The sequence below is a fragment of the Neorhizobium sp. P1_A6 genome (assembly GCF_056406795.1).
In genome coordinates, this window is sequence record NZ_JBFTZM010000003.1 from 283,494 (window position 1) to 395,642 (window position 112,149).

General features: G+C 61.5%; 113 protein-coding genes and 5 tRNA genes (2 of these 118 running past the window's edge). 30 read left to right on the forward strand and 88 right to left on the reverse strand.

Annotation, left to right across the window (positions count from 1 at the left end; all coding sequences use genetic code 11):
* From AC1D3C_RS08235 to AC1D3C_RS08280, 10 genes are all read right to left on the reverse strand, one after another.
* Positions 1-5 carry the start of a GlsB/YeaQ/YmgE family stress response membrane protein gene (locus AC1D3C_RS08235; protein WP_038542645.1) on the reverse strand. 241 nt of this gene lie to the left of the window's left edge, so only the first 5 of its 246 coding nucleotides appear in the window; its start codon is at positions 3-5; its stop codon lies beyond the left edge, outside the window.
* Between the two features lie 74 nt (positions 6-79).
* Entirely contained in the window at positions 80-1,525 is a 1,446-nt protein-coding gene (lpdA, locus tag AC1D3C_RS08240; RefSeq protein ID WP_038542643.1) for a dihydrolipoyl dehydrogenase, read from the reverse strand.
* Between the two features lie 61 nt (positions 1,526-1,586).
* Positions 1,587-2,225, reverse strand: coding sequence for an SGNH/GDSL hydrolase family protein (locus AC1D3C_RS08245; protein ID WP_477482554.1), 639 nt, complete (start codon positions 2,223-2,225; stop codon positions 1,587-1,589).
* A gap of 63 nt (positions 2,226-2,288) precedes the next feature.
* The gene (locus AC1D3C_RS08250; RefSeq protein WP_477482555.1) at positions 2,289-3,647 is read right to left on the reverse strand and encodes a pyruvate dehydrogenase complex dihydrolipoamide acetyltransferase; all 1,359 of its coding nucleotides are present in this window, start codon (positions 3,645-3,647) and stop codon (positions 2,289-2,291) included.
* Between the two features lie 15 nt (positions 3,648-3,662).
* Positions 3,663-5,057, reverse strand: a complete 1,395-nt coding sequence (locus tag AC1D3C_RS08255) for a pyruvate dehydrogenase complex E1 component subunit beta (RefSeq protein ID WP_247033350.1) — start codon at positions 5,055-5,057, stop codon at positions 3,663-3,665.
* A gap of 18 nt (positions 5,058-5,075) precedes the next feature.
* A complete protein-coding gene (gene pdhA, locus AC1D3C_RS08260; protein ID WP_038542635.1) occupies positions 5,076-6,146 on the reverse strand; it encodes a pyruvate dehydrogenase (acetyl-transferring) E1 component subunit alpha in 1,071 nt (356 codons plus the stop codon).
* Positions 6,147-6,340: 194 nt separating this feature from the next.
* The gene (locus AC1D3C_RS08265) at positions 6,341-6,658 is read right to left on the reverse strand and encodes an FtsB family cell division protein (RefSeq protein ID WP_038542632.1); all 318 of its coding nucleotides are present in this window, start codon (positions 6,656-6,658) and stop codon (positions 6,341-6,343) included.
* Positions 6,659-6,821: 163 nt separating this feature from the next.
* Positions 6,822-8,096, reverse strand: a complete 1,275-nt coding sequence (eno, locus tag AC1D3C_RS08270; RefSeq protein WP_038542630.1) for a phosphopyruvate hydratase — start codon at positions 8,094-8,096, stop codon at positions 6,822-6,824.
* Positions 8,097-8,206: 110 nt separating this feature from the next.
* Positions 8,207-9,055 carry a 3-deoxy-8-phosphooctulonate synthase gene (gene kdsA, locus AC1D3C_RS08275; RefSeq protein ID WP_477482556.1) on the reverse strand — a complete coding sequence of 283 codons (849 nt, stop codon included), beginning with the start codon at positions 9,053-9,055 and terminating at the stop codon, positions 8,207-8,209.
* 3 nt (positions 9,056-9,058) lie between these two features.
* The gene (locus AC1D3C_RS08280) at positions 9,059-9,928 is read right to left on the reverse strand and encodes a VOC family protein (RefSeq protein ID WP_477482557.1); all 870 of its coding nucleotides are present in this window, start codon (positions 9,926-9,928) and stop codon (positions 9,059-9,061) included.
* Positions 9,929-10,128: 200 nt separating this feature from the next.
* Between AC1D3C_RS08280 and lexA the strand changes: the two genes are divergently transcribed.
* Positions 10,129-10,848, forward strand: coding sequence for a transcriptional repressor LexA (gene lexA / locus AC1D3C_RS08285; protein ID WP_477482558.1), 720 nt, complete (start codon positions 10,129-10,131; stop codon positions 10,846-10,848).
* Here lexA and AC1D3C_RS08290 read toward each other — a convergent pair.
* The gene (locus AC1D3C_RS08290; protein ID WP_477482559.1) at positions 10,829-13,336 is read right to left on the reverse strand and encodes a ComEC/Rec2 family competence protein; all 2,508 of its coding nucleotides are present in this window, start codon (positions 13,334-13,336) and stop codon (positions 10,829-10,831) included. The two genes, lexA and AC1D3C_RS08290, sit on opposite strands and share 20 nt — an antisense overlap.
* 288 nt (positions 13,337-13,624) lie before the next feature.
* Between AC1D3C_RS08290 and gltA the strand changes: the two genes are divergently transcribed.
* On the forward strand, positions 13,625-14,914 hold the full coding sequence (gene gltA, locus AC1D3C_RS08295) for a citrate synthase (protein WP_038542622.1): 1,290 nt from the start codon (positions 13,625-13,627) through the stop codon (positions 14,912-14,914).
* 29 nt (positions 14,915-14,943) lie between these two features.
* Here gltA and lpxB read toward each other — a convergent pair whose 3' ends face one another.
* The 14 genes from lpxB to AC1D3C_RS08365 all read right to left on the reverse strand — a co-directional run bounded on the left by lpxB (position 14,944) and on the right by AC1D3C_RS08365 (position 29,188).
* A complete protein-coding gene (gene lpxB / locus AC1D3C_RS08300; protein WP_477482560.1) occupies positions 14,944-16,122 on the reverse strand; it encodes a lipid-A-disaccharide synthase in 1,179 nt (392 codons plus the stop codon).
* Positions 16,122-17,003: an LpxI family protein gene (locus AC1D3C_RS08305; RefSeq protein WP_477482561.1), complete on the reverse strand. Its 882-nt coding sequence runs from the start codon at positions 17,001-17,003 to the stop codon at positions 16,122-16,124. The genes lpxB and AC1D3C_RS08305 overlap by 1 nt, the downstream gene beginning before the upstream one ends.
* A 6-nt stretch (positions 17,004-17,009) precedes the next feature.
* Entirely contained in the window at positions 17,010-17,825 is an 816-nt protein-coding gene (gene lpxA, locus AC1D3C_RS08310) for an acyl-ACP--UDP-N-acetylglucosamine O-acyltransferase (protein WP_038542615.1), read from the reverse strand.
* Positions 17,822-18,289: a 3-hydroxyacyl-ACP dehydratase FabZ gene (fabZ, locus tag AC1D3C_RS08315; protein WP_038542613.1), complete on the reverse strand. Its 468-nt coding sequence runs from the start codon at positions 18,287-18,289 to the stop codon at positions 17,822-17,824. Before fabZ ends, lpxA begins: the two co-directional genes overlap by 4 nt.
* Positions 18,282-19,349, reverse strand: coding sequence for a UDP-3-O-(3-hydroxymyristoyl)glucosamine N-acyltransferase (gene lpxD / locus AC1D3C_RS08320; RefSeq protein ID WP_477482562.1), 1,068 nt, complete (start codon positions 19,347-19,349; stop codon positions 18,282-18,284). The genes fabZ and lpxD overlap by 8 nt, the downstream gene beginning before the upstream one ends.
* A 51-nt stretch (positions 19,350-19,400) precedes the next feature.
* Positions 19,401-21,764 (reverse strand): outer membrane protein assembly factor BamA, encoded by a 2,364-nt coding sequence (gene bamA, locus AC1D3C_RS08325; RefSeq protein ID WP_477482563.1) that lies wholly within the window; start codon positions 21,762-21,764, stop codon positions 19,401-19,403.
* Positions 21,765-21,961: 197 nt separating this feature from the next.
* Positions 21,962-23,083, reverse strand: coding sequence for an RIP metalloprotease RseP (gene rseP / locus AC1D3C_RS08330; protein WP_038542608.1), 1,122 nt, complete (start codon positions 23,081-23,083; stop codon positions 21,962-21,964).
* A 39-nt stretch (positions 23,084-23,122) separates the two neighbouring features.
* On the reverse strand, positions 23,123-23,956 hold the full coding sequence (locus AC1D3C_RS08335) for a phosphatidate cytidylyltransferase (protein WP_477482564.1): 834 nt from the start codon (positions 23,954-23,956) through the stop codon (positions 23,123-23,125).
* Positions 23,956-24,699, reverse strand: coding sequence for an isoprenyl transferase (locus AC1D3C_RS08340; RefSeq protein WP_038542604.1), 744 nt, complete (start codon positions 24,697-24,699; stop codon positions 23,956-23,958). The genes AC1D3C_RS08335 and AC1D3C_RS08340 overlap by 1 nt, the downstream gene beginning before the upstream one ends.
* A 53-nt stretch (positions 24,700-24,752) precedes the next feature.
* Positions 24,753-25,310, reverse strand: a complete 558-nt coding sequence (gene frr, locus AC1D3C_RS08345; protein ID WP_038542602.1) for a ribosome recycling factor — start codon at positions 25,308-25,310, stop codon at positions 24,753-24,755.
* Positions 25,311-25,355: 45 nt separating this feature from the next.
* Positions 25,356-26,078 carry a UMP kinase gene (gene pyrH / locus AC1D3C_RS08350; protein ID WP_038542600.1) on the reverse strand — a complete coding sequence of 241 codons (723 nt, stop codon included), beginning with the start codon at positions 26,076-26,078 and terminating at the stop codon, positions 25,356-25,358.
* Positions 26,079-26,192: 114 nt separating this feature from the next.
* Complete coding sequence (tsf, locus tag AC1D3C_RS08355) at positions 26,193-27,119, reverse strand: translation elongation factor Ts (protein WP_247033340.1); 927 nt, start codon at positions 27,117-27,119, stop codon at positions 26,193-26,195.
* Positions 27,120-27,354: 235 nt separating this feature from the next.
* Positions 27,355-28,128, reverse strand: a complete 774-nt coding sequence (gene rpsB / locus AC1D3C_RS08360) for a 30S ribosomal protein S2 (RefSeq protein WP_007758342.1) — start codon at positions 28,126-28,128, stop codon at positions 27,355-27,357.
* Between the two features lie 214 nt (positions 28,129-28,342).
* Positions 28,343-29,188, reverse strand: coding sequence for a cell envelope integrity EipB family protein (locus tag AC1D3C_RS08365; protein WP_247033339.1), 846 nt, complete (start codon positions 29,186-29,188; stop codon positions 28,343-28,345).
* Positions 29,189-29,298: 110 nt separating this feature from the next.
* Here AC1D3C_RS08365 and AC1D3C_RS08370 point away from each other — a divergent pair, with 110 nt between their 5' ends.
* The 4 genes from AC1D3C_RS08370 to AC1D3C_RS08385 are packed head-to-tail and all read left to right on the forward strand — an operon-like array spanning position 29,299 to position 32,184.
* Entirely contained in the window at positions 29,299-29,769 is a 471-nt protein-coding gene (locus tag AC1D3C_RS08370; protein WP_038542594.1) for a RidA family protein, read from the forward strand.
* Positions 29,766-30,503, forward strand: a complete 738-nt coding sequence (locus tag AC1D3C_RS08375) for a glycerophosphodiester phosphodiesterase (protein WP_477482565.1) — start codon at positions 29,766-29,768, stop codon at positions 30,501-30,503. The genes AC1D3C_RS08370 and AC1D3C_RS08375 overlap by 4 nt, the downstream gene beginning before the upstream one ends.
* Positions 30,504-30,511: 8 nt before the next feature.
* Positions 30,512-31,708: a GNAT family N-acetyltransferase gene (locus AC1D3C_RS08380; RefSeq protein ID WP_477482566.1), complete on the forward strand. Its 1,197-nt coding sequence runs from the start codon at positions 30,512-30,514 to the stop codon at positions 31,706-31,708.
* 44 nt (positions 31,709-31,752) lie between these two features.
* Positions 31,753-32,184, forward strand: coding sequence for an HIT family protein (locus AC1D3C_RS08385; protein ID WP_477482567.1), 432 nt, complete (start codon positions 31,753-31,755; stop codon positions 32,182-32,184).
* A gap of 3 nt (positions 32,185-32,187) precedes the next feature.
* On the opposite strand, the gene AC1D3C_RS08390 is transcribed toward AC1D3C_RS08385, so the two are convergent.
* The 8 genes from AC1D3C_RS08390 to AC1D3C_RS08425 all read right to left on the reverse strand — a co-directional run bounded on the left by AC1D3C_RS08390 (position 32,188) and on the right by AC1D3C_RS08425 (position 39,237).
* Complete coding sequence (locus AC1D3C_RS08390) at positions 32,188-32,526, reverse strand: AzlD domain-containing protein (RefSeq protein ID WP_477482568.1); 339 nt, start codon at positions 32,524-32,526, stop codon at positions 32,188-32,190.
* Positions 32,523-33,272 (reverse strand): AzlC family ABC transporter permease, encoded by a 750-nt coding sequence (locus AC1D3C_RS08395; RefSeq protein WP_477482569.1) that lies wholly within the window; start codon positions 33,270-33,272, stop codon positions 32,523-32,525. Before AC1D3C_RS08395 ends, AC1D3C_RS08390 begins: the two co-directional genes overlap by 4 nt.
* Positions 33,273-33,361: 89 nt before the next feature.
* Entirely contained in the window at positions 33,362-35,893 is a 2,532-nt protein-coding gene (gene clpA / locus AC1D3C_RS08400) for an ATP-dependent Clp protease ATP-binding subunit ClpA (RefSeq protein ID WP_038542581.1), read from the reverse strand.
* Positions 35,894-35,903: 10 nt separating this feature from the next.
* Entirely contained in the window at positions 35,904-36,257 is a 354-nt protein-coding gene (clpS, locus tag AC1D3C_RS08405; RefSeq protein ID WP_007758328.1) for an ATP-dependent Clp protease adapter ClpS, read from the reverse strand.
* Positions 36,258-36,513: 256 nt separating this feature from the next.
* Complete coding sequence (locus tag AC1D3C_RS08410) at positions 36,514-36,864, reverse strand: phasin family protein (protein ID WP_247033332.1); 351 nt, start codon at positions 36,862-36,864, stop codon at positions 36,514-36,516.
* Between the two features lie 276 nt (positions 36,865-37,140).
* The gene (locus AC1D3C_RS08415) at positions 37,141-37,344 is read right to left on the reverse strand and encodes a DUF3126 family protein (protein WP_038542569.1); all 204 of its coding nucleotides are present in this window, start codon (positions 37,342-37,344) and stop codon (positions 37,141-37,143) included.
* A gap of 166 nt (positions 37,345-37,510) precedes the next feature.
* Positions 37,511-38,332: a serine O-acetyltransferase gene (gene cysE, locus AC1D3C_RS08420; RefSeq protein WP_038542567.1), complete on the reverse strand. Its 822-nt coding sequence runs from the start codon at positions 38,330-38,332 to the stop codon at positions 37,511-37,513.
* 116 nt (positions 38,333-38,448) lie between these two features.
* Positions 38,449-39,237, reverse strand: a complete 789-nt coding sequence (locus AC1D3C_RS08425; RefSeq protein ID WP_477482570.1) for an alpha/beta fold hydrolase — start codon at positions 39,235-39,237, stop codon at positions 38,449-38,451.
* Positions 39,238-39,408: 171 nt separating this feature from the next.
* Between AC1D3C_RS08425 and AC1D3C_RS08430 the strand changes: the two genes are divergently transcribed.
* Both AC1D3C_RS08430 and AC1D3C_RS08435 read left to right on the forward strand, forming a co-directional pair.
* Positions 39,409-39,654 carry a zinc-finger domain-containing protein gene (locus AC1D3C_RS08430; protein ID WP_007758304.1) on the forward strand — a complete coding sequence of 82 codons (246 nt, stop codon included), beginning with the start codon at positions 39,409-39,411 and terminating at the stop codon, positions 39,652-39,654.
* A 13-nt stretch (positions 39,655-39,667) separates the two neighbouring features.
* Positions 39,668-40,831, forward strand: coding sequence for an FAD-dependent monooxygenase (locus AC1D3C_RS08435; RefSeq protein ID WP_477482571.1), 1,164 nt, complete (start codon positions 39,668-39,670; stop codon positions 40,829-40,831).
* Here AC1D3C_RS08435 and AC1D3C_RS08440 read toward each other — a convergent pair whose 3' ends face one another.
* Entirely contained in the window at positions 40,832-42,022 is a 1,191-nt protein-coding gene (locus AC1D3C_RS08440) for a cystathionine beta-lyase (protein WP_477482572.1), read from the reverse strand.
* Between the two features lie 364 nt (positions 42,023-42,386).
* Here AC1D3C_RS08440 and AC1D3C_RS08445 point away from each other — a divergent pair, with 364 nt between their 5' ends.
* From AC1D3C_RS08445 to AC1D3C_RS08460, 4 genes are all read left to right on the forward strand, one after another.
* A complete protein-coding gene (locus tag AC1D3C_RS08445) occupies positions 42,387-43,412 on the forward strand; it encodes an amino acid ABC transporter substrate-binding protein (RefSeq protein WP_038542559.1) in 1,026 nt (341 codons plus the stop codon).
* 114 nt (positions 43,413-43,526) lie between these two features.
* A complete protein-coding gene (locus AC1D3C_RS08450) occupies positions 43,527-44,720 on the forward strand; it encodes an amino acid ABC transporter permease (protein WP_477482573.1) in 1,194 nt (397 codons plus the stop codon).
* Between the two features lie 40 nt (positions 44,721-44,760).
* The gene (locus tag AC1D3C_RS08455; RefSeq protein WP_477482687.1) at positions 44,761-45,882 is read left to right on the forward strand and encodes an amino acid ABC transporter permease; all 1,122 of its coding nucleotides are present in this window, start codon (positions 44,761-44,763) and stop codon (positions 45,880-45,882) included.
* 48 nt (positions 45,883-45,930) lie between these two features.
* A complete protein-coding gene (locus AC1D3C_RS08460) occupies positions 45,931-46,704 on the forward strand; it encodes an amino acid ABC transporter ATP-binding protein (RefSeq protein WP_038542553.1) in 774 nt (257 codons plus the stop codon).
* 49 nt (positions 46,705-46,753) lie between these two features.
* On the opposite strand, the gene AC1D3C_RS08465 is transcribed toward AC1D3C_RS08460, so the two are convergent.
* Positions 46,754-47,410 carry a hypothetical protein gene (locus tag AC1D3C_RS08465; protein WP_477482574.1) on the reverse strand — a complete coding sequence of 219 codons (657 nt, stop codon included), beginning with the start codon at positions 47,408-47,410 and terminating at the stop codon, positions 46,754-46,756.
* A 334-nt stretch (positions 47,411-47,744) separates the two neighbouring features.
* On the opposite strand from AC1D3C_RS08465, the gene AC1D3C_RS08470 reads away from it, so the two are divergent.
* Positions 47,745-48,047, forward strand: coding sequence for a hypothetical protein (locus tag AC1D3C_RS08470; protein ID WP_477482575.1), 303 nt, complete (start codon positions 47,745-47,747; stop codon positions 48,045-48,047).
* Between the two features lie 64 nt (positions 48,048-48,111).
* Here AC1D3C_RS08470 and AC1D3C_RS08475 read toward each other — a convergent pair.
* The 5 genes from AC1D3C_RS08475 to AC1D3C_RS08495 all read right to left on the reverse strand — a co-directional run bounded on the left by AC1D3C_RS08475 (position 48,112) and on the right by AC1D3C_RS08495 (position 49,813).
* Positions 48,112-48,188, reverse strand: a tRNA-Arg gene (locus tag AC1D3C_RS08475).
* A gap of 43 nt (positions 48,189-48,231) precedes the next feature.
* Entirely contained in the window at positions 48,232-48,537 is a 306-nt protein-coding gene (locus AC1D3C_RS08480; protein WP_038542496.1) for an ETC complex I subunit, read from the reverse strand.
* 51 nt (positions 48,538-48,588) lie between these two features.
* Positions 48,589-48,665 (reverse strand) — tRNA-Pro (locus AC1D3C_RS08485).
* Positions 48,666-48,755: 90 nt separating this feature from the next.
* The gene (locus tag AC1D3C_RS08490) at positions 48,756-49,235 is read right to left on the reverse strand and encodes a DUF192 domain-containing protein (RefSeq protein ID WP_477482576.1); all 480 of its coding nucleotides are present in this window, start codon (positions 49,233-49,235) and stop codon (positions 48,756-48,758) included.
* A complete protein-coding gene (locus AC1D3C_RS08495) occupies positions 49,235-49,813 on the reverse strand; it encodes a cold-shock protein (protein ID WP_037084473.1) in 579 nt (192 codons plus the stop codon). The genes AC1D3C_RS08490 and AC1D3C_RS08495 overlap by 1 nt, the downstream gene beginning before the upstream one ends.
* Before the next feature lie 224 nt (positions 49,814-50,037).
* Between AC1D3C_RS08495 and gloA the strand changes: the two genes are divergently transcribed.
* From gloA to AC1D3C_RS08515, 4 genes are all read left to right on the forward strand, one after another.
* The gene (gene gloA, locus AC1D3C_RS08500; RefSeq protein WP_038542492.1) at positions 50,038-50,478 is read left to right on the forward strand and encodes a lactoylglutathione lyase; all 441 of its coding nucleotides are present in this window, start codon (positions 50,038-50,040) and stop codon (positions 50,476-50,478) included.
* A gap of 221 nt (positions 50,479-50,699) precedes the next feature.
* Positions 50,700-51,203, forward strand: a complete 504-nt coding sequence (locus AC1D3C_RS08505; protein WP_247136844.1) for a hypothetical protein — start codon at positions 50,700-50,702, stop codon at positions 51,201-51,203.
* Between the two features lie 121 nt (positions 51,204-51,324).
* Positions 51,325-51,399: transfer RNA gene (locus AC1D3C_RS08510), tRNA-Glu, on the forward strand.
* Between the two features lie 159 nt (positions 51,400-51,558).
* Positions 51,559-51,633, forward strand: a tRNA-Glu gene (locus AC1D3C_RS08515).
* Between the two features lie 53 nt (positions 51,634-51,686).
* Here AC1D3C_RS08515 and recJ read toward each other — a convergent pair.
* The 5 genes from recJ to AC1D3C_RS08540 form a co-directional block, all read right to left on the reverse strand.
* Positions 51,687-53,519, reverse strand: a complete 1,833-nt coding sequence (gene recJ, locus AC1D3C_RS08520; RefSeq protein WP_477482577.1) for a single-stranded-DNA-specific exonuclease RecJ — start codon at positions 53,517-53,519, stop codon at positions 51,687-51,689.
* An 88-nt stretch (positions 53,520-53,607) separates the two neighbouring features.
* Positions 53,608-53,814: a hypothetical protein gene (locus AC1D3C_RS08525; RefSeq protein ID WP_247136842.1), complete on the reverse strand. Its 207-nt coding sequence runs from the start codon at positions 53,812-53,814 to the stop codon at positions 53,608-53,610.
* A gap of 205 nt (positions 53,815-54,019) precedes the next feature.
* Positions 54,020-55,342, reverse strand: coding sequence for a homoserine dehydrogenase (locus tag AC1D3C_RS08530; RefSeq protein WP_477482578.1), 1,323 nt, complete (start codon positions 55,340-55,342; stop codon positions 54,020-54,022).
* Positions 55,343-55,405: 63 nt separating this feature from the next.
* Positions 55,406-56,623 (reverse strand): LL-diaminopimelate aminotransferase, encoded by a 1,218-nt coding sequence (locus tag AC1D3C_RS08535; protein ID WP_038542482.1) that lies wholly within the window; start codon positions 56,621-56,623, stop codon positions 55,406-55,408.
* A 162-nt stretch (positions 56,624-56,785) separates the two neighbouring features.
* Positions 56,786-57,187, reverse strand: coding sequence for a hypothetical protein (locus tag AC1D3C_RS08540; protein WP_038542480.1), 402 nt, complete (start codon positions 57,185-57,187; stop codon positions 56,786-56,788).
* Positions 57,188-57,310: 123 nt separating this feature from the next.
* Here AC1D3C_RS08540 and AC1D3C_RS08545 point away from each other — a divergent pair, with 123 nt between their 5' ends.
* Together AC1D3C_RS08545 and sfsA are read left to right on the forward strand one after the other, a co-directional pair.
* Positions 57,311-59,170 (forward strand): PHA/PHB synthase family protein, encoded by a 1,860-nt coding sequence (locus AC1D3C_RS08545; RefSeq protein WP_477482579.1) that lies wholly within the window; start codon positions 57,311-57,313, stop codon positions 59,168-59,170.
* Between the two features lie 11 nt (positions 59,171-59,181).
* The gene (gene sfsA, locus AC1D3C_RS08550) at positions 59,182-59,910 is read left to right on the forward strand and encodes a DNA/RNA nuclease SfsA (protein ID WP_477482580.1); all 729 of its coding nucleotides are present in this window, start codon (positions 59,182-59,184) and stop codon (positions 59,908-59,910) included.
* Here the strand turns inward: sfsA and AC1D3C_RS08555 are convergent.
* Positions 59,886-60,167, reverse strand: a complete 282-nt coding sequence (locus AC1D3C_RS08555) for a type II toxin-antitoxin system RelE family toxin (protein ID WP_477482581.1) — start codon at positions 60,165-60,167, stop codon at positions 59,886-59,888. The two genes, sfsA and AC1D3C_RS08555, sit on opposite strands and share 25 nt — an antisense overlap.
* A complete protein-coding gene (locus AC1D3C_RS08560) occupies positions 60,157-60,405 on the reverse strand; it encodes a type II toxin-antitoxin system Phd/YefM family antitoxin (protein ID WP_477482582.1) in 249 nt (82 codons plus the stop codon). The genes AC1D3C_RS08555 and AC1D3C_RS08560 overlap by 11 nt, the downstream gene beginning before the upstream one ends.
* Positions 60,406-60,580: 175 nt before the next feature.
* On the opposite strand from AC1D3C_RS08560, the gene map reads away from it, so the two are divergent.
* Complete coding sequence (gene map / locus AC1D3C_RS08565) at positions 60,581-61,417, forward strand: type I methionyl aminopeptidase (RefSeq protein WP_038542469.1); 837 nt, start codon at positions 60,581-60,583, stop codon at positions 61,415-61,417.
* A 3-nt stretch (positions 61,418-61,420) separates the two neighbouring features.
* Entirely contained in the window at positions 61,421-62,224 is an 804-nt protein-coding gene (gene radC, locus AC1D3C_RS08570) for a RadC family protein (protein WP_038586259.1), read from the forward strand.
* A 110-nt stretch (positions 62,225-62,334) separates the two neighbouring features.
* Here radC and AC1D3C_RS08575 read toward each other — a convergent pair whose 3' ends face one another.
* The 7 genes from AC1D3C_RS08575 to AC1D3C_RS08605 all read right to left on the reverse strand — a co-directional run bounded on the left by AC1D3C_RS08575 (position 62,335) and on the right by AC1D3C_RS08605 (position 71,003).
* Positions 62,335-64,146: an ABC transporter ATP-binding protein gene (locus AC1D3C_RS08575; RefSeq protein WP_477482688.1), complete on the reverse strand. Its 1,812-nt coding sequence runs from the start codon at positions 64,144-64,146 to the stop codon at positions 62,335-62,337.
* Between the two features lie 26 nt (positions 64,147-64,172).
* A complete protein-coding gene (locus AC1D3C_RS08580) occupies positions 64,173-64,937 on the reverse strand; it encodes a DUF1028 domain-containing protein (protein WP_477482583.1) in 765 nt (254 codons plus the stop codon).
* Between the two features lie 3 nt (positions 64,938-64,940).
* Complete coding sequence (locus AC1D3C_RS08585; RefSeq protein ID WP_477482584.1) at positions 64,941-66,725, reverse strand: gamma-glutamyltransferase family protein; 1,785 nt, start codon at positions 66,723-66,725, stop codon at positions 64,941-64,943.
* Between the two features lie 37 nt (positions 66,726-66,762).
* Positions 66,763-67,638, reverse strand: a complete 876-nt coding sequence (locus AC1D3C_RS08590) for an ABC transporter permease (RefSeq protein WP_046601392.1) — start codon at positions 67,636-67,638, stop codon at positions 66,763-66,765.
* The gene (locus AC1D3C_RS08595; protein ID WP_477482585.1) at positions 67,635-68,582 is read right to left on the reverse strand and encodes an ABC transporter permease; all 948 of its coding nucleotides are present in this window, start codon (positions 68,580-68,582) and stop codon (positions 67,635-67,637) included. The genes AC1D3C_RS08590 and AC1D3C_RS08595 overlap by 4 nt, the downstream gene beginning before the upstream one ends.
* Positions 68,583-68,667: 85 nt before the next feature.
* Entirely contained in the window at positions 68,668-70,173 is a 1,506-nt protein-coding gene (locus AC1D3C_RS08600; RefSeq protein ID WP_477482689.1) for an ABC transporter substrate-binding protein, read from the reverse strand.
* A gap of 89 nt (positions 70,174-70,262) precedes the next feature.
* Positions 70,263-71,003 (reverse strand): FadR/GntR family transcriptional regulator, encoded by a 741-nt coding sequence (locus tag AC1D3C_RS08605; RefSeq protein WP_477482586.1) that lies wholly within the window; start codon positions 71,001-71,003, stop codon positions 70,263-70,265.
* A 217-nt stretch (positions 71,004-71,220) separates the two neighbouring features.
* Between AC1D3C_RS08605 and sthA the strand changes: the two genes are divergently transcribed.
* Positions 71,221-72,708 carry a Si-specific NAD(P)(+) transhydrogenase gene (gene sthA / locus AC1D3C_RS08610; RefSeq protein WP_038542454.1) on the forward strand — a complete coding sequence of 496 codons (1,488 nt, stop codon included), beginning with the start codon at positions 71,221-71,223 and terminating at the stop codon, positions 72,706-72,708.
* A 101-nt stretch (positions 72,709-72,809) separates the two neighbouring features.
* Here the strand turns inward: sthA and rpsD are convergent, their stop codons facing one another.
* Complete coding sequence (gene rpsD / locus AC1D3C_RS08615) at positions 72,810-73,427, reverse strand: 30S ribosomal protein S4 (protein ID WP_038542451.1); 618 nt, start codon at positions 73,425-73,427, stop codon at positions 72,810-72,812.
* A 298-nt stretch (positions 73,428-73,725) separates the two neighbouring features.
* On the opposite strand from rpsD, the gene AC1D3C_RS08620 reads away from it, so the two are divergent.
* Positions 73,726-73,971, forward strand: a complete 246-nt coding sequence (locus tag AC1D3C_RS08620; RefSeq protein WP_038542449.1) for a DUF982 domain-containing protein — start codon at positions 73,726-73,728, stop codon at positions 73,969-73,971.
* Positions 73,972-73,975: 4 nt separating this feature from the next.
* Here AC1D3C_RS08620 and AC1D3C_RS08625 read toward each other — a convergent pair whose 3' ends face one another.
* The 12 genes from AC1D3C_RS08625 to AC1D3C_RS08680 all read right to left on the reverse strand — a co-directional run bounded on the left by AC1D3C_RS08625 (position 73,976) and on the right by AC1D3C_RS08680 (position 83,265).
* Positions 73,976-75,490: a helicase HerA domain-containing protein gene (locus AC1D3C_RS08625; protein WP_477482587.1), complete on the reverse strand. Its 1,515-nt coding sequence runs from the start codon at positions 75,488-75,490 to the stop codon at positions 73,976-73,978.
* A 120-nt stretch (positions 75,491-75,610) separates the two neighbouring features.
* A complete protein-coding gene (locus tag AC1D3C_RS08630) occupies positions 75,611-76,018 on the reverse strand; it encodes a VOC family protein (RefSeq protein WP_477482588.1) in 408 nt (135 codons plus the stop codon).
* 12 nt (positions 76,019-76,030) lie between these two features.
* Positions 76,031-76,648, reverse strand: a complete 618-nt coding sequence (locus tag AC1D3C_RS08635) for a LysE family translocator (protein WP_477482690.1) — start codon at positions 76,646-76,648, stop codon at positions 76,031-76,033.
* 24 nt (positions 76,649-76,672) lie between these two features.
* Positions 76,673-77,044, reverse strand: a complete 372-nt coding sequence (locus tag AC1D3C_RS08640) for a GFA family protein (RefSeq protein ID WP_477482589.1) — start codon at positions 77,042-77,044, stop codon at positions 76,673-76,675.
* Positions 77,045-77,067: 23 nt separating this feature from the next.
* Positions 77,068-77,706, reverse strand: a complete 639-nt coding sequence (locus AC1D3C_RS08645) for a LysE family translocator (RefSeq protein ID WP_038542440.1) — start codon at positions 77,704-77,706, stop codon at positions 77,068-77,070.
* 63 nt (positions 77,707-77,769) lie between these two features.
* Complete coding sequence (locus AC1D3C_RS08650) at positions 77,770-78,222, reverse strand: GNAT family N-acetyltransferase (protein ID WP_477482590.1); 453 nt, start codon at positions 78,220-78,222, stop codon at positions 77,770-77,772.
* 74 nt (positions 78,223-78,296) lie between these two features.
* Positions 78,297-78,533, reverse strand: a complete 237-nt coding sequence (locus AC1D3C_RS08655) for a DUF1127 domain-containing protein (RefSeq protein ID WP_477482591.1) — start codon at positions 78,531-78,533, stop codon at positions 78,297-78,299.
* Positions 78,534-78,916: 383 nt separating this feature from the next.
* Complete coding sequence (gene murI / locus AC1D3C_RS08660) at positions 78,917-79,714, reverse strand: glutamate racemase (RefSeq protein ID WP_477482592.1); 798 nt, start codon at positions 79,712-79,714, stop codon at positions 78,917-78,919.
* Positions 79,698-80,549, reverse strand: a complete 852-nt coding sequence (locus AC1D3C_RS08665) for an RNA methyltransferase (RefSeq protein ID WP_477482593.1) — start codon at positions 80,547-80,549, stop codon at positions 79,698-79,700. Before AC1D3C_RS08665 ends, murI begins: the two co-directional genes overlap by 17 nt.
* 60 nt (positions 80,550-80,609) lie before the next feature.
* Positions 80,610-82,601, reverse strand: a complete 1,992-nt coding sequence (locus tag AC1D3C_RS08670; protein ID WP_477482594.1) for an FUSC family protein — start codon at positions 82,599-82,601, stop codon at positions 80,610-80,612.
* The gene (locus AC1D3C_RS08675; protein WP_477482595.1) at positions 82,601-82,732 is read right to left on the reverse strand and encodes a hypothetical protein; all 132 of its coding nucleotides are present in this window, start codon (positions 82,730-82,732) and stop codon (positions 82,601-82,603) included. The genes AC1D3C_RS08670 and AC1D3C_RS08675 overlap by 1 nt, the downstream gene beginning before the upstream one ends.
* 2 nt (positions 82,733-82,734) lie before the next feature.
* Positions 82,735-83,265, reverse strand: a complete 531-nt coding sequence (locus AC1D3C_RS08680; RefSeq protein WP_477482596.1) for a hypothetical protein — start codon at positions 83,263-83,265, stop codon at positions 82,735-82,737.
* Between the two features lie 227 nt (positions 83,266-83,492).
* On the opposite strand from AC1D3C_RS08680, the gene AC1D3C_RS08685 reads away from it, so the two are divergent.
* The 3 genes from AC1D3C_RS08685 to AC1D3C_RS08695 all read left to right on the forward strand — a co-directional run bounded on the left by AC1D3C_RS08685 (position 83,493) and on the right by AC1D3C_RS08695 (position 85,939).
* Entirely contained in the window at positions 83,493-84,707 is a 1,215-nt protein-coding gene (locus tag AC1D3C_RS08685; RefSeq protein ID WP_477482597.1) for an NADP-dependent isocitrate dehydrogenase, read from the forward strand.
* A gap of 72 nt (positions 84,708-84,779) precedes the next feature.
* Positions 84,780-85,241: a GNAT family N-acetyltransferase gene (locus tag AC1D3C_RS08690; RefSeq protein WP_038542420.1), complete on the forward strand. Its 462-nt coding sequence runs from the start codon at positions 84,780-84,782 to the stop codon at positions 85,239-85,241.
* Between the two features lie 68 nt (positions 85,242-85,309).
* The gene (locus tag AC1D3C_RS08695) at positions 85,310-85,939 is read left to right on the forward strand and encodes a glutathione S-transferase family protein (protein ID WP_477482598.1); all 630 of its coding nucleotides are present in this window, start codon (positions 85,310-85,312) and stop codon (positions 85,937-85,939) included.
* Positions 85,940-85,949: 10 nt separating this feature from the next.
* On the opposite strand, the gene AC1D3C_RS08700 is transcribed toward AC1D3C_RS08695, so the two are convergent.
* From AC1D3C_RS08700 to AC1D3C_RS08715, 4 genes are all read right to left on the reverse strand, one after another.
* A complete protein-coding gene (locus AC1D3C_RS08700) occupies positions 85,950-86,789 on the reverse strand; it encodes a cell wall hydrolase (RefSeq protein WP_477482599.1) in 840 nt (279 codons plus the stop codon).
* Positions 86,790-87,178: 389 nt separating this feature from the next.
* Entirely contained in the window at positions 87,179-88,801 is a 1,623-nt protein-coding gene (locus tag AC1D3C_RS08705; RefSeq protein WP_477482600.1) for an ABC-F family ATP-binding cassette domain-containing protein, read from the reverse strand.
* An 83-nt stretch (positions 88,802-88,884) separates the two neighbouring features.
* Entirely contained in the window at positions 88,885-90,378 is a 1,494-nt protein-coding gene (gene tig / locus AC1D3C_RS08710; protein ID WP_477482601.1) for a trigger factor, read from the reverse strand.
* Between the two features lie 162 nt (positions 90,379-90,540).
* Positions 90,541-90,625 (reverse strand) — tRNA-Leu (locus AC1D3C_RS08715).
* A gap of 728 nt (positions 90,626-91,353) precedes the next feature.
* Between AC1D3C_RS08715 and AC1D3C_RS08720 the strand changes: the two genes are divergently transcribed.
* From AC1D3C_RS08720 to trmFO, 3 genes are all read left to right on the forward strand, one after another.
* Positions 91,354-91,500: a DUF1127 domain-containing protein gene (locus tag AC1D3C_RS08720; RefSeq protein ID WP_065814416.1), complete on the forward strand. Its 147-nt coding sequence runs from the start codon at positions 91,354-91,356 to the stop codon at positions 91,498-91,500.
* Positions 91,501-91,749: 249 nt separating this feature from the next.
* Positions 91,750-91,893, forward strand: a complete 144-nt coding sequence (locus AC1D3C_RS08725; protein WP_007762204.1) for a DUF1127 domain-containing protein — start codon at positions 91,750-91,752, stop codon at positions 91,891-91,893.
* 147 nt (positions 91,894-92,040) lie between these two features.
* Entirely contained in the window at positions 92,041-93,465 is a 1,425-nt protein-coding gene (gene trmFO, locus AC1D3C_RS08730) for a methylenetetrahydrofolate--tRNA-(uracil(54)-C(5))-methyltransferase (FADH(2)-oxidizing) TrmFO (RefSeq protein ID WP_477482602.1), read from the forward strand.
* On the opposite strand, the gene AC1D3C_RS08735 is transcribed toward trmFO, so the two are convergent.
* The 4 genes from AC1D3C_RS08735 to yajC form a co-directional block, all read right to left on the reverse strand.
* Complete coding sequence (locus tag AC1D3C_RS08735) at positions 93,443-93,895, reverse strand: BRCT domain-containing protein (RefSeq protein ID WP_051900094.1); 453 nt, start codon at positions 93,893-93,895, stop codon at positions 93,443-93,445. The two genes, trmFO and AC1D3C_RS08735, sit on opposite strands and share 23 nt — an antisense overlap.
* A gap of 119 nt (positions 93,896-94,014) precedes the next feature.
* Positions 94,015-94,869, reverse strand: coding sequence for a phytoene/squalene synthase family protein (locus AC1D3C_RS08740; protein ID WP_247136934.1), 855 nt, complete (start codon positions 94,867-94,869; stop codon positions 94,015-94,017).
* Positions 94,870-94,872: 3 nt separating this feature from the next.
* Positions 94,873-95,259, reverse strand: coding sequence for an Mth938-like domain-containing protein (locus tag AC1D3C_RS08745; protein WP_477482603.1), 387 nt, complete (start codon positions 95,257-95,259; stop codon positions 94,873-94,875).
* A gap of 102 nt (positions 95,260-95,361) precedes the next feature.
* The gene (gene yajC / locus AC1D3C_RS08750) at positions 95,362-95,730 is read right to left on the reverse strand and encodes a preprotein translocase subunit YajC (protein WP_477482604.1); all 369 of its coding nucleotides are present in this window, start codon (positions 95,728-95,730) and stop codon (positions 95,362-95,364) included.
* 196 nt (positions 95,731-95,926) lie between these two features.
* Between yajC and AC1D3C_RS08755 the strand changes: the two genes are divergently transcribed.
* Positions 95,927-96,799, forward strand: a complete 873-nt coding sequence (locus AC1D3C_RS08755) for an ATP-binding protein (RefSeq protein ID WP_477482605.1) — start codon at positions 95,927-95,929, stop codon at positions 96,797-96,799.
* Positions 96,800-96,872: 73 nt separating this feature from the next.
* On the opposite strand, the gene AC1D3C_RS08760 is transcribed toward AC1D3C_RS08755, so the two are convergent.
* The 13 genes from AC1D3C_RS08760 to AC1D3C_RS08820 form a co-directional block, all read right to left on the reverse strand.
* The gene (locus tag AC1D3C_RS08760; protein ID WP_477482606.1) at positions 96,873-98,492 is read right to left on the reverse strand and encodes a peptidoglycan DD-metalloendopeptidase family protein; all 1,620 of its coding nucleotides are present in this window, start codon (positions 98,490-98,492) and stop codon (positions 96,873-96,875) included.
* Positions 98,493-98,640: 148 nt separating this feature from the next.
* Positions 98,641-99,279 (reverse strand): protein-L-isoaspartate(D-aspartate) O-methyltransferase, encoded by a 639-nt coding sequence (locus AC1D3C_RS08765; RefSeq protein ID WP_405029309.1) that lies wholly within the window; start codon positions 99,277-99,279, stop codon positions 98,641-98,643.
* Positions 99,280-99,287: 8 nt separating this feature from the next.
* A complete protein-coding gene (surE, locus tag AC1D3C_RS08770; RefSeq protein ID WP_477482607.1) occupies positions 99,288-100,058 on the reverse strand; it encodes a 5'/3'-nucleotidase SurE in 771 nt (256 codons plus the stop codon).
* Complete coding sequence (serS, locus tag AC1D3C_RS08775; RefSeq protein WP_038586174.1) at positions 100,058-101,341, reverse strand: serine--tRNA ligase; 1,284 nt, start codon at positions 101,339-101,341, stop codon at positions 100,058-100,060. Before serS ends, surE begins: the two co-directional genes overlap by 1 nt.
* 55 nt (positions 101,342-101,396) lie before the next feature.
* Positions 101,397-102,221, reverse strand: coding sequence for a twin-arginine translocase subunit TatC (tatC, locus tag AC1D3C_RS08780; protein ID WP_477482608.1), 825 nt, complete (start codon positions 102,219-102,221; stop codon positions 101,397-101,399).
* The gene (gene tatB, locus AC1D3C_RS08785) at positions 102,218-102,940 is read right to left on the reverse strand and encodes a Sec-independent protein translocase protein TatB (RefSeq protein WP_477482609.1); all 723 of its coding nucleotides are present in this window, start codon (positions 102,938-102,940) and stop codon (positions 102,218-102,220) included. The genes tatC and tatB overlap by 4 nt, the downstream gene beginning before the upstream one ends.
* Positions 102,941-102,973: 33 nt before the next feature.
* Positions 102,974-103,198, reverse strand: coding sequence for a twin-arginine translocase TatA/TatE family subunit (locus tag AC1D3C_RS08790; RefSeq protein WP_038542389.1), 225 nt, complete (start codon positions 103,196-103,198; stop codon positions 102,974-102,976).
* A gap of 359 nt (positions 103,199-103,557) precedes the next feature.
* On the reverse strand, positions 103,558-104,250 hold the full coding sequence (gene scpB, locus AC1D3C_RS08795) for an SMC-Scp complex subunit ScpB (protein ID WP_477482691.1): 693 nt from the start codon (positions 104,248-104,250) through the stop codon (positions 103,558-103,560).
* A gap of 7 nt (positions 104,251-104,257) precedes the next feature.
* The gene (locus AC1D3C_RS08800; RefSeq protein ID WP_247033283.1) at positions 104,258-105,121 is read right to left on the reverse strand and encodes a segregation and condensation protein A; all 864 of its coding nucleotides are present in this window, start codon (positions 105,119-105,121) and stop codon (positions 104,258-104,260) included.
* A gap of 27 nt (positions 105,122-105,148) precedes the next feature.
* A complete protein-coding gene (gene nagZ / locus AC1D3C_RS08805; RefSeq protein ID WP_477482610.1) occupies positions 105,149-106,165 on the reverse strand; it encodes a beta-N-acetylhexosaminidase in 1,017 nt (338 codons plus the stop codon).
* A gap of 78 nt (positions 106,166-106,243) precedes the next feature.
* A complete protein-coding gene (locus AC1D3C_RS08810) occupies positions 106,244-109,456 on the reverse strand; it encodes an SPOR domain-containing protein (RefSeq protein ID WP_477482611.1) in 3,213 nt (1,070 codons plus the stop codon).
* A 66-nt stretch (positions 109,457-109,522) separates the two neighbouring features.
* Positions 109,523-111,280: an arginine--tRNA ligase gene (argS, locus tag AC1D3C_RS08815; RefSeq protein WP_247035339.1), complete on the reverse strand. Its 1,758-nt coding sequence runs from the start codon at positions 111,278-111,280 to the stop codon at positions 109,523-109,525.
* A gap of 61 nt (positions 111,281-111,341) precedes the next feature.
* On the reverse strand, positions 111,342-112,149 hold the 3' portion of the coding sequence (locus tag AC1D3C_RS08820; RefSeq protein ID WP_477482612.1) for a deoxyguanosinetriphosphate triphosphohydrolase. It continues 410 nt past the right edge of the window; 808 of the gene's 1,218 nt are visible here — the last part of the coding sequence; its start codon lies beyond the right edge, outside the window; its stop codon occupies positions 111,342-111,344.

The following is a 112,149-nucleotide window of genomic DNA, read 5'->3' on the forward strand; positions in this document are numbered from 1 at the left end:
TGCATGCTACGCTCCCGTTCCAGAGACACTCATATGGGCGCCGCCCGGCCGTGGAACAATCCCCGGCAGGGCGATCTCGTCAGGCATTCAGCGCCCGGCCGTAGGCGTCGAGCACGCTTTCCTTCATCGTCTCGGAAATGGTCGGATGCGGGAAGATCGTGTGCATCAGTTCCTCTTCCGTCGTCTCCAGGTTCATGGCGACGACGAAGCCCTGGATCAGTTCGGTGACTTCGGCACCGACCATGTGGGCGCCGATCAGTTCGCCGGTCTTTTTGTCGAAGATGGTCTTGACGAGGCCCTGGTCCTCGCCGAGCGCGATCGCCTTGCCGTTGGCGACGAACGGAAAGCGGCCGACGCGGATGTCGCGGCCTTCGGCCTTGGCCTTGGCTTCGGTCAGGCCAACGGAGGCGACCTGCGGGTTGCAATAGGTGCAGCCCGGGATCTTCAGCTTGTCCATCGGATGGACGTTCGGCAGGCCGGCGATCTTCTCGACGCAGATGACCGCTTCGTGCTCGGCCTTGTGGGCGAGCAGCGGCGGACCGGCGACGTCGCCGATCGCGTAGAGGCCGGGCACGTTGGTCTTGCCGTAACCGTCGATGACGATGAAGCCGCGGTCGGTCTTCACGCCGACGGCCTCAAGGCCAATACCTTCGATATTGGCCTGGACGCCGACAGCCGAGATCATCCGGTCGGCAGTGATCTCCTGCGTCTTGCCGTCCTTCAGCTCAATCGTCGCGGTGACCGAGTTGGCACCCTTCACGACCTTGGCAACCTTGGCTTCGAGCAGGATCTTCATGCCCTGGCGCTCGAACTGCTTCTTGGCAAGCGCCGAGATGTCCGCATCCTCGACCGGCATGACCTGGCTCATGATTTCGACGACGGTGACCTCGACGCCCATGGTGCGGTAGAAGCTGGCGAACTCGATGCCGATCGCGCCTGACCCCATGACCAGCAGCGACTTCGGCATCTCTTCCGGCTTCATCGCCTCGAAATAGGTCCAGATCAGCTTGCCGTCCGGCTCGATGCCCGGCAGCGCGCGCGGACGAGCGCCTGTCGCAATGATGATGTGCTTGGCGGTATAAGTGCCCTCGCCGAGCGTGTTCTTAGGGATCGGACCGATCGGCTCGACCGGCTTCTTGGTGGTCTTCGACACGACGATCTCGCCGGGCTTGGAAAGCTTCGCCTCGCCCCAGATGATGTCGACCTTGTTCTTCTTGAACAGGAAACCGACGCCGTTGTTCATGCGGTGGGCGATGCCGCGCGAGCGGTCGACGATCGCCTTGACGTCCGGCTTGATCGTGCCTTCCAGCGTCAGGCCGTAGTCCTTCGCATGGGTCGCAGTGTGCATCACGTCGGCCGAGCGCAGCAGTGCCTTGGTCGGAATGCAGCCCCAGTTGGAGCAGATGCCGGCGAGGTGCTCGCGTTCGACGACGGCGACCTTCAGCCCGAGCTGGGATGCCCGGATGGCGGCGATATAACCGCCCGGACCAGAACCGATAACGATGACGTCGTAGGATTGAGCCATTGCTTTCCTGCCTTCTCATTGGGGAGCCAGCTCCAGGCGGCCCGCCTCGGGAAATCTTGTTCTAGAGACCCAGCATCATCCGGACGATCGGCTCAAGGCCGCGTCCGATCGCGCGGGTATTTTCTGCATCGAGATGTACGCCGTCGATCGGCGTCGTTTTCGCGACCGATCCCGCATCGAAGAAACCGCAGCCGAGGTCGTCCGCGAGGTCCCGATAGAGCGATGCGAGCATCGAAGACTGCTCGATGCCGCCCTTGAAGATCGCCGAAAAAATCGGGTCGGCGGTCTCGCAGAGCGGCGGCGGCGAAACGATCAGGATATCCGGCGCGTCGTAGTCGAACGAATATTCGTGGTGACGGATCAGCCCCACCAGACGCTGAATGCCGGCACGCGCCGCATGGGCAGTGCCGGCGATCATCGGCTTCATGTCGTTCGTGCCGAGCATGATGATCACCAGATCCAGCGGCATGTGGGTATGCAGCACAGTCGGCAGGTTCGTGACGCCGTTGCGGTCGCAGTCGGCAAGGTGATCGGCGTAACCCGTCGTGCGGCCGTTCAGCCCCTCGGCGATGACGGTGACGCCAGACCCGAGCGCAGTCCCGAGGACGCTCGACCAACGGTCCTCGAACGCATGCCGGCCCGGCCCTTCAGGATCGAAACCCCAGGTAAGCGAGTCGCCGAAGCACAGAACGGTTTTCATGGAAGCACCTCCGATACCCCTCCCTCGCGGACACCCTCCCCGCAAGGGGGAGGGAGAACACGATTACACCAGCATCGCCATCGGGTTTTCGATGTAGCGCTTGAAGGCGGACGCGAGTTCCGCACCGAGCGCGCCGTCGATGACGCGGTGGTCGAAGGCGAAAGTTGCGGTCATGACCGTGCCCACCTTGATTTCACCGTTCTTGACGATCGGCTTCTCGACGCCTGCGCCGATCGAGACGATCGAGGCCTGCGGCAGGTTGACGATCGAGGTGAAGTTGGAGACGCCGAACATGCCAAGGTTGGACACGGATGTCGTGCCGCCCTGGTATTCTTCCGGCTTCAGCTTCTTGTCGCGGGCGCGTCTCGCAAGATCCTTCACCTCGTTGGAGATGACGGACAGCGTCTTCGTTTCGGCCTTGCGGACGATCGGGGTGATCAGCCCGTCCGGGATGGATACGGCCACGCCGACGTCTGCATGCTTGTGCAGCACGCGGGCCGTCGAGGTCCAGGAAGCATTGGCCATTGGGACATCGCGCAGAGCGAGCGCCATCGCCTTGATGATGAAGTCGTTGACCGACAGCTTGAAGGCGGGAACATCGCCCTTGTCGGTCTTCTTCATCGGCGAAGACTTGTTGATCTCGGCGCGCAGCTTCATCAGTGCGTCGAGCTCGCAATCCATCGAGACGAAGTAGGACGGAACCGTCTGGCTCGACTCGGTGAGGCGCGAGGCGATCGTCTTGCGCATGCCGTCATGCGGCAGAAGCTCGTACGACCCCTCGGGGAAAAGCTTCAGGACGGTATCGTCCGCCGGACCCTTGGCCATGGCCGGAGCCGGTGCGCCGGCAGTCTGCTGAGCTGCAGCCGGAGCAGCCTTTGCGCCGCCGGAGGCAACTGCCTTTTCGATATCGGCCTTGACGACACGGCCGTGCGGGCCGGAGCCGGAAACGGCCGAAAGATCGAGGCCGGCTTCCTTTGCGAGGCGACGGGCGAGTGGAGACGAGAAGGTCTTTGCGCCGGACGACGATGCCGGGGCAGCAGCCGGAGCCGGTGTCGCGACAGCAGGCGCCGGTTCGGACGCCTTTTGAGCCGGAGCGGCTTCCGCCTTCGGAGCGGGTGCAGCCTCGGCCTTCGGAGCCGGGGCAGCGCCACCGCCGGCGGCGGCAGCCGAGACATCCTCGCCATCGGCGGCGAGGATGGCGATCAGCGCGTTGACCTTGACGCCCTCGGTGCCGGCCGCGACGACGAGCTTGGCAACGGTGCCCTCATCGACGGATTCGACTTCCATGGTCGCCTTGTCGGTCTCGATCTCGGCGAGCACGTCGCCGGACTTGACCTTGTCGCCTTCCTTGACGAGCCACTTGGAAAGATTGCCCTCTTCCATGGTCGGAGACAGGGCAGGCATGGTGATGTTGATTGGCATCGAAACATCCTTCCCTTATTTGTAGCAGACGGTTTTCACCGCCTGGACGACTTCGCCGACATTCGGCAGCGCCAGCTTTTCGAGATTGGCCGCATAAGGCATCGGAACGTCCTTGCCGGCGATCGTCAGGATCGGCGCATCGAGATAATCGAAGGCCTGCTGCATGACGCGGGTGGCGATTTCGGTGCCGACCGACGACTGCGGATAGCCTTCCTCGACGGTGACCAGGCGGCCGGTCTTCTTGACCGATTCGATGACAGTCGGCAGATCCATCGGACGGATGGTGCGAAGGTCGATCAGTTCGACATCGATGCCTTCCTTTTCCAGCTCGGCGATTGCCTTGAGGGAATAGGTCATGCCGATGCCGAAGGACACGATGGTAACGTCCTTGCCCTTTTTGTGGATGCGGGCCTTGCCGATCGGCAGGACGAAATCGTCGAGCTTCGGCACCTCGAACTGGTGGCCGTAGAGGATTTCGTTTTCGAGGAAGATAACCGGGTTCGGATCGCGGATGGCCGCTTTCAGGAGACCCTTGGCGTCGGCTGCGGTATACGGCATGACGACCTTGAGGCCCGGAATCTGGCTATACCATGCGGCATAATCCTGGCTGTGCTGGGCGCCGACGCGGGCGGCGGCACCGTTCGGGCCGCGGAACACGATCGGCGCACCCATTTGGCCGCCGGACATGTAGAGCGTCTTGGCGGCCGAGTTGATGATCTGGTCGATCGCCTGCATGGCGAAGTTGAAGGTCATGAACTCGACGATCGGCTTCAGGCCCGCCATCGCGGCACCCACGCCGACGCCGGCAAAGCCGTGTTCGGTGATGGGCGTATCGACCACGCGGCGAGCGCCGAATTCCTGCAGCAGGCCTTGGGTGATCTTATAGGCGCCCTGGTATTCGGCGACTTCCTCACCCATGACGAAGACGTTCTCGTCGCGGCGCATTTCCTCGGCCATCGCGTCGCGCAGTGCTTCGCGAACGGTGGTCATGACCATTTCGGTACCGGCCGGGATATCCGGATCGGCAGCGGCCTCGACCTTCGGCTGGGCCGGGACCGGGGCGGATGCCGAACCGGTCGCGGTCGGCTTTTCTTCCTGTTCGACCTGCGGAGCCGCCTTCGGCGCCTCCTTGGCAGGAGCCGCGGAGCCGATCGAATCAGCGCTCTCGCCGTCCTGCAGGAGCACGGCGATCTTGGTGTTGACCTTGACGTTTTCGGTGCCGGCCTCGACCAGCAGCTTGCCGATCACGCCTTCATCGACGGCTTCCACTTCCATGGTCGCCTTGTCGGTCTCGATTTCGGCAATCACGTCGCCGGAGGTGACCTTGTCACCCTCTTTTTTCAGCCACTTGCTGAGCGTGCCTTCCTCCATGGTCGGAGAAAGGGCGGGCATCAGGATATCGATTGGCATTGGGTTCCCTCCCCGCGATCAGAGCAGAATGTCGGTGTAGAGCTCGGACGGATCCGGCTCCGGATCGGCCTGGGCGAAATCGGCGCTATCCGAAACGACGTCGCGGATATCCTTGTCGATCGCCTTCAGCTCGTCTTCGGTCGCCCAGCCCTTTTCGATGAGGCGCAGGCGCACCTGCTCGATCGGGTCGTGCTCGGAGCGCATCTTCTGCACTTCGTCCTTGGAGCGATATTTCGCCGGGTCGGACATGGAGTGGCCGCGATAACGGTAGGTGAGCATTTCGAGAATGATCGGGCCCTTGCCGGAGCGGCAGTGCTCGAGCGCCTCGTCACCGGCGGCCTTCACGGCACGAACGTCCATGCCGTCGACCTGGATGCCGGGGATGCCGAAGCCGGAACCACGCAGCGAGTAGTTCGACTGCGCCGTCGCACGGGCCGTCGAGGTGCCCATCGCATAACGGTTGTTCTCGACGATATAGACGATCGGCAGCTTCCAGAGGGCCGCCATGTTGAAGCTCTCGTAGACCTGGCCCTGGTTGGCCGCGCCATCGCCGAAATAGGCGACCGAGACGCTGTCGTTACCACGATACCTGTTGGCGAAGGCGAGACCGGTTCCGAGCGAAACCTGGGCGCCGACGATGCCGTGGCCGCCGTAGAAATGCTTTTCCTTGGAGAACATGTGCATCGAGCCGCCCTTCCCCCTGGAATAGCCGCCCTTGCGTCCGGTCAGCTCCGCCATGACGCCACGCGCGCTCATGCCGGTTGCCAGCATGTGCCCGTGGTCGCGATAGGCGGTGATAACCTGGTCACCCTCCTGCTGCGCCATCTGCATGCCGACGACGACAGCTTCCTGGCCGATATAGAGGTGACAGAAACCACCGATGAAGCCCATGCCGTAGAGCTGGCCGGCCTTTTCCTCGAAACGGCGGATCATCAGCATCTCACGATAGGCGTGAAGATCCTGATCCTTGCCGAAATCCGGGGTGTTTTTGCCCGTAAACTCCTTGGCGGAGGATTTCGAGGCTGATTTGATTGCAGACTTTGCCGCTGGTTTGCGGCCGGATACAGACGCGGTTTTTGTCGGCGCCATTCATCCCTCCCTTTGAGTTCTGCGTTGAGAGCGAGATTACGCTCTGACGTATATCGCCAGATTCCCACTCTGGTTTCGGGGCGTACCATAGGCAAGAAAAGCTGCCCCAGCAATGCCATAAACGCATGGCTCACATTCCATGCAACACTATGAAAAGGTTACAGAAATATGAAATTAACTGGATTTCGGTTAATTTAGAAGTAGTTGTTGAAGATGACGATTTCGTCGCCGCGCGAGACGTTCAGCTGATAACGGGCGATCTCGTCAAGCATATCCTTGTCAAGCGAACCATCGCTCATCAGCTGAACCTGCCGCTCCAGCGTCTCGCGCCGTGCGGTCAACTTTGCGAGCTCGCCTGCACGCGCCTGCCGCTGACGTTCGAATTCCTCCGTGGCGATCAGGCCGAGATCGCCGTGGATGGAATGATAGCCGAAGTAGCAAAGAAACGCGACTGTGATGGCGGGAAGAACAAAACGGCCGAATTTTCTTTTCTTATGATGCTTTGTCCACATGCCGCTCTAACGCCTTGCCACGCTTACGGGATCTCAAATCGATCCGAAACAGAGCTTCAAATTCGCAGAACTTGCTTAAGCAATCGTTGACCAGAATCGAGTCCGAAAAAAGCCCGCGTCTTTCGGCGCGGGCTTCCATGAAAATGTCGAGCCTGGGAGGCTGTCAGGCCTTCAGGACGCTGCGGCCGGCATAAACGGCCTGCGGACCGAGCATTTCCTCGATGCGGATAAGCTGGTTGTACTTGGCAAGCCGGTCGGAGCGCGACAGCGAGCCGGTCTTGATCTGCCCGCAATTGGTGGCGACGGCGAGATCGGCAATCGTCGAGTCTTCGGTTTCACCCGAGCGGTGCGACATGACGGCGGTATAGGCCGCCTTGTGGGCAGTCTCGACGGCATCGAGCGTTTCCGACAGCGAGCCGATCTGATTAACCTTGACCAGGATCGAATTGGCGACGCCCTGCCTGATGCCATCGCGCAGGCGCGACGAGTTGGTGACGAACAGATCGTCGCCGACGAGCTGGCACTTGGCGCCGATCTTGTCGGTCAGGTACTTCCAGCCGGCCCAATCGTCTTCGGCCATGCCGTCTTCGATCGAAATGATCGGGTACTTTGCTGCAAGCTCGGCGAGGTAATCGGCCATGGCTTCCGGCTCGAGCGTGCGGCCCTCGCCTTCCATCTCGTACTTGCCGTTCTTGAAGAATTCGGTCGAGGCGCAGTCGAGCGCCAGGCAGACGTCGTCGCCTGGGGTATAGCCGGCCTTCTCGACCGACTTCATGATGAAATCGAGGGCTTCCGGCGCGCTCTTCAGGCCCGGTGCGAAACCACCTTCGTCGCCGACATTGGTGTTGTGACCCTGGGCCGCCAGTTCCTTCCGCAGGACGTGGAAGATCTCCGAGCCCATGCGCACGGCGTCCTTCAGCGTGTCGGCGCCGACCGGCATGATCATGAATTCCTGGAAGTCGATCGGGTTGTCGGCATGAGCGCCGCCGTTGATGATGTTCATCATCGGAACCGGCAGGACATGCGCGTTCGGACCGCCGACATAACGGTAGAGCGGCAGGCCGGAGGTTTCGGCGGCAGCCTTTGCGACGGCGAGCGAGACGCCGAGGATGGCATTGGCGCCGAGGCGGGACTTGTTCGGCGTGCCGTCGAGCGCGATCATCGTCTTGTCGATATGGATCTGGCTCTCGGCATCGAAACCGCCGATCGCATCGAAGATCTCGGTATTGACGGCTTCGACCGCCTTTTCGACGCCCTTGCCGTGGTAGCGCTTGCCGCCGTCGCGCAGTTCGACGGCTTCATGTGCGCCGGTGGAGGCGCCCGACGGAACGGCCGCACGGCCCATCGAACCGTCTTCCAGATAGACATCCACCTCAACGGTCGGATTGCCGCGGCTGTCGAGAATTTCGCGGGCGATGATATCGGTGATGGCGGTCAAGGGTCTCTCCCTGGGTTTGGACTTGACGTCACGAGGTCACTGAAAATGTCTCATAATCAATGACACGAAAATTACAATCGAAGCAGTTTGCGTGCTTTTTGTGGGCGCGCTCACGCCGCCTTGGCGACGGCGTCGAGGGCAAGCAGCTTTTCGAGGAGCTGCGGCATGTCCTTCAGATGCACCATGTTCGGGCCGTCCGAGGGAGCATTGTCCGGATCCTCGTGAGTTTCGATGAACAGGCCCGCAATGCCGACGGCAACCGCTGCCCGTGCAAGGACCGGCACCATGCTGCGGTCTCCTCCGGTAGAGCCTCCCTGCCCGCCAGGCTGCTGCACAGAATGCGTCGCGTCGAAGATCACCGGAGCCCCCATGGACGCCATGATCGGCAATGAACGCATGTCGGAAACGAGTGTATTGTAGCCGAAGGAGGCGCCGCGTTCGCACAGCAATACGTTGGGATTGCCGCTCGCGGTGATTTTGCCGAGCACGTTCTTCATGTCCCAGGGTGCCAGGAACTGACCCTTCTTGACGTTGACGACGCGGCCGGTCTTGGCAGCGGCGACAAGCAAGTCCGTCTGGCGTGACAGGAAAGCCGGGATCTGCAGGATGTCCACCGTCTTTSCGACGACAGCGCATTGTTCTTCCGTGTGAATGTCGGTCAGAACCGGGAAACCGAACTCCTTCTTGAGGTCGGCAAAGATTTCCATGGCTGCTTCGAGCCCGATGCCGCGCTTGCCGGAAATCGACGTGCGGTTGGCCTTGTCGTAGGAGGACTTGTAGACGAGGCCGATGCCGAGCTTGCTGCAGAGTTCCTTCAACGCGCCTGCCATCATGAAGGCGTGGTCGCGGCTTTCCATCTGGCAGGGACCGGCGATCAGCGACAGTTTTGCGTTCTGCGCGAAAACCACCTTGCCGCCTCCTTCGCCGACGGAGACGCTGGAGTTTGCGGTAACTTCCATGATCTATTCCTCGAAGCCGAACAAAACACCCTGGCCGGGCGCCGCCGAGACGAGAACACGGCCCTCCCGGCGGACGAATGCGACGTCATTAGCAGCAAGGGTGATCTCTGTCACGGCAAGATCGGCGGTTTTGAAGATGACCGCCCGGCCGCGCAGTCCTTCGGCGCCCGGGGTCGGCTGAACCGCAAATTCCGCCTCGAGCTCCCGATCCTGCAGGATCCGGATGCGGGCATTGGCCGCGGCAAGCTGGAGCGGTGCAGCCTCCGGCGCGGCCTTGGTCAGCAGCACCTGTTCGACCAGCGGAGCGAAATCGGCAGGTGTCGGGGCCGACAGGATGATTTCGCTCAGGCCGGTGACGGTATTGGCATGCCGCTCCAGCTCGCGGTCGGCAGGCAGCGGGTTGATGCGCTGGCAGGAAAACAGGAAGAACTCGGGCGCGCGGTCATCGCCGGCGAATGCCAGCCGGAAGCTCGCCTGCGTCTCGGAACCGTCGGCCAGGATCATGCCGCGGGAAAATTCCAGCACGTCGCCTGCCGAAACGCCGCGCATCTTGAAACGCGCATGATCGGCCATCGCATCGCGGGTCGCGACAACGAGAGCGGAAAAGCCCTGCCGGTTGGACGTCTTGCGGAAGGCGAGATCGCGAGCCGTGAAAACGTTGCCGCGCTTTGCCGCAACACCCGCATGGCGTCGGTTGGCAAGAGCCAGCGGCTCCAGGTAGGTCCCATCCGAGAAGAACACGCAAGCATTGGCGGTGCCGAAAGGATGAAAAGCATCCGGCGCAACTGTAAAACCGAGCGCCGTGAGCCGGGAACGCGCAGCGGTAAGTCCCGCCACCGGCAGCACGAGATGATCGATCGGTCTTGCGTTCACGCGAGGGCCCCCTGAATTGGAATCGCAAAGCTACTTTGGCAGCGGGCTGGCGCCGCGCAAGTGGTGTGACACCAGATATCTGGCACGCATCTATGAAGAAAAAATCATCATACTTCACAGAAATTTAGGGACTTGCGGAACACATATGGAACATATAGTGTCCGTTCTGGATTTGTTTCCGACTCTGAGGGTGCCAAAAGATGCTCACGCGCAAACAACAGGAATTGCTTCTGTTCATTCACGAACGCATGAAGGAATCCGGTATCCCGCCGTCATTCGACGAAATGAAGGACGCGCTCGACCTTGCGTCCAAGTCCGGAATCCATCGTCTGATCACGGCGCTCGAGGAGCGCGGCTTCATCCGCCGCCTGCCGAACCGGGCCCGCGCGCTGGAAGTCATCAAGCTCCCGGAAGCCTATTCGCCGAGCATTCAGCCGCGGCGCGGTTTTTCGCCCAGCGTCATCGAGGGCAGCCTCGGCAAACCGCAGCCGGCCGCAGCATCTCAGAAGCTCGCGGCCAATGACGGCTCGTCGAACGCGACGACCGTTCCCGTGATGGGCCGCATCGCCGCCGGCGTGCCGATCTCGGCGATCCAGAACAACACGCATGACATCTCCGTGCCGGCCGAGATGCTCGGCTCCGGCGAGCATTATGCGTTGGAGGTCAAGGGCGATTCGATGATCGAGGCCGGCATCCTCGATGGCGACACCGTGATCATTCGCAACGGCACGACGGCCAATCCAGGCGACATCATCGTGGCGCTGGTGGACGATGAGGAAGCGACGCTGAAGCGTTTTCGCCGCCGCGGCGCCTCGATCGCGCTCGAAGCCGCCAACCCCGCCTACGAGACCCGCATTTTCGGGCCTGACCGGGTGAAGATCCAGGGCAAGCTCGTCGGCCTCATCCGCCGTTATCACTGATTAGCTGCCGGAGCGGTTCCGGCAACGCGTTGTCGAAACTCTGGCTTCGCCAATCGTAGTGGCGGTGCCTAGTCCAGGGCCGGTCCTCGGCCGCCATTGCGGCACGGACCTCCCAGCGTCGCATGTCGCCCGTGCCGTTCAGCGAAATCTCCAGCGCGCCGGTCTTTCTGAGCGTCGTGCCATTGATCATCAGTCCGCCGGACCGGCATCGGTCGAAGCGTGCCCGCGGGGCGATGACAAGATCGGCGGCGTCGCAGGCAGCGCCGGCATAACGGCCGTCTTCGACGGCCACGATGATGGCATTGCCCGTGCTTGCGGCGCACCAGGCCTTAGGCTCGCAGGTGAAGCGGTCGGAAGTCACCTGGCTTATTCGCAACCTCACGGTTTCGAGTTCCATCGAGGTCAACTCACGGCGCTTATCGTTTTTTGCGCCTGCTGGTTTGCGGTCGGGCGGCTTGTCTCTGGCTGGCGACATGTCCGGTTTGGTCGGGTCGCCGAGCAGAAGCGCCCTCTTCCACTGGTCGTAGATGAAATCAGGCGGGCGGGCGCGGTTGGTGGAAACCCGTTCCCCGTTTACGAGCGCCACCATTGTCCCGTCTTCCGAGACCAATATATCCGCCAGAGGCGTCGATCGCTCATGCCAGGAAAGCAGCAGAGCGGTCACCATCAGCGGCGGACCGATCAGCCTTAGCTTCGTCCTGAGCAGGGTCAGCAGCAGGAAGCCTGCCGTTGAGACCGTCAGGAACCATGGATGCTGGCGGCCTATCCCGACATCGCCACCCCAGGCAGCCACGTGCCTGGCAATAACGATCACCGCTTCCAAGCCGAGGCCCATGAGCTTCATGAAGGGAGCATCGAGGCCGAAGGGCATCAGCAGCATGCCGACCAGACCGGCCGGCATCACCACGAAGGAGATGATCGGCATGGCTGCGAGGTTTGCGGCGAGGCCATAGGTGGCGATGCGATGGAAATGCTCGACCGAAAACATCGCGGTCGAAACGCCGCCGATCAGCGAGGTGACGAAGACGCCGGCTGCGAAATTCCACGATGCCAGGATCGGCATCACCATGCGGTGACGGAACGGCAGAGGCTGAGGATCGCGGCCCTCGGCCCTCTGTTTCCAGAGCGCGTAACCGGCGACCAGGGCAACGGTGGCGGCAAACGACATCTGGAAGCTCGGCCCGAGCATTTCCGAGGGCGACATGGCGATGATGACGAGCGCGGACAGCGCCACATTGTGCAGGCTGATCGACGGTCGGTCGAAGAGGACGGCAACCAGCATGATTGCCATCATGATGTAGGCCCGCTCGGCCGAAACGCCGAAACCGGAGATCAGGTAATAGGCGGTGACCATTATCAGGGCGCCGAGTGCGGCGATCTTCTTCACCGGATAGGCGTGGCCGAGGCCCATAAAGACCGCGAGCGCGGTCCGCACGCCGACGAAGAAGATACCGGCGGCGAGCGCCATGTTCAGTCCGGAAATGGCGACGATATGGGCTAATCCCGCAAGCCGTAAAGCTTCGGTCGTTCCCTTGGAGATCGCCCGGCGTTCGTCCGTCACGATTGCCGCGGCAAAGGCGCCGGAATCTCCCGGCACGGTCTCGCGGATACGGGTGGCGATTGCGCTGCGGAGATCGAAAAGCCGGCTTTCGATGTCGGCAATCCAGCTCCGGGTCGACGGACCGGCAGCCTGTTTTTTCGGCGCTCCATAAAAAAATCCGACCGCGCCGATGCCGTCGAAATAGGAGGAGAAGGCAAAGTCGTTGAGGCCAGGCAGTGCAGGTCCGGAGGGTGGTGAAAGGCGCGCGCGGCCGCTGATCGTCTCGCCGATCTGGGCGGGCTCATGTCGAGACCTTGCAAGCAGCGATACACGCTCCGGCGGGCGCCTGACTTCCGGATTGGATGTCCGGTCGATAAGGACGACATAACGCCAACGGCCCTGGGCATCGATCTCCCTGCGCTCGACCACGCCGGCAAGTTCGGTTGTCACCGGCGTATCGAGAACGACGGTGGACCGCCGCCACGTCTCGAACTGTGCCAGCATCATGCCGCCCAGAAAGAGCGCGACACCGAGCGGCAAGAGATGGATCGTGCCGGAGCGGTGGCGCGAGACGGTGACGAAGATCGTACATACGCAAAAAACGAGGAAAAACGGCCAGAACGCAGGGTTATGGGGCAGTGCGAACCAGCAGACGGCCCCTGCCCCGACGACGACCGGCAGGAAAAGGAAGCCATGGCCATAAACCGTCTCCTCCTCCAGCATGACCGGGAGACGGCGTCGCAGCCGATCGAGGCGCCGGCTCGCGGAGCGGAGAAAGCCACCGTCCAGCGTATGGACCGGCGGGCGGCGCTCGATCGCGGGGAAAAGCTCGGCCAGATTTCGGAGCTTGCCCGAGTCGGGAGCGCTTGTGTTTATGCGGGGGTCCGGCGGCCGGGATATCAGTTTCCCTGCCTCGGCATGCGTCGGAAATGCATTTTCCTCCGGCATGAAACGCTCTGTCCGCCCTACCGCCAGACATGCGGCAATACAACCTGCGCGTTTCTTCTTCGGTCGTCAACTGGCGGTTAAATATCGGGAATTCCGAGCCACCGAAAGGGCATGCAACAGGAAGTTGGACATCCAAGCAAAAGCTGTTGCTCAATAATTTTTCGCGCTGCACAAAATGCCGTCACGACAGCTTGGCATCAGCTTTAGGATCATATAGCTAAACTGGTGGACGCTTAATTCTTGTGGCGCTTTTAGGGCGCCATGCCGCCAAAAGGTTGGAGGATCAGCATGACGGAAACAAGCGCAAATCTGGTAATCGGTGACAGACAAGTCGATCTGCCGGTCAAGTCGGGGACCATCGGTCCCGATGTGGTCGATATCGGCGCTCTCTACAAGCACACCGGCACCTTCACCTACGACCCCGGCTTCACCTCGACGGCGTCTTGCGAATCCAAGATCACCTATATCGATGGCGACGCCGGCATCCTGCTGCATCGCGGTTATCCGATCGAACAGCTCGCCGAGCACGGCGACTTCCTGGAAACCTGCTACCTGCTGCTTTACGGGGAACTGCCGACCGCTGCCCAGAAGAAGGACTTCGACTATCGCGTGACCCATCACACGATGGTGCATGAGCAGATGAGCCGCTTCTTCACCGGCTTCCGCCGCGACGCCCATCCGATGGCCGTCATGTGCGGCTGTGTCGGGGCGCTGTCTGCCTTCTATCACGACTCCACCGACATCACCGATCCGCACCAGCGCATGGTCGCTTCACTGCGCATGATCGCCAAGATGCCAACGCTTGCCGCGATGGCCTATAAGTACCATATCGGCCAGCCCTTCGTTTATCCGCAGAACAACCTGGACTATGCGTCGAACTTCCTGCGCATGTGCTTTGCGGTTCCGTGCGAAGAGTATGTGGTCAATCCGGTGCTGTCGCGCGCCATGGACCGCATCTTCATCCTGCATGCCGACCATGAGCAGAACGCTTCGACCTCGACGGTCCGCCTCGCCGGTTCCTCGGGCGCCAACCCGTTCGCCTGCATCGCGGCCGGCATTGCCTGCCTCTGGGGCCCGGCCCATGGCGGCGCCAACGAAGCTGCGCTCAACATGCTGACGGAAATCGGCACGGTCGACAAGATCCCGGAATATATCGCCCGCGCCAAGGACAAGAACGATCCGTTCCGTCTGATGGGCTTCGGTCACCGCGTCTACAAGAACTACGATCCGCGCGCCAAGATCATGCAGAAGACCACGCATGAAGTGCTCGGCGAACTCGGCCACAAGGACGATCCGCTGCTGCAGGTCGCGATGGAACTCGAGCGCATCGCGCTCACCGACGAGTACTTCATCGAGAAGAAGCTCTACCCGAATATCGACTTCTATTCGGGTATCACGCTGAAGGCGATGGGCTTCCCCACCACCATGTTCACCGTGCTCTTCGCTCTCGCGCGTACCGTCGGCTGGATCGCCCAGTGGGCCGAAATGATCGAAGATCCGCAGCAGCGCATCGGCCGCCCGCGTCAGCTCTATACCGGCGAAGCGCAGCGCGACTACATCCCGGTTTCCAAGCGTTAATCGGCAATCACAACCAAATAAAAACCCGGTCAGAAATGGCCGGGTTTTTTGGTGTCCATAACCTGGAGAACGATGCCGGCGGCGGCCTCACCGGGCGGCACGGGCACCTGCAGGCGCTCCCACGTAAGATCGAAACCTTCGATCATGGCGCGACGCTGCATCGTGTCGGAGGACAAGCGCTCGGCCCAGCGGCACAGGCTTGCCGGCCGCACCACCTCGTTGACGTATTCCGGCACGACGACATAGTCGGCGATCAGGTTCGGCAGGGCGCCGGACCAGGTCCTGATGCGTTTTGCGAGCATGGTGATCAGCCAGTCGGTCTTATAGGCCGAGACCAGTGGAATCCCGGCAAGACCGAGTTCCAGGATAACCGTACCCGAGGCTGCAAGCGCTGCATCGGCTTCGGCGAATGCCGCCCATTTGCCGTCCGTATCAGCCGTGATCTCCGGCTTGACCTCGAAACCGGCAACGATCTCGCGCACCAGTTTTTCCTGGCGGGCAACCGTCGGCAGCAGGAAACGGGTCGGTCCGTTGCGGGCGACGAACTGGCGGGCCGCCTCGCCGAAGACCGGCAGAAGCGCCTTGATCTCCGCCGACCGGGAGCCCGGCAACAGCATGATCGTCCTCTGTTCGCCCTGCGCCTTTACGGGGCGTTCGGCACGGATACCGCGGACCTTGAGGAGCGACGGATCGGCGGTCAGGCGGTGACCGACGAATGTTGTTTCGGGTCCGCCGAGACGCTTCATGGCCTCGGGCTCGAACGGCAGCACAGCCAGGACATGATCGACATAGGCGAGCATCGCCTTGGCGCGGTATTCCTTCCATGCCCAGACGCTCGGGCAGACATAATCGACGATCGGCAGGTCCGGCAGAGCGGCCCTTACCTTCTTGGCGACACGATGGGTGAAATCGGGGCTGTCGATGATGATCAGCACATCCGGCTTTGCAGCCACGATGGCCGCCGCCGTCTGGTTGATCCGCTTGATCAGGTTCGGCAGGCGGGCGATCACCTGGGTGATCCCCATGATCGACAGTTCGGAAAAATCAAAGAGCGGATCAAGGCCCTGCGCTTCGAGCGCCTCGCCGCCGACGCCGACGAGTTCGACCTCGCCGCCATAAGCTGCCTTCAAGGCCGCAATCAGGTCGCCGCCGAGGAGATCGCCGGATACTTCGCCGGCGATGACGCCAACCTTCAAAGTCTTGACCATCACAATCCTCCTTGCGGCAGACCGGGATCGATACCGCAGACGAAGATACCGGCAGCATCGGCCGCGGCAATCATCTTCACTTCTTCCAGCACAAGCGCGCGTCCCGCCTCCACCGCGATACCGGCGAGCCCGGCGCGGATGACATTCTCGACGGTCGACGGCCCGATCGTCGGCAGGTCGGCGCGCATATCCTGTTGCGGTTTGCAAAGCTTGACGAGCACGCCCTTGCGGCGGGCCGAAATGCGGCCCTCGGCGCGCAATGCCGTCACCCGTTCGAGCATCCGGTCCGTGCCTTCGACGCCCTCAAGCGCCACGACACGTCCACCGACGCAGACGGCGCCCTGGCCGATATCGAGTTCGCCGAGACGCTTGGCGGCTTCGGACGCACGATCGATGTCGCGGCGATCATCATCGGATGGCGTATGAGCACCGAGCGGTCCGGTCTTGGCGAGCAGGCCGGGGACGATGTCATGGGCGCCCAGCACCTCGCAGCCCATCGCCTCGATGAGCTTGATGACCATCTGGAGCACTGAATCGTCACCGCCGGACAGCAGCGTGCGAACCACGGAGGGGACTTTCAGGATGGTGCGGAAGGTTGGATGGATGTCGCGCCAGTCAGGTCTTCGCGCCACACCTCCCGAGAGGATGACGCGGGTGACGCCCTTGTCGCGAAACAGGCGCTCGATTGCGGCAAGATCGCCGACGCCGACGGAAACCGCCTCGAAACCATCAAAGCTGTGATCGGATTCATTGGCGAGCGCGAGAATGAGCGGCGCTTCACCGGCTTGCTGCGCGGCTTTTGCTACATAGAGTGGTAAAAAGCCCTTCCCGGCGATGATCGCCAGCCGGCCCTTCGGCGCAAGGCTCGGGAGGCCGGTCATCGCGGGTCAGCCCTTGCCGCGGAACGTCGAGGAAATGGCGCGATCGCTATCGGCCGCGATAAAATCAAGGATTTCCATCGCTTCCTTGCAATCGGCGTAGTCGTTACGGATCGCCGCTGCGTTGGCGCGGATGTTGCTCTCGCCCTCGAAGATCTGCTTGAAGGCGCGGCGGACGACATGGATGGTCGCCCGTTCAATGCCGGCGCGGGTCATGCCGACCACGTTGAGACCACCGAGCACGCCGGGATTGCCGTTCAGCATGCCATACGGGATGACGTCGTAATTGACGGCGGTAAGTCCGCCGATGAAAGCCTGGCGGCCGATGCGGGTAAACTGATGCACGGCGCAGCCGCCGCCGAGGATCGCCCGGTCCGCCACATGGACATGGCCTGCGAGCATGACATTGTTCGACATGATGATGTCGTTGCCGAGCTGACAGTCATGCGCCACGTGCGAATTGGCGAGGAACAGGCAGTTGTTGCCAACGACGGTCTTGCCACCGCCGCCGACCGTGCCGCAATTCATCGTGACGCCTTCGCGCATGGTACAATTATCGCCAACCGTCAGCGTCGAATCCTCGCCAGCCTCATGAAGGCTCTGGGAGACGCCGCCGATGATCGCCATCGGGAAAATTCGGCAGTTGCGGCCGATCTCGGTGCGGCCACTCACTACAGCATGCGAAACCAGCTCGACGCCATCCTTCAGCACCACACGCGGACCGACATGCGAAAACGGGCCGACGACGACATTCTCGCCGATGACGGCACCGTCCTCGACCAAAGCTAACGGATGGATGCGTGCGCTAGCTGCAATGCTTTTCATTCTTCTTCCTTGCGCCGGATCATCGCGCCGATATCGGCTTCGGCAACAAGTACGCCGTCTACCTTCGCGTCACAATGGAATTTCCAGATATTGCCGCGCTGTTTCTGCTTGGTGACATGGAACTCGACCCGGTCGCCCGGCACGACCGGCTTGCGGAAGCGGGCATTGTCGATGGTCATGAAGTAGACGAGATTGCCACCCTCGCCTTCCTTCCTGGCGCAGATTGCGCCGGCGGTCTGCGCCATGCCTTCAATCAGCAGCACGCCCGGCATGATCGGYCGCTCCGGGAAATGCCCGGTGAAATGCGGCTCGTTGGCGGTGACGTTCTTGATGCCGATCGCGGAATTATCGCCATCGATCTCGACGATCTTATCGACCAGGAGAAAAGGATAGCGGTGCGGCAGCAGCTTCATGATTTCCTGAATATCGGCCGCGCCGAGCACCGGCTTGGTCTCATCAGTCATTCTTCTTCTCTCCTCTGCGTTTCGCCCGCTCGTCCGAACGCATCAAGACTTCCGCGGTATCGCGGAGGAAATCCGGCATCGGGCGGGCGGGAATGCCGCCATAACGCGCCCCGGCGGGAATATCCCCCACCACACCGCTCATCGCGGCGATCTGCACGCCGTCTCCAATCGAGATGTGTCCATTAATACCGGATGCGCCACCGATCAATACTCCGTCGCCGATCCGCGTCGAACCGGCAATACCTGCGCCGCTCGCAATGCCGCAATGGCGGCCGATGCGGACGTTGTGGGCGATCTGAACCTGATTGTCGATCTTGGTGCCTTCGCCGATGACCGTATCATCCATGGCGCCGCGATCGACGGTGGTGTTGGCGCCGATCTCGACATTGTCCTGGATGATGACGCGGCCGATCTGGACGATCTTCAGCATGCCCTTCGGACCCGGCGCAAAACCGAACCCGTCCTGGCCGATGCGAACGCCATTATGGATGATCACGCCATTGCCGATGAGAGCTGCAACGACGCTTGCACCCGCAGCGATCGTGCAATCCCGGCCGATCTTGACGTCGGCGCCGATGACGCTGCCGGCGCCGATGACGCTGCCGGTGCCGATTTCCGCCCGCGCGCCGATCACGGCCATAGGCTCGACTTCGACACCGGGTTCAAGCCTGGCGGTTGGATCCACGAAAGCGGCCGGCGAAATGCCCGGCGGAAACGAGGTGATCGGAGACGGTCGCATCGCGATCGGATGCAGGAAAGCACCTGCCTGCGCAAACGCCGTGTGCGGCGTCTTGGTCAGCACAACCGGGATATGGGCCGGGATGATGGAACGGATCGCCGTGTCACAAATAATCGCGGAAGCCTTGCAGCTTTCCAGTTCGCGACGGCTTTTCCGGGACAGGATATAACAGATCTCGCCTTCGCCGGCCCGTGCAACGGGCGCAACGGAACGGATCAGCCGATCTCCGGCGCCGCCATCAAGCAATTCGGCCCCAAGAAGGGCGGCCAACTCGCGCAGGCTCACGCCATCATGGGGCGGAAAGAATTCATTGTGGTCCATAAAGCTAAAGCTCCAGAACAGATTTCCGCTCGCAATCGCGAGCGGAGATGATCAGAACTGGTTCGCCATGCTGAACCGGAATTCCTGGGTTTCGTCGAAGTCTTCCTTCATGACGGGATGCGCGTAGTCGAAGCGGATGTTGCCGAACGGCGACGCCCACATGATACCCGCACCGACCGAAGCACGCCAGTTCATGCTGGTGCCCTGCGCGGTGCTGGTGCCGAGCGGAACATCGTTGCCGTAAAGTGTACCGGCATCGGCAAAGACAGCAGCACGCAGACCGAAGTCTTCCGGAACAGCCGGCATCGGCATCGTCATTTCGGCAGAGGCCGTAAAGTAGGTCGTGCCACCGAGCGCGTCGCCGTGATCGGTCGTACGCGGACCGATACCGTCGTTCTCGAAGCCGCGGACCTGACGACCGCCGATCGTGAACTGATCGAAGACATGCAGATTGTCGCCGGTGGAAACCACATGGCCGGCGCCGACTGCGATGGAGCCGATCAGGTCAGCTTCGGTCGACAGGAGCTGGAAGTAACGGGCACGACCGGAAATCTTGTAGAAGTCGGAGTCGCCACCGAGACCTGCATATTCATGCGTGATCGTCGCGTAGATGCCTTCGCGCGGCAGCGTCTGGCTGTCGAGCGTATTGTAGGTCAGCGTCTGCGAAATCGACGATTGAACGAACTTGCCGTTGTCGATCATCGAGATGTAAGGCGACGAAAGATTGTCGTCTACGGTGCCAGGAACGCCGTCAGCGCCGAAGGCACCGTCGTTGGAGTACTCGATTTCCTTGTAGGTGTAGCGGAACGTCGTCGCCAGATCTTCGGTGATCGGCGCCGTAACGCGCAGGGTAACGCCCTGCTCGTTGTAATCGTAATAGCTGTTCGACGAGGTCTTGCTCTTGAAGAGGTCGAAGCCGGCCGCCAGACGATAACCGAGGAAGTAGGGCTCGGTGAACGACAGATTGTAGCTGCGGGCTTCGTCAAGACCACCGCCGACTGCAACGCGGATGAACTGGCCGCGGCCGAGGAAGTTCTTTTCTTCGATCGAGGCTTCGAGCAGGAAGCCGTCGCCGCCAGCGGAGTAACCGGCACCGATACCGAACGAGCCGGTCGGCTGGTCTTCGACATCGACAACGATGACGACGCGGTCGGGCGACGAGCCCTGCGAGGTCGAGATGTTGACCGAGGTGAAGTAACCGAGCGCTTCAAGGCGACGCTTGGCGCGCGAGATCATTTCCTGGTTGAAGGCGTCGCCTTCGCTGAAATCGAATTCGCGGCGGATGACATAGTCACGCGTGCGGGTGTTGCCACGGATTTCGATACGCTCGACGTAGGCGCGCTCGCCCTGGTCGACCAGGTAGGAAACACCGACCGTGTGGTTTTGCATATTACGGTCGCCGCGCGGCGTGACGCGGGCGAACGGATAACCGGCCGCGGCAACGCGCTTGGAGATCGCTTCCATGGTCTTCTGGATTTCGCGGGCGTCGTAGACGTTGCCGGCACGGGTCTTAACCAGACCTTCGAGGTCCTCGCTGCTGATCCCCTGGACGGTAGATTCGACCGAGACGTTGCCGTATTCGTAACGCTGGCCTTCCTCAACCGTGAAGCTGATATTGTACTTGTTGCCCGATGCGTCGAGCACAGCTTCCGACGAGATGACGCGGAAGTCCGGATAACCGTGATTGTAATAGAACTGGCGCAACGCTTCTTCGTCGGCGCGCAGCTTGTCCTCGCTATAGACGTCCTTGCGGGTCAGGAAGGACAGCGGACCGGATTCCTTGGTGACGATCACCGACTTCAGGCGGCCATCGCCATAAGCCTGATTGCCGACGAAATTGATGTCGGCGATCTTGGTGCGGTCGCCTTCGTTGATGACGAAGGCGAGATTGACGCGTCCCTGGCCGACGTCAGCGGTCTGGGTGGTGATCTGGACGTCGCTGCGGCCGATCGCACGATAGGCTTCGCGCAGACGCTGGATATCCGCATCGATCAGGGCCTGATTATACGGGCCGAGCGGCTGGGTCTGCACCACGGCCTGGAGCTTCTCGTCGGTGATCTTGCGGTTTCCGTTGAACACGACCTGGTTGATGAGCTGATTTTCGCTCACCGACACGACGAGCGTGCTGCCGGAAACACTGATTTTGACATCCGAGAAATAGCCGGTCGAATAGAGCTTGCGGACCGATTCATCGATGTCGTTGTTGGAGAAGTTGACACCCGGACGGATGGTCAGGTTGGAACGGACGGCCTCCTCGCCGGCGCGCTGTGCGCCGCGGACCTGAACGTTCCGGATAACCGCCGCTTCGGCAGAAAGTGCGGAAGCAAGTACCAGTACACCTGCGCCCGATGCAACAACACTAGCAGACAGCGCAAACGCCGACACTGCGTTCAAAAACTTTGAACCAGCCTTCATTTCAATTCTTACCTTTTCCCGTTGTCCCTCGGCGGGTGGTGCCCGACTCCGGCCACGTGTGTCGTTTTACCTTCTTTTGACCTACAAGCAAGGCATCGCGTTAATTTCTGTTTACTTACTTCCCTTGCGTGACCCAATGGCCACGCAACTGTTGGAAACATGGTGAACAAACGGTTTCTTTTACGATTTGAAGGACATCAGCCGATCAGATTGCTGATGTCGTTGAAGGTCGCGAACACCATCAGGCTCAAAACCATCGCAAGCCCGATACGAAAGGCGATCTCCTGCGCTCCCGCGCCAAGCGGCCGGCCACGGATGGCCTCGATCGCGTAGAAGACGAGATGGCCGCCGTCCAGAACTGGCACAGGCATGAGGTTCAAAAGCCCGATCGAGACCGAAAGAACGGCTGCCAGCTGGACCACTGCTGCAAAGCCGAGCGAAGCCATCTGTCCCGACGCCTGGGCGACCCTGACCGGCCCGCCGAGCTGGTCGGCCTTCATCCGGCCGGTCACCAGATTTCCGATATAGCGGAAGGTGCCGGTGACGATATGGCCGGTCTCGGTGACGCCTTCGGCAACGGCCTGCAGCGGCGTGAACGTCTCGATGCGGAAATTGCCGCGCTGTTCGTTGGTGACGATGCCGATCAGGCCGAGCTCGACCTTGTTCCCGAACTGGTCGGTGACCTCGGAGCGCTTCGGCACCATCGGCAGATCGAGATCCTGGCCGTTGCGCTCGACCGTCACGATGATCGGGGTTTCCGGCCTGATGCTGACATAACGCCGCACGTCGTCGAAAGTCCGGATGCGCGAACCGTCGAGCGCCACGAGCCGATCGCCGGGCTGCACGCCAGCGGCAAGGGCGGCGCTATTCGGCTGAACCTCGGCAACCACCGGATCGGCGACCACCTTGCCATAGACGCTGAAGAGGACGGCGAAAATCGCGATTGCCAGAATGAAATTGGCGATCGGGCCGGCCGCAACGGTGGCGGCCCTCTTCCAAAGCTTGGCGCCTGCGAGCGTCCTCGCCTTGTCTTCCTCGCTCATGCCCGCAAGGCCGCTCGCATCCGGCATGCTCGCGGCATCCTCGTCGCCAAAGAATTTGACGTAGCCGCCAAGCGGGATCGCCGAAATCTTCCAGCGGGTGCCGTGACTATCGGTGAAGCCTATGAGTTCCGGGCCGAAGCCGACCGAGAAGGCGGTTACCCGGATGCCGCACCAGCGCCCGACGAGATAGTGTCCCATCTCGTGCACGAAGACGAGCAGGGACAAGACCAGCACGAAGGGGATGATGTAGCCGGTGAAGAAGCTGAGGATGGCCATCAAAGTTTCCGTTTCAACATTGTAGCGGCCGCCCAGTCCTCAAAAGCCGAAGAGAAAGCCTGCAACCGATATATCAAGATGGCCCGTCGTGGCCGCATAAACAAGCGTCATCAGAAACGCTGCGAAACAGGCGAAAACGAGGCCGTCGACGCGGTCCATGACGCCGCCATGCCCCGGGATGAGGTGGCTGGAATCCTTCACCCCAAACCGGCGCTTGATGAACGATTCGAACAGGTCGCCTACCTGGCTTGCCACCGAGAGCAGAAATGCGATCGCCACCGTCCAGATCGACAGCCGGGAAAACACGCCGAGCGTCAGGGCCGAGCTTGCGATCACGCCCGATACGGTGCCGCCGATCGCCCCCGACCAGGTCTTGCCGGGAGAAATCCGCGGCGCCAGTTTTGGCCCCTGCAGGGCACGACCGACAAAATAGGCGAGAATGTCGGTCGCCCAGACTACCGCGAAAATGAAAAGCGTCGCGACCAACCCCGCCTGGTCCTCGGCGCGGATAGCCGCCAGCGAGATACCGCTCAAGCCTGCGTAAAAGATGCCACCCGGCAGCCACCAGCTTCCCTTGCGCAGCAGCACGAAAAGAATGGCGGTGATCATCGCGCCGCCGAGAATCGGCACAGAGAGCTCGCCTTCGTCAGCGACGAGATCAATGGCGATCAGAACAATGGAGAGCCAGCCAAAGGCGTTGGCACGAAAATCGCGCTCGGCGGCCCGCGTGATCGTCGACCACTCGTAATAGATCAGCACCGCCATGACGGCCGCCACGACGCGGAATGTCAGGCCGCCATACCAGGTGGCCGTCAGCACCACGACCGCCAGAACCAATGCGGATGCAATGCGGCGCTTCAGTTCAGCGCTCATCAACCGCCCACCGCTATCGTCTTGTCCGACAGGCCACCGAAGCGGCGGTCGCGCGAGGCATAGATCTTCAGGGCGTCGAGGAAGAGCTTCCGATCGAAATCCGGCCAGTAGTCCGGCAGGAAGACAAGTTCGGAATAGGCCGCCTGCCACAGCAGAAAGTTCGAAAGCCGTTCCTCGCCGCTGGTGCGGATGATGAGATCCGGATCGGGAATGCCGGCGGTGTCCAGCTTTGCGCTGATCTTGTCCGGGTCGATCTCGGATGCCTTGAGGATGCCGGCCTCGACGTCACGGGCAAGCATCGCGACGGCACGGGCGATCTCGTCGCGGGCACCGTAGTTGAAGGCGATGATCAGTGTCAGCGACGTGTTGAACTTTGTGGTTTCCTCGGCTTCGAGAAGAAGCGGGAGGATGTCGCTGCGCAGTTTTTCGCGCTCGCCGATCACCCGGATGCGGATGTTCTCACGGTGCAGTTCGGCCAGATCCTGGCGGATGAAGCGCCGGAGAAGACCGAGGAGATCCCTCACCTCGGTTTCAGGCCTGCTCCAGTTCTCCGAAGAAAACGCAAAGAGCGTCAGATATTTGACGCCCGCATCGCCGGCAGCCCGTACCGTTTCGCGAACCGCTTCGACGCCCTTGCTGTGTCCGACCGTACGAGGAAGCCCGCGCTTGTTGGCCCAGCGTCCATTACCATCCATGATGATGGCAACGTGTTGAGGGATGATTGCAAGCTCGGGGTTCACCATATTCTATGCGGCTCCTTTGGCCGCCGGGAATATGGCGGCAAACCAGGCCTAAATTAGACCTGCATGATTTCCTTTTCCTTGTCGCCAAGCAAGCGGTCGACTTCGGAAATCGTATCATCCGTCATCTTCTGCACTTTTTCCGACTGCGAGCGACTTTCGTCCTGGCCGATGTCGCCGTCCTTTTCGGCCTTTTTCAGGCCGTCCATGCCATCGCGGCGGACGTGACGTACAGCAACCTTCGCCTTTTCCGCATAATCATGCGCAACCTTGACCAGCGACTTGCGGCGCTCTTCATTAAGCTCGGGGAGCGGAATGCGCAGGCTCTGGCCATCGACGATCGGGTTGAGGCCGAGGTTTGATTCGCGGATCGCCCGGTCGACGGCGCCGACCATCGACTTGTCCCAGATGGACACGCCGAGCATGCGCGCTTCCGGCACGGTGATGTTGGCCACCTGGTTGAGCGGCACGCGCGAACCATAGGCTTCGACCATCACCGGATCGAGAATATTGGCCGAGGCGCGGCCGGTGCGCAGCGAGGCGATATCGCTTTTGAAGGCGTTGATCGCGCCTTCCATGCGGCGCTTGATGTCGTTGAGGTCGATTCCACTCATCCGTCTACTCCCGTATGTTGTCTGGGCGGCCCGCGACGCCGCGCCTCAATTGTCCGCTACGATGGTCTTGCGGCCGCCGCCGGTCAAGATTTGAGCGAAGCCGCCCTTCTCATGGATCGAAAAAACGATGATCGGGATGGAATTTTCGCGGGCGAGCGCCACCGCCGCCACGTCCATCACCGCCAGACCCTTTTCGAGCACTTCGCCGTGCGTCAGCGTCTCGAAGCGGGTCGCCGTCGGGTCCTTCTTGGGATCGGCCGAATAGATGCCGTCCACCTGGGTGCCCTTGAAGATCGCCTCCGCACCGATTTCGGCCGCGCGTAGCGCTGCCGCCGAATCGGTCGTGAAGAACGGATTGCCGGTGCCGCCGGCGAAGATCACCACCCTGCCCTGCGCCATATGATGCAGCGCCTGGCGCTGCGAAAAGCTCTCGCAGATCTCCGGCATCGAGATCGCCGACAGAACCACGGTATCGACGTTCAGCTTGCGCAGCGAGGTGGCGAGCGCCAGCGCGTTGATCACGGTGCCGAGCATCCCCATATGGTCGCCGGTCACCCGGTCGCCACCCTTGGAAGCGACCGCGACGCCGCGAAAGATATTACCGCCGCCGACGACCACGCCGACATCGACGCCCATGGCGCGCGCTTCGGCGATATCGGAGGCGACTCGATCGGCAACTGCGACATCGATGCCGAAACCCTGGCTGCCCATCAGAGCTTCACCGGAGGCCTTGAGCAAGACGCGCTTGTAGAGGGGCTGAGGCGACATGGAGGCTCCTTGAAATCGAAATGCATGCGGAGGGTCAAACGGGTTGCGGATACACGAAGGGCACCGGCTTGTCACCGGTGCCCTTGCGCTTTCGACAGCTTTAGCTAACGAATATCAGCCTTTGGCGACTGCCGCGACTTCAGCGGCAAAATCCGTTTCTTCCTTTTCGACACCTTCGCCGAGCAGAAGACGGGCCATGCCGACGACTTCGATCGACGCGCCGGCGAGCTTTTCTGCGTCCTTGACAGCCTGGCCGACGGTCACTTCCGGGTTGACGACGAAGGCCTGCGACAGAAGGGCAACTTCTTCGAAGAACTTGCGCATGCGGCCGTCGACCATCTTTTCGATGATGGCTTCCGGCTTGCCGGAAGCGCGCGACTGCTCGATGAAGACGTTGCGCTCGCGCTCAGCCACAGCCGCATCGACTTCTTCGGCGCGGATGGCGAGCGGGTTGGTGGCAGCAATGTGCATGGCGACCTGACGGCCGATCGAGCTCAGGACTTCCTTGTCGCCGACCGACTTCAGGGCGACCAGAACGCCGAGCTTGCCGATGCCGTCGCCGGCAGCGTTATGGACATAGGTCGCAACGACGCCGTGCTCGACCTGCAGCAGGGCGGCGCGACGCAGCGTCATGTTCTCGCCGATCGTGGCGATCGCGTCCTTGATGGTGTCGGCAACCGGCTTGCCGGAAGCCGGATAGGTGGCAGCCGAGATTGCTTCGACGGAACCGTCGGTCGTCAGGGCGACGCTTGCAACGCCGCGGACGAGGTCCTGGAAGGCATCGTTGCGGGCAACGAAGTCGGTTTCCGAGTTGAGCTCGATGACGACAGCCCTGTGGCCGGCGCTGGCGATGCCGATCAGGCCTTCAGCCGCGGTGCGGCCGGACTTCTTGTCGGCCTTGGAAATGCCCTTGGCACGCAGCCAGTCGATCGCCGCTTCGATGTCGCCGTTCGTTTCGGTCAGCGCCTTCTTGCAGTCCATCATGCCTGCGCCAGACTTTTCGCGCAGTTCCTTTACCAGTGCAGCGGTGATTTCAGCCATTGTTTTGCCTCTTGTCGGTTCAAGTGCTTCTCGCCGGAAAAACGTCGGCGGACTCAAAAGTTTTGGGACGAATGTACCCGGAAGTGTGACAGCGTGATGAAGACATCACGAAAGCGATCGCCTCGACGACCAAGCGGTGGCGGCTCGCCTTGAAACGACCAAGGCCAGGGATCGGTATCTCTGGCCTCGATCGAATTTCAGAAAGGAGGAGCGGTTAAGCCGCTCCATCCGGGCTTTAAGCTTCTGCTTCTGCTTCGCCTTCGAGCGCCGGCTCGATCGGAGCTTCTGCAGAGGCACCGATGTCGCGGCCCGAAGCGCCCTGCTGGCGAGCGATACCATCGATGGCAGCGCGGGCGATCAGGTCGGTATAGAGAGCGATGGCGCGCGAGGCGTCGTCATTGCCCGGGATCGGGTAGTCGATGAGGTCCGGATCGCAGTTCGAATCGATGATAGCAACGACCGGGATGCCCAGGCGCTTGGCTTCGTCGATAGCGATCTTTTCCTTGTTGGTGTCGATGATGAACATCAGGTCCGGAGTGCCGCCCATGTCGCGGATACCGCCGAGAGCCTTGTCCAGCTTTTCGCGTTCGCGCTCGAGGTTCAGGCGTTCCTTCTTGGAATAGCCGGACTGTTCCGAATTCAGGATTTCGTCGAGCTTGCGCAGGCGCTGGATCGAGTTCGAAATGGTCTTCCAGTTGGTCATCATGCCGCCGAGCCAGCGGGAGTTGACGTAATACTGGGCCGAACGCTTGGCCGAGTCGGCGATCAGTTCAGACGCCTGGCGCTTGGTGCCGACGAACAGAACGCGGCCGCCGCGGGCGACGGTGTCGGACACGACCTGAAGGGCGCGCGACAGCATCGGAACGGTCTGGGCCAGATCGATGATGTGGATGTTGTTACGGTCGCCGAAGATATACGGCTTCATCTTCGGGTTCCAGCGGTGAGTCTGGTGGCCGAAGTGAACGCCTGCTTCGAGAAGCTGGCGCATAGAGAAATCGGGCAATGCCATGCCTTGTCATCCTTTTCCGGTTGAACCTCCGCAAGGCGAACAGCACCCTCTTCGAGAATGCCACCGGGCGGAACAGTCCGGATTTCTCCCGGACAATCCCATGCCTTACGTGTGGAATGCGGCTGGCCATACATTCGATTTGCCGCAAAAGCAAGTGCTTTTGCTGGAAATTGCCTCAGCGGGGCCGCCAGGATCGGCAATTGACAGAGGACGGCTATTTCGCCGGCGCGGGGCACGGATCCTGCGGTTTCAGGAGCTCCAGCTTGACGAGGCTGCCGGACAGCACGAAGTCGCCGTAATCCATGGTGAGATCGCGGGTGATGCCGTTTTCGTAGAGCTTGAACGACATATTGTAGACGGGGGTGGGATCGCCGGCGGCATTTTCGTTGAAATAGGCGATCGTCACCGGCCAATAGGCCGTCTTTGCGAACTCGCCCGCCTTGTCGGCATCCACATCGTCCTTCTGCACCGTCTGCGACTTGCCGATCACCGTCGTCGTCAGGAGCGCCTGGTCGCCGTTTTCCGAACCGTCGAAGACCCGCGCCTCGAAGAAGTTCTTACCCTGCTTGGCATTCGCGATGACGTCCAGCATATGGCTGGTCGGGAAATCGCTCGCCGGCAGGTCGATCTCGCGGCCGTCGGGCTGGGTAATTGCCACCTTGACACCCTTGTCGGCGATCGACGCATCGCCGGTCAGCTGCTTGTCGAGCTGCTCGTCGGTGAAGGACTTGGTCTCGAAATGGAACTGGTTTGCGGCCATATCCTCGAAGGTCGTGGTCTGCTGGTCGCTGAGGCGCGTCTCCTCGCCCGTGTCGATCTTGGTGACCAGCCGGAAATTGGTGGAAAAACCGGTGCAGGCCGAGCCGGTGAACTCATAGACCATGCGGCCGAACATGCCTTCGATGCCCGAACGTTCAGAGGCATTCTTGAGCTTCAGGTCGTAAATGGCGCGATGCGGGACGAGCAGCCGGGCGGCACCGTCGGTCGTCGCGTCCGCGGAGGTGGCAGCCGCAAGGCTCAGACCGCCGGCAAGGATCACCCCGAGGCTCATTCGCAACATTCACATTCTCCTGTTGGACTCAGTCGGGGATGTTATAAGAACGCCATCTGACCAAGCTAAGGCCTTGATGCAGGATTTTTGAAGAATTTACAACAAAACGGGAGTCGAAAATGACCGAAGCCATCGAAGGCCGCCTGAAGGAACTGGGGATCGAACTCCCCGTCGCGGCCGCACCCGCCGCCAATTACGTGCCCTACGTGATTACCGGCAACTTGCTGTTCATCTCCGGCCAGCTGCCGAATGAAAACGGCAAGGTGGCCGTCACCGGCCTTGTCGGCGCGGGTGTCGACGTGCCGGCAGCGAGCCGTGCGGCCGAACTCTGCGCCATCAATATCCTCGCCCAGGCGAAAGCGGCATTGGGCGGCGATCTCGGCCGGATCAAGCGGGTGGTCAAGCTTTCGAGCTTTGTCGCCTCGGCGCCCGGCTTCTTCGAACAGCATATCGTCACCAACGGCGCATCGAACCTGATCGCCAATGTTCTCGGCGACGCCGGCAAGCATGCGCGGGCTGCCGTCGGCATGGCGGCGCTGCCGTTCAACGCCTCCGTCGAAATCGAAGCCATTATCGAGATCGAAGCATGACCGACGCCACCTGGATCAAGGACCTTCCGGTAGCCCATCGCGGTTATCACGATGTGAACCACCAGGTCTGGGAAAACACCCTGTCGGCGTTTTCCCGCGCTGTCGAGGCCGGCTTTGCGATCGAATGCGACGTGCAGCTTGCCGCCGACAGCGTGCCGGTGATCTTCCACGATCACGATCTCGAACGGCTCTGCGGCATCAAGGGCGATATCCGTGAAAAGACGTCAGCCGAACTCGGCATGCTTTCGGTCGGGGCGACCAAGGACAAGGTGCCGACGCTGAAGCAGATGCTTGCCCTCGTCGCCGGCAAGGTGCCTCTGGTGATCGAGGTCAAGGGACGCGAAGGCGACGGCGACGACGACGGGTTCGCCGAGGCGGTGCTCGAGGTCCTCGAAGGTTATCAGGGCAAGGTGGCGCTGATGAGCTTCGACTACCACATCCTGCGCGACCTAAAAAATGCCGGTTCGCCCTACCCGCTCGGCCTCACCGCCATGGGCGACAAGCCGGAGGAATTCTTCGAGCACGACGAGGCCATGCAGCTCGGCCTCGACTTCATTTCCTACCACTACCCCCACCTGCCGAACACGTTCATCACAGCCCAGAGGGCGACCGGAATTCCGGTCATTACCTGGACCGTAAGGGATGCAAACGGCCGCGAACATACCTATAAATATGCTGACCAGATGACCTTCGAAGGTTTTGATCCGCGGGAGGTTTCCTCCCCCTCCGTGTAAAGCAGAGTATGACCGGCAATCTCACCATCCGCATCGAAAAATCCTTCTGCGCGATCAGCCCGGCAAGCTGGTCGCGCCTTTCGGGCACTTCCAAGTCCTCCTCTTCGGAAACGCCCTACAATCCGTTCCTGTCGCACGCCTTTCTCTCGGCACTGGAGGAATCGGGCTCCGCTACCGCCAAGACCGGCTGGCTCGGCCATCATCTTCTCCTCGAAGACGACAAGGGCACGCTGATCGGCGCGGTTCCTGGTTATCTGAAAAGCCATAGCCAGGGCGAATACGTCTTCGACCACGGCTGGGCCGACGCGTTCGAGCGCGCCGGCGGGCGTTATTATCCGAAACTGCAGTGCACCGTGCCGTTCACGCCGGCGAGCGGGCCGCGCCTGCTCGTCTGCGAAGGTTACGACCGGGATTCGACCGAACTGACGCTGGCGGCCGGTCTCCAGGAGGTGACACGCCAGCTCGGCATCTCTTCCGCACATGTGACCTTCGTCGCGGAAGACCAGGTCGCTGCTTTCGAAGAGGCGGACTACCTGCACCGCACCGACAAGCAGTTCCATTTCATCAACGAAGGCTACGAGAACCACGACGCCTTCCTCGAAACGCTCGCCTCGCGCAAACGCAAAGCCCTGAAGAAGGAACGGCGCTCGGCCCTGGAAAACGGTATTTCGATCGACTGGCTGACCGGCAAGGACCTCACCGAGGACATCTGGGACCAGTTCTTCGAATTCTACATGGACACCGGCGGTCGCAAATGGGGCCGGCCTTACCTGACGCGAAAATTCTATTCGCTGATCGGCGAGCGTATGCCCGAGGACGTCCTGCTGGTGATGGCCAAACGCGAGGGAAAATACGTCGCCGGCGCGATCAATTTCATCGGCGGGGACGCGCTTTACGGCCGCCACTGGGGTTGTGTCGAGGACCATCCCTTCCTGCATTTCGAGGTCTGTTACCACCAGGCGATCGATTTCGCGCTCGCTAAGGGCCTGAAGCGCGTCGAAGCGGGCGCGCAAGGGGAACACAAGCTGGCGCGCGGTTACCTGCCTGTCACCACGCATTCGATGCACTATATCGCCCATGCGGGGCTGAGGCGCGCGATCGCCGACTATCTGGAACACGAGCGCGAAGACGTGGAGCAGATGACGGAATATCTCGCCGAGCACAGCCCGTTCCGCAAGGGCGAACGCCAGCAGGAACAGGATTAGGGCCCGGAAAGATCGGGCCGGCAAAACTAGGAGAGGACATCGCGATGAGCGGACAGGCTTACGACAGCAACAACATCTTCGGAAAAATCCTGCGCGGCGAGATCCCGTGCCATAGGGTCTATGAGGATGCCGATACGCTCGCTTTCATGGATGTCATGCCGCAGTCGCCCGGTCACCTGCTGGTGCTCCCGAAAGCCCCGTCGCGCAATATTCTCGATGCCGATCCTGCCGTGCTTTCGAAGGTCATCCCGGTGGTGCAGAAGCTCGCCAGAGCTGCCAGGCAAGCCTTCGAGGCGGACGGCATCACGGTCATCCAGTTCAACGAACCGGCAGCCGGCCAGACTGTGTACCATCTACATTTCCACGTCGTCCCGCGCTACGAGGGACAGCCGTTGAAACCCCATTCGGGCCAGATGGAGAATAACGACGTACTTGCGGCGAATGCCGAGAAGATCATTGGCAAATTGGGCAATTAAGCTTCAGAAACCAACCCACCAGAGACCGGCGACAAGCAGCGCCATCGGCACCGCAACGCCGATCCAGACCTTGCGGCCGGTCGCCAGGAAGATGGCGAAACCGATGCCGGCCGACCCCAGCCGCAGCCAGAGCGGCGAACCGGCGAGCGTGCCGTTCGGGAAAACGATCAGTTTTGCGGTGACGGCCATGACCAGCGCAGTCGCCACCGCCCTCACCCAATAAAGCGCTTCGGAGTCTTCGTTCAGCCGGTTGCCGGTAAAAACCCCGAGCCACCGCCAGATATCGGTCGCCAGGAAACCGGCGATCGCAATGACGATAAAGGTCCAGTATTCGGCAATCATCGCCTGGTCTCCTGCCCGGCACGCTTTCTGTTGCGGCGTGCCCTGTCGATCAGATAGGCGGCAGTGCCGCCGCCAAGGCCAGCGCACAGCACGTCGAATTGCGGGGTCACCAGCGCCAGCGTCGGGCCGAGGATCACCCCCATGACGAAAGCTATCTGCACCACCGGCTGGCGCGCGCTCGCCCAGATGGAGGCGTTGAAATAGACGGGCGTCAGGAAGAAGAGTACGCCCGCGACGGCCGGCGGAAAGGCCGAAACGATATCGTAGAAGACCGCAACGACCAGTGTGCCGGTCAACGTCAGCGTCACGCCGAAACCGGCGAAATAGATCGCCCGGTGCTCGCGCGGCACGTTGCGAAGCGTGGTGATCGCGAAGACCCAGGACGTGATGGCGATGAAATGCGACAGGATCAGCAGCAGCCAGATCGGCGTGCGCCTTGTTCGCATCTCCGGGACGACCGAGGCGACCATCGGCGTCATGCGGATCGAGGAGAGCGTCACCGCGAGAAAGCAGGCGGCAATATTGGCGCCGCTCGCCATTGTCCCGATCAGGATGACCTGCGCCGGCAGCGCCCAGATCGCCAGCGACATGAACACCGCCTCGCCACGCGTCAGGCCCGATTCCAGCGCAAAGGCGCTGAAGCCGACGATCGAGGTTAGAAGAATGAGGGCCGGAAGCGAAAGCAGGCCCCGCATGCCGGTAAAAAACCAGGATAGGGCGCTGCGATCGTCACTGTCTGGAGACATAAGTATTCCGGCGGGTATGGGAAACGGTCAGTCATGAAAACAGCGATGCCGGGACAAGCCCGGCATCGCCAAAATTCCATCCGAAGGAGTTATTTGCTCTTCGGCACGCGCGGCACCGTGGTGCCCTTGCGGGGCGGCGTCTTGGGCGCGTCATCCGAAGCGATCACGTCCGCATCGACCATGGCGCGAGCCCTGGCCGGGCCGCCGTCCTTGTCCTTCTGCGCCGACTTCTTCGGCGCCTTGGCCTTGACGACCTTGGTTTCGGCTTCCTCGGCGGCCTCTTCCACCTCGGCCTCCGGCTTCGGTTTCACAGGGGTCGCCTCGGAGATCGAGTCGAGGATGAGCTTGTCCTTGCCATCCTCGCCCTTGCCTACCGTGACGCGGACCACACCACCCTTACGCAGCTTGCCGAACAGGATCTCGTTGGCGAGCGGCTTCTTGATGTATTCCTGGATGACGCGAGAGAGCGGGCGGGCACCCATCTTCTCGTCGTAACCCTTTTCCGCCAGCCAGGCGATTGCATCCTGATGCAGGTCGAAGGTGACGTTGCGTTCCGAGAGCTGCGTCTCGAGCTGCATGACGAACTTCTGAACGACCTGATGGATGACCTCGGTCGGCAGCGGTGCGAACTGGATGATCGCATCGAGGCGGTTGCGGAATTCCGGCGTGAACAGGCGGTTGATCGCCTCTTCGTCCTCGCCGGTGCGCTTGGACGAACCGAAGCCGATGGCGGCCTTGGCCATTTCCGACGCGCCCGCGTTGGTCGTCATGATCAGGATGACGTTGCGGAAATCGATCTTCTTGCCGTTGTGGTCGGTCAATGAACCATGGTCCATGACCTGCAGCAGGATATTGTAGATATCCGGATGCGCCTTCTCGATTTCGTCGAGCAGGACCACTGAGTGCGGATGCTGGTCGACGCCATCGGTCAGGAGACCGCCCTGGTCGAAGCCGACATAACCGGGAGGTGCGCCGAGCAGCCGCGAGACCGTGTGGCGCTCCATATATTCCGACATGTCGAACCGCAGCATCTCGACGCCGAGCGAGGCGGCAAGCTGTTTGGCGACCTCCGTCTTGCCGACGCCAGTCGGGCCGGAAAAGACGTAGGAGCCAATCGGCTTGTTCGGCTCGCGCAGGCCCGCACGGGCAAGCTTGATCGCGGTCGACAGGGCTTCGATCGCCGCATCCTGGCCATAGACAACCGAACGCAGCTCTTTTTCGAGGTTGGCGAGAACCATCTCGTCATCCTTGGAGACGGTCTTTGCCGGGATCCGCGCCATCGTGGCGATCGTCACCTCGATTTCCTTCTCGGTGATCAGCTTGCGGCGCTTGGAAGCGGGCAAGAGCATCTGGGCCGCGCCGGTCTCGTCGATCACGTCGATCGCCTTGTCCGGAAGCTTGCGGTCGGAAATGTAGCGCGCCGAAAGCTCGACAGCCGCCTTGATCGCGTCGTTGGTGTAACGCAGCTTGTGGTATTCCTCGAAATAGGGCTTCAGGCCCTTCATGATTTCGATCGCATCGTCGATCGACGGTTCATTGACGTCGATCTTCTGGAAGCGGCGAACCAGAGCCCGGTCCTTTTCGAAGAACTGGCGGTATTCCTTATAGGTGGTCGAACCGATGCAGCGGATCGCGCCCGAAGACAGCGCCGGCTTCAACAGGTTCGAGGCATCCATCGCGCCGCCGGAAGTGGCACCGGCGCCGATGACGGTGTGGATCTCGTCGATGAACAGGACCGCGCCCGGATACTCTTCAAGTTCCTTGACGACCTGCTTTAGCCGTTCTTCGAAGTCGCCGCGATAACGGGTGCCGGCGAGCAGCGTACCCATGTCAAGCGAGAAGATGGTGGCGTCGGCGAGAGCCTCCGGCACCTTGCCTTCGATGATCCGCTTGGCGAGGCCTTCGGCGATCGCCGTCTTGCCGACGCCCGGATCACCCACGTAGAGCGGGTTGTTCTTGGAACGGCGGCACAGGACCTGGATCGTCCGGTTGACTTCGGCATGGCGGCCGATCAGCGGATCGATGCGGCCGTCGCGGGCCTTTTCGTTCAGATTGACGCAATAGGCCTTGAGGGCATCCTGCGGTTTCTTGGCCGAACCTTCCTCCTGATCGCGGGCGGAGGGCTTGGCTTCCGACTCGCTGTCCTCGGCGCCGCGCGGCGTGCGGGTCTGGGAGGTGCCAGCACGCTTGCCGATGCCGTGAGAAATATAGTTGACCGCGTCATAGCGGGTCATTTCCTGCTCCTGCAGGAAGAAGGCCGCATGGCTTTCCCGTTCCGCGAAGATCGCGACGAGAACGTTGGCGCCGGTCACTTCCTCACGGCCGGAGGACTGGACGTGGATGACGGCGCGCTGGATGACGCGCTGGAAGCCGGAGGTCGGCTTGGAATCCTCGTCATAACCGGTAATCAGGTTGGCAAGTTCATTATCGACATAGTCGGCGACGGTCTTGCGCAGGGTTTCCAAATTGACGTTACAAGCGCCCATGACCGCGGCTGCATCGGCATCGTCGATCAACGCCAAAAGCAGGTGCTCGAGCGTGGCATATTCGTGATGCCGCTCGTTGGCAAAGGTCAGTGCCTGATGCAGCGCCTTTTCTAGACTAGGCGAAAATGTTGGCACGTCGGGTTCCTCACTTCTTTTCCATGACACATTGCAGCGGATGCTGGTGTTGCCGGGCGAAGTCCATGACCTGGGACACTTTGGTTTCCGCTACTTCGTATGTAAATATTCCGCATTCCCCCACGCCGTGATTGTGGACGTGGAGCATGATACGCGTCGCTGCCTCCCTGTCCTTCTGAAAGAAACGTTCCAGAATGTGGATGACGAACTCCATCGGCGTATAATCGTCATTCAGCAGCAGTACGCGGTAGAGATTTGGCTTCTTTGTTTTCGGCTTCGTACGCGTGATGACCGAGGTACCGCGATTTGCGTTGTCTCCGTCGCCACCCTTTTCAGCTTGCATCAAGATCGGCAGTGCGATCATCTTCATTCATTCCCCAGTCATCCGGCGGGTTCGTCCGAATGGCCGAACGGCCGGACTTTAGTCTTCCTAACTTAGTTCATTGAACGCGGATTTTAAGCCCCCTTTGCGGCCACGCAATCACTATTCCGCTAAAGAGATGATGGAACATGCCGAAAGTCGGATATTTCCGCATTGGCATGAATCAAAAAGGCCGGCAGCGCTGAACGCCGCCGGCCTTCTATGATGAAAGCGTCGCTTGGAGGGGCCGCTATGCGCGTTACGCGGCGTTTGCGGTGACCACGGCGGTCGACTTGGCGACCGGCGCTTCGTAGGGCTTGTAGGCTGTCTTTGCGAGACCGGCATACATGTCGGTAATCTTGGTCGACTCGGCAATGAAGCTTTCATAAGCCGATTTCACGTATTTGGTCTGGAGCTCGAAGGCCGCCTCGACGCTGCGGGTGGAGGCAAGCTCTTCCATGAAACCCGTCATATCCTGGAAGGACTTCTTGGAATAGTCGGTCGCTTCGGTAGCGATCGCCTGATAACCCTTGGCGATCTCGGAATAGCTCTTCAGCATTCCGTCCATCGCTTCCTTGCTCTTCTTGTTGGCCTCATCGAAATTGAACATCGCCTGTCCCTTTGTTCTATTCGTATTTGCTGATTGAAAGCGGCCTACGGATAAAAGTCAAGGCTGATTTGTGCGGCGCAAAATCACCTTTGGTTGCAATCGGCTCTATGCAAATGCATGGATCGATCAGGCTTCTGATTTTGCGAAGATATATCAGCACATAGCACACCGCCGCGCAAAAACGCCGCAGCCATTTTCTTTCCACCTGGCGGTGCCCTCCGCACGAATCAAAAAGCGGGCCTGTGAGCCCGCCCTGAGGTGTCGCGGTCGGTTCGATTAGAGATCGACGTCGAGAATTGCCATGGAAAAATTGTAAGAGCGGTCGCCATCCTCGTCATCGATGTAGACGACGCCGAGAAACTCGTCACCGAGGTAAACTTCGGCCGAGTCGTCTTTGCGCGGACGCGCCTTGACGATCGCCTGCGGATTGATCACGCGCTTGAAATAGGCGTCGAGCTTCTTGATTTCGTCCGGTTTCACGTTTCTCTCCGTCAGCGGTTCTCGGTTGCGGCGCTTTTGGCATGGGACAAAGGCGAAAGTAAAGCCGCCAGAAATAGCCTTTGCCGCTCTTTCCCCGATGTTCGGTGGCTCACGATATTCCGTGAGCCGTCGATGTCGGGCGAGCGGCAAGGCGAACGCAGACGAATCAGTCGTCAGCCCCGAGAATCTGGTCCATCAGGCGCGACGGTTCCGAACACCCGGCACTCCCGACCACCTTTGCCGGCACGCCGGCGACGGTCGACTTCGGCGGAACGGCCTTCAGGACCACCGAGCCCGCGGCGACGCGGGAGCACGAGCCGACCTCGATATTGCCGAGGATCTTGGCGCCGGCACCGATGAGGACGCCGTTGGCAATCTTCGGATGGCGGTCGGCGCCTTCCTTGCCGGTGCCGCCGAGCGTCACGCCGTGCAGGATCGAGACGTTATCGCCGATCACGGCCGTCTCGCCGACCACCAGGCCGGTGGCGTGATCGAGAAAGATGCCCTTGCCGATGCGCGCTGCCGGGTTGATGTCGGTCTGGAAGACGCTGGAGGAGCGGCTCTGCAGATAGAGCGCGAAGTCACGGCGGCCGCGGTTGAACAGCCAATGCGCCAGCCGGTGGGTCTGGATCGCGTGGAAACCCTTGAAATAGAGAACCGGCTCCATGAACCGCAGGCAGGCAGGATCGCGGTCGTAGACGGCTTGGATATCGACACGCAGGATCGCGCCCCATTCCGGCCAGTCGGCCAACATTTCCATGAAGGTCTGGCGCAGGAGGACGTCCGGAATATCCGCATGAGCGAGGCGCTCGCAGATGCGGTGCACGACGCATTCCTCAAGCGAGCGATGGTTGAGCACGGCAGAATACAGAAATGCGGCGAGCAGCGGGTCCTGCTCGGTGGCTGCGCGCGCCTCCTGGCGCAACGTATCCCAGATGGGATCCATCGTCGCGACCGGCTCCTGGCGGATTTCAGTTCTCGCGGCCATCGCCGTCTCCTCGTTTGCCGTACGGCAGAGCTTCGTACGGCCAGTATATAGAATAAGTTTACGCCGAGACCAATGGGCGCAAAATCGCATTCCGTTGATCATAAGAATGAAGAAACCTACGGCCTTGCGGAGAGTTCCGCGTAAAAGTCCAGAACCGCCTTCTTGAACACCCGGTCGCCGACTGCGAGCATATGGTCGCGGCCGGGGATATCGAGGGAAATCGCATGTGGCATCAAAGCGGCGAGCTCCTGCGCGGAACCGGCGATGTCGTCCTTGGTTCCGACCCCGATCAGTGTCGGCGCGTCGATACGGCCCATGTCGGCGCGGGTCACCAGGTCCCTCGAGCCGCGAATACAGGCGGCCAAAGCCTCCCTGTCGCTCTTCGTCTGATCGGCGAAGGCGCGGAACATGCGACCGCGGGCATGGCTGACATCATCGAGCGAAGGGGCGAGCAAGGCGTCTGCGATCGGGTCCCAATCCCCTACCCCGTCGGTCATGCCGATGCCGAGACCTCCGAGGACCAGGGAACGTATCCGATGCGGATGCGCAAGTGCCGAAAAGACCGAGATGCGGGCGCCCATCGAATATCCGAAGACATGCGCTTCCGGGATCCTCAAGTGATCGAGGAGTGCCATCGAATCCTCGGCCATCACCCACGGCCGATAGGCTTCCGGATCGCGCGGTTTGTCGCTTGCTCCATGCCCGCGATTGTCCATGGCGATTACCCGGTAACCCGCATCGCCGAGCGTCTTCAGCCAGCCCGGATGGACCCAGTTGACCAGCGCGCTCGAGGCAAACCCATGGATGAGCAACACCGGGTCGCCGGACGGATCGCCTTCGTCGAAATAGGCAAGATCGAGACCCTCATGGGAAAACGTGGAAAAGGCAGGCGCGTTGAGATTCATCGGGCAGTCCTCATTGACGCCGGGAACATAAGGGATGATCCACGGCGTTTGAACCCGTACCCGACACGAAATCGACGCGCCTGCGGCGGTTTTCCCACTACACAATCCCCAAGCGGGCGGCTAATGTCCGGCGCAAATCAGACGCGCCGCATTCAAGTATCGGAGACCATCATGGCCGGGCACAGCATTCCCCATTTCCAGAACGACGGCGGACATCGCCTGATCCAGATCGGCGTCAAGGAATTCATGTGCACCGGCGCTTCGGTTCCCTTCGACCATCCGCATATCTTCATCGACATGGGCGACGACAACGAGAAGGTCTGCTCCTATTGCTCGACCCTCTACCGCTATAATCCGTCGCTGAAGGCCGAACAGACCGACCCGCCGGGCTGCGTTTTCCACGTCAAGGCCGCCTGATCGGCATTCCGACATGCCCATTGAAAGAGTAGCGATCATCGGCGCCGGCATGGCCGGGCTGACGGCCGCACTCGCCTTCGCCCGCCACGGGATAGCCTGCGACATTTTCGAGGAGGCACCCGCCCTGATCGAGGTCGGCGCCGGCCTGCAGATATCGCCGAACGCTTCGCGCGTACTCTCCGAACTCGGCATCCTGCCCGCGCTCGAGGCCGTCTGGACCGAGCCGGAGCGGATTGCGCTCGTCTCGGGGACATCGCTCAGACCGCTTGCGCATGTGCCGGCCGGGCGTTTCGCCCGCGAGCGCTGGGGTGCGCCTTACGGCGTCCTGCACCGCGCCACGCTTCAACAGGCATTGCTTGCAGCGGTCGAACAGAACCCGCTCTGTAGCATCCACCTGGATACGCCTGTCCGCAAGGATCCGCACGGGACGCTGGCGGGAATCACCGGCAGAACCTATCCCCTGATCGTCGGCGCCGACGGCGTCTGGTCCAATCTGCGCGCCGACATACCGGACAGCCCGGAGCCGGATTTTTCGCGCAATGTTGCCTGGCGCTTCACAATCCCCGCCAGCGCCAGGCCCGACTGGCTGGATGCGGGCCAGGTCACCGCCTTTCTCGGGCCGTCGACCCATGTGGTTGCCTACCCGCTCAAGGAGATCGACGGGTTCAACATCGTCGCAATCGCCTCCGGCATCAGCCCTGGCAAGACCTGGGACGCGCAAGCCAGCGATGCACAGCGGCGCATGCTGCTCGGTCAGTTCCATCGCTGGGACCGGCGCATCGTTCAACTGATCGAAAGGGCCGAACAGCCGACTTTCTGGCCGCTCTACCAGGTCGGCGCCGGGCGCTGGCACAACGGTCGCGACATGGTGCTGATCGGCGATGCGGCGCATGCGATGATGCCGTTTGCGGCCCAGGGCGCATCGATGGCGATCGAGGACGCGTTCGTACTCGCAAACCGGATGGCCGGTCCCCTGCCCCTTGCGCAAGCGCTCGCCGATTTCGAGAGCGAACGTACGGGGCGGATCGCCAAGGTTCGCGCCCGCGGCCTGTTCAACCGTTTCGCCTATCACGCCCGCGGCCCGATCCGGCTCGGCCGCGATATCGTCCTGTCGCTGCGTCCGCCGCAATCACTCGCGGCGGATTTCGACTGGCTTTACGGCTTCAAGGCGCGGTGATCAGATCTCGGCCGCCGCCGCGAAGCCGATTTCCAGGTCCTTCTTCAGGTCCGCTACGTCTTCGAGGCCGATCTGCAGGCGAATGACTGGACCTTCCGGCGGCGCTTTGCGGATGGTGCGGTCCGACAGATTGACCGGCACGGCGAGGCTCTCGTAACCGCCCCAGGAATAACCGAGGCCAAAAAAGGACAGGGCGTCCAGGAAAGCGTGCGCCTTGGCTTTCGCCCTGTCGCCCTGCGCCTTCAGCACGAAGGAGAAGACACCGCTGGCGCCCTTGAAATCGCGCTTCCAGATCGCGTGGCCCGGAAAGCTCGGAAGCGCCGGGTGCAGGACGCGCGCGACATCGTCGCGGCTCTCCAGCCACGTGGCGATATCGAGTGCGCTCTTCTGATGATGTTCGAGACGCACGCCCATGGTGCGCAGGCCGCGCAGGATCTGGTAGGAATCATCCGGTGAGCCGCAGATGCCGAGCGAAATGCGGGCTTCCTCGAGCTTGGGCCAGTGCCTGGCGTTGGCCGATACCGAACCCATGATGATGTCCGAATGCCCGGACGGATATTTCGTCGTCGCATGGATCGACACGTCGACGCCGAAATCGAGCGGCCGGAAATAAAGCGGCGTCGCCCAAGTATTGTCCATGGTGACGACGCAATCATGCCGATGGGCCACGTCGGCGATCGCCCTGATATCCTGCATCTCCATGGTGTTGGATCCCGGAGCCTCGGTATGGATCAGCCTGGTGTTCGGCTTGATCAGCGTTTCGATGCCGGCGCCGATTTCCGGATCGTAATACTCGATCGAGACGCCGAGGCGCTTCAGCATCGTATTGCAGAAATTACGGCACGGCGTGTAGACGGAATCGACGATCAGGGCGTGGTCGCCGGCCGAGAGATAGGCGAGAAACGGCACCGAAATCGCTGCCAGCCCCGAGGGAACAAGAATGGTGCCGGCCGAGCCCTCCAGCTCGTCAAAGGCCGCGCAGAGCGCATCTGTCGTCGGCGTGCTGCGGGTCCCGTAGGTGTATTTCTGTGCCCGCTTCTCCATTGTCGCAGCGTCGGGAAACAACACGGTCGAAGCGTGAACGACCGGCGGATTGACAAAACCGTGGTAGTCGGACGGGTCGTTGCCCATATGGGCGAGACGCGTATTGGGGCCAGCGCCGGTGAACAGGGACTCGTTCGTCTTTTTCATGTCGGGGAGAGCTTTCTTTGGCAATGGAGACACAAAGTTTTGCCGCCGCAACAAGGTCCGGTCAACCCCGCGACAGGCGCTTAAATCAGTCACATCAGGCAGCCTTCCATCTCACGGAAAACGCACCTCTTTTGATCATACGTTGCCTAAATTTTAGGTAACTGAGCGTTTTCTGAGCCGGGTTAACGAATTTACCTCATTTCAGACGCAATTCGAAATGGCGACACTTGACCCTGCGTTGTTTTGCGAATGAGATAGCAACGCCTGCACCGGGAGGGTTAGCGGGCGGCCGGCCGTATTCGAAAAGACAGGGGAGCGGTTGGTGCCATCAAGTCACAGAAAACCACAGATAAAGGTTGGGAAAATGAAAAAGACGCTTCTGTCAGCCGCGATTGGCGCAGCGGTCCTTGGCTTCGCATCGGCGGCATCGGCCGCCACGCTGGATACCGTCAAGTCCAAGGGTTTCGTTCAGTGCGTCGTCAACACCGGTCTCGCCGGCTTTGCCGCACCGGACGCATCGGGCAACTGGTCCGGTTTCGACGTTGACTACTGCAAAGCCGTTGCTGCTGCCATTTTTAATGACGCAACGAAGACCAAATACACCCCGACCACCTCGCAGACCCGCTTCACGGCGCTGCAGTCGGGCGAAGGCGACGTCCTGTTCCGCAACACGACCTGGACGATCAACCGCGATACCGCGCTCGGCTTCAACTTCCGTACCGTCAACTATTACGACGGTCAGGGCTTCATGGTACCGAAGAGCCTCAACGTGAAGTCGGCTCTGGAACTCTCCGGCGCTGCCGTTTGCGTTCAGTCCGGCACCACCACCGAGCTTAACCTCGCCGACTTTTTCAAGGCTAACAAGCTCGAATACAAGCCGGTCGTCTACGAAAAGCTGCCGGAAGTGAACCAGGCCTATCAGGAAGGCCGTTGCGACGTTTACACGACCGACCAGTCCGGCCTCTATTCGCTGCGCCTGTCGCTTTCGAACCCGGATGAGCACATCATTCTGCCGGAAATCATTTCCAAGGAGCCGCTTGGCCCGGCCGTTCGCCAGGGCGACGACCAGTGGTTCGACATCATTTCGTGGACGCATTACGCACTGGTGCAGGCTGAAGAGTTCGGTATCACCAAGGCCAATGTCGATGACATCCGCAAATCCTCCACCAACCCGGACGTCCGCCGCTTCCTCGGCGTCGAAAAGGATACCAAGATCGGTACCGACCTCGGCCTGACCAACGACTGGGCCTACAACATCATCAAGGCCGTCGGCAATTACGGCGAAGTGTTCGAGCGCAACATCGGCCAGAACACTCCCCTCAAGATCCAGCGCGGGCTGAACGCGCTCTGGACCAAGGGCGGCCTGCAATACGCTCCGCCGGTTCGTTAATCGGCCAAACCAAGACGGGATAAGGCGGCTTGGCCGCCTTATCCCCGGCATAAAAAGAAAAACGCATAAAAAGAAAAAGACCTCAAAAACGAGGTCACAGGGGAAAAGGCCAGCATGACAGATCACGCTGCAATTGCGCCTTCCGAAGCGCGAACTCTCAGATCCTATATCTACGACCCAAAGATCCGGGCTATTTTTTTCCAGATCCTCACGCTCGTCATCGTCGTCGGCGTCGGCTGGTCGATTTTCGACAATACCGTCGCCAACCTTGCGCGCTCCGGTACCGCTTCCGGATATCAGTTCCTCAAAGGCCGCGCCGGTTTCGACATCGGCGCTTCGCTTATCGACTATTCGAGCGATTCGACCTACGGGCGCGCCATCCTCGTCGGTTTTCTCAATACGATCCTGGTGGCATTCTTCGGTATCATCACCGCGACCACCATCGGCTTCATCATCGGTATCGGGCGTCTTTCGAAGAACTGGCTGATCGCAAAACTCTGCACCGTCTATGTGGAAGTCTTCCGCAACATTCCGGTGCTGCTGATCATCTTCTTCTGGTACAAGGGCGTGCTTTCGTCCCTGCCACAGGTTCGGGACTCGGTCAAACTGCCGCTCGGCATGGTGCTCAACAACCGCGGGCTGGCCTTCCCAAGGCCCGTCTGGGGTGACGCCGCATGGGTCATCCCCATCGCGCTGCTGGTCGCTATCGTTGCGACTTTCTTCGTCGCGCGCTGGGCAAAACAGCGGCAGATGCGCACCGGCAAGCAGTTCCACACGATCTGGACGGCGGTCGGGCTGATCGTCGGCCTGCCGGTCCTCGTCTTCCTTGCCGCCGGTGCTCCGCTGACCTTCGATTTCCCGATCGCGGGCCGCTTCAACCTCTCCGGCGGATCGGTAATCGCCCCGGAATTCGTGGCCCTCTATCTGGCCCTGTCCTTCTATACCGCCTCCTTCATCGCTGAGACGATCCGCGCCGGCATCCGGGCCGTCGCCAAGGGGCAAAGCGAAGCGGCCGCGGCACTCGGCTTGCAGCCCGCCACCACGACCCGCCTCGTTGTCGTACCGCAGGCAATGCGGGTGATCATCCCGCCGCTGACCAGTCAATATCTCAACCTTACGAAAAACTCGTCGCTCGGCATTGCCGTGGGCTTTCCGGAACTGGTCGCAACCGGCGGCACGACGATGAACCAGACCGGACAAGCGATCGAAATCGTGTCGATCTGGCTCGCCGTTTATCTCAGCATCAGTATCACGACCTCGCTGTTCATGAACTGGTTCAACTCCAAAATGGCCCTGGTGGAGAGGTAAGATCATGAACACGAAAAACCTTGCCTATGTCCGCCCGGAGATGATCGCCCCCGCACCCGCTCCGCTCAGCACCAGGAGCGCCTCGGGCTGGATCCGCATCAACCTTCTGGCCACGCCGAAAGACGCCGCGCTGACGATCCTTGCGGTTGCGCTTCTGGTCTGGATCCTGCCGGGCATGATCAACTGGCTGTTCGTCCAGGCGGCCTGGTTCGGGACGGACCGTTCGTTCTGCACCACCGCCGTGCAGGGCGGCATCAAGCCGAACGGCTGGAGCGGCGCCTGCTGGGCGTTCGTCGGCGATCGTTTCCAGCAATTCATGTTCGGGCGTTATCCGCTGGACGAACGCTGGCGGCCGATGCTGGTGGCGATCCTGTTCATCGCCCTTCTCGTGCCGATCCTGATGCCGAAGCTGCCTCGCAAGGGCCTGAACGCGCTGCTGCTCTTCGTCGGCCTGCCGATCGTCGCATTCTTCCTGCTGCATGGCGGCGCGTTCGGGCTCCAGAAGGTCGAAACCCCGCTGTGGGGCGGTCTGATGGTGACGCTCATCCTGTCCTTCGTCGGCATTGCCGTCTCCCTCCCCGTCGGCATTCTGCTGGCGCTCGGACGACGCTCGACGATGCCGGTGATCCGGGTCATCTGCGTCACCTTCATCGAGGTCATCCGCGGCGTGCCGCTGATCACGGTGCTGTTCATGGCGAACGTGATGCTGCCGCTCTTCCTGCCGACCGGCTGGACGATCGACAATTTCCTGCGCGCACTGGTCGGCGTGGCGATCTTCGCCTCCGCCTACATGGCCGAAGTCGTTCGCGGCGGCCTGCAGGCAATTCCGAAAGGACAGTTCGAAGGCGCCGATTCGCTCGGCCTCAGCTACTGGCAGAAGATCCGGCTGATCATCATGCCGCAGGCGCTGAAACTGGTCATTCCGGGCATCGTCAACACCTTCATCGGCCTCTTCAAGGATACGTCGCTGGTATCGATCATCGGCATGTTCGATCTTCTCGGGATCGTGCAGTTGAACTTCACCGACACGACCTGGATCAGCCCGGTCACACCGATCACCGGCCTCATCTTCGCAGGCTTCATCTTCTGGCTGTTCTGCTTCGGCATGTCGCGCTACTCCGCCTTCATGGAGCGGCACCTCGACACCAACCTGAAGCGATAGCTGGCCTGAAGCTGTGCCTAGCCACAAACGATAACTAAGGGGATATAAATGGCAGACGCCCAACCCAAAAAAATGACCGTCTCGGCTACCGACGTTGCCGTCGAAATCATCGGCATGAACAAGTGGTACGGCGATTTCCACGTGCTGCGCGACATCAACCTGAAGGTGATGAAGGGCGAGCGCATCGTCATTGCCGGCCCGTCCGGCTCCGGCAAGTCGACGATGATCCGCTGCATCAATCGCCTTGAGGAACACCAGGCCGGCAACATCATCGTCGACGGCATCGAGCTCACCAACGACCTGAAGAAGATCGACGAAGTGCGCCGCGAAGTCGGCATGGTGTTCCAGCACTTCAACCTCTTCCCGCACCTGACGATCCTGGAAAACTGCACGCTGGCGCCGATCTGGGTCCGCAAGATGCCGAAGAAGCAGGCGGAAGAGATCGCCATGCATTATCTCGCCCGCGTCAAGATCCCGGAACAGGCCAACAAATATCCGGGCCAGCTCTCTGGTGGCCAGCAGCAGCGCGTGGCGATCGCCCGCTCGCTGTGCATGAAACCGAAGATCATGCTGTTCGACGAGCCGACCTCGGCACTCGATCCGGAAATGGTCAAGGAAGTGCTGGATACGATGGTGAGCCTTGCCGAAGAGGGCATGACCATGCTGTGCGTCACCCACGAAATGGGCTTTGCCCGTCAGGTCGCCCACCGGGTGATTTTTATGGACCAGGGCCAGATCGTCGAACAGAACTCACCGGCCGAATTCTTCGACAATCCGCAGCACGAGCGCACGAAACTCTTCCTCAGCCAGATCCTGCACTGACCCGGCTTGGAGATGCAATCATGGGGCGCTTCGGCGCCCCGTTTTCGTTTCACCAGCGGAAGGAATAACGGGCGTTGACGCTTGCAACCGGATCGGGCGCGTCCGACGTCCGGTCCAGCGCGCCGCTGAGGGTCATGTATCGGCCGAGCGTCTTTTCGACGGCGACGCCTGCCCCGACCGTGCGAAAACCGTTACTGCCGCTTGCCCGGCCGACCAGCGCCGTGCGGCTTGGGCTGTGCAACAGGCTAACCGACTGGCTGGCATCGACGCCGCGCCACTCTCCCGACGCCCCGTCATAACGCATGCCGTAGCTGCTGCGCCTTTCGATATCGATCGTCGGGGTCGCGATCTCCTTTTCGTAATAATTCATGGTGATCCCGGCGCTGCCGGTATTGCCGTCGAGATCGACGCCGATGCCGCGGTTCAGCTGATAGGCGGGCGTCTGGATCTTTTGCGCTGTGAAATTGCTCCAGAACTTGATCGGCGTGTCGACCGGCGTGCCACTCGTCGTCGTATCGACACCCATCGAGATGCCGGCCTCGGTTTCGAGCCGAGTCGGCAGCTTCAGGCCGAGCTTAACGGAATAGCTGGTGTCGGAATTGCGGATCGGCTTCCAGATCAGCGGCTTATCCTCCGCAAACCCCGGGCCAGCCGTCAAAAAAGACGCAAGCGCAAGAACTGCGCCGGCAGACAATATCCTGTTCATATCAAATCCCCACTCGAAGGCTCAAAAACAATGCAAGGGGTCCGGGCAGTCGGAACTGCCCGAATGAAAACCATTTCAATGTGTTGAAGGCGTTTGCCGAGGCCTGTGGCCGCAAGATCGCCGGTCTGCCTTCCGCGCGCCTGACGCTACGGAACTGACATCACACATAATACGAAACAATGCGGCCATTCCGAATCCGCAATGCGGCAAGAATAGGATTTCGTGAGCCCCAGCTACTTTCGACGGCAGCCGCGGACTGCCTTTCAAGGAGCTTAGGAACAAATCGCCTGACATCGCGTTCAACGCGGCATCGTATCAAGCGGAGAGCGAACAGATGAACCTCAAGCTCGCAATGGGCGTGGCGCTTAGCCTGATCTTCACGCCGATGGTGGCAGAAGCTCGGTCGAATTTGCAGCTCTACGGAGCAGTGCCCGTGGAAAGCAGCCCTCAACTTATGCAGGCGTACAACAGGGCGCTGGCGCGATGCCTTCCAGAAGCCGGTCTGGCAGAGGCAGGAGCAATCGCCGAGGTCAGTCTGCCCGCCGTGCGGTTGCGAGGGTGTTTGTATCGCAATGGATTCTTCTACCGGGGCGTCTATGCCTACCCGGTGGGTGTGTCTGTTTATTATGTCAGGTAGTCGCGCGGATCAGTCTCCGGCTGCGAAACATGACAGAAAATCCAACGATTTCAGCAATAAAGCTTGGCGACCCCTGCAGGACTCGAACCTGCGACCTGCTGCTTAGAAGGCAGCTGCTCTATCCAGTTGAGCTAAGGGGCCGATCTCGGCAGCAGCGCCCGGGAAAGCCCGAGCGGCTAAAAAATCAATGCGTCCAGGGCTGGGTGCGGCTGAAGCGGAAATTGTCGGTGTAGGAAACGATCTGGCGATTCGGATCCTTCGGCTGGATGACGCGGTATTCGATGCCTTCGCGCTTGGCATAGGCTTCGGCCTGTTCCTGGCTTTCGAAGGTCAGGCGAAGCTGCTGTTTCATGTCGCCGGAGGAGGTGTAGCCAAGGATCGGATCGATGCGACGCGGCTGTTCCTGGTCGAATTCCAGCACCCAGAGATGGGTCTTCGCCTTGCCGGACTGCATGGCGGTCTTTGCGGGACGATAGATCTTGGCGGCCATTCCTGTAACGCTCCATGGAATGGAACGGATAAGGAGCCTCACCCAAAAGCATGGTCGGAGTGGAGAGATTCGAACTCCCGACCCTCTGGTCCCAAACCAGATGCGCTACCAGGCTGCGCTACACTCCGTTCCTACGGTGGTTGCGAGATACACGGTTCCCCCTTGTGCCGCAACTGCAAAATGGACCCTTGGCCATTCTGAAGCCAAGAGTTTGAAAATTACCACTGATTGCCGATGCGTTTGCTGATCACCTTGTCGCCCACCTTGATCCCGAGCGCCTTCGAGCGGCCGGCATTGAGCTCCAGCACGAATTTCACCGGACCGTGCGAATCGATGATGTCGCGCGCATAGGGCACGGCGTTCTCGCGGATATGCGAGATCGTGCCGTCGCCCTGGATGAACAGCATGTCGAGGGGAAGGATGGTGTTCTCCATCCACATGGAGACCGGTCGCGGCGTGCCGAAATCGAAGAGCATGCCGGCATCCGGCGCCATCACCTTGCGGTACATCAGTCCGCGCTCACGCTGCGCATCGGTGAAAGCGAGTTCGATCGTGAACTTGTAGGTCTGGCCGGCGGCGGTCTTGATCGACAGATCGTCGCGCGGGAAGGTCACGTCCTGCGCAACCGCACCGCCTGCCAAGATAAGAAAAAGCGCCGCAAGGGCGCTTTTGAGAAATGCTGGAAACGAGATACGCATCAGTGCGACCGGCTCACGGGATTTGGATTGTCGGGATGGATTTCCGCCGCCATCAGGCCCTTGTCACCCGGCCCGAAACGGACCAGCACGACCTGGCCGGGGCGCAGCTCGGTGAGGCCGAAGCGGCGCAGCGTTTCCATATGCACGAAGATGTCTTCCGTCCCCTCGCCGCGCGTCAGGAAGCCGAAACCCTTGGTGCGGTTGAACCACTTCACCAGAGCCCGTTCCAGACCGCTGGTCGCAGTCACCTGCACGTGAGTGCGCACCGGTGGAAGATCCGACGGGTGGACGGCGGTGGACTGGTCCATGGAGAGGATGCGGAAGGCCTGGTAGCCGCGATCCCGCTTCTGGATCATCGCGACGATGCGCGTGCCCTCCAGAATGGTCTGGTATCCGTCGCGGCGAAGGCAGGTGACGTGCAGAAGCACATCCTGCATGCCGTTGTCGGGAACGATGAAGCCGAACCCCTTCGCCACATCGAACCATTTGACGACGCCGGTGATTTCGATCAGCTCGACCGGCTCGCCCGGAAGCTCTTCGAAACTGCCAACGTCTTTCGATGACATTCTGTCTGCCATATCCTGTCGGCCCCTCGATTACGCGTTACGACGTGACGATCAACTGATTCTCAGAGGATAGATTAACATCTTGCTAACCATTTAGCGCAAGTCCCTGCCTTGGCTTTATCCACCTTCATCTCTATCTAGAGTGGCTTGCTCGAGGCTGGCGTCTGCGCCATATCCAACGCGCACCCACATAAGGGGTTCATCGGCGATTGGCCTTGTCGGAGGGAGACACCATAATGCGTTATCTTCATACCATGGTCCGGGTGAAAGACCTGGACGCCTCGCTTCATTTCTACACGACGGTCTTCGGCCTCAAGGAAGTTCGTCGCAGCGACAACGAGAAGGGCCGCTTCACGCTGGTCTTTCTTGCGGCCCCCGACGATCTCAGCGACGCCAAGGACGTTCTCGCTCCCTGCGTCGAGCTGACCTACAATTGGGACACCGAGGATTATACCGGCGGTCGCAACTTCGGTCACCTCGCCTATGAGGTCGATAACATCTACGATTTCTGCCAGCATCTTTCGGACAACGGCATCATCATCAATCGTCCGCCGCGCGAAGGCCGGATGGCTTTTATCCGCTCGCCGGACGGCATTTCGATCGAACTCCTTCAGAAAGGCGACAACCTGCCTGTCGCCGAACCCTGGGCTTCTGCACCGAATATCGGCAGCTGGTAGGATTTTTCAACGCGGCGGCTTCTTTTTATGCAACCGCCGCGTTCCTTCCCCCAACCTTGCCCCAGGCTAACCTCGTCACGACCCGCCTGCCCCGGCCGGCTTGCCCATGCCGCGCTTCCGCGAGATGTTCTCAAGATGATGATTCGCGACATGACGTGCGCGAGACGAGCTGACGGGGGCACATCTTGCCGAAAACGCCTTTCCTTTGTTCGAATGTCCGCATGACGCTGGCGATCGCCTGCCTTTCTGCGTTGATGCTTGGCGGCTGCACCACCACGAAAAAGACGGCTGACGCCACGACGCCCGCGCCGCGCACCACGGTACCGGCGAGCGCCAAGGGCATCCTTGCCAAGGGCGGCACCACCGCCGCTAGCCGTTATGTCGATCCGGCGATTGCCAAGGGCTCGGCGCAGCAGGCCCAGACACCGGCGGCGTCTGCCGTGCCCACTGCGGAAAATACGTTCCCGCCGGCGCCTGCACAGCCTCAGCAAGCCTCGATCGCCGGTCTTGCGACACAGCCGACCGGCGTGCGCGCCGATAGCGGCACGATCTTTTCATCAAACCCGCCGATGGCCGCTGCCGGACCATCCGGCGATGGTCCGGTTCCGGCCAACCTGCCGAGGCGGAATTTCAACGCCACCACCGCCAGTGTCTACAGCACGCCGCAGGCCACGCACGCTGCAGCCTGCGGGGCCGACGCCCAGGGCACTCCTTTAAGCTGCTGATTCAGCGCCTTTTTCGCGTGAGTAGGCCGCGGCAAAAAGGCCGTCATTTTTTTGTAAAAAAGATGGCTTTGACGCTTGCGGGAAAGAAATCCCCTCTCTATAAGAGCGCCACGAAGCGCAGGCGCCCTTCGTCTATCGGTTAGGACACCAGATTTTCATTCTGGGAAGAGGGGTTCGACTCCCCTAGGGCGTGCCACTTCTTTCTCCCCAAGCTTTTGTTTTCATTTCCATATCCAGCTGTCGCACGTCGTTTGGCGGCGGCGCGATTTTTTGCGTTCGCAAGCGTCCGAAAATGCAATTTTGCGCTTGCGGGATAGAAACGCCCTGACTATAAGGGCGCCACCACGAAGCGCACGCGCCCTTCGTCTATCGGTTAGGACACCAGATTTTCATTCTGGGAAGAGGGGTTCGACTCCCCTAGGGCGTGCCACTTCTCTCTCACCGCAAAAGCGGATCCCATCCCAAAAAAATTGACACGCCTCCTTACTGCGCCTTCACGGCGTCGAGCAAGCGAAGCTGCATCCGGCGCGTGCCCTGCCATTGGTCGGCGCTGAGGCAGCCGGCGGCGTGGATCTGCGCCCCCCTGGAATTCAGCAGCATATTGCCGAGCGGCGTTTCGGCGGCCCGGAAAGCAATCCCTTCGAGCCGTGAGCCGTCGGCCGCCTCCAGCGTCACCTTGATATGCGCGGTGCCGACGAGGCGGGCATCCTTCAGCCGGTGGGCAGGGATCGCGAAAACGGGCTGCGAATGGCCGGAACCATAGGGCCCTGCCTGTTCGAGCTGGTCGAAAAGTTCGAGCGTCGCGCCGGAAGCCGAAAGTGCGCCATCGATCTTCAGCACGTGATTTGCGACCAGCGACGGCACGCCCTCGCCCGCCATTTCCTCGAAGAAGGCGCGCAGACGGCCGAGATTGCTACGCTCGACCGTGAGCCCCGCCGCCATGGCGTGGCCGCCACCCTTGACGAGCAAACCTGAGTCCACCGCAGCGCGGACCATCCGGCCCATGTCGAAGCCGTTGATCGAACGGCCGGACCCGGTGCCCCTGCCGGACGGATCGAAAGCGATCGCAAAAGCCGGGCGCTTGAATTTCTCCTTCAGCCGCGCCGCGATCAGCCCGACGATGCCGGGATGCCATTTGTCACGCGCCGTGACGATGACATTGGCTCCCTCGCCGTTGCCGTATTCGGCCAGCACTTCGGCTTCCGCCTCCGCGAGCATGGCAGCCTCCATGGCCTGACGCTCGCGGTTGAGTTCGTCCAGCCGAGCGGCGATCACCTCGGCTTCGATTGGGTCTTCCAGCGTCAGCAGTCGGCTGCCGAGCGCTGCATCGCCGATGCGTCCGCCGGCATTGATGCGCGGGCCGATCAGGAAGCCGAAATGATAGGGCGTCACCGGGCCGCCAAGGCCTGCCTTACGGAACAGCGCCGAAAGCCCGGCATTGCCCATGTGGCGGGCTGCAAGCAGGCCCTTGACCACGTAGGCGCGATTGAGACCCTTCAGCGGCACCACGTCGCAGACGGTGGCCAGCGCGACGATGTCGAGCCAGGCGAGCAGATCGAGCGATCCGGCGCGCGGATCGCCAATTTGCCGCATGTGGCGCGCAGCGGCGACCAGTACCAGGAAGACAACGCCGGCGGCGCAGAGATGGCCCTGGCCCGAGAGGTCGTCCTCGCGGTTCGGGTTGACGAGCGCCAGGCATGGCGGCAGCTCGTGGCCGAGTTGGTGGTGGTCGATAACCACGACGTCGCAGCCCTCATCACGCGCCGCGGCAAGCGCGTCATGGCTGGTGGAGCCGCAATCGACGGTAACGATGAGGCTGGCGCCGTTGGCGATCAACTGACGGATCGCCGTCGGGTTGGGGCCGTAGCCTTCAAAGATGCGGTCGGGAATATAGATTTCCGCCTCGACGCCGAAATGGCGGAGGAACCGGTAGAGCAAGGCTGAAGAGGACGCGCCGTCGACGTCGTAATCGCCGAAGATCGCTACCTTCTCCTGCCGGGCGATCGCATCGGCGAGCCGCAGCACCGCCTTTTCGCAATCGGTGAGGGTGTAAGGATCCGGCATCAGCGAGCGGATGGTCGGGTCGAGGAAGGCGGGAGCATCGTCGAGCGTAACGCCACGGCCAGCGAGCACTCGCGCGACGAGATCGGGGATGCCGTGGATCTGGGCGATCGCCAAGGCCCGGTTCTGGGCCGCCTGATCGAGGCGCGACACCCAGCGCTGGTCGCCCGCGGAGCGTTCGACGCCGAGGAATGCGCGCGGGACGGGATCAACCGTTTCCGCCGTGGACGAAAGCGCGGAGAAAATTCTGGTCATGGAGCGCTTCTAGCGTATCGCGAGAGCAAGAGGAATCGATTTGACGGGATCACCGGGCGGATCGGGCTATCTTTCGGTAACCGGCCGATCACAGCATCGACCAGACGAATGCGGAGCCGCTGATACCTGCAGCCATCGCGAAGAATACCAGCAGGAAAGCGAAACTGCGCCGTCCTGCAAACTCGTCTCCGCCCGGCTGATCGTTGGCGTGGATGCGATGGGTGGGCGGCGAGCCATGTGGCTTGGGGCAGGCTCCACCGAGCCGCAGCCGGTATCCCTTGTTCCGCGTGTTCAAGTTTCGCGTCTTCACGGCCCGCGTATTCATGGCGATCGCGCAAGTGCCTCCTCGACGGTGATTGCCATTGGCAATTTACGTCCAGAGGCCTCCGAGCGGCCAGTCCGAGAGCCTTTGCGGCCTTTGTTTTCGAAGATGTTCCCGAAAGGTTCCGGGGTTACCCACAGGAAACAGCCGCATCCGCTTTTCGAAGCGGCCCGCTTTCTTAAAAAGCCTTGGGCCGCTCGATGCGAATCACCTGGGGCTCTCCGACGAGGTAGCTCTCGGCCTTGATGGCATCGACCGCCTTGCGGACCGAATCCTCGGTGGTCGCGTGGGTGACGAGGATGATCGTCTTCGGCGTGTCAGCCGCCGCATCCGGCTTGGATCGCTGCATGATCGATTCCAGCGAGATGCCGTTCTCCGCCATGCGGGCGGCGATGCTGGCAAAGACGCCGGTGCGGTCGGCGACCGTCAGGCGGATGAAATAGCCGCCCTCATGGCTCTGCATGCGGGCGCGCTTGTAGGGCGCAAGCGAGGCGGCCGGAGTGCCGAGGACCGGAACGCGCTGGGCGCCGGGGCTGCTCTTGGCGATATCAGCGATATCGCCAAGAACGGCGGAAGCGGTCGCGTTGCCGCCGGCGCCGGGGCCGACCATCAGCAGTTCGCCGAGGATATCGGATTCGATCGCCACCGCATTGGTGACGCCGTCGACCTGGGCGATGACCGAGTCATGCGGCACCATGGTCGGATGAACGCGCTGCTCGATGCCGCTGTCGGTCAATTGGGCAACGCCGAGCAGCTTGATGCGGTAGCCGAGATCGGCTGCCGCATGGATGTCCTCGATCGAGATATTGCTGATACCTTCCAGATAGATCTCGTCGGCGGCGATCTGAGTGCCGAAGGCGAGCGTCGTCAGGATTGCGAGCTTGTGGGCCGTGTCGTTGCCCTCGATGTCGAAGGCCGGATCAGCCTCTGCGTAACCAAGCCGCTGGGCTTCCTTGAGGCAATCGGCAAACGACAGGCCTTCCTTCTCCATCCGCGTCAGGATGTAGTTGCAGGTGCCGTTCATGATGCCGTAGACGCGCGACACGGTATTGCCGGTCAGCGACTCGCGAAGCGCCTTGATGACCGGAATGCCGCCGGCGACGGCTGCTTCGAAATTGAGAAGGACGCTTTTCTCTTCGGCGATCTTGGCAAGTTCGACACCGGACGCTGCAAGCAGTGCCTTGTTGGCCGTCACCACATGGAGACCACGCGTCAGCGCTGCCTTTACGGAATCGGCGGCAGCACCCGAGGCGCCGCCCATCAGTTCCACAAAGACGTCGATGTCGGCCTCGTTGGCCATCTTTTCAGGCGTGTCGAACCAGGCGATGCCGGAAATATCGATGCCGCGGTCGCGCGACCTGTCGCGTGCCGTCACTGCCGTGATCTCGATCGCACGGCCGCACGTCGTTGCCAATTCATTCGCGCGGGTCTGGATGATCCGGACGAGCGAGGCACCCACAGTGCCGAGACCCGCAATGCCGACTTTGAGGGCGTCTGCCATGCTATTCTTCCTGATTGCCTGGGAGGTGGCGGCCCACGCGGGCCGCCGGAAATGCTGGTCCGATCAACGGCGTGTGTTGAGCGAGATGACGTTGTGCATCGTCTCGTCGGCCGTCGACAGGAACTTCTTGATGTTGCGGGCCGCCTGGCGGATGCGGTGTTCGTTCTCGACCAGCGCCAGACGAACATAGTCGTCGCCCATCTCGCCGAAGCCGATGCCCGGCGCGACCGCGACGTCCGCCTTCTCGACCAGCAGCTTGGAGAATTCGAGGCTGCCGAGGTGGCGGAACTTTTCCGGGATCTTTGCCCAGGCGAACATGGTGGCTGCCGGCGGCGGCACTTCGAAACCGGCCTTGCCGAAGGAGTCGACCATCACGTCGCGGCGGCGCTTGTAAACGTTGCGGACTTCGGCGATGTCGGAACCGTCACCGTTGAGTGCGTGGGTCGCGGCGACCTGGATCGGCGTAAAGGCGCCGTAATCGAGGTACGACTTGACGCGGGTCAGCGCCGAGATCAGACGCTCATTGCCGACCGCAAAGCCGATGCGCCAGCCGGGCATGGAGAAGGTCTTCGACATCGAGGTGAACTCGACGGCGATATCCATCGCGCCGGGCACCTGCAGCACGGACGGTGGCGGTTCGCCGTCGAAATAGATTTCCGAATAGGCAAGGTCCGACAGCACGATGATGTCGTGCTTCTTCGCGAAGCTCACCACCTCCTTATAGAAGTCCAGCGAGGCGACATGCGCCGTCGGGTTGGACGGGTAGTTGAGGATCAGCGCCAGCGGCTTCGGGATCGAATGTTTTACCGCGCGTTCGAGCGGCGGAAAGAAGCTGTCATCCGGCTCGACCGACATCGAGCGGATCACGCCGCCGGCCATCAGGAAGCCGAAGGCATGGATCGGATAGGTGGGATTGGGGCAGAGAATAACGTCGCCCGGTGCTGTGATCGCCTGCGCCATATTGGCGAAGCCTTCCTTGGAGCCAAGCGTCGCAACGACCTGGGTATCCGGGTTGAGCTTCACGCCGAAACGGCGGGCATAATAGGCAGCCTGGGCACGGCGAAGGCCGGGAATACCCTTGGATGACGAATAACGGTGGGTGCGCGGGTCCTGGACCACTTCGCACAGCTTGTCGACGATCGCCTTCGGGGTCGGAAGGTCGGGATTGCCCATGCCGAGATCGATAATGTCCGCGCCACCCGCTCGCGCGCTTGCCTTCAAACGGTTAACCTGTTCGAAGACGTATGGCGGCAGGCGTCGGACTTTATGAAACTCTTCCATCTTTCTCCCCGTGGAAGGCGCGCAGCGTCAGACGCGACGCGCCGGTGTCGCATGATTGGCGATTTTTTGCTTTGCGACCAAAAGCGCCGAAACGCAAGTGCTAATTGCCGATATCGGGTGGCCCGGATGACTTGGTTTGCCCGGACGACTTGGCGACATGGGCTACTTGGCGATATGCGCCAATGCGTCCTTGCCGTGCTCGGCGGCAAGCTTGCGGTATTCGGCGACCCGGCGCTGATATTCGGCTTCCGAGATCGAACCCGATCTGCGCAGGCGAGCGAGCGACGCAAGGCGCGGCTCGCTCTTGTTGTAATCCTCGTCCTCGATCTGCTCGGCCGCAGCGCGCAGCGTCGGATCGAAGCTCGGATAGACACCGGTGTTCTGCTTGGTGACCGGACCGGGTGGCGGCGCGTTCTTGCTTTGGACGACGACGGCCGGCGGTGCGGTGTTCGGAATACCGTCATCCAGAGCAAAAGTGCTGCTGTTGCAGCCGGCCAGCAGAGAGAGCGCGCCAAGACCGATGAAAAGCGGTAAGCTGCCGACCCGATGCCTCAGTTTTTCCATTTCCGTAACCCAGTTTCCGTCATCGGCCAAATGCACCTGAAGGCGCCGATCGCTGGCACTTGTATTCGCTTTCAGGCACAATGTACAAACGAAAACAACTAACAAACTGTGGGGAGGTCGCGCGTGGCGGAAAAGACCGAGGATAACGGGCGGACCGGCCAGGAATTTCCGGGATTCGACCCCAAATCGGTCGAGGCCTATGTGGTCAAGGACCCGCAGGCGCTCGCCATGAACTTCGCCAGGGCGCTCGAAAACCTGGGCAAGGCGGCATCGGAATGGCTCGGCCCCCGCGAACGCGGCGAGATCGGCGATTCGGTCGCGGACCCGGTGACAGACCTCGTGAAGACCCTTTCCAAGGTCACGGAATACTGGATTTCGGATCCGAAGCGGACGCTCGAGGCGCAGACCTTGCTCTTCTCCAGCTATATCGGCATCTGGACGCGTACGCTCAATCAGTTTTCGGGCCAATTCTCCGGCCAGCCGGTCGCTCCCGAAGCCGATACCCTGCCGAAAGACAAACGTTTCGCCGACGATGACTGGATGAAGAACCCGTTCTTCGCCCTCCTCCGGCAGCTCTATCTCGTCACCGCCTCCTGGGCCGACAAGCTGGTCACCGAAGCCGAAGGGCTCGACGAGCACACGCGCCACAAGGCCGCCTTCTACGTGAAGCAGGTGACGGCTGCCCTTTCGCCGGCCAATTTCGCTCTCACCAATCCGGAGGTGTATCGCGAGACGGTCGCCAGCAACGGTGCCAACCTGGTGGCCGGCATGAAGATGTTCGCAGAGGACATCGCGGCCGGAGGTGGCGACCTGAGACTGCGCCATACCGACGCGACCAAGTTCGCGATCGGCCGCAACATGGCGCTGACGCCGGGCAAGGTGATCGCCCAGAGCGAGGTCTGCGAGGTCATCCAGTACGAACCCTCGACGGAAACGGTGCTGAAGCGCCCTCTCCTCATCTGCCCGCCGTGGATCAACAAGTTCTACATTCTCGACCTCAACCCTCAGAAGAGCTTCATCAAGTGGTGCGTCGACCAGGGCCATACGGTCTTCGTGATCTCCTGGGTCAATCCGGATGAACGCCATGCGAAGAAGGACTGGGAATCCTACATGCGCGAAGGGATCGACTTCGCGCTGACCACGGTCGAGAAGGCTACCGGCGAACGCCAGGTCAATGCGATCGGTTATTGCGTCGGCGGAACGCTGCTTGCCGCAACGCTTGCTTATCACGCACAGAAGAAGAACAGCCGCATCGCATCGGCGACCTTCCTCACCACCCAGGTGGATTTCACCCATGCGGGCGATCTCAAGGTGTTCGTCGACGAGGAACAGATCGCGGCGATGGAAAAGCAGATGAATGCCGTCGGCTATCTCGACGGTTCGAAGATGGCCACCGCCTTCAACATGCTGCGCGCCTCTGAACTGATCTGGCCCTACGTGGTCAGCAACTACCTCAAGGGCAAGGAACCGATGCCCTTCGACCTGCTCTACTGGAATTCCGACAGCACACGGATGGCGGCTGCCAACCACGCCTATTACCTGCGCAACTGCTATCTCGACAACACGCTCAGCAAGGGCGAGATGAAGCTCGCCGGCAAGACGATCTCGCTCAAGGACATCAAGATCCCGGTCTACAATCTCGCCACCCGGGAAGACCATATCGCGCCGCCGAAATCGGTCTTCCTCGGCTCCTCGCTGTTCGGCGGGCCGGTGGATTTCGTGCTGACCGGCTCGGGCCATATCGCCGGCGTCGTCAACCCGCCCGACAAGCAGAAATACCAGTACTGGACCGGCGACAAGGCCGAGGGCCAATACGAAGACTGGCTTACGGGTGCCGAGGAAAACAAGGGATCCTGGTGGCCGCACTGGCACGCCTGGGTCGAGGCAAAGGACGACGAGCGCGTGCCGGCCCGCAAGCCCGGCGGCAAGGCGCTCAATGCGATCGCCGATGCGCCCGGCACCTACGTGCTCGAACGCGTCTGATCCTAATCCCGATGCGTTTTGATCCGCCGCTCGTGCCTGCGACACTCCTGCAACGCTACAAGCGCTTCCTGTTCGACGCCGTGCTGGAGGACGGCACGCCGTTTACCGGCTCCTGCCCCAATACCGGCTCGATGCGAGGGCTGACGACGCCAGGCTCGAAGATCTGGCTGTCGCTGCACGACAGCCCCACCCGCAAATACCGGCACATGTTCGAGATGGTCGAGGTGGACGGCGAGCGCGTCGGCATCAATACCGGCCTGCCAAACCGGCTCACCGAAGAAGCGATCCACGCCGGGCTGATTCCGAGCCTTGCCGGTTACGAGACGATCCTGCGTGAACAGCGCTACGGCCGCAATTCGCGCATCGACTTCCTGCTTCTGGGCAGCGATCTGCCGAATGCCTATGTGGAGGTCAAGAACGTCCACTTCTGCCGTGAGCCGGGGCTGGCGGAATTCCCCGATACCGTTACCAAGCGCGGTGCCAAACACCTGGAAGAGCTGGGCGACATGGCGGAGGCCGGTCACCGGGCGGTGATGATTTATCTCATCCAGCGGCACGACTGTTCGCGTTTCCGTATCTGCGGAGATCTCGACCCATTCTATGCGCTCGCCTTCGAGCGCGCCAAGTCCCGCGGCGTTGAGGCCTATGCCGTCGATTGCCACGTTTCGCCGGAGGAAATCGCGCCGTCGGGGCTGATCCCGATCGAAGATCTCGGCTATCGTTTTTCGGCCGCTTTGTAGACCGCATCTCGATCCCGTCTGCCGACGGCGACTACCAAGACGATCAGTTGCGTATCGCGAACTTCATAGACGAGGCGATAGCCGATGGAGCTCAGCTTAATTTTGTAGCGGTCCTTGGATCCATGAAGCTGGGCGGCAGCGACGCGCGGATTTTCGAGGCATTCGGCCAATTTCTTCTTGAACTGCTCGCGGATATTCGAGTCGAGCTTGCGCCATTCCTTCAGCGCAACATCCAGAAACGCGAGCTCATAGCTCATCCAGCATTACCTTGATGACGGTCTCGCCTGCCCGGCTGTCGGCAAGTGCATTGAGCTCAAGGTCTTCCAACCGGTCCATCATCGCTTCGTAAGCCTTTGCAGGCACGCAGTAGAAGGCGGGCTCGTTGCGATTGAGGATGGCGACAGGAGCTCCGTCTCCTGCTGCGACGGTACCCATCGGGTTGCGCTTCAGCTCGGACACGCTGGCGGTAACTTCGGCGAGGACGATGCTGACCATGGTGGCTCCAATGCTCCAATTCGCACCTTGTATAGACCCATAAGAAGCACTTTAAAAGGCTCGTTTCAAATCTACTCGTTCGGATTGTCGGGAAGAAAAGCGCTGAAATCTCCGATCGCCATGGACGAACCGGGGCCGGCTGCTTTATGAACGGAGAGATTGCGAGAGAAGAACCATGGTCAACTATATCGAGGCGGTTTCCGCCCCCCTTAAAAACACGGGCGCGATCCGGCTCTATACTGCGGACGACTTTGCCGGCATGCGCAAGGCGTGCCTGCTGACGGCGCGCTGCCTCGATGAGCTTGCGGCGATCGTGCAGCCCGGCGTCACCACCAATGCCATCGATCGCTTCGTTTTCGAATTCGGCATGGACCATGGTGCGTTGCCGGCGACGCTGAATTATCGCGGTTACACGAAATCCTCCTGCACCTCGATCAATCACGTCGTCTGCCACGGCATTCCGGATGACAAGCCTTTGCGGGAAGGCGATATCGTCAATATCGACGTCACCTATATCCTCGACGGCTGGCACGGGGATTCGAGCCGCATGTATCCGGTGGGCCAAATCAAGCGCGCCTCCGAGCGCCTGCTCGAAGTCACCTATGAATGCCTGATGCGCGGCATCGAGGCAGTCCGTCCCGGCGCCCGCACCGGGGCGATCGGAGAAGCGATCCAGACCTATGCGGAAGCGGAACGCTGCTCGGTGGTGCGCGATTTCTGCGGCCATGGTGTCGGCCGGCTTTTCCACGACTCGCCGAACATCCTCCATTACGGTCGCGCCGACGAAGGTCCGGAAATGAAGGAAGGGATGATCTTCACCATCGAGCCGATGATCAATCTCGGCAAGCCGCATGTGAAGGTGCTTTCCGACGGCTGGACCGCGGTTACCCGCGACCGGTCGCTGTCGGCGCAATACGAACACGCGATCGGCGTCACCGCCACCGGCTGCGAGATTTTCACCCTCTCGCCGGGGGGCTTCGACCGGCCCGGCCTGCCACCGCTTTCGAGGTAACGGATGGCCAACCGCTCCGCTCCTCCGCCGGACGAACAGGCGTCCTTCGTCGAGGACGAGCGCGGCTTTTTCGCCGAACAGCTGACAAAACCAAAAGCCATCAAGAAGCCGGCACTTGCCGAGGACGACGAGCCGGCGGCGCATTACCATGGCCACCGCGAACGCCTCAAAACCAAATATCGCGAACATGGCGATACGGGGCTTGCGGACTACGAGATCCTCGAACTCCTGCTGTTCCGATCGATCCCCCGCCGGGATACCAAACCGCTTGCCAAGGCGCTGATCGCCCGCTTTGGAACGCTTGCCGGAGTTCTCGGCGCGCCGCTCGGATTGCTGCAGGAGATCAAGGGCGTCGGAGAGGCGGTGGCGCTCGACCTGAAGCTCGTTGCGACCGTCGGGCAGCGGATGCTGAAAAGCGAACTGCGCGGCAAGCAGGTCCTGTCGTCCTGGTCTTCCGTGATCGACTATTGCCATGCGGTCATGGCCTACGAGCCCCGCGAACAGTTCCGCATCCTTTTTCTCGACAAGCGCAACGCGCTGATCGCCGACGAGGTGCAGGGCCACGGTACCGTTGATCACACCCCGGTCTATCCGCGCGAAGTCGTGCGCCGGGCGCTCGAACTGTCAGCGACTGCAATCATCCTCGTCCACAACCACCCGAGCGGCGACCCCACTCCTTCCCGTGCCGATATCGACATGACGAAGACGATCGTCGACACCGCAAAACCCTTGGGTATCACGGTGCACGACCACATCATCATCGGCAAGGACGGCCATGTCAGCCTGAAGGGGCTGAGGCTGATCTGAGTTTTGGCGTGGGGGTGAAGAGGACCCGCATGCCTTTTCCGATCTCGGCGCCCTAGGGATCGAGCGCTGGCAGTTTACCGAAAAAGCATCTTTCGTTGCAGATCGTTACGTCACGCCACCTGCACCATGTGGCCTTCGGAAACCTCGCGATACTGGCGCGCCGGCGGCTGGAAACCCATCGGACGGACAGGGCTCTTCAGCTCGTCGTTGGAAATGCCCCGGCGGATGCCGCGGCGGGCCGGGTCCGGCACCGGGACGGCTGCCATCAGCTTTTTCGTATAAGGATGCTGCGGATTATCGAAGACCGCGGCGCGCGGGCCGATCTCGACGATCTCGCCGAGATACATGACCGCCACCCGATGGCTCACCCGTTCGACCACCGCCATGTCATGGCTGATGAAAAGGAAGGCGAGATTGAGGCTCTGCTGCAGGTCGAGGAGCAGGTTGCAGACCTGCGCCTTGATCGAGACGTCGAGCGCCGAGACGCTTTCGTCGGCGACGATCACCTTCGGATCAAGCGACAGGGCGCGGGCAATGGCGATGCGCTGGCGCTGACCGCCCGAAAACTCGTGCGGATAGCGGCGCGCCATATCAGGCGACAGCCCCACCTTGCGGAGCAGGTCGGCGGTCTTTTCCTTGGCGTCCTTCGCATTGCCGAGCTTATGCTTGACGAAGGGTTCGGAAATCGCAGCGCCGACCGTCATGCGCGGGTTGAGCGACGAGAACGGATCCTGGAAGATCATCTGGATGGTCTTGCGCATGTCGCGCAGCCCCGTCTGATCGAGGCGCAGGACATCGTAGCCGTCGAGCGCCACGTCGCCGCTGGTGGGCTCGATCAGCCGCATGATCGAGCGGCCGGTCGTCGACTTGCCGCAGCCGGATTCACCGACCAGTGACAATGTCTCGCCCTGGAAGAGATCGAAGGAAATATTCTCGACCGCATGGACGGAACCCGTCTGCGTCGCGAACAGGCCGGAGCGGACCGCGAAGCGGGTGACGAGGTTCTTCACCGCCAGAACCGGAGTTTTCCGGGTGTCGACCGTGCCGGCGACTTCCTTGGGCTCGGCGGTCTCGCCTGTCGCGATGTCGACGACCGGGAAACGGGTGGGCCATTTGCGGTCCTGCATCGAGCCGAGCCGCGGGACGGCGGAGAGAAGCGCCCGCGTATACGGGTGCTTGCCGCGATGGAAGATCTCTTCGGTCGGACCGCTTTCGACCGCCTCGCCCCGATACATGACGATGGTGCGGTCGGCGATCTCGGCGACCACACCCATGTCATGGGTGATGAAGAGCACCGACATGCCCTCCTCCTCCTGCAGCACCTTGATCAGGTCGAGGATCTGCCCCTGGATGGTGACATCGAGCGCGGTAGTCGGTTCGTCGGCGATCAGCAGCCTCGGTTTCGAGGCCAAGGCCATGGCGATCATGACGCGCTGGCGCATGCCGCCGGAAAACTGGTGCGGGTAGTCGTCGAACCGTGCGCCTGCGTTCGGGATGCGGACCTTTTCGAGCAGCCGCACGGTTTCGGCGCGCGCCTGCGACTTCGACAGTCCCTTATGGCGCGTCAGCACTTCCGAAATCTGCCGCCCGATCGTGAAGATCGGGTTGAGCGAAGTCATCGGCTCCTGGAAAATCATCGAGGCGTCGTTGCCGCGCACGCCCCGCATCTCCTTTTCGGAGATCGACAGGAGATCCCGCCCGGAGAGCAGGATGCTGCCCTCGATCTTGCTCGTGTTGGCCGCGAGCAGCCGCATGATCGACAGCGAGGTAACGCTCTTGCCGGAGCCGCTTTCCCCGACGATCGCGACCGTCTCGCCCGGATGCACATCGAAGGAGACGTCGCGGACGACGCTTTTCCATTCGCCGTCGACGAGGAAGGATGTCGTCAGGTTCCTGACGGAAAGAACAGGTGTCTCGGTCATTGGGGCTTCCGTCTTCAGGGCTTCCGTCATTGGGGCTTCCACGGGGTGGCAAAGGAGGCCGAGGCGCGGCCTTCCGCCTCGCGGACCGCTTCCAGCTCGGCGATCTTCTGGTCGATGACCCGGCGGTCGATCATGCCGTGCGGATTTTCGCGGGTCGGCATGGTTTCGGCGACATGCAGGAACCGTTCCTGCGCCACCGCATAGAGCCGCCGCAGTTCGCCGAGCGGATCGGCGTGATCGTCGGCATTGATGCGCAGCCACGGGTAATCCTGGTCGCGATAGAGGACCATGGCGGCAGACTGCTTGCCGCGCTTGTCGCCGCCGGCGGCCTCGCCTGCATCCATGGCGGCGAGCACGCGCTCGGCGAGCGGCGCGCCTTCGTCCGCCTTTTGCCTGTAGACCCTAAGCGTCTCAGCGATCACCTGCGGCCCGGCGAGCATGTTGCCGGCGACGGAGACGTTGTCGTCGACCAGATGGCCGGCCCAGTCGACGCAGATTTCGCCGGTATAGGCGGCGTTGCGGCCGTTGGCGTCAATCAGGTGGAACTGGCGCTGGCGCCGGCCGTCATCGCGCGCCGTTAGCACCTCGATGATCTCCTGCGGGCTCTTGCCCTCTTCCAGAAGCTTCAGTCCATCCGTGCCGTAGAGCGGGCTGACGAAGGCCTGGGTAGCAACGGCGCCTACCCTGCCCTTGATATGCGGGACCGCGGCGCCGACCGCGAAGAAGCGGCTGGCGACGGCGATGCCGAAATGACCCGTCGCGGGGTCCCGTGCGACGATCGACCACGTCATGACTTATCTCCCGACCGCATAGGCCTGCATCAGCCGCGGCGTTGCCGCCGCCCGCAGCAATCCGTCGGCGTCGCGGCGGGCTGCGGTCAGGCGGCCGACACTCCAGGGATCCGCCACCGTGATCTGGTGGCCGCGGCTGCGCAGTTCGGTGAGCACGTCGGCACCGATATTGCTCTCCACCATGATGTGTCCCGGCTGGCTGGTGCGCGGATAGAAGGAGCCGGGAAAATGTGTGGTGTGGAACAGCGGCATGTCGATCGCCGCCTGCAGGTTCGGCTTGTGGTGGACGTATCGCAGGAAGAACGGCAACTGCCATTGATCCTGCTGGTCGCCGCCGGGCGTGCCGAACACCAAAGTCGGACGGCCCTCATGCAGGGCCAGCGACGGAGTGAGCGTCGTGCGCGGACGTTTTCCCGGTTCCAGCGAGGTCGGCAGGCCGGGTTTCAGCCAGAACATCTGGGCGCGGGAGTTCAGGGCGAAACCGAGGCCCGGCACGATCGGCGAGGACTGCAGCCAGCCGCCCGACGGCGTGGTCGAGACCATGTTGCCCCAGCGGTCGATGACGTCGATATGGACCGTGTCGCCGCGCTTCTCCGTGAGATGCGACATGGTCGGCTCGTAGACCGCGCCCTTGCCGCTCACTTCCGCCAGCATGCCCATGGTGAGGTCGAACTGGTGGTCGTAGCCGGGTACGCGGCCCGGCCGCAATTCGAGCGAGGCCTGGCTGCCGATCAGCTTGCGGCGCTCGGCATTGTAGCCTTCCGACAGGAGATATTCGGTCGGGATCTGCGCGAAATTCGGGTCGCCGTAATAGACTTCGCGGTCGGCGAAGGCGAGCTTCATGGCCTCGACGACAATATGCACGAAATCCGGTCCGGCCGGATCCATCGCCGAGAGGTCAAAGCCCTTCAGCAGCGCCAGCGACTGCAGAAGCACAGGCCCCTGCCCCCAGGCCGGCGTCTTGGCAACGGTCCAGTTGTGATAATCATAGGTCTGCGGCGCCTCGACGGTCGCCCGCCAGTTGGCCATATCGTCGGCGGTCAGCACGCCCTTGTGGCGGGCGCCGCTCGCATCCATGACTTCGGCCGTCGAGACATAACGGTCGATCGCCTCGGCCACGAAGCCGCGGTAAAAGGCGTCGCGGGCGGCCTCGATCTGGTTTTCGCGGCCGGTCTTGGCTTCGGCCTCGCCGATGAGGCGCTTCCAAGTTTCGGCGAGAACCGGGTTCTTGAAATTGCTCTGCGCTTCGGGAGCCACGCCGCCCGGAAGCCAGGTCGCGTAGGACGTCGACCACTCGGTCTCGAAGAAGCCAGCAAGCCCCTTGATGGTGGCGGAAACGCGGGCAAGCATCGGGTGGCCCTGTTCGGCGTAATAGATCGCCGGCTCGAGCACGTCGCGCACGCTCATCGTGCCGTAGTCGCGCAGCATCAGCATCCAGCCGTCGAAGGCGCCGGGGATGACGGTCGCGAGCAGGCCGTCGCCGGGGATCAGCTTCAGGCCTTCCGACGCGTAATGCTCGATGGTGGCGCCAGCCGGCGCCGGCCCCTGGGCGCAGATGACTTCGACCTTGTCCTTTTTCTTCGAATAGAAGACGGCCGGCATGTCGCCGCCCGGGCCGCAGAGATGCGGCTCGACGATCTGCAGCACGAAGCCGGTTGCAACGGCTGCATCGAAGGCATTGCCGCCCTTTTCGAGGATCGCCATGCCGACGGCCGAGGCGATCCAGTGGGTCGAGGTGACCACCCCGAACGTGCCGAGGATTTCGGGCCGTGTGGTGAATTCAGTCATGGGTATAGGTCCTTTCACATCACGCTTCGCGCGATCATCATGCTTCGCGGGGATCCAGCGCATCGCGCAGGCCATCGCCCAGGAGATTGAAACCAATCACGACGAGGAAGATCGCCGCACCCGGCCACATCGCCATCCAGGGCGCCTGGCTCAGGAAGTTCTTGGCGACGTTCAGCATCGAGCCCCAGGACGGGGCCGGCGGCTGCTGGCCGAGGCCGAGGAAGGAAAGGCTCGCCTCGGCGATGATCGCGGTTGCGATCGTCAGCGTCGCCTGGACGATGATCGGGGCAAAGACGTTGGGCAGGATGTAGCGAGTCATGATTTCAAAGTGGTTCAGGCCAACGGCGCGTGCGCCTTCGACATAATCCTCGGTCTTGACCGCCAGGACCTGACCGCGGGTCAGCCGCACGAAGATCGGCATGGCGGACAGGCCGATGGCGATCATCGCATTCATCAGGCTCGGGCCCAGGAATGCGGCGAGCGCGATCGCCATGATCAGGAAGGGCATGGCGAGCAGCGCTTCGGTGATGCGCGAGATCACCATATCCACCCAGCCGCCGAAATAACCGGAGACGAGGCCGAAGGGCACGCCGATGCCGACCGCGATGACGACGGAGAACACCCCGGCCATCAGCGACGCCCGGGCCCCCCAGATCATGCGGGACAGGATGTCGCGGCCGAGATCGTCGGTGCCGAGCCAGTGCATGGCCGAAGGCGCCTTGCGGATCGCCGTCCAGCTCGTCGCGACGGGATCGATGATCGGCAGGATCGGCGCGCTGGCCGCGAGGATTGCGAAGAACAGGACGAAGACGGCGCCGACGAGCGCGCTCCGGTTCTTCTTCATCTTGCGCCAGGCGCGGCTCCTGTCGCGCTTGGCCGCCGCAACCGGCGGCGCTTGGTCGATCGTGGTCATAGGGTGGCCCTCAGACGCGGATTGAGCAGGACGTAAAGAACGTCGGCGAAAAGGTTCATCAGGATGAAGCCGACCGCCGTGCACAGCACGACGCCCTGCACGACCGCATAGTCGCGGTTGAAGACGGCGTCGACGATGAGCTTGCCGAAGCCGGGAATGGTGAAGATCTGCTCGGTCAGCACCGCGCCGGCGAGCAGTTCCCCGAACAGCAGCGCCGACAGGGTCACCACCGGCAGCAGCGCATTGCGGAAACTGTGGCTCAGAATGACCTCCCGCGGCGACAGGCCCTTAGCGCGGGCGGTGCGGATATAATCGGCGCTGAGCACGCCGATCATCGCCGAGCGGGTATGGCGCATCAGGGTTGCGGCGAGCGCATTGCCGAGCACGAAGGCCGGCATGATCATGGTCTGCAGGGACCGGACAGGATCGACGAAGATCGACTCGAAGCCGGAGGCCGGCAGCCAGCCGAGCTGCACCGAGATCAGCAGGATGAGCATGATACCCAGCCAGAAGTTCGGGATCGACAGGCCCGTCAGCGCCAGCACATTGGCGATGTAGTCGATGAAGGTGTTCTTCTTGACCGCTGCCAAGATACCGATCGGAATGCCGATCAGCATGGCGAAGAACATCGCCATCACGGCAAGCTGGATCGTCACCGGCAGCTTCTGAAGGATCAGTTCCAGGACAGGCTGGTTGGTGCGCAGCGAAATGCCGAAGTCGCCGGTCAGCACACCGCCGAGCCAATAGAAATATTGCATCACGACCGGATCGTTCAGCCGGTATTTGTCGCGCAGGAATTCGATGACCGCCGGATCGCGCTCCTCGCCGGCCATCGCCAGAATGGGATCGCCGGGCAGCAATTTCTGCAGTGAAAAGACAAAAATGGAGATGATCAGCAAGGTCGGTATGGCGACCAGCAGACGCTTTCCGATGTAGACAGGCATGACGCCGTCCCCCGTTGAGCAACATTGTTACGAAGCGATGCGGAAAAGTGCCGCATGGGTCCACTCCCCACGCGGCACGGGAGGCTTAGCCCTTCTTGACGCCTTGCAGGCGGATCATGCCGTCAGGATTGGGCACGAAACCCGTGACGTTCTTCTTGTAAGCCCAGATCCACGACTGATGACCGAGATAGATGACCGGCATGTCTTCGTTGAGGATCACGCCCGCAGCATCGTATTTCTGCTTGCGGACCGCGTCGTCGGTCGAGGCGCGCGCTTCATAGAGCAGCTTGTCGACGTCCGGGTTGCAGTATTTCACGTCGTTGATGCCGCCCTTGCAGGTGATGAACTGATGGATATTGCCATCCGGATCGACACGGCCGGACCAGTCGGAGCGGCTGAGCTGAAAATTGCCGCGGGTCTGCTCTTCGAGCAGCGTCGCGAACTCGGTCGACTTCAGGCTGACGTCGAAGCCGGCTTCGGCGACCATCGACTGCAGGATTTGCATCATCTGCTGGGCAACCGGGTTGTTCGGAATCTGCAGCTCGACCGGGACACGGTCGAAACCGGCGGCCTTGATCAGAGCCTTGGCCTTGGCGACATCGCGGGCGGGAACCGGGATTGCCTTGTTGAACCACGGGCTATTCGGCGGGAACGGCTGATTGCCGCCAACGGCGGTGCCTTCATAAACGATCTGATTCATGGCGTCGCGGTCGATCGCCAGCGAGAAGGCCTGGCGCAGGCGCTTGTCCTTGCCGAACGGGTTGTCGGCGCGCGGACCGTTGGCGATATTGGCGTAAAGCGCCATATAACCGATGTTGACGGTCGCGTCGTATTTTAGGCCCGAATTGCCCTTGACGGCGGTAACGTCGGTCGGAGCCAGACGCTCGATGAAGTCGAGGTCACCCGATTGCAGGTTGGCAAGGCGCACGGTCGTATCCGGGATCGGCAGGTATGTGACCTTGTCGACGAAGATCTTGTCCTTGTTCCAGTAATCCTTGAATTTTTCGAGCACGATGCGGTCCTGCTGGACGCGCTCGACAAACTTGAACGGACCGGCGCAGACAGGCTTGGAGCCGAAATTGGCGCCGAGCGCCTTGGCGGCGGTCGGCGAGACGATCATGCCGGCGCGGTCGGAGAGCTGGGCGAGCAGCGTCACGTCGGGAGCCTTCAGCGTGAACTTGACTTCCAGCGGACCAGATGCCTCGACCTTGGCGACGGACGTCAGTTCGCTCTTGCGGCGAGATTCCGGCAGGGTCATATTACGTTCAATGGTGGCAACCACGGCGGCGGCATCGAGCGGGGTGTCGTCATGGAACTTGACGCCCTCGCGGATCTTCATCGTCAGTTCCTTGCCGTCGGCGGACCATTTCCACTCGGTGGCGAGTTGGGGAACGATCTTCAGGTCAGGCGAAACGTCGACCAGCTTGTCGCACAGGGCGGTATAGACGATACGGCCGACGAAGGTGCGGGACTGGGCCGGATCGAGAACGTCGGCATCGTCCTGCAGCCCGATGCGCAAATCGACCGCAAGCGCCGGAAAGGCGAAAAGCGCGCCGGCCAGCAGCGCGGTCGTAAGCTTGGTAAGTCGCATCATGATGAACATTCCTCTCTTGTTTTTAGGTTCCTGTTTTTAGTCTTGGCCGGTTTCCGGCTTCTGGTGGTGGGCCGCATGGCGGCCATTCAGCTTGCTTCGCTGAGCGATCCCTGTTCCACGGAGCCAAGGGACGTCGCGCGGATGAGCCGCTCCTGAAGCATCAGCAGGTGTTCGCGCATCGCCTCCCCTGCCTGCACCGGATCACGCGCGGCAATCGCCTCGATGATGGTCTTGTGCTGCGCAAACGAGATGTTGACCGCGTCGCCGCTCGAACGGGCGCGCTCGCGGATCGCCCGCCATGCCTCGTCCTGGCGGACACGATTGATGACGTCGAAGATCGACAGGAAAAGCTGGTTGCCGGCGCTCTGGGCGATCAGCCGGTGTAGCGTTCCATCCCACAGTTCGCGGGCGTCGGCATCGCTGCTCTCGATGATCTTCAAGGCGATCTCTTGCATCTTGACGATATCCGCCGGCTTGGCACGCATGGCCGCGAGTTGGGCGAGCTGCGGTTCGATCCTCAGACGGACTTCCATGATCTCCATGAAGTCCGTGCCGGCGACGATTGCGCCCACGTGGTTGCTCCACTCACTCGGCCTTTCGCCGATAAAGGTGCCTGAGCCCTGACGGCGCCAGATGAGGCCTTCGGATTCGAGCACCTCGAGTGCACGTCGCACCGCGCGCCGGCTAATGCCGAGCATATCGGTCAAAGCCCGTTCGGTCGGCAGGCGGCCCTCAGAACCGAATTCCCCCGCCCTTAAAAGCTCCCTCAGGCGATCCAGCGCATAGCTCGAATTGTCATGAGCCTCGCCGGCTTTATCCTGTACCATTTATCGTACCAATTTCTGATTGGTCCGAATGGACGGCATTTCCTGACCTCCGTCAAGTTAATTTTTCGGCAATTCTTGCAGTGCACAAAATTGATGCATACAGATTGAAATCAAGGCTTGGACGGGCCGCAATCAAAACTTTAGAATAGGCGGCTACAAAGGGATTCGTGAGTGCTGCCGCATTGCGGCAGCCGTCAGATTCGGAGCGGAGCATCCCATGAACCAATACGACCTCATCGTCGTCGGCAGCGGACCGGCCGGTCGCCGCGCGGCCATCCAGGCAGCCAAGCTCGACAAGAAGGTTTTGGTCGTCGAACAGGGCAAGAGGGTCGGAGGCGTATCGGTCCATACGGGCACGATCCCGTCGAAGACGCTGCGCGAAACGGCGCTCAACCTGTCCGGCTGGCGCGAGCGCGGCTTCTACGGCAAGGCTTACCGGGTCAAGCAGGAAATCAGCGCCGAGGATCTGCGTCGTCGCCTGCTGATCACGCTCGACCACGAGGTCGAGGTGCTGGAACACCAGTTTGCCCGCAACCGCGTCCAGAGCATCCGTGGCAAGGCGACTTTCGTCACGCCCGACACGATGGCAATCGCCAAGGACGACGGCGACGTCATGCACGTCATGGGCAAGTCGATCCTGCTCGCGGTGGGCACCAAACCCTTCCGTCCCGACTACATGCCCTTCGACGGCAAGACGGTTCTCGACAGCGACGAGCTGCTCGAAATCGAGCAACTCCCCCGTTCGATGGTGGTCATCGGCGCCGGCGTTATCGGCATCGAATATGCGACAATCTTCAGTGCCCTCGATACCGCCGTCACCGTCATCGATCCGAAATCGACCATGCTCGACTTCATCGACAAGGAAATCGTCGAAGACTTCACCTACCAACTGCGCGACCGCAACATGAAGCTGCTGCTCGGCCAGAAGGCGGACAAGGTGGAACGGCTGCCGGACGGCAAGGTTATGGTGCACGTGGACAGCGGCCGCCAGATCATTACCGACATGGTGCTGTTCGCCGCCGGCCGCATGGGCGCCACCGACACACTGAACCTCGCCGCAGCCGGCCTCGAGGCCGACAGCCGCGGCCGCCTCAAGGTCAATCCCGAAACCTTCGAGACCTCCGTTCCCAACATCTACGCCGCCGGCGACGTCGTTGGGTTTCCGAGCCTCGCCTCGACCTCGATGGAACAGGGCCGCGTCGCGGCGCGCGTCGCCGTCGGCGCAATCGCCAAGGAACCGCAGAAATATTTCCCCTACGGCATCTACGCCGTGCCGGAAATCTCCACCTGCGGCCTCACCGAAGAGGAAATGAAGGAGCGCGGCATTCCCTACGAATGCGGCATCGCCCGCTTCCGCGAGACCTCGCGCGGCCACATCATGGGCCTCGATACCGGCCTCCTAAAGCTGATCTTCTCGCTGAAGACCCGGCGCCTGCTCGGCGTCCACATCGTCGGCGAAGGGGCGACTGAACTCGTCCACATCGGCCAGGCGGTTCTGAACCTCAAGGGCACGGTCGAATATTTCGTCGAGAATACGTTCAACTATCCGACGCTCGCCGAAGCCTACAAGATTGCCGGCCTCGACGCCTGGAACCGCATGGGCGAAGGCCCGAAGGAAGCACCGGTCGCAACCTCCCAGTCCACGGACACGACCGCGACCACCACGGAACCTGCCAGCGAGAAGAAAAAATCCGCCTCCAAGTGAGGCGGTAATTCTCGCCAAGCCGTCCGATCAAACGAAAAAAAAGCCGCCCCGAAAGGCGGCTTTTCTTTGGTGTCGCGGAACCGCCCCCGAAGGGCAATTCATCAACGCGAGTAGAATTCGACGACCAGCTGCGGTTCCATGATAACGGCGTAAGGAACGTCGCTCAGGCCCGGAACGCGGGCGAAGGTGGCAACCATCTTGTTGTGGTCGGCTTCGATATAGTCCGGAACGTCGCGTTCAGCGAGCGAAACGGCTTCGAGAACCGTAACCATCTGCTTCGACTTCTGGCGGACTTCGATGACGTCGCCGGCCTTGCAACGGTAGGAACCGATGTTGACGCGAACGCCGTTGACGGTGACGTGGCCATGGTTGACGAACTGGCGGGCAGCAAAGACCGTCGGAACGAACTTGGCGCGGTAGACGATCGCGTCGAGGCGCGATTCGAGCAGACCGATCAGGTTTTCCGAAGTGTCGCCCTTGCGGCGGTTGGCTTCGTCATAGATCGAGCGGAACTGCTTTTCGCGCAGGTCGCCGTAATAGCCCTTGAGCTTCTGCTTGGCGCGCAGCTGCACGCCGAAGTCGGAAAGCTTGCCCTTGCGGCGCTGGCCGTGCTGGCCCGGGCCGTATTCGCGGCGGTTCACCGGGGACTTCGGACGACCCCAGATGTTTTCGCCCATACGGCGGTCGATCTTGTATTTGGACGATTCGCGCTTGCTCATCGTATTTCCTTATCAAACGGTTACACCGACTTGCTGCCAAGCCGGATCAAGGAAACACGCCCTCCTCTGAGCCCTGATTTAAGAGCTCTGACAGGTCTCTCACGAAAGCGTTCGGAGAAAACCACGGGACATGTCAGTGAAACACCGGGTCTTTCGGCCCGGCGTTGGCGCGGTGTTTAGGCGGATGTCACAGGAATGTCAACTGCACCGGTCTCTTAACCTTTCGGCAAGGCTGTCCGTAGGCTTTTTTGACGGAACAGGGGGTTCGTACCATCTTAAGGAAAGGAGGTGTCGTGTCATGAAATCGAAACTCTGGAACAGCCCGATCAGGATCGAGAATCCCGAAACCGGCATGGTCCGCACCGTCAAGACGGTACGCGAGGCAAAAACAGTCCTCGACCGCTTCTGGCCGGACTATCACGGCAGTCAGCATCATCTGGCGGAACAGGTTTGCGACGAAGCACTGAAGGGAAAGTCGAGGCCCTCGGAAGCCCGGCGCGCCTTTATCGCCGCAGCGGTGGAAGCGCATTTTCACATCCACTGACGGCTTATTCGGCAGCGGCCCTCGCCTCGCCCTCATCCGGCGCATCGGCGCTGCCGGGCGCGGTCTCCGTCTGCAGATCCGGGAAGGCAACGATGCGTTTGCCCGAAAAGTCCGCATGCACGACGATCAGCCCCTGTTCCTCGAAATAACCGAGCAGGCGACGGGCGCGACGCGCCGAGTGGGTGCCGTAGGCCCGGGCGATCCGTGCATCCGACGGGCATGGTTCGCCTGATATCGCCGCCTTCGCCATCAGCAGGAAAACGCCCTGCAGGTCATCCGAAACGGCTGATGACAGCGACAGCGCTGTCCCCCAGGCCTCGCCGGAAGCGGTTTCCACGTCGACGCCGGAACGGGTGATTGCCGTGCGGCGGCGGAATTCACCGAGCGAGAGCGGCGGACCCGGCAGGCGCCGCATCCGGGCGCGTACCAGAAAATCCTGATATAGGACGGAATCCGTCCGGTAGGCGGATTGCGGATCGTCGAGAATTTCGGACAGGACGGCGGACAACCGTTCTTCGCGCTCTTCGGCGGACAATTCCGGCTGGGCGACACGCGGCTCCTGCGGTGCCGCCACCGCTGATGGCGTCGAGCGCGACAGTTCGGCCAGGATATCCGTCGTCGGCCGCGGCGCCGGCGGGGCGCGGCGGACCATCGGCCGGGAAAATTCTTCCGGATCCGGCGTGAAGATCAGGTCCTCAACATCCTGCGGCGCATCCGGCAGCGGCATCAGCTTGGGGCTCGAAGAGCGTGCCGAGGTCTCGACCGTACCGATGACGATCGGCAACGGCCGGCGCGACAGAGCCGGGCCAAGGGCGACGAAATTGCCACGTTTCAGATCGCGAAACATTTCCGCCTGGCGGCGATCCATGCCGAGCAGATCGGCGGCGCGGGCCATGTCGATATCGAGGAAGGTGCGGCCCATCAGGAAGTTCGAGGCTTCGGCCGCGACGTTCTTGGCGAGCTTTGCCAGCCGCTGGGTCGCGATGACGCCGGCAAGGCCACGTTTTCGGCCACGGCACATCAGGTTGGTCATTGCACCGAGCGAAAGCTTTCTGGCGTCTTCCGACACATCGCCGCCGACCGATGGCGCAAACATCTGCGCTTCGTCGACCACGACCAGAACCGGATACCAGTATTCGCGATCGGCATCGAACATGCCGTTGAGGAAGGCGGCGGCGGCGCGCATCTGTTCTTCGAGATCGAGGCCTTCGAGCGTCAGGACGCAGGAGACGCGATTCTTGCGGATGCGGTTGGCGATGCCGGCAAGCTCGGCTTCGCTGCGCTCGCCATCGACCACGACATGGCCGAATTTTTCAGAGAGCGTGACGAAATCGCCTTCCGGATCGATCACCACCTGCTGCACCCAAGGCGCGGACTGTTCCAGAAGGCGGCGCAGGAGATGCGACTTGCCGGAGCCGGAATTTCCCTGCACGAGCAGACGGGTCGCCAGAAGCTCCTCGATATCGAGCTTGGCCGGATCGCCCCCGGACACAATTCCCATATCGATGCCGACCTGCAATGCACTTACCCCGTAAACTGTCTCTTCGCGGTGACCGTTGGAAGCCGCGACTCCGGAACTCTAACAGAGATCGGGATTCGTTTCGCCGGGCAAGATCGAAAATGCACAGGCCTTTAGGAGCTACTCGAAATTGAGCTGCCAAGAAATGCCGAAACGATCCTGAAGCCAGCAAAATTTCCGGCTGAACCCGTAATTGTCGGTGGGCATCAGGAACATCCCGCCCTCGCTCAGAGCTTCGGCCAGCCGCGTGAGCTCCTCTTCGGCCTCGCATTCCACAAAAAAGGAAAAGGACGGCGTGAAATCGAAGACATGCTTTACCGGGCTGTCGATGCAGACCACCTGCTGGCCCGCGACCTCGAAGGTGGCGCGAAACACGCTGCCTTCCGGCCCCGCCTCGCCCGGGCCGTAACGCCTGATGTCGTTGATCCTGCCTGCCGGCAGCACTGACGTATAGAAGGTGATCGCCTCCTCGCAGGTGCCGCCCTGGAACATCAGGAAGGGCCGGACGGATTTCACTGGACCAGACATCGGGTTCTTCCTTTACGAAGCGGCCCTTCGATAGAGCGCCAGAGACCCCGCGAGCGCCAGAAGCGCGCCGCCGCAGAGCCGGTCAAGCCAGAGCGCGCCTTTCTTCTTCAACAGATGCACCGCCCGCGAGCCGAGCAGCGCATAGGCGAACATAACCGCGAAATCGATCAGCGCAAAGACGAGCGCCAGGATCGCATATTGCGGGAATTGCGGCGCATCCGGCACGATGAACTGCGGCAGGAAAGCCGAGAAGAACAGGTATCCCTTGGGATTGGTAACCGCGACGAGGAAGCTCTTCAGGAAGATTGACGTCGCGGAACCCGAACCGGCGGCAGCAGCGCCTGCCGTTACGTCAAGCGAGCCTTTCGAGCGCAGAAGCATGAACCCGAGAAACGCGAGATAACCGGCACCCAGCCACTTGACGACCGAGAACCAGAATTCGGAGGCCGCCAGCAGCGCGCCGAGGCCGAGAGCTACTGCGCCGATCAGCACGAAATCGGAGATCATCGCACCGGCCATGCCAGGCAGCGCACGGCGCAGACCAAAACGTGAGCCGTTGGTGAGCGCCAGGAGAACGGTCGGCCCGGGTGTGGCGATGCCAATGAACGCGACGATCGCAAAGGCAAGCAGGTAATGTCACTCATCGCTCTTCTCCTACCAGAGGTGCCGGCCGTCGATGACCGTGTGCGGCCAGTCTTCCGCGTCGAAATCATCGAATAGCCGTGCATTCATAGCGATACGCCGGGTCTTGCCGTCCCACGTGCCGTCCGGCTGAAAATCCGGGCTGTCGCTATAGGTGGTGCAGCCGCACGTGCCGCAGAAATGATGCGCCACCGTTTTGGTGTTCCACCGATAGACCTTGTCATTGGCGGCATCGGCGGTGACCTTCACCTGGGTCGGCTCGTAATAGGCATGCAGCGCGCCGCGCCTTGAGCAGTAAGTGCAGGTGCAGCGAGTGAGTGCCTGCGGCAGTTCACCCTTGATCTCGAAAACGGTCTCGCCGCAGTGGCAACGCCCGGTGATCATCAGCGGTTCCTCCTTGGCGAAGCTCAGACGGCTGCCCGCTTGAAGCCGACCGACAACAGCCCGGCGCCGATCATCAGCGAACCGCCGGTGCGGTTGACGATCCGCTGGACTTTCGGCTTGCGGATGGTGTTGCGCGCCATCGAGGCCAGCAGGCCGTAGAGCGTGGCGTTCAGGGTCGCGAGCACCAGGAAGGTCACTTCGAAGACCACCATCTGAAAGAACAGCGGCTGGCTGAGGTCCAGGAACTGCGGCAGGAAGGCCACGAAGAAGACGATGCTCTTCGGGTTCAGTGCGGTGACCACATAGGTATGCAGGAAAATCTTGAACGGCTTTACCGACGTCACTTCGGCTTCGCCGAGATCAGCGGCCCGTTCGGAAACCGGGGCACGCCAGAGCTTGATGCCGAGATAGATGAGGTAGGCGGCACCCACCCATTTCAGCACGGTGAAGAGCGCAGCAGAGGTCGCAAGCAGAGCGCCGAGCCCGAGCATGGAAGCGGTCATCGCCGTGAAATCGCCGAGCGCCGTGCCCGCGACGGTGGCCGATGCCACCTTGCGGCCATGGCTCAGCGCATAAGAAATGACGAGCAGGATCGTCGGCCCCGGAATGGCCAGGAGAACCGACGAAGCGGCGACGAAAGCGAGCCAGTGTTCAAGTGACATGCGGATTCTCCTCCATGGAATAGAGGGAGCAAGCCACCGAATCTTTCGGTTTGCAAGCGGTGTTTATTCGGCCCCCGCGCGCGCCCAGCGATAGAGTACATCCGGCTCCTTTTCTTCCTTAGCTGCATCGGTCTGCCTGATCTCAACAAAACCGCGCACTTCATAGAAGCGGCGGGCTGCGGCATTGCGCTGGAAGGTCCAGAGAAAAAGCTGCGGATGGGCTCCCATTGCGATGTCCAGCAGCCGGGAACCGATCCCCTGCCCCTGCACGCTCGGTAGTATATAGAGTTGGTCGACCCAGTCCTTGCGAAAGGCGATGACGCCGAGCAAGGTGCCATCCCTTTCGGCGCCCCAGATGTCGCAAGTCGCGAAGAGATGCCCTCTCCAGTATCCGCGATCTTCCTCAGGCGTGTGAAGCTGAGCCAGCCAGGGCAGCCGCTCCTTGAAGGAGATACGGTGAACGCTCGCAGCCTCCGCCATATCGTCACGGCAAAGTTTGCGGAAGACGGCCGTCATTGTTTCGGCTCCAGACATAGGACCTCCACGTGAGGTCCCGGCGGCAAGTCCCGCCGGGACCCATCTCAGTCCTTTCACAGCCGGATGTCCCAAAGGGTGAACCGGACATTTCGGCGGTCGTCCTCGAGTTCGGGGAAACCGACATCGCGGCGCATCCGGTTGGAAAGATCAGAGATCTGGTTCCGTTCTTGACGACGCCTCCAGACTGCCAGGAGCAGTGCGCCAGCAGTCTTCCAGACGCCATGCTCGCGGCAGAGTTCATGAACCGCAGCCGAAAGGGTATCAGCAACTATAAATTGTGATTCACGCATGATTTTCCGTCCCGGCGCATGTCGCGACCAGGTCCTCTGAGATGAAGAAAGACGTGCGGATGCGGACGAGGAAACGCGGTAAATCGCGTCGTCAGCCGGTCACGTCAGATCAATGGGAAAAGTGCCAAAACGGCGAAAATCCAGCCTTATACAGCCCGGAAGCACATACCGGCCGGCATCGATGTGCGAGACACCGAGACCACAATAGCCGTTCCGCCAGAAAGGCGCATATACATGGTAATGGACTTCATTTCACGCCTCCTGTGTTCGATTTGCGGAATAGACAAATAATACACGAGATCGCCCGATGAGCAAGCGCACAATCGCGAATTGCAGTCATCGCGAAAAAAGCGTGGCAAATTAGCCACATTGCTCAATGGCGCTCAAGCCCTCAGCCCAAAACCCTGCATCAGGCGGCGGGTGGCGAAGTCGGGATTGCCGGAGGTGAAGACCGCGAAATCGTAATTATCCGGATGCTCGGCGCCCTCGACCAGCGGCACTTTCCGACGCGCCTGTCTGGCGATCGCCTCGGCGGGGTCGAGCCAGTCGACCGGCCAGGGGGCAAGCCGGCGGAACACATTGGCCATGAACGGGTAATGGGTGCAGGCGAGCACGACGATATCGGTTTTTCGGCCCTCCTTCTCGACGAAACACGGCGCAATCTCGGCCAGCACCGCCTCGTCGGAAATCGTCTCGCCCCGAATATACGCTTCCGCCATGCGGGCGAGGTTCTGCGAGCCGACAAGACGCACGTGACACTGGGTGGCGAAGGATTGGATAAGGTCGCGGGTATAGGCGCGCTTGACGGTGCCCGGCGTCGCGAGAACCGAGACGAGGCCTGACCGGGTGCGTTCGGCCGCCGGCTTGACCGCCGGCACGGTGCCGACGAAGGTCATCTTCGGAAAAGTCTCGCGCAGGTCGGCGCCGACCAGCGTGAAGGCGGTATTGCAGGAGATGACACAGACTTCGGGATCGTATTCTTCGAGCAGTTTTGCAAAGAGCGTGATGATCCTCTCGCGCAAAGCCGGCTCTTCCCAGTCGCCATAGGGAAAACCAGCATCGTCGGCGACGTAGATGAAGCCGCGTTCCGGGATCAGCACGCGTGCCTCGCGCAGCACGGTCAGCCCACCAATGCCCGAATCGAACATCAGCACCGGTTTCGATTCATTCCTCTGCGTCATTCCCCGTCTTCTCCCCAGATGCCCCTTTGGGCAGATCCGCCTTTTCAGGCTTCGGCCCGTCCTTTTTCGACCATCCGCGGGGAAAACGGTCGAGCGAGTTGATGACGCCCCGGAACACGCTGATCTCCTGTTCCGTAAAACCCCGCCGCGAGATGACGGCCCGGAGGTTGTCGATCATTCTTGGCTTTTTCGCGGGCGGATGGAAATAATTGCGGGCGTCCAACGCCTCTTCCAGGTGCTCGAACAGGCCAATGACCTGTTCCTTGGTGGAAGGGCGCTGCTCGATCGGCAGGAAGACCGTCTCGGTAAAATCTTCCATGCCCGATTTCATCCATTCATAGGACATCAGCAGCACGGCCTGAGCGATGTTGAGCGAGGCGAAAGCGGGGTTGACCGGAAAGGTGACGATCTCGTCGGCGAGCGCCACTTCCTCATTGGTGAGGCCCCAACGTTCGCGGCCGAAGAGAATGCCGGTCTTTTCGCCTGCCTTGAATTTGGTGCGCAGGGTCTCGGCCGCGGTCACAGGCGAGCGTACCGGCTTGAAGCCGTAACGCTCGCGCGCCGTCGTCGCGTAGACGAAATTGAGATCGGCAATCGCCTCTTCCAGCGTCTCGAACACCTTCGTGCCGTCGATGACGTGGTCGGCCTTGGAGGCGGCGGAGCGGGCCTTTTCGCTCGGCCAGCCGTCGCGCGGCTTGACCAGGCGCAGTTCCGCGAGGCCGAAATTGGCCATGGCGCGTGCCACCATGCCGATATTCTCGCCGAGCTGCGGCTCGACCAGGATGACCGCCGGTCCTTCGGCTATGAGTTCGCGCTCGCTGTTAGTGCCTGACATGTCTGTTTCCGTATCCAAATCCAAGGCCGCAATAGCGGTGACCGGGGCAATCGGCAAGTCTTATGCGGCTGCGGGATAAAGCCTACCCAGCATCGTGCCGATCATCTCGACGCCAACGCGACTGCCATGCTTGAAGATCGGCAGATGGCGGCTGCCGCCGCGGCTCAGCTTACGCGTCACCACGAAACATTCCGAGCCACGCGCGGAAAGCGCGTCGATATTGGCCAACGTATCCTCCAGTGCCGTCAGCACAGGGCCTTCTGGCTTGTGTCCCGCCTGGACCGCATTGCGGGCGAAGATCCGCGCCCAATAGGTAGCGCCGAGGAAGATACCGAGCGTCTGGCGAACCTGGCCCGGACGGCTGACGACCGACCAGGTGGTGCCAAGCGGGCGCGCAGCGAGCGTGATCTCGCGATAGGCGGCATCGAGCTTGTGAGAAAGCGCGATGATCTCGAAACCGCTCCGGCCCTCCCTGACCGCGGAAAGAAGCTCGCGAAGGCCATCGAACCAGCGCCCCAACGCAAGATCGAGGGTCGAGCGTGTTGATGCCGGGAAAACGAGGAAGGCGACGATGGTTCCCGCTAGAGCGCCGATCAGCGTTTCCTCGATCCTGAGCTGCAGGAGGTCGAGGGTCAGCACGCCGGTCATGCCATAGATCAGGCAGAGCACGATCGAGATGAAGAAGGTCATCGCCGCATAGGAGATCTGCAGGCAATAGAAGCCGAGGAAGATGCAGAGCACTGCGATCGGCGCCGATACCAGCGGATAACCGCCGATCAGCGTTGCCAACACGAGCCCGGCCGCGATGCCGAGCAGCGTGCCGATCGAGCGCTGAAGGGCTCTGATCGCCGCGTCGCCGCGCGACTTGGTGTTTGTGAAGATCAGGAAGGCGGTCAGTACCGCCCAGAACCAACGGTCGCGCGACAGCATCAGGCCAAAGGCCATCGCCAGGCTCGACGCGATGGTGATCTGCACCGCGGATCGCATCACCGGGTTCTTGAGCGCGAAATCGATCTTTGCCGAGGCCGGCGAGGCAACGGCATCCTCGATGACCCGGAAACGGTCGCGCCGCCCTTCCTCGACGGCTTCCGTCAAGGCCGCCCTCGCCGTCTGCAGCCAGATTAGAGCGCGGGCATTCTCCGCCACCCGGTCGTCGCCGGCGACCGCCGGGCTGGCTGCGATCTTCTCGGCCATATCCCGGTCGTCCTCGATCAGGGCGTGAACGAGCAGGAAAGGCGGCAGCGCTTCGAGGGAGAGCACGATCACACTTTCCGCGGCGAGATGCGCGTCGAAGATCTTCATCGTGAGAGACGTGAGCGGCTCGTCTTCCGGATCGATCGTGCCGTCGGCCGTGCGGGGAAGGAACCCCTCGGCCATCAGCACGACGTCCTTCAACCGCTCCTCGAGCTGCCGCAATTCGCGCCGATCTCCATCCGAGATGATCCCGCCGCTCGATAGAACCGCGAGCTTCATCAGGATATCGCCCACCCTGCCCTGGATCGCCACCAGTGACCGCAGAAGGTCGCGCCGCCAATCGTCCGGCAGGAGATAGGTGCGGACCAGATGGCCGATGACGACCGCGATCACCGGACCGATGGCCCCCAAAGGAAGATCGGAAAGGTTCGGCTTGAGATAGGCGCCCATGAAATAGGACGTAAACGCGAACATGCCGACAGCAAATCCGCGCGGCCCGTAGACGCGCCCGACGGTAGCGCCAGCGATGACCACCAGGAACATCGGATCGGAGATGTAGCGGTAGTCTTCCAGTGCCGCGGCGAGCCCGACACAGAGCAAGCTGACGGCGCCGCCAATCAGTCGCGTCTTCAACTGGTCCGACGGCAGCCGGTCGCGGACGGCGACGCCTCCTTCGATCGAGAGGATGATCGCAAGCCCGTAGGCGATCGTCGGCAGCGCCAGGCCGGCCATGTGGATGAGCGCTAGGCAGGCCACTGCGCCAATCACGGTCAGCGTCACCCGTCCTGCCATGCGCAGGCGCGACAGCGCCGGGTCGTTGGCGAGCAGCCAGTCTCGAATCTTTGCGGCAACCGTCATCAACCACCCCAGGCGGGTGCCGGCACCCGCTCCTGGCCGGCGAATATATCGCGTTGATAAAGTTTGGCGATACCGCGCATGGGGCCGAGGGCCGCGATCGACAGATCGGCGGGCTGCCCGATCACCGGCACGGTTACTCGCCCTTAGCGATCGAATGCATCTCTTCGATCACCGAATCCCGCTCGCCGTCGGCGACGCGGTGGATGTCGTCGATGACCGGCTTGCCGGCTTCCTGGATGATGTCGAAATGCAGTTCGTTGACGCTGTCCTTCACCGCCGCCTCATCGACGCAGGTCCACATCTTGAAGGTCACGGTAACATCGGTCATGCCGTTGGCGCCCGGTGCCGAGGTCGTCTTAATGTCCTTCAGCGGACAGCCGTCCTGCGACGAGGTGATCACGTCGTAACCGAAGGGGTCGCCCGGCTGGTTGTTCTCCGTATCGTATGCCGGGTGCTTGGCGGCTTCCGCATAGGCGCCCTGGAATTTCTTGCTGAACAGGCGCGACAACGGGCCGGCATCGAAGATGTATTTCCACTCGCTGTCGACGGTATTCCAGTTGTCCTCGGTGATCTTCATCACTTCTTTCACGGGATCGGTCACATCAGCCGCCGCAGTGAAGGTCGAGATCAATGAAAAGGCAAGGGCAAGCGGCAAGGTCCGCATAAGATCAAATCCGGCTGTTGGAGAGCGATTTGGCCGGACATTAATCAGGCATTATGGTTTGGCAAGGGCAATCGTTCGCAGGTCCGGACGCGCCGCGTTTTCTCGCATGAAAAGCCGCATATGATGGCCTCAATGCCTTTGCGTTCCAGCCCGGCGATGTTATAGCGCACCCACTGGTGTCCACCCGTCGGGACCTTGAGGTCCCTTCTATGTCCAAGAGGAATTCCATGCAAAAGATCAAGGTAGCCAACCCGGTCGTCGATCTCGACGGCGACGAGATGACCCGCATCATCTGGCAGCTCATCAAGGACAAGCTGGTCCTTCCCTATCTCGATCTCGACATCGAATATTACGACCTCTCGGTCGAGAACCGCGACGCCACCAACGACCAGGTGACCGTCGACGCCGCCAACGCCATCAAGAAGCACGGCGTCGGCATCAAGTGCGCGACGATCACGCCGGACGAAGCTCGCGTCAAGGAATTCAATCTCAAGGAAATGTGGAAGAGCCCGAACGGCACGATCCGCAACATCTTGGGCGGAGTCATCTTCCGCGAGCCGATCATCTGCAAGAACGTGCCGCGCCTGGTTCCGGGCTGGACCAAGCCGATCGTCGTCGGCCGTCACGCTTTCGGCGACCAGTACAAGGCGACCGACTTCAAGTTCCCGGGCAAGGGCACGCTGTCGATCAAGTTCGTCGGCGAAGACGGCCAGGTGATCGAGAAGGAAGTGTTCAAGGCTCCGGGCGCCGGCGTGGCCATGGCGATGTACAACCTCGACGAATCGATCCGCGATTTCGCCCGCGCTTCGCTGAACTACGGCCTGATGCGCAAGTGGCCGGTCTATCTGTCGACCAAGAACACCATCCTCAAGGCCTATGACGGCCGCTTCAAGGATATCTTCGAGGAAGTCTTCAACGCTGAATTCAAGGAACAGTTCGACGCGCTGAAGATCACCTACGAACACCGCCTGATCGACGACATGGTCGCAGCGGCGCTGAAATGGTCCGGCGGCTACGTCTGGGCCTGCAAGAACTATGACGGCGACGTCCAGTCCGACATCGTTGCCCAGGGCTTCGGCTCGCTCGGCCTGATGACCTCGGTTCTGCTTTCGCCCGATGGCCGCACCGTCGAAGCGGAAGCTGCCCACGGCACCGTCACCCGTCATTACCGCCAGCACCAGAAGGGACAGGAGACCTCGACGAACTCGATCGCCTCGATCTTCGCCTGGACCCGTGGCCTCGCACATCGCGCCAAGCTCGACGACAATGCTGCCCTTGCAAAGTTCGCCGCCACGCTCGAAACCGTCTGCGTCGACACCGTCGAAGCCGGCTACATGACCAAGGACCTGGCGCTGCTCATCGGTCCGGATCAGCCGTGGCTCTCGACCACCGCCTTCCTCGACAAGGTGGACGAAAATCTCAAGGTGGCCATGGCTGCCTAAGTCCGAAAAATCGGCTAATCATTCGACGGCGGGGAGCAATCTCCGCCGTTTTCTTTTGTGAGGAAGTTTGCCATGACCGCCACGACGACACCTGCGATCATCCGTCCGCTCGAGCCAGCCGACCGCACCGCCTGGGAACCGCTCTGGGAAGCCTATCTGCGCTTCTACGAGACCGTGTTGCCGAAAGAGATGTACGATCTCACCTGGAGCCGGCTTCACGATCCCGCCGAGCCGATGCATGCTCTCGGCGCATTCGACGAGACCGGCAAGATGATCGCCATCGCGCATGTCATCTTCCACCGATCCTGCTGGTTGCCCGAATCGACGTGTTATCTGCAGGACCTCTATGTCAAGAATACCCTGCGCGGCCGCGGAACCGGCGCAGCCCTGATTGAAGCGGTGGCAGATCTGGCGCGCGCAAACGGAGCCGGGCGGCTCTATTGGCTGACCCAGGAGAGCAATGCAGCCGCGCGGCGGCTCTACGACCGCATCGCCCAAAACTCCGGCTTCATCCAGTACCGGAAGGCGCTCTAATTCGCCCTGGCGCCTTGATTGAAAAGCAAGCTGCACCAAAACATAGACGTCACTGCCCGGAGGACCACATGTCAGATGAACTTGTGCTCTACACAAATCCGATGTCACGCGGCCGGATTGCCCGGTGGATGCTGGAGGAGGTCGGCATCCCCTATCGTACCGAAATCCTGCATTTCGGCACGACGATGAAGGGCGACACCTACAGAAGCGTCAACCCGATGGGCAAGGTGCCGAGCATCACGCACGGCAAGACCGTCGTCACCGAATGCGCAGCGATCTGCGCCTACCTGGCGGATGTCTTTCCRCAGGCGGGCCTTGCGCCCGCCCCCTCCAAGCGAGCCGGCTATTACCGCTGGATGTTCTTTGCGGCCGGTCCACTGGAAGCAGCCATCAGCAACCGCGTGCTCGGCTTTGAGGTGCCGAAGGAACGCGAGCGGATGGTCGGTTACGGCACCTATCAGGATGTCATGGATACGCTGGAAGCGGCCGTTCGGGCGAACGCCTATATCGCCGGCGACACGTTCAGCGCCGCGGATGTCTATGTCGGCTCGCAGCTCGGCTACGGACTGCGGTTCGGCACGATCGAAAAACGCGCCGCATTCGAACAGTATTTCGGACGGCTTGCGTTACGCGAGGCTTATCAGCGGGCCAGCGACAAGGACAATGCCGCGGCTGCCGAGCTGCAGAACGCGGGATAGGCTTCAGGGATCAGCGGTCGACACCGCCCGGCGATCGCTTGGGCGACGGAGTGGGTATCGGCTTTGCATTGCCGGCGTCGAAACGCAGCATCCATTCATTGCTCATGGAGCTGGCAAGGATCACCGGCCCGACGGGAGGCTTTACGGATTGCGTGCCAGTCGGCTGGATGCTGGCCGAACGGACAGCCAAGGGATCCGGCCGCTCGATCGGAACCGGGACGTTCGTCGCTACCATCGGATCCGCGCCGGTCGACGGAATGGACGCAACGTCGAATTCCTTGGCCTGGATCAGGCTGAACGGGTCGGGATTGCTCTGCACGAGTGCGAGCACGTATTCGTCGGCCGGTTTCGGCGGCGGCGTCTGCAGCTCTCCATCCCTGTCGCGCTTCTCGTAGAAGGCGTTGCCGCCAGCGACCGTCACATAATGCATGTTCTGATAGGGGAAGCGTAAGCCGGCCGTGTGAAAGAACATGGCGTCCCTGACTTCCGGGTTCCGCTCGCCGCGAATGATCGCATCGACCGCCGCATCGAGTTCCGGAACCGTTTCTTCGTTGATTGGTCGCGTCAGGACACCCGGTGCAAACTGCTTTTCCTGAGCAACGATGCCGCAAATGCTGGGTGGATAGGCATCCGAAGTCAGCCTGTTCATGATCACGGTGCCGACCGCCATCAACCCTTCACGGCTCGACCGCTGCGACTCGAAATACATTGCCCGCTTCATGCAGTCACGATCGGCCGGCGTGTAGTGATAGACCTGTTTCCTGGAGACCGGTGCAGGCTTCACGGTCGTGCTGGCGGGTGAGATGGATGACGTCGTCTGCGCCGACGTGCATGCCGATAGAAGCATCATTCCAACCAGGCCTACTGCCGGCCGGAGAAGGGCCTTATCGCTCGCCGTCATTGAATATCCCCCCTGCGGTATAATTCCAGAAATCGCTACGGCGCGAAAAGGGATACCTCAAAAATTGATTCAGATCAAACGCCATAAGAGACAATCAAAACTGGGAGGAAAATCGTTCCGGTTGCAGGCCGGCCTAGCGGCAAGCCCCTTCGAACCGAGGCCTTGCCAGACGTGCCGAAACGACGTCTTACGATGGTCTTCCTAATGGAAAGTTGACTTTCCACCCTGCCGTCCACGGAGAATCGGCGTAGAGCAGTTCTGGAACCAAAAGCGTCCGGAGCTGGAATCCAAAGCCAGAAGCGATAGGGGCCGACGCCGCTCCGCCTCTATCGGCTTCCCTAGCTCCGCAGCCCCGGCGCCTCGTAACCGGTGCGTTCCACATATTCCGTATAACCGCCGTCATAGCGGTGGATGCCCTCGGGCGTCAGTTCGAGCACGCGATTCGACAGTTCGGCCAGAAAATGCCGGTCGTGGCTGACGAACAGCATCGTGCCCTCGTATTCCGACAGCGCCTTGATCAGCATTTCCTTGGTGTCGAGGTCCAGGTGGTTGGTCGGCTCGTCGAGGACGAGGAAATTCGGCGGGTCGAACAGCATGGCGGCCATCACCAGACGGGCCTTCTCTCCGCCGGACAACACCCGGCATTTCTTCTCGACATCGTCGCCTGAAAAACCGAAGCAGCCGGAAAGTGCCCGCAGCGACCCCTGCCCCGCGCGCGGAAACTGTTCTTCCAGCCATTCGAAGACGGTCAGGTCGCCGTCGAGGAGATCCATGGCGTGCTGGGCGAAATAGCCCATCTTGACGCTGGCGCCGATCGAGACGCTGCCTTCGTCCGGCTCGGTCGAACCCGTCACCAGCTTCAGCAGCGTCGACTTGCCGGCGCCGTTGATGCCCATGATGCACCAGCGCTCGCGCCGCTTCACCATGAAGTCGAGGCCTTCGTAGATCGAGCGGCTACCGTATCGCTTGGCGACATTCCTGATGTTGACCACGTCTTCACCGGAACGAGGCGCCGGCTGGAATTCGAAGGCGACCGCCTGACGGCGTTTTGGCGGCTCTACACGCTCGATCTTGTCGAGCTTCTTGACCCGGCTCTGCACCTGGGCTGCATGACTGGCGCGCGCCTTGAAGCGCTCGATGAACTTGATCTCCTTGGCAAGCATCGCCTGCTGGCGCTCGAACTGCGCCTGCTGCTGCTTTTCGTTCTGGGCCCGCTGCTGCTCGTAGAAGCCGTAGTCGCCGGAATAGGTAGTGAGCGATCCGCCGTCGATCTCGATGATCTTGGTGACGATTCGGTTCATGAATTCGCGGTCATGCGAGGTCATCAGCAGCGCGCCGTCGTACCCCTTGAGAAACTGTTCGAGCCAGATCAGGCTTTCGAGGTCGAGATGGTTGCTCGGTTCGTCGAGCAGCATGACGTCCGGGCGCATCAGCAGGATGCGGGCGAGCGCCACGCGCATCTTCCAGCCGCCGGACAGCTTGCCGACATCGCCGTCCATCATCTCCTGGGTGAAGCTCAGGCCGGCAAGCACTTCGCGGGCGCGACCTTCGAGGCCGTAGCCGTCGAGTTCCTCGTAGCGCGCCTGCACCTCGCCGTAGCGCTCGATGATTTGGTCCATCTCGTCCAAGCGGTCCGGATCGACCATCGCCGATTCGAGTTCGTGCAATTCGGCGGCGACGATACTCACCGGACCGGCGCCGTCCATCACCTCGGTGACGGCGCTACGATCGGCCATCTCGCCGACATCCTGGTTGAAATAACCGATCGTGACATTCTTCTCGACGCTGACCTGCCCCTCGTCCGGCGCCTCCGAACCGGTGATCATCCGGAAGAGCGTCGTCTTGCCGGCGCCGTTCGGCCCGACGAGGCCAATCTTCTCGCCACGGTTCAGCGCCGCGGCCGCCTCGATGAAGAGGATGCGATGGCTGTTCGATTTGCTGATATTTTCAATGCGGATCATGGGCGGGCGGGCTCGAAAGGTTTCATCACAACAAAAAGCCGGGTCGTCGCCGACCCGGCTTTTCTAATCAATCAATGCGAAGGTTATTCGGCGCTGTCTTCAGCGGCCTTCTTCTTCGGAGCAGCCTTCTTCTTCGGAGCGGCTTCTTCGCCTTCGGCGGCTTCATCGGCAGCCTCGGCCTTGGCAGCCTTCTTCGGAGCGGCCTTCTTTTTGGCCGGCTTTTCAGCGCTTTCCGAGCCTTCTTCGTCTTCAGCCATCAGCTCTTCCTTGGTCACGACCTTGTCGGTGACCTTGATCTCGGAGAGCAGCTTGTCGACGACCTTCTCTTCGAAGATCGGCGCGCGCAAGGATGCGGAAGCGCCGGGGGTGTTGCGGAAGAAGTCGAGGATTTCCTTCTGCTGGCCCGGGAACTGCTGGAGCTGCGCATAAAGGGCGCGCTGCATTTCTTCCTCGGTCACTTCGACGCCGGCCTGTTCGCCGATTTCGGAGAGGACGAGGCCGAGACGAACGCGACGCTCAGCCAGCTTGCGGTATTCGACGCGCGCATCTTCCTCGGTCGTCTCTTCGTCTTCGAAGGTCTTGCCGGACTGCTGCAGGTCGGTGTTGATCTGACGCCAGATGTTATCGAACTCGGCGTCGACGAGGCCCTGCGGGGTGTCGAACTGGTACATGCCGTCGAGCTGATCAAGGATCTGACGCTTGACCTTCTGGCGGGTGACGCTGCCGTACTGGCTTTCGATCTGGCCGCGGACGATCTCCTTCAGGCGGTCGACGGATTCGATGCCGAGCTTGGAGGCGAGTTCGTCGTTGATCTCGAGAGCGGCCGGAGCGGCGACTTCCTTGACGGTGACGTCGAAGGTGGCTTCCTTGCCAGCGAGGTTCGCAGCCGGATATTCGGCCGGGAAGGTCACGGTGATGGTCTTGTCTTCACCGGCCTTGACGCCGACCAGTTGGTCTTCGAAGCCTGGGATAAAGCGGCCGGAGCCGAGAACCAGTTCGGCATCTTCGGCGGTACCGCCGTCGAAGGCAACGCCATCGACCTTGCCGAGATAGTTCATGGTAACGCGGTCGCCATCGGCGGCCTTGCCACTCTTGGTTTCGAAGGTACGGGCGCTCTCGGCGATCTTCTCGATCTGCTCGTTGACTTCGTCTTCGGTGACTTCGACGACTTCACGAACGACGGAAAGGCCGTCGGTCGGCTGCAGCTCGATGTCCGGGATGACTTCGTAGGAGAGCGTGAATTCGAAATCGACCTCGGCGTTCAAGATCTTTTCGGCTTCGTTCTCATCCTCGGTCATGGCGACCGACGGCTGGGTCGCCGACTTCTCGCCGCGGTCGGTGAGAATCTCGGTCGGGCGTTCGCGGACGATCTCGTTGACGAGATCCGCCATGATCGACTTGCCGTACATCTTCTTCAGATGAGCGATCGGCACCTTGCCCGGACGGAAACCGTTGATGCGGACCTTGTCCTTGGCGTCGGCGAGGCGCACGTTCAGCTGCGCTTCCATATCCCGCTTGGGGATTACGACCTTGATTTCGCGCTTCAGCCCTTCAGCGAGCGTTTCGGTAACCTGCATTTTCATACCTTCATATCGTGGCGGCGGTGCTCAGACAGCCGTTGGTTTCAATGAGCACATCGCCGGAACTTTGAGAGACCGGCCGCGGCTTCAAGGAGCGCCGATCCTTTAGCCAGAACCGGCTCGGACCGCACTCCTGGCGGTTTTGATGCGGGGCGGTTCTGGTGCGGGTAGAGAGACTTGAACTCCCACGCCTTGCGGCACCAGAACCTAAATCTGGCGTGTCTACCAATTTCACCATACCCGCGCCCCAGCCGCGTCGAAAATCCTCGTCGCACAAGGCCTTCCGGAGCGCGCGTCTCTATATCACCCGTTTCGGCGCACGCAAAGGGAAAATGACGCTTTTTTGGCAGCTCCGAGAAACCGCGGTGGATAGGCGAATTTGCTCCCGCCGCACCCGGTCGAACCGGCGATTATCGGGATATTTAACTTTTTATTAAATTCTAATGTGTACATTGGAATCAACGGCGATGTGAGCCATGCAATAACCGCATGCCATCCATACGGATATTGCACTGCACAATTTCGCTGCAATCTCATAATATGCAAATACAGAGATTGATTGAAGGTTTCGGTCTCTCTGGTTTGGACGGCTTGGCGCCCGCCCTGAACGATGCAGATGCCCTCGGGAAGTCTCTCGTGATAGGAATTCGAGCCGCGCACTCCTCCTCCCAGCGCGGGCTTGATGGGACTGGCGATCCTCCTCCTCCCAAGTCGCCAGTCGTTACAAATGACGCCCACCGGACCTCCTCCCCCGGTGGGCGTTATTTTTTGTCCTGCAGCATGCGATCTGCCTAAAACTCGCGCATCATTTCCTCACTTGTGCATGGTAAACGATCTCGTAATGCGCCAGATGCATAGGTGGCATTCCGAATAGGCGCTGTTACTTTTTGCAGCGCAACATATATTGGTGCTCATGAGATTGAAGTCAGCGCCGAGCGGGCTGCTGGCAAGGGCCTAGAAAGGGACAAGATCATGAACATCGCACAGAAGCTCACCACCTGGCGCAAGTACCGCGAAACTGTCAACGAGCTCGGCCGCATGAGCGACCGCGAACTCAGCGACCTCGGCATCGGCCGCGCCGACATCCGCCGCGTTGCACGGACCGCCGTGGGTTTCTAAGCCTCGCGCAGACATTGCTGCACCATCCAAAAGCGCCTCCTCCGGGAGGCGCTTTTCTTTTTGTTCATAGAAATTTCACACTTGAAGCATCTGCCTGATTTTTGGCCTCCGCCGCAAACTTCGGCGATCCCCTGCACATTTGCATGGCAGTCGCACATTTTTTGCACTGCACATTCTTATTATGCGGATGTATAAGACCCTCATCGCTGATGACGACAGAGCATCAGGAAAAATCTTGAGGAAACAACCATGAACCCGATCCGTATCGCCAAGAACTGGATCAGCTACCGCCGCACGATGAATGAGCTTGGAAATCTTTCGAGCCAGGCCCTCAGCGACATCGGTCTGACCCGCTACGACATCCGCCACATCGCGGCTCGCTCTTTCCGCTAATCCGCTTCTCGCAGGCGGACCCGCACGGCTCGAGGCCTTGCGGCGAGGATCAAGCGGTCCGAGAGGACATCCAAGGACGTATCAAAGGCACCTTTTCGGGTGCCTTTTTGATTCCGGTCCGGCAAATGGCGTGATAATGAGCCGGCCATGAGCAACATTTCTTCCTCCCCCACTTCTCCTGCCGCCATCCACGTTGTCGGCGGCGGCCTCGCAGGTTCCGAAGCCGCCTGGCAGATCGCCTCGGCCGGCGTCCCGGTGATTCTCCACGAGATGCGCGGCGTGCGCGGCACCGACGCCCACAAGACGGACGGACTTGCCGAGCTTGTCTGCTCGAATTCCTTCCGCTCCGACGATGCGACGGCGAATGCCGTCGGCGTCATCCATGCGGAGATGCGGCTTGCCGGTTCGCTGATCATGGCATGTGCCGACAGACATCAGGTACCGGCCGGCGGGGCGCTTGCCGTCGATCGCGACGGATTTTCCGACGCGGTCACCGAAGCGATCGAAAAACACCCGCTCATCACCGTCGTGCGCGAGGAGATCCAAGGCCTGCCGCCAAAGGAATGGGATCTGGCGATCATTGCCACCGGCCCCCTCACCTCGCCGGCGCTGGCAGCCGCGATCCAGGTGGAGACGGGCGAGGACCAGCTCGCCTTCTTCGACGCCATCGCGCCGATCGTGCACCGTGATTCGATCGACATGGACATCTGCTGGTACCAGTCGCGCTACGACAAGGTCGGCCCCGGCGGTACCGGCAAGGACTATATCAACTGCCCGATGGACGAGGCTCAGTACAATGCCTTCGTCGATGCGCTGATTGCCGGCGACTCGATCGGTTTCAAGGAATGGGAGGGCACGCCCTATTTCGACGGCTGCCTGCCGATCGAGGTGATGGCCGAACGCGGCCGCGAAACGCTGCGTCATGGGCCGATGAAGCCGATGGGTCTCACCAATGCCCATAACCCGACGGTCAAGGCCTATGCGGTCGTGCAGCTCCGGCAGGACAATGCGCTCGGCACGCTCTACAACATGGTCGGCTTCCAGACGAAGCTGAAATACGGCGCCCAGGCGGACATTTTCCGGATGATTCCCGGCCTGCAGAATGCCGAATTTGCAAGGCTCGGCGGCCTGCACCGCAACACCTACATCCACTCGCCTGTTCTTCTCGACAGGAGCCTGACGCTGAAAAGTCGGCCGGGCCTGCGATTCGCCGGCCAGATCACCGGCTGCGAGGGGTATGTGGAAAGTGCGGCGATCGGACTTCTTGCCGGCCGGTTCGCGGCTGCCGAACGCAAGGGCGAAACGCTCCCCGCACCGCCTGCGACGACCGCTCTAGGTTCGCTGCTCGGTCATATAACCGGTGGGCATCTGGTTTCGGATGACGAGCCGGGCAAGCGCTCGTTCCAGCCGATGAACGTCAATTTCGGGCTGTTTCCTGATCTGGAGCCGGGCTCCATCGTCAAGCCGGAAGGGGTCAAGCGTTTCCGCGGCAAGGACAAGACGGTGATGAAGCGGCAACTGCTCGCCGTCCGGGCGCTCCGGGATTGCGCTAGTTGGCTTGATCGGGGCTGATATCCCCGGTCGACGGCTTCGGCTTTTCTTCCAGATCGCGATCGGCAACGCTGACATAGTTGTCGAGCAGCCAGAGGGCGACTTCGGCCGCCTCCTTTTCCGTGGAAAACAGGTAGGTGCCATTCTGTGTCGACGCGTCCAGGAATTCGACGGTGAAGCCCTTGGCGTTTGGCAAAGGGGTGACGCGAACCCTGCCCGGCTCGATCAAAAAGCAGGCGTAATGGTTGCGGTGGCTGCGCATGAAGCCGGCCTTGTTGTCGTGCAGGCGTACGAAGATCGCTTCGCCATTGGCCGTCACATGCAGGCTACGGATCGCTTCATTGGGAAAGGCGCGGCCGAATTCGAGAATGGCCATGCCTGTATCGTGCAGGTTGCCGTCCTTGTCCCGGTCCTTGCCCGACATCCGCGTGATGTAATAGGCGAGCGCCATGAGGAGCACGAAGATGATGGACCAGACGACAACGGGGCTCACACCGCTTCTCCTTATGATGGCGCCGGATTTCTAGTCTCGTCCCTTAGCGCGCGAGCCTTGCGCGAATTTGACGTCCATCAAAAGCGTCTGGTGACCGAGGCCTTCAAGAGCCGCAATTGCCGCCGCCACTGCGGAAGTTGCAGCGCCGTATCGAACACCGAAGCACCGGCGCGCGCCGCGCGGCGCAGCACTGGTTCGGCAAGCGCTACCGGCAGATAGGCCGGAAAGACGGCGGACGGGACGGTTCCCGACTTTCTGGCCTTGGCCAGATGTTCCAATCCAAGGCCGGCAAAGGCCTCGATCGCGACGGAAATGCGCGACCTATCCTCGCCGCGCAGGAATGTATCACGGTCGAGCCCGGTCGCCGAGAGGATATCGAGCGGCAGATAAAGTTGATGACGGCGTCGATGGATGGGCATCAGCAGCAGGAAACCGGCGATCGACTGGGCGACACCCGCGTGTCCTGCCGCCTCCGCAGATTTTGCCGCATCGGTGGGAGAGAGAATCAGGCTCGCGAGCTGGATTACCGCCGAAGCGGTCTCGCCGGCATATCCTTCGAGTGCATTCCGGTCGGTCAACGGATCGTCGTAGAGATCGAAGATGCGCGCCTCGATCATGTCGACGAGCGTCTGGCGCGGCAGGCGATAGGTCTCGATCGCCTCAAGCAGACCGGCGGCGATGGGGTTGCCGGTGCTGTCGCCATGAGCGCTGCCTTCGAGGAGGTCGCGCCACCATTGCAGGCGGATTTCGCCGGGAAGCGGTTCACGCACCACGTCGCGGACGCGGCCGATCTCGGCGTTGAAGGCATAAAGGGCCGCAAGTGGGCCGCGCTTGTCTTCCGGCGACAGGAGGCAGGCGAGATAGCGGTCGCGGTCCGTATCCCTAAGCGTTGCGAGGCAGATATCGCCGTTCTGTCTGGCTGGATCGGCCATCTGTCAGACGGCAATCAAAGCCGCGGCGACGGCGCGCGATTCGGCGAGCATGATGTTGAACGTGCGCACGGCGGCACCGGTGCTCATCGGATCGGAGGCGATGCCCTTGGCTTTCAACGCTGCCTTCACATCCGCCGGAATGGGCTTGAGGTTGGCGCCCATGCCGACAAGCAACACTTCAATCTCGCTTGATTCGGCGAGCACCTTCATCAGGGAAGCGACCGTCAGCGGTTCGCCTTCCTGCAGTTCCCAGCCGTGGATACCCGAGGGAAGGCAGAGCAGCGAGCCGCGATGCGACATGTCTGCAAAACGGAAACCGCCATTGCCATAAGCATCGATCGGAGCACGACCGGGAAAATGGGCGTCGCGAATTTCGATGCCTTTCGCCATGGGTCGCATGCTTTCTCGAAAAGGTTACGAGCCGGATGATGGCCCGGCTCTTTGGATCCAAGGCCCTGCAGCAGACAGGGCCTTTGGCATCGGCGATAACGTTCAGGAAGCCGTTCCGGTCTTCGCCGGTTCGGTCTTGACCGGCTCGCCCTTGACGCGGACTTCGGCAATATAGGCGCGCATGGCGCGGATCTTCACACCTTCGGCGATTTCGACTTCCACTTCGGCGTCGTCGATAACCTTGGTCACCTTGCCGGTGATGCCGCCGCCAAGAACGACCTGGTCGCCGCGGCGGACGTTGGACAGCGTTTCCYGGCGCTTCTTGGCAGTGGCGCGCTGCGGACGGATCAGAAAGAAATACCAGACCACCATCAGAGGCGCGAAGAGGAAGAGCATCTCAAGGCCGGAGCCGAACGCGGAAGCTCCCGGTGCTGCGGCTGGGGCCTGGGCGAATGCTTCGGTAATGAACATCGAAAACTCCTAAGATTACCGGAGGCCCCGGGCCCCCGTTTCAAGCCGCCGGAATATAGTTGCGATAGGCCGGAATGCAACAGAAACACGCCGGCCGGCGTACCGAATTCGCGGCTCTCAGGCTTTTGATGCACCAACGAGCATGTTACCGCAGCGAAAAGGCTCAAAAACTGGCCGATACGACCGGAGAAACACCATGAGCGACGACTTCAACACCCTGATCCTGACTGAGGTCCGCAGGCTTGCGGATGCGCTGGAACGGCTTGCCGGCCCTCCGCCCGCCGTCAACGACTGGAACGCCGCCGACTGCTTCGTCTGGATCCCGGCAAACCAGCGCCTGCAGCCGGTGCCGCGTCCGAACCGGGTCGCCCTGACGCTGATCCGCGGCGTCGACCACGTGCGTGACATTCTTCATGAAAACACCCTGCGATTTGCGGAAGGTTTTGCCGCTAACAACGTGCTGTTATGGGGCGCCCGTGGCATGGGCAAATCGTCGCTGGTGAAGGCGGTCCACGAGGACGTGCGCGCAGCGACCGGGATCCCGCTGAAACTTGTCGAGGTGCATCGCGAGGATATCGCCTCGCTCCCTGCCCTGCTCGATATCCTCAAGGTTTCCGGCCAGCGCGTCATCGCTTTCTGCGACGACCTCTCCTTCGACCACGACGACACCGCCTACAAGTCGCTGAAGGCGGCGCTCGACGGCGGAATCGAAGGCCGGCCCGACAATGTTCTGTTCTACGCGACCTCCAACCGCCGCCATCTCCTGCCGCGCCACATGATGGAGAACGAGCAGTCGACGGCGATCAACCCGTCCGAGGCAGTCGAGGAAAAGGTGTCGCTGTCGGATCGTTTCGGCCTGTGGCTCGGTTTCCACAAATGCAGCCAGGACGACTATCTGAAGATGATCGACGGCTATGCCGAACATTTCGAGCTCGGCCTCGGCCAGGAGACCCTGCATCACGAGGCCCTCGAATGGGCGACCACCCGCGGCGGGCGCTCGGGCCGTGTCGCCTGGCAATATATCCACGATCTTGCCGGGCGGCTGCGGAAACCGCTTTCCCGAGATTGAAACCCGAAAAAACACTGAGAACGCAAAAAGCCCGGCACTGCCGGGCTTTTCTCCGTCCCCTGAAACGCACTACTTATTCAAGGAAGGTAATCGGGTTGACCGGGGTCGCGTCCTTGCGGACTTCGAAGTGGACCTGCGGGCGCTTGGCGTCGCCGCTCATGCCGGAGGCGGCGACCGTCTGGCCGCGGGTGATCTTCTGCCCGCGTGTGACGTTGATGCTGCCGGCGTGGCCGTAAACGGTGACCTTGCCGTCGTCATGACGGACGAGAACCGTGTTGCCGAGCTGCTTCAGGCCGTTGCCGGCATAGATGACCACGCCGTTTTCGGCAGCCTTGATCGGGGTGCCTTCCGGAACCGAGATGTCGATGCCGTCATTGCGATTGCCGTCGACGTTCTGGCCGTAGCCAGCGATGACCGCACCGTTGACCGGCCAGCGATACTTGCCGATGCCGGTGGACTGCGGCGCCACGGAGGCGGTGTCCGACTTCTTCTCGACGTCGGCGACGGAGGCGCCATCGACCGCGGCCTTGGCAGCGGCAGGCGCCACAGCAACCTGAGCGACCTGGGCCGTGGCAGGAGCAGCCGGCTTCGGTGCCGCGGCTGCGGCCTTTTCGACCGGCTTCTGCGGAATGGACGCGGTCTTGACCGGATCGGCGACAGGAGCCGCAACGCCGTTGGCGACCTTGAGCGTTTGCCCTATCCGGACGCCGCCGGAGGTCAGGTTGTTGGCCGCTTTCAGCTGATCGATCGGCGTGCCGGTCTCGCGGGCGATCTTGTTGATCGTGTCGCCCGGCTTGACCACATAGGTACCGCCAACCGGCTTGCCGCCCGGAGGCGTCAGCTTGGCGGGTTCGGCCATTGCCTTGTCGCGCGCCGGGGTCGGCAGAACCGCGAGTTTCTGCTCGGGCTCGCGGGTTGGCGTCGGAGCCTTGTTCTGGAGGTCGATCGTGCCGGCGGCATTCTTCGCCGAATTCTGCGCGGTGCCGAAGGTCGGGATAAGGACTGACTGGCCGGGAGCGACGGCGCCGCCATTGGCCTTCAGGATTTCCTTTTCCGGAACGCCGTAACGCTTGGAAAGCGTCGAGACCGTTTCACCCGGCCTCAGCGTCACCTTCGGCGCGTTGACCGTGGACCAGCCGGACATCGGCTTGGCGGTCGTGCCGGTAACGACATTGTCGGCCTTCAGCGTCGATGAAGACGGAGCGACGAGCGTGTGGGCGGCCGATTGACGGCCGGGGAACGGCTGAGCGAGCGCTTCCTGGCGGTTCGCCGGATCACGGGCCATCGGTGCGGTGTTACGCTGCGCCGCGGCGCCGGTCGGGGCCGCGAGTTCGGAGCGCTGGACGGCGACGGGAGCGGATGCGGTGCGCGCCGGCGAGGTATAACCGCCGGAATTACCGGGATACGGTTGAGCCATGGCGGTGTTGCGCGAGCCGTAGTCGTTCCGCGGAATTGGCGGCAACGCCTGGGCCTGGCCGGATCCAAGATCGGCCTGCGGCGTCGGTGCTTGGCCATAGGCCCCGCCCCCCTGCCGCTGCGGAATGGACGCCGTCGTTATGTTGTCGGATTTCGAAAAGAGCCCCGAGAAACGCGTCGCGTCCGAACTGCACCCTGTCGCTGCGCTGGCAAGCAGTGCCGCGACAGCAAATTTGATTACGGATTTTCCGAATTTCGGAGAACTCTTCATACGCATGACTCGCCTACAGATACGCCACCATCGTGAGAGTCATTAAAGCGCGTTAGTCTTACTGCACTGTTAAAGGGCAGGCATTGTCTTAAAATTTTAGAGAAATTGATAACCATGACCGCCAAAAGGCCGGCATGGCATGGAACCAACCCGGCTAAAGCGCTGCAGCAATATGCGGAACGATCGGCAGAAAGGGCACCGGGAACAGGTCTTCGCGCTCGAATCGGCTGCCGGTTTTGGTCAGGCGCACCATCATGCAGACCTCACCATCCACCAGCGGAGCGAGCATGGAACCGCCGTGCGTGAGTTGCTCGGCATAGAATCGCGGCAGTGACGGAAAGGCGGCCGTGACAAAAATGCGGTCGAACGTGCCCTCGCCCGGCATGCCGTTGCCGCCGTCCGCCTGGCGCACGACGATATTGCGCAGCCCCAGCGCATCCATGCGGCCCTGGGCGGCGGTAACCAGGGTGCGGTAGCGCTCGACGGTCAGCACCCGCTCGGCGATCCGGGCCATAACGGCGGCGGTGAAGCCGCTGCCCGTGCCGATTTCGAGCACCCTGTGCCCAGGCTTGACCTGGAGGCGATGCAGCAACCGGACGGCGAGATCGGCGCCTTCCATGAAGGATCCGCAATCGATCGGCACCGTGCGGCTGGAATAGGCATCTTCGGCAAGCGGCGGCGGCACGAACTGCGACCGCTGCGTCTGTTCAACAGCGGTCAGCAGATCGAGGTCGGAAATGCCTTCCGACCTGAGGCGCAGCACGAGCGCCGCAAAACCTTCTTTTTCGACCATGCCCGATTTCAATCGGCAGCTCCGAATCCCAGTGCTTTCGCCACACGATCCTGAACCGAATGATCGGTCAGGTCCAGTTTCAGCGGCGTCACGGAAATCTTGTTTTCCTTGAGCGCCTGAATATCGGTGCCCTCGCGGAAATGCCCCTTCCGTTCGCCGAATCGCAGCCAGTAATAGGGCAGACCGCGGCCGTCGTTGCGGGCGTCAATCGTCAGGCCGAAATCGAGCTTGCCCTGCGACGTCACCTCGACGCCCTGCACCTCGCTTGGCTCGCAGTTCGGGAAGTTGAGATTGAGGAAGGTGCCGTCGGGCAGGTCCACGTCGATCAGTTTGCGAATGAGGTCCGGTGCATAGGATTCGGCGACTTCCCAAGGCGCAAAACGACCGTTCTCGCGACGCACTGCCTGGCTCAGCGAAAACGAGCGCACGCCCTGGAGCGTGCCTTCGATAGCGCCGGCAATGGTGCCGGAATAGGTAACGTCATCGGCCATGTTGGCGCCGTCGTTGACGCCGGAAAGCACCAGATCCGGCTTCTCGGGCAGGATTTCGCGGATGCCCATGATGACGCAGTCGGTCGGCGTGCCGCGCAGCGCAAAGTGCTTGTCGCCAACCTTGCGCAGACGGAGCGGTTCGGAAAGCGTCAGCGAATGGGCAAGACCGCTCTGGTCGGTCTCCGGCGCAACGATCCAGACGTCATCCGAAAGCTGTCTGGCAATTCGTTCGAGAACGGCGAGGCCTTCGGCATGAATGCCATCATCGTTGGTCAGAAGTATCCGCATCAGGCCGCCCGCTCGATCTTGGTCAGGCCACCCATATACGGCAGCAGCGCGTCCGGAATTGTGACCGAACCATCCTCGTTCAGGTAATTTTCCATGACCGCGATCAGGCAGCGGCCGACGGCGACGCCAGACCCGTTCAGCGTGTGAACGAACTTCAGCGCCTTGTCATCCTTGGACCTGTAGCGCGCATTCATGCGGCGGCCCTGAAAATCGCCGCAGACGGAGCAGGACGAGATTTCGCGGTAGGTATCCTGGCCCGGCAGCCAGACCTCGATGTCATAAGTCTTGCGTGCGCCAAAACCCATATCGCCGGTGCAGAGCGTCATGGTGCGGAAATGCAGGCCGAGGCGCTTCAGCATATTCTCGGCGCATTCGGTCATTCGCTCGTGCTCAGCGATCGACGATTCCTGATCGGTGATCGACACGAGTTCGCACTTCCAGAACTGGTGCTGGCGCAGCATGCCGCGCGTATCTCGGCCGGCGGAACCGGCTTCCGAGCGGAAGGATGGCGTCAGCGCCGTGAAGCGCAGCGGCAGCTTTTCCTGTTCCAGGATTTCCCCGGAAACGAGGTTGGTGAGCGTCACTTCAGCCGTCGGGATCAGGTAGCGGCCATCCGTGGTCTTGAAGAGGTCTTCCTCGAACTTCGGCAGCTGGCCGGTGCCATACATGGCGTCGCCCTTCACCATCAGCGGCGAGGAGACTTCCGTATAACCATGCTCGGTCGTGTGCATGTCGATCATGAACTGGCCGAGAGCCCGTTCGAGCCTGGCGAGCTGGCCGGTCAGGACCGTGAAGCGCGAACCGGAAAGCTTCGTAGCGCGTTCGAAATCCATCATTCCGAGCGCTTCGCCGATCTCGTAGTGCTCCTTGGCAGCATGGTTCCAGCGCGGCTTTTCGCCGACGACGTGTTTGACCACGTTATCGTGCTCGTCCTTGCCGACCGGTACGTCGTCAAACGGGATGTTCGGGATACGCGACAGGGCGTCTTCGAGCGCCGCGACGGCCTCGCGCTCTTCCTGCTCGGCAACCGGCATCGTGTCCTTGATGACGGCGACCTCTGCCTTCAGCTTTTCGGCAAGCTCGGAATTCTTCTGCCCGAGCGCAATGCCGATCTCCTTGGAAGCGGCGTTGCGGCGGGACTGCATGTCCTGAAGCTTCTGGATGACGGAACGGCGCGTGTCGTCCAGCGCCAGGAGGGTTGCCGCCATGGGCTCTGCGCCACGCTTGTTCAGCGCTGCATCCAAAGCCCCTTCGTTTTCACGGATCCACTTGATATCGAGCATCTTGCCTTGCCTTTAGAGCGGAACGCCGCGGACTCGCAAGGCAGGCCGGAAGGCTTCAGGCCTTGTCCGTCTCCGCAACATCCGAAGGTTCCTGCTCCGAAAGCTTTTCCTCGGCACGTTTGCGCTCGACGAGTCGTGCGGCGTAGATGGAAATCTCGTAGAGAAGGATGGTCGGCAGTGCAAGACCGATCTGGGACATCGGATCAGGTGGCGTCAGCACGGCGGCAACGATGAAGGCAAGCACGATCGCATATTTGCGTTTCTGCCGCAGCCAGTCGCTGGTGAGAATGCCGACGCGGGCCAGCAGCGTGGTAATCACCGGAAGCTGGAACACCAGTCCAAAGGACAGGACCAACGTCATGATCAGGCTCAGATATTCCGAGACCCGCGGCAGAAGTGAAATGCCGACTTCGCCTTCGGTCGGTGCCTGCTGCATGGCAAGGAAGAACCACATGACCATGGGAGTGAAGAAGAAATAGACCAGAGCGCCGCCCATCAGGAAGAGGATCGGCGAAGCGATCAGGAAGGGTAGGAAAGCCGCCCGTTCGTTCTTGTAGAGACCCGGTGCCACGAACTTGTAGATCTGCGAGGCGATCACCGGGAAGGCAATCACCAGCGCGCCGAACATCGCCACCTTCACCTGCGTGAAGAAGAATTCCTGCGGCGCGGTATAGATCAGTTCGGACTTGGCAAGATCGAGATGGGCCCAGAGAACCGCCCACTTATAAGGGACCACGAGCAGGTTGAAGAGCTGCTTGGCGAAGAAAAAACAAACGACGAAGGCGACAAAAAACGCGCCGATCGACCAGATCAGCCTCGTGCGCAGCTCCATCAGATGCTCGATGAGCGGCTGCGGCTTGTCTTCGATGTCACCGCTCATGCGTCGTCCTTCGGGGTATCGGCCTTCTTCGGCGTGCGCTTGCGGGCCGGAGCCTTGACGACCGCCTCTTCCACAGCCTGGGTCACGGGCGCCGGCTTGGACGCCGCGCGGCTGCGCTTCGGTTTTTCGGCAACAGCGGCCGGGGCCGCAGGAGCTTCAGTGGCCTCGGGAACCGGCTTTGCCTTGGAGGCGGTTTTGCGGACCGGTTTCGGCTTTTCGGTAACAGCTGCCACAGCCTCCGCCGCGGCCGGCACGGATTGTGCCGGAGCGGTGGTAACTGGCGGTATTGTCGACGTCGACGTAGCGGTCGGCGACGGGAAATTTGCCGGGATCTCGGGAGCCGCATCGACGGACGACGTGCCCTCGACAGCCTGCTGAGCTTCGGCATCGGTCTGGCTTACCCCCGCCGTCGGCAGCTGCGTCGCCTTCTGCAGGTCGGCGCGGATTTCCTGCCCCATCTGCCGGAGCGGGTTGATCGCGTCCCTCAGCGCATTCGTCGGGTTCAGCCGCTGCGCATCCGAAATCGTCTTGCGCACGTCGTCGAGTTCCGACTCCTTCAGCGCTTCATCGAATTGCGCGCGAAAATCGCCGGCCATCTTGCGCAGATTGGTCGTCATCTTGCCAAAAGCCCTGAGCATGGGCGGCAAATCCTTGGGACCAACCACGACGATCAGCACGATCGCTATGACAAGAAGCTCGGTCCAGCCGATATCAAACATTCAATGAGGCTCCTGGAACCCGCCACTCGGACATTACGACCGGTTGGTTTCCTTGGCCTCTTCAGCCTTGAGATCAACGGTCTTCGTTGTGGTCGTCGCGCCGTTCGCCTCGGGGGCGTCCTCGTCGCTCATGCCCTTCTTGAAGCTCTTGATGCCCTTGGCGAAATCGCCCATCAGTTCCGGAATCTTGCCGCGTCCGAAGAGAACGAGCACGATGACCAGAACGATCAGCCAATGCCACACACTGAAAGAACCCATAAGTCCAACTCCATTAGTACCGTTTCATCGATGTAAGCTTTTTATGATGCTTTTTCAAACACCAAAATGTCCTCGGGCGGCACCGGTATCGAGACGTCGTTTACCTCCGCCGACAACTGGCCGGCATGGATCGATTCCGAAGCTCCGGGAACACAAGTTGTCAGGTACTCCACACCGCCGAGGAACGGTCGCATCCGGGGCTTAGCAAGGCAATCACCGGCCAGATGCAACACGCTGCTGCACTTCGCCGGAGAGCGCATACCGCAATTTCTGCATATGGTGCGACAGACCGACGCGCTCCGGGCCGAACCCTGTCCGATGGCTGGCCCCGCTGAGCCAGCCTTCAGAGAAAGATGGGTTCATTCCTCTGCTTCACCGCCCGGCGTCAACAGGCCGAGTTCCTCAAGGTCGAGTTGCGTGATCGGGTCCTCGTCCTCGGAAAGATCATCGACATTGAGCGGGATCGGTATCGCAAAGCCCGGCGGGATGCGACCGGAAAGCAGGCCGGCGCCCTTCAATTCTTCGAGACCGGGCAAATCACGCAGTTCCTCGAGGCCGAAATGATCGAGGAAATCAGGTGTCGTGGCGAGCGTGACCGGCCGTCCCGGAGTGCGGCGGCGGCCGCGGAAGCGAACCCAGCCTGCTTCCATCAGCACGTCGAGCGTTCCCCTGGAGGTCTGGACGCCGCGGATCTCCTCGATCTCGGCACGGGTGACCGGCTGGTGATAGGCGATGATGGCCAGCACCTCGAGCGCCGCACGCGACAGCTTCTTCGTCTCGTTGTCGTCCTTGTGGATGACGAAGGAGAGATCGGCAGCAGTACGGAAGGCCCAGCGGTCGCCGGTCCGGATCAGATTGACGCCGCGCGGCGCATAGACCTCCGCCAGCCGCCGCATGACGGCATTCACATTGGTGCCGCGCGGCAGGCGTTCGGCCAGAAACGCTTCCGAGACCGGCTCGGACGAAGCGAAAACCAGCGCTTCTGCGATCCGCTCGACCTCCACCAATGAAAAAGATGAGGGCTCGGCCTCCTCTTCGTCAGCGATCGGCAGATCGTCGTCATCCCGCGGCGTCAACAACGCCTCCTGTGACGGGTTGCGGCGAGGCCGGCTGATGCGGCCCAGGCCCCTTGCGCAAATAGATCGGCTGGAAGGCGCCGTCCTGTCGGATTTCGAGCTTGCCTTCGCGCACCAGTTCCAGCGAAGCGGCAAAGGCGCTGGCGGTCGCCGTGACGCGATCCTCCGGCGGGAGATAGGGCAAGAGATAGTGCTGCAGCGCCGTCCAGTCAGCGACCTCGCCAAGCATGCGGGTCAAGAGTTCGCGGGCATCGACCAGCGACCAGACCTTGCGCCTTTCGATCGTCACCTGGGTGACGGCGGTGCGCTGGCGCAGGTTGGCATAGGCCGCAAGCAGGTCATAAAGCGTCGCATCATAGGCGGATTCGACATTGTGCGGGATATGTTCCGGCGCGCCGCGGGCAAACACGTCGCGGCCAAGCCGGTTGCGGTTGACCAGCCGGGTCGCGGCCTCCCGCATCGCCTCCAGTCGCTTCAGGCGGAAGGCGAGCGTCGCAGCGAGTTCTTCACCGCTCGGGCCGTCGTCGCCCTTGACCTGCTGCGGGATCAGAAGTTTGGACTTCAGGTAGGCAAGCCAGGCGGCCATGACCAGATAGTCGGCTGCAAGCTCGATGCGAACCCGACGGGCGCTATCGATGAACAGGAGGTATTGTTCGGCAAGCGCCAGGACAGAGATGCGGGCGAGATCGACTTTTTGGGTGCGGGCAAGGTGAAGCAGCAGGTCGAGCGGACCCTCAAAGCCGCCGACGTCGATCACCAGCGCCGGATCGTCGGTCGCGCGGTTGGCGCCGGCATCCTGCCAGAGCTTGTCCATCGGAATGGCGTCCTGCGATGTATTTATGGCCATTCCCAAACCTTGTCCTGTCGACAGCCGTCAGGAGACGGCGAGAAGACTGTGGAATTCCGCGCGGATCGCCTCCTCGCTCAAGCCGTCGCCCACGCCGAAGGCTGCCTCCACCGCCCTTGCCCGCCGCAGAGCTTCGCCGCCAAGGGGTATCGCTTCCTTCACGACGGCTTTCATTTCGTCCATCACGCCGTTGCAATGCAAGACAATATCGCATCCGCCCCCAACGATTCTCGCCGCACGCTCGCCGATCGTGCCCTTCAGCGCGTTCATCGACGTGTCGTCGGACATCAGCAGCCCGTCGAAACCGATATGGCCGCGGATGATCTCGTCGATCACCTTGCGGGAAATGGTCGCCGGCTCGTTCGGGTCGATGGCGGTGAAGACGATATGGGCGCTCATTGCCATCAGCTCGTTCTTCATGGCGACGAAGGGCAGGAAGTCATGCGCTTCGAGTTCGGCGCGCGACACGGTGACCACCGGCAGTTCGTGATGGCTGTCGGCCATACCGCGGCCATGGCCCGGGATGTGCTTCATGACCGGCAGCATGCCGCCCGCCTTCAGGCCGTCAGCGGCAGCCTGCCCCATTTCCGCAACTGTCTTCGGATCGAAACCATAGGCGCGATCGCCGATGACGTTGCTCGCCCCTTCGATCGGCACGTCAAGCACCGGCAGGCAATCGACATTGATGCCGAATTTCATCAGGTCGAAGGCATGCAGGCGCGACATCAGCCAAGCAGCCCGCAGGCCCTTTTCGCGATCCCGGCGGTAAAGCTCGCCGAGCACTGCAGCGGATGGATAACGCTCGATCATCGGTGGACGGATGCGCTGAACACGCCCTCCCTCCTGGTCGATCAGCACCGGCGCACCCGGCCGGCCGATGGCATCGCGCATGGATGCGACAAGATCGGCGATCTGCGCCGGTTCGACGCAATTGCGGGCAAACAGGATGAAGCCCCAGGGCCGTTCATCCTGGTAAAGCGCCACTTCGTCGGCGGTGAGGGTCGGGCCGCTGGAGCCCAGGATCATTGCTTTTGATTCGCTCATGGCTCGATCTTAGATCATTGGTGGGCCAACGAAAAACGGGGCGCCAGGCGCCCCGTCCGATTTCTTCGCGTTCAATCCTTACCGGCCGACCAGGCAGGTTCCGCCAGCGGCGCGATACCGTTCGCAGAGCGCCACAGCCTCATTCTTGCCGCCGGCCGGAATACGGACGCGGTAGAATGTGCCCTTGCCGGCGATCTCGGCGGGTTTGATATCGACGCCCCGGCCACCGATGACGCTGCCGAACTTGGCCGACAGGCTCTGATAGGACTTCTGGGCTTCCGCCTGCGACGGCAGCGAGGCGATCTGGATCACGTAGTCCCCAGGTCCCAGCGAAGCGACCTGGTTCGATGCGGACGCCGGAGCGGCGGCTGTCTGCTGGCCCGGGGCGCGGACATTGCCCTGATCCGTGACGGCAGCGACCACGTTGACCGGCTGCTCGGCCGGGCGTGCGATCGGCACCGGAGCCTTCGATGCCGGCGCGGAGGCCTGAATCGGAGCGACGGGTGCCGGAGCCTGTGCGACGGCCGGAGAAGGAGCCGCGGCAGCCGGGGTCGGCTGCGCGGGAGCCGCTGCGACGGCCGGCGTGATCGGGTTCGTTCTCACCACGTTGACGTGTTCTGCCGGAGCGGCCGGATTGGCTGGCGCGGAGACCGGAAGGACACCGGAAGAGCCGGCATTCGAGGTGGTCGACGAGGGTTGCGGACGGGCCGGTGTGGCGGGCGTGGAAGGCGGAAGCTTAGGGGGGAACGCCGCTGCCGTTTCGACCGGCTTTGCGCCGGCGGCTGGCAGCTTCGGCGTTTCCGGTGCGGCGAGCGCCGGCGCTGCGATTTCCTGCTCGACCAGCTTGCCGTCCGGGCGGACGATCATCGTCTTGACCTTGCGCGGCATGACGGTCACGGGCTGCTGCTCGGCAGGGGCATTGTTTTGCGCAGTCCGATCCTGCGGCAGGAGGCGTGGATCCTCCGTCTCGCCGACATCGGTCGGCTCGATATCGTTCTCGCCTTCGAGCGGCAACGTATCGGGCATCAAGGTCTTCTGGACGACGTCGATCGGCTCCTCGTTGGAGGAGATCAGCGTGCGCTGCTTCGGATCCTTCGGCGAGACGCCGGCGACGCGATCGTAGACAGCCTTGTCCTGGTTGGGGACGGTCTTGCCGCCCGGATTTTCCGGCGCAATCTTGATCGGCTCTTTGTCGGCGGCAATGATGACCGGTTCGCCGCCCGAAACGACACTCGAAACGCTGCTGCCGAAGAACGCATAGGCGCCGGCACCGCCAAGGATCACGACGCCGGCAAGAACCAGCGGCATGGCCCAGCTGCGGACGGAACGGCGGGCGTTCTCGACGGTCGCGATATAATCGCTGTCGGAATAATGCAGCTCCTCATGCTCCGCCGCCGGCAGGGGCGTCGTCAGGCTGCGGCGAAAATCCTCTTCCAGTGCACGCTCGAAATCGTCGAGATCGGTATAGGCCGGCGAATGGCTCGCTTCTGCAGCAGCCTGCTGGCCTTTCTGTGCGATATCGATCTCCGGCTTGCGCGCCGGGGCAGACTTGCCGGGCGCTGTCAGCAGCGTCGCAAGCTCGGCATCGATGTCGAGTTCGTAATCGGGGCGATAGGCCGGCGGCTGTTCCGGCTCTTCCGCCGGCAGCGACGGCACGTCGAGCTCGGCGATCGCCTCCACCTGGTCTTCGGAATCGGCAATCTGAGCCGGATCGAATGGCAGGTCGGCCATCGATTCAGGCTCTTCGACAACCTGCGTCTCCACAACCGGTGCCGCCACAGCGACGGGCGCAACGCGCGCGATCGGCGTCGCCGAAAGGGCGGCAGGTTCTGCCTTTACAGCAGCAGCCGCCGCAGGCGTCGCCTGAACCGGATGTTTCTGCGTCTCTTCGACGACGATCTCGGCAAGGTCGAGTTCCAGGCCATCGAGCGCCAACTCGAATTCCTCATCAGAGAAGGGATCCTTGTCGTCTAGAGACGGCACCTCGGCAACCGGAGGCGTGGCAACCGCCGCATTGGCAATCACGGGCCCAGCGGGTGCGACAGCAGGCGTTGCGGCAAGCTCGGGCGCGTTCGCCACAGGGGTCGCGAGCGGCTGCCCGTTGGATGTCGGCATCGTATAACGCTGGACGTCGTAGATCAGTTCATCGAGCGCGGAGAACCGATCCTTTTGCGACGCACCGGCACTCTGACCGGTCGATGTAACAGACGTGGCCGCGACGGGCGCAGGCTGCAGTTCCTGCGCCTCCGAGGTCTTTGCAGAAACCTGCAGTTCGGCAGCCGGTGCCGGCTCGATCTTCGGGCTCGGGAGATCGTCCAGAACCGGAGGCTCGACAGCATACTCGTTCGGTGCAGGTGCGGCCGCCTGAGAAGGGATTACAGCCGCCTGTGCAGAGGCCGCAGAAACGTCTCGTGCTACGCTGAAATTGGTGAGCGGCATGCGGAAGCCAGGAATATAGGCGCCCTTACCCCTCTCTGCCTTTGGCTCCGGTTCAAATCTCGCCTCCGGCTCGAAAGCTGCCTCGGGTTCCGGGGCTGCTTCAGGTTCAGGGGCTGCTTCAGGTTCGAAGGTCGCTTGCGGCACGAACCGGACCTCCGGCTCGATTTTCGCCTCGGGCTCGAACCTCACCTCGGGCTGGCCTGCAGCAACCGGTTCGGCCGCGATCGAGTTTTCCAACTCAGCCGCGAGATCGAATTCCTCCGCCGGCTCTTCTGTCGACGTGGCGGGAGACATCGCGCCAGCTGTCGGAAAATCGGGCAGATCGAAGACGGGTTCCACACTTGCGGTTTCGAAAGCCGGTTCGACTATCGGATCGGAGGCCACGCTCTCGTCGACGGCATCAAACGCCAATGGCGGCTCTTCGTCGCCGAACAGCTGATCGCCGCGCTCGCTGATCGCACTATCGGCCGGCAGAAAAACCTGCGGCAGTTCGATCGCGGCCGGCTCAGCCGGGACAAACTCCAATTCCTCCGGCTCTACCGGCGGCGCAGCCACTGCGGCATCGGAAGCAGGCTCGGCGAATGACCGGGGCGCATCGTCAAGCGCGATATCGTGGATAGGATCGAGCCGCGGCGCGTCATAGCGCTCGAACTCCTGAAGAAGCTCGTCTTCAAGATTGAATGCCGGCTCTCGCCGTCCAGACGCTGAAGTATCGGCGGAAGATGATCCGGGCTTGGCGGCGACGGGAAGATCGTCGTAGCCTACGATGCGGGCGAGTTCTGCCAGCGGATCATCATCGGCAAAGAAGTCCGGTAAATCATTCCGGTTACGCGCAAGGTTGTTATCGGCCATTACCTCGTCCACTCACCTACATTACAACGCATATGCCAGTGCAATGTGGGGAAATGGTGGCGATATTTACCGCATTTCTTCCGGTGCCGCAGTGCCCGTGATCCCAAGTCCTGACTTCAAAACAGAGGCGACAGCATGCACCAGCCCAAGCCTGGCAATACTCAATTCTCGGTTTTTATCGTTAACAAAGCGTAATTCCGGTTGTTCTTTACCCTTATTCCAATGCGCATGGAAGAAACTTGCCAGATCATAGAGGTAAAAAGCAAGCCGATGAGGCTCCTGAGCCTGGGCCGCAGCCTCAATGATTCTGGGGTATTCCGCGAGTTTGGCGACCAGCTGCATCTCGTTCGGATCGTTGATCAGGCTGCTCGAACCTTTGAGGTCGAGCGAAGCAAAATCGAGCCCTGGGAACGCTTCCTTTGCCTGCCGGAACACCGACGAGCAGCGCGCATGGGCATACTGCACGTAGAACACCGGATTGTCCTTCGACTGCTCGGTCACCTTGGCGAAGTCGAAATCGAGCGGCTCGGAGCTCTTCCTGTAGAGCATCATGAAACGCACCGCGTCGCGGCCGACCTCGTCGACCACTTCGCGAAGGGTCACGAAGTTGCCGGAACGCTTCGACATCTTCACAGGCTCGCCATTGCGGTACAGCTTGACGAGCTGGCAGAGGAGCACGGTGAGCTTCGCCTTGCCGCCGGAGACGGCACGCGCGACGGCTTCCAGGCGCTTGACATAGCCGCCGTGGTCGGCGCCGAGCACATAGATCATCTCGTCGTAACCACGGTCGAACTTGTCCTTGAAGTAGGCAACGTCGGCCGCAAAGTAAGTATAGCTGCCGTCCGACTTGATCAGCGGCCGGTCCATATCGTCGCCCACTTCGGTGGAGCGGAACAGCGTCTGCTCGCGATCCTCCCAGTCTTCCGGCAACTGACCCTTCGGTGGCGGCAGCGTGCCCTTGTAGACGTGCCCCTTGAACGTGAGGTCGTTGATCGCCTGGCGGATGCGCTGCGCGCCATTGGCATGCAAGGTCCGTTCCGAATAAAAGACGTCGTGATGGACGTTGAGCGCTTCGAGATCGTCGCGGATCAGCGCCATCATCGAGTCGATCGCCTTGTCCTTGACGATCGGCATCCAGGCATCTTCCGGCATGTTATGCAGCCGCGAACCGTATTCCTCCGCCAGGGCCTGCCCGACCGGCACGAGGTAGTCGCCCGGATAAAGGCCCGAGGGGATCTCGCCGATCGTCTCTCCGAGAGCCTCGCGGTAACGCAGGAAGACCGAGCGGGCCAGAACATCGATCTGGCTGCCGGCATCGTTGATGTAATATTCCTTGGCCACGTCGTAGCCGGCAAATTCCATCAGGTTCGCCAGCGCATCGCCCACGACAGCACCACGGCAATGGCCGACATGCATCGGGCCCGTCGGGTTGGCCGAGACGTATTCGACATTCGCCTTCTTCTCGGCGCCGACCGTCGAGCGGCCGTAATCCGTGCCCTCGGCAATCATCGAGGCGAGCAGGCGCTGCCAGTAGGGAGCACCGAGCCGGATATTGATGAAGCCGGGACCGGCCACGGAAACTTCGCTGATGTCAGCATCCGAACGCAGCGCTTCGGCGATGATATCGGCGAGCGCACGCGGATTGGTGCCGAGCGGTTTTGCCAGAACCATGGCGGCATTGGTGGCCACATCGCCGTGGCTCTGGTCCCGCGGCGGCTCGACTGCGATACGGCCGAAATCAAGCTCGCTTCGCTTTTCCTTGATAATATCAAGGCTTTCCAAAGCGTTCTTAATTCTTGTTTCGAAGTCGGCAAAAAGATTCATGTTCAATTATCCCCGATACATGCCGAGGACCCTTGCTGGCCAGTGTCATTGGTGGCGGTGCCTAGCGCAAATCCGGAGTCTGGTCAAACAGCTCGCCATGCGCCTTGATGGCGAAGGTATCGGTCATCCCGGCAAGATAATCGCCGACATGACGCGCCCTCGCCGTCTCGCCGAGACCGGCGATATGGTTGACCCAATAATGGCTGCGCATCAGCGACGGATCATTCATATAGGCGTTGAACAGATCCGAGACGATCTGGGAGGCGCCGGCGCGGATGCGCATGATGTCGGGATGCCGGTAGATGCGCGAAAACAGCAGCTTTTTGATGCAGCGGTCGGTCTCGGCCATCTCTCCAGAAAAGGTGGCGATGACATGCCCAGCGGAGCGGACGTCAGCGGCGCTCAGCGGATCCACCTTGTCGAGGTTGTGCTGCGCCACGTCGATTACGTCCTCGACCATGTGAGTGATCTGCCGGCGCATGATCTCATGGGCAAAACGGCTCGGCTCAAGGTGCGGATAACGTGCCCTCACCTCCGCCATCAGCTTGGCGAGGAAGGGCACATCATCGAGCATCTCGAAGGTCAACAGGCCGGAGCGCAGCCCGTCGTCGATGTCATGAGTGTTGTAGGCGATATCGTCGGCGATTGCCGCGACCTGCGCCTCCAGGCTGGCATAGCTCGCGAGTTCCAGATCATGCAGCTCGCAATAGTCGCGGATCGGCTGCGGCACGGGGCCGCGGGTGCCCTCGCCGGTGGCGCTGAGCAGCGGACCATTGTGCTTGACGAGGCCTTCGAGGCTTTCCCAGGTGAGATTGAGCCCGTCGAAATCCGCATATCGGCGCTCGAGCTTGGTGACGATGCGGAGCGAC

Excerpts from the sequence above, each read along its gene's own strand:
- rpsB (WP_007758342.1), bottom strand. The coding sequence starts at position 28,128 with ATGGCATTGCCCGATTTCTCTATGCGCCAGCTTCTCGAAGCAGGCGTT.
- AC1D3C_RS08665 (WP_477482593.1), bottom strand. The coding sequence starts at position 80,549 with ATGTCAGGCACTAACAGCGAGCGCGAACTCATAGCCGAAGGACCGGCG.
- AC1D3C_RS08620 (WP_038542449.1), top strand. The coding sequence starts at position 73,726 with ATGAAATCGAAACTCTGGAACAGCCCGATCAGGATCGAGAATCCCGAA.
- AC1D3C_RS08530 (WP_477482578.1), bottom strand. The coding sequence starts at position 55,342 with ATGGCAGACGCCCTCAAAGTCGGCATTGCGGGTCTCGGCACTGTGGGT.
- AC1D3C_RS08600 (WP_477482689.1), bottom strand. The coding sequence starts at position 70,173 with ATGCGACTTACCAAGCTTACGACCGCGCTGCTGGCCGGCGCGCTTTTC.
- AC1D3C_RS08790 (WP_038542389.1), bottom strand. The coding sequence starts at position 103,198 with ATGGGTTCTTTCAGTGTGTGGCATTGGCTGATCGTTCTGGTCATCGTG.
- AC1D3C_RS08390 (WP_477482568.1), bottom strand. The coding sequence starts at position 32,526 with ATGATTGCCGAATACTGGACCTTTATCGTCATTGCGATCGCCGGTTTC.
- lpxD (WP_477482562.1), bottom strand. The coding sequence starts at position 19,349 with ATGGACCACAATGAATTCTTTCCGCCCCATGATGGCGTGAGCCTGCGC.
- AC1D3C_RS08670 (WP_477482594.1), bottom strand. The coding sequence starts at position 82,601 with ATGACGGTTGCCGCAAAGATTCGAGACTGGCTGCTCGCCAACGACCCG.
- trmFO (WP_477482602.1), top strand. The coding sequence starts at position 92,041 with ATGAGCAACATTTCTTCCTCCCCCACTTCTCCTGCCGCCATCCACGTT.
- AC1D3C_RS08445 (WP_038542559.1), top strand. The coding sequence starts at position 42,387 with ATGAAAAAGACGCTTCTGTCAGCCGCGATTGGCGCAGCGGTCCTTGGC.
- AC1D3C_RS08540 (WP_038542480.1), bottom strand. The coding sequence starts at position 57,187 with ATGGAAAAACTGAGGCATCGGGTCGGCAGCTTACCGCTTTTCATCGGT.
- surE (WP_477482607.1), bottom strand. The coding sequence starts at position 100,058 with ATGCGGATACTTCTGACCAACGATGATGGCATTCATGCCGAAGGCCTC.
- AC1D3C_RS08605 (WP_477482586.1), bottom strand. The coding sequence starts at position 71,003 with ATGGTACAGGATAAAGCCGGCGAGGCTCATGACAATTCGAGCTATGCG.
- AC1D3C_RS08480 (WP_038542496.1), bottom strand. The coding sequence starts at position 48,537 with ATGGCCGCCAAGATCTATCGTCCCGCAAAGACCGCCATGCAGTCCGGC.
- nagZ (WP_477482610.1), bottom strand. The coding sequence starts at position 106,165 with ATGAGCGAATCAAAAGCAATGATCCTGGGCTCCAGCGGCCCGACCCTC.
- AC1D3C_RS08560 (WP_477482582.1), bottom strand. The coding sequence starts at position 60,405 with ATGGTCAGCATCGTCCTCGCCGAAGTTACCGCCAGCGTGTCCGAGCTG.
- AC1D3C_RS08335 (WP_477482564.1), bottom strand. The coding sequence starts at position 23,956 with ATGAGCGCTGAACTGAAGCGCCGCATTGCATCCGCATTGGTTCTGGCG.
- AC1D3C_RS08645 (WP_038542440.1), bottom strand. The coding sequence starts at position 77,706 with ATGTCACTTGAACACTGGCTCGCTTTCGTCGCCGCTTCGTCGGTTCTC.
- map (WP_038542469.1), top strand. The coding sequence starts at position 60,581 with ATGGTCAACTATATCGAGGCGGTTTCCGCCCCCCTTAAAAACACGGGC.
- AC1D3C_RS08450 (WP_477482573.1), top strand. The coding sequence starts at position 43,527 with ATGACAGATCACGCTGCAATTGCGCCTTCCGAAGCGCGAACTCTCAGA.
- AC1D3C_RS08430 (WP_007758304.1), top strand. The coding sequence starts at position 39,409 with ATGGCCGGGCACAGCATTCCCCATTTCCAGAACGACGGCGGACATCGC.
- AC1D3C_RS08250 (WP_477482555.1), bottom strand. The coding sequence starts at position 3,647 with ATGCCAATCAACATCACCATGCCTGCCCTGTCTCCGACCATGGAAGAG.
- AC1D3C_RS08650 (WP_477482590.1), bottom strand. The coding sequence starts at position 78,222 with ATGACGGCCGTCTTCCGCAAACTTTGCCGTGACGATATGGCGGAGGCT.
- radC (WP_038586259.1), top strand. The coding sequence starts at position 61,421 with ATGGCCAACCGCTCCGCTCCTCCGCCGGACGAACAGGCGTCCTTCGTC.
- AC1D3C_RS08705 (WP_477482600.1), bottom strand. The coding sequence starts at position 88,801 with ATGATCCGCATTGAAAATATCAGCAAATCGAACAGCCATCGCATCCTC.
- lexA (WP_477482558.1), top strand. The coding sequence starts at position 10,129 with ATGCTCACGCGCAAACAACAGGAATTGCTTCTGTTCATTCACGAACGC.
- AC1D3C_RS08340 (WP_038542604.1), bottom strand. The coding sequence starts at position 24,699 with ATGGTGAACCCCGAGCTTGCAATCATCCCTCAACACGTTGCCATCATC.
- AC1D3C_RS08590 (WP_046601392.1), bottom strand. The coding sequence starts at position 67,638 with ATGACCACGATCGACCAAGCGCCGCCGGTTGCGGCGGCCAAGCGCGAC.
- murI (WP_477482592.1), bottom strand. The coding sequence starts at position 79,714 with ATGACGCAGAGGAATGAATCGAAACCGGTGCTGATGTTCGATTCGGGC.
- AC1D3C_RS08375 (WP_477482565.1), top strand. The coding sequence starts at position 29,766 with ATGACCGACGCCACCTGGATCAAGGACCTTCCGGTAGCCCATCGCGGT.
- AC1D3C_RS08760 (WP_477482606.1), bottom strand. The coding sequence starts at position 98,492 with ATGCGTATGAAGAGTTCTCCGAAATTCGGAAAATCCGTAATCAAATTT.
- AC1D3C_RS08640 (WP_477482589.1), bottom strand. The coding sequence starts at position 77,044 with ATGATCACCGGGCGTTGCCACTGCGGCGAGACCGTTTTCGAGATCAAG.
- AC1D3C_RS08435 (WP_477482571.1), top strand. The coding sequence starts at position 39,668 with ATGCCCATTGAAAGAGTAGCGATCATCGGCGCCGGCATGGCCGGGCTG.
- gloA (WP_038542492.1), top strand. The coding sequence starts at position 50,038 with ATGCGTTATCTTCATACCATGGTCCGGGTGAAAGACCTGGACGCCTCG.
- AC1D3C_RS08465 (WP_477482574.1), bottom strand. The coding sequence starts at position 47,410 with ATGAACAGGATATTGTCTGCCGGCGCAGTTCTTGCGCTTGCGTCTTTT.
- AC1D3C_RS08690 (WP_038542420.1), top strand. The coding sequence starts at position 84,780 with ATGACCGCCACGACGACACCTGCGATCATCCGTCCGCTCGAGCCAGCC.
- lpxB (WP_477482560.1), bottom strand. The coding sequence starts at position 16,122 with ATGGTCAAGACTTTGAAGGTTGGCGTCATCGCCGGCGAAGTATCCGGC.
- AC1D3C_RS08720 (WP_065814416.1), top strand. The coding sequence starts at position 91,354 with ATGAACATCGCACAGAAGCTCACCACCTGGCGCAAGTACCGCGAAACT.
- sfsA (WP_477482580.1), top strand. The coding sequence starts at position 59,182 with ATGCGTTTTGATCCGCCGCTCGTGCCTGCGACACTCCTGCAACGCTAC.
- pyrH (WP_038542600.1), bottom strand. The coding sequence starts at position 26,078 with ATGTCGCCTCAGCCCCTCTACAAGCGCGTCTTGCTCAAGGCCTCCGGT.
- tig (WP_477482601.1), bottom strand. The coding sequence starts at position 90,378 with ATGCAGGTTACCGAAACGCTCGCTGAAGGGCTGAAGCGCGAAATCAAG.
- AC1D3C_RS08380 (WP_477482566.1), top strand. The coding sequence starts at position 30,512 with ATGACCGGCAATCTCACCATCCGCATCGAAAAATCCTTCTGCGCGATC.
- AC1D3C_RS08735 (WP_051900094.1), bottom strand. The coding sequence starts at position 93,895 with ATGGCGCTCGCCTATTACATCACGCGGATGTCGGGCAAGGACCGGGAC.
- AC1D3C_RS08245 (WP_477482554.1), bottom strand. The coding sequence starts at position 2,225 with ATGAAAACCGTTCTGTGCTTCGGCGACTCGCTTACCTGGGGTTTCGAT.
- serS (WP_038586174.1), bottom strand. The coding sequence starts at position 101,341 with ATGCTCGATATCAAGTGGATCCGTGAAAACGAAGGGGCTTTGGATGCA.
- AC1D3C_RS08585 (WP_477482584.1), bottom strand. The coding sequence starts at position 66,725 with ATGACTGAATTCACCACACGGCCCGAAATCCTCGGCACGTTCGGGGTG.
- tatC (WP_477482608.1), bottom strand. The coding sequence starts at position 102,221 with ATGAGCGGTGACATCGAAGACAAGCCGCAGCCGCTCATCGAGCATCTG.
- AC1D3C_RS08505 (WP_247136844.1), top strand. The coding sequence starts at position 50,700 with ATGACGCTGGCGATCGCCTGCCTTTCTGCGTTGATGCTTGGCGGCTGC.
- AC1D3C_RS08490 (WP_477482576.1), bottom strand. The coding sequence starts at position 49,235 with ATGCGTATCTCGTTTCCAGCATTTCTCAAAAGCGCCCTTGCGGCGCTT.
- AC1D3C_RS08765 (WP_405029309.1), bottom strand. The coding sequence starts at position 99,279 with ATGGTCGAAAAAGAAGGTTTTGCGGCGCTCGTGCTGCGCCTCAGGTCG.
- AC1D3C_RS08630 (WP_477482588.1), bottom strand. The coding sequence starts at position 76,018 with ATGTCTGGTCCAGTGAAATCCGTCCGGCCCTTCCTGATGTTCCAGGGC.
- recJ (WP_477482577.1), bottom strand. The coding sequence starts at position 53,519 with ATGACCAGAATTTTCTCCGCGCTTTCGTCCACGGCGGAAACGGTTGAT.
- AC1D3C_RS08580 (WP_477482583.1), bottom strand. The coding sequence starts at position 64,937 with ATGACGTGGTCGATCGTCGCACGGGACCCCGCGACGGGTCATTTCGGC.
- AC1D3C_RS08535 (WP_038542482.1), bottom strand. The coding sequence starts at position 56,623 with ATGGAAGAGTTTCATAAAGTCCGACGCCTGCCGCCATACGTCTTCGAA.
- AC1D3C_RS08595 (WP_477482585.1), bottom strand. The coding sequence starts at position 68,582 with ATGCCTGTCTACATCGGAAAGCGTCTGCTGGTCGCCATACCGACCTTG.
- AC1D3C_RS08365 (WP_247033339.1), bottom strand. The coding sequence starts at position 29,188 with ATGTTGCGAATGAGCCTCGGGGTGATCCTTGCCGGCGGTCTGAGCCTT.
- AC1D3C_RS08265 (WP_038542632.1), bottom strand. The coding sequence starts at position 6,658 with ATGTGGACAAAGCATCATAAGAAAAGAAAATTCGGCCGTTTTGTTCTT.
- AC1D3C_RS08425 (WP_477482570.1), bottom strand. The coding sequence starts at position 39,237 with ATGAATCTCAACGCGCCTGCCTTTTCCACGTTTTCCCATGAGGGTCTC.
- AC1D3C_RS08470 (WP_477482575.1), top strand. The coding sequence starts at position 47,745 with ATGAACCTCAAGCTCGCAATGGGCGTGGCGCTTAGCCTGATCTTCACG.
- lpdA (WP_038542643.1), bottom strand. The coding sequence starts at position 1,525 with ATGGCTCAATCCTACGACGTCATCGTTATCGGTTCTGGTCCGGGCGGT.
- AC1D3C_RS08575 (WP_477482688.1), bottom strand. The coding sequence starts at position 64,146 with ATGACCGAGACACCTGTTCTTTCCGTCAGGAACCTGACGACATCCTTC.
- tatB (WP_477482609.1), bottom strand. The coding sequence starts at position 102,940 with ATGTTTGATATCGGCTGGACCGAGCTTCTTGTCATAGCGATCGTGCTG.
- AC1D3C_RS08455 (WP_477482687.1), top strand. The coding sequence starts at position 44,761 with ATGATCGCCCCCGCACCCGCTCCGCTCAGCACCAGGAGCGCCTCGGGC.
- AC1D3C_RS08370 (WP_038542594.1), top strand. The coding sequence starts at position 29,299 with ATGACCGAAGCCATCGAAGGCCGCCTGAAGGAACTGGGGATCGAACTC.
- AC1D3C_RS08440 (WP_477482572.1), bottom strand. The coding sequence starts at position 42,022 with ATGAAAAAGACGAACGAGTCCCTGTTCACCGGCGCTGGCCCCAATACG.
- sthA (WP_038542454.1), top strand. The coding sequence starts at position 71,221 with ATGAACCAATACGACCTCATCGTCGTCGGCAGCGGACCGGCCGGTCGC.
- AC1D3C_RS08725 (WP_007762204.1), top strand. The coding sequence starts at position 91,750 with ATGAACCCGATCCGTATCGCCAAGAACTGGATCAGCTACCGCCGCACG.
- AC1D3C_RS08305 (WP_477482561.1), bottom strand. The coding sequence starts at position 17,003 with ATGACCGGCCTCCCGAGCCTTGCGCCGAAGGGCCGGCTGGCGATCATC.
- AC1D3C_RS08290 (WP_477482559.1), bottom strand. The coding sequence starts at position 13,336 with ATGCCGGAGGAAAATGCATTTCCGACGCATGCCGAGGCAGGGAAACTG.
- rpsD (WP_038542451.1), bottom strand. The coding sequence starts at position 73,427 with ATGAGCAAGCGCGAATCGTCCAAATACAAGATCGACCGCCGTATGGGC.
- gltA (WP_038542622.1), top strand. The coding sequence starts at position 13,625 with ATGACGGAAACAAGCGCAAATCTGGTAATCGGTGACAGACAAGTCGAT.
- rseP (WP_038542608.1), bottom strand. The coding sequence starts at position 23,083 with ATGGCCATCCTCAGCTTCTTCACCGGCTACATCATCCCCTTCGTGCTG.
- AC1D3C_RS08460 (WP_038542553.1), top strand. The coding sequence starts at position 45,931 with ATGGCAGACGCCCAACCCAAAAAAATGACCGTCTCGGCTACCGACGTT.
- pdhA (WP_038542635.1), bottom strand. The coding sequence starts at position 6,146 with ATGGCGCCGACAAAAACCGCGTCTGTATCCGGCCGCAAACCAGCGGCA.
- AC1D3C_RS08555 (WP_477482581.1), bottom strand. The coding sequence starts at position 60,167 with ATGAGCTATGAGCTCGCGTTTCTGGATGTTGCGCTGAAGGAATGGCGC.
- frr (WP_038542602.1), bottom strand. The coding sequence starts at position 25,310 with ATGAGTGGAATCGACCTCAACGACATCAAGCGCCGCATGGAAGGCGCG.
- AC1D3C_RS08800 (WP_247033283.1), bottom strand. The coding sequence starts at position 105,121 with ATGGCCATAAATACATCGCAGGACGCCATTCCGATGGACAAGCTCTGG.
- clpS (WP_007758328.1), bottom strand. The coding sequence starts at position 36,257 with ATGATCGCACTGCCGATCTTGATGCAAGCTGAAAAGGGTGGCGACGGA.
- tsf (WP_247033340.1), bottom strand. The coding sequence starts at position 27,119 with ATGGCTGAAATCACCGCTGCACTGGTAAAGGAACTGCGCGAAAAGTCT.
- AC1D3C_RS08685 (WP_477482597.1), top strand. The coding sequence starts at position 83,493 with ATGCAAAAGATCAAGGTAGCCAACCCGGTCGTCGATCTCGACGGCGAC.
- AC1D3C_RS08655 (WP_477482591.1), bottom strand. The coding sequence starts at position 78,533 with ATGCGTGAATCACAATTTATAGTTGCTGATACCCTTTCGGCTGCGGTT.
- cysE (WP_038542567.1), bottom strand. The coding sequence starts at position 38,332 with ATGGCCGCGAGAACTGAAATCCGCCAGGAGCCGGTCGCGACGATGGAT.
- AC1D3C_RS08755 (WP_477482605.1), top strand. The coding sequence starts at position 95,927 with ATGAGCGACGACTTCAACACCCTGATCCTGACTGAGGTCCGCAGGCTT.
- AC1D3C_RS08745 (WP_477482603.1), bottom strand. The coding sequence starts at position 95,259 with ATGGCGAAAGGCATCGAAATTCGCGACGCCCATTTTCCCGGTCGTGCT.
- AC1D3C_RS08700 (WP_477482599.1), bottom strand. The coding sequence starts at position 86,789 with ATGATGCTTCTATCGGCATGCACGTCGGCGCAGACGACGTCATCCATC.
- AC1D3C_RS08740 (WP_247136934.1), bottom strand. The coding sequence starts at position 94,869 with ATGGCCGATCCAGCCAGACAGAACGGCGATATCTGCCTCGCAACGCTT.
- AC1D3C_RS08495 (WP_037084473.1), bottom strand. The coding sequence starts at position 49,813 with ATGGCAGACAGAATGTCATCGAAAGACGTTGGCAGTTTCGAAGAGCTT.
- AC1D3C_RS08395 (WP_477482569.1), bottom strand. The coding sequence starts at position 33,272 with ATGTCTCCAGACAGTGACGATCGCAGCGCCCTATCCTGGTTTTTTACC.
- lpxA (WP_038542615.1), bottom strand. The coding sequence starts at position 17,825 with ATGAAAAGCATTGCAGCTAGCGCACGCATCCATCCGTTAGCTTTGGTC.
- AC1D3C_RS08810 (WP_477482611.1), bottom strand. The coding sequence starts at position 109,456 with ATGGCCGATAACAACCTTGCGCGTAACCGGAATGATTTACCGGACTTC.
- AC1D3C_RS08680 (WP_477482596.1), bottom strand. The coding sequence starts at position 83,265 with ATGCGGACCTTGCCGCTTGCCCTTGCCTTTTCATTGATCTCGACCTTC.
- AC1D3C_RS08385 (WP_477482567.1), top strand. The coding sequence starts at position 31,753 with ATGAGCGGACAGGCTTACGACAGCAACAACATCTTCGGAAAAATCCTG.
- argS (WP_247035339.1), bottom strand. The coding sequence starts at position 111,280 with ATGAATCTTTTTGCCGACTTCGAAACAAGAATTAAGAACGCTTTGGAA.
- AC1D3C_RS08410 (WP_247033332.1), bottom strand. The coding sequence starts at position 36,864 with ATGTTCAATTTCGATGAGGCCAACAAGAAGAGCAAGGAAGCGATGGAC.
- bamA (WP_477482563.1), bottom strand. The coding sequence starts at position 21,764 with ATGAAGGCTGGTTCAAAGTTTTTGAACGCAGTGTCGGCGTTTGCGCTG.
- AC1D3C_RS08255 (WP_247033350.1), bottom strand. The coding sequence starts at position 5,057 with ATGCCAATCGATATCCTGATGCCCGCCCTTTCTCCGACCATGGAGGAA.